The 113,706-nt window shown below is 64.3% G+C and carries 107 protein-coding genes and 3 tRNA genes; 50 read left to right on the top strand and 60 right to left on the bottom strand.

Annotation, left to right across the window (positions count from 1 at the left end):
• Positions 1–34 precede the first annotated feature (34 nt).
• From E1N52_RS27035 to E1N52_RS27015, 5 genes are all read right to left on the bottom strand, one after another.
• Entirely contained in the window at positions 35–721 is a 687-nt protein-coding gene (locus E1N52_RS27035; protein ID WP_133185859.1) for a hypothetical protein, read from the bottom strand.
• A gap of 186 nt (positions 722–907) precedes the next feature.
• Positions 908–1,495, bottom strand: coding sequence for a hypothetical protein (locus E1N52_RS27030; RefSeq protein ID WP_133185858.1), 588 nt, complete (start codon positions 1,493–1,495; stop codon positions 908–910).
• 139 nt (positions 1,496–1,634) lie between these two features.
• The gene (locus tag E1N52_RS27025; protein ID WP_133185857.1) at positions 1,635–2,474 is read right to left on the bottom strand and encodes a hypothetical protein; all 840 of its coding nucleotides are present in this window, start codon (positions 2,472–2,474) and stop codon (positions 1,635–1,637) included.
• Complete coding sequence (locus tag E1N52_RS27020; RefSeq protein WP_133185856.1) at positions 2,461–4,689, bottom strand: anti-phage 6A-MBL system cap2_3 protein; 2,229 nt, start codon at positions 4,687–4,689, stop codon at positions 2,461–2,463. The genes E1N52_RS27025 and E1N52_RS27020 overlap by 14 nt, the downstream gene beginning before the upstream one ends.
• A 12-nt stretch (positions 4,690–4,701) precedes the next feature.
• The gene (locus tag E1N52_RS27015; protein ID WP_133185855.1) at positions 4,702–5,856 is read right to left on the bottom strand and encodes an anti-phage 6A-MBL system MBL-fold protein; all 1,155 of its coding nucleotides are present in this window, start codon (positions 5,854–5,856) and stop codon (positions 4,702–4,704) included.
• A 237-nt stretch (positions 5,857–6,093) separates the two neighbouring features.
• Between E1N52_RS27015 and E1N52_RS27010 the strand changes: the two genes are divergently transcribed.
• From E1N52_RS27010 to E1N52_RS27000, 3 genes are read left to right on the top strand one after another with little or no spacing between them, the layout of a single operon-like run.
• Positions 6,094–6,417 carry a helix-turn-helix domain-containing protein gene (locus tag E1N52_RS27010; RefSeq protein ID WP_133185854.1) on the top strand — a complete coding sequence of 108 codons (324 nt, stop codon included), beginning with the start codon at positions 6,094–6,096 and terminating at the stop codon, positions 6,415–6,417.
• A gap of 3 nt (positions 6,418–6,420) precedes the next feature.
• A complete protein-coding gene (locus E1N52_RS27005; RefSeq protein WP_133185853.1) occupies positions 6,421–7,287 on the top strand; it encodes an ImmA/IrrE family metallo-endopeptidase in 867 nt (288 codons plus the stop codon).
• Between the two features lie 22 nt (positions 7,288–7,309).
• Positions 7,310–7,537 carry a hypothetical protein gene (locus E1N52_RS27000; protein WP_133185852.1) on the top strand — a complete coding sequence of 76 codons (228 nt, stop codon included), beginning with the start codon at positions 7,310–7,312 and terminating at the stop codon, positions 7,535–7,537.
• A gap of 138 nt (positions 7,538–7,675) precedes the next feature.
• On the opposite strand, the gene dcm is transcribed toward E1N52_RS27000, so the two are convergent.
• From dcm to E1N52_RS26975, 5 genes are all read right to left on the bottom strand, one after another.
• Complete coding sequence (gene dcm / locus E1N52_RS26995) at positions 7,676–8,767, bottom strand: DNA (cytosine-5-)-methyltransferase (protein WP_133185851.1); 1,092 nt, start codon at positions 8,765–8,767, stop codon at positions 7,676–7,678.
• A gap of 197 nt (positions 8,768–8,964) precedes the next feature.
• A complete protein-coding gene (locus E1N52_RS26990) occupies positions 8,965–9,828 on the bottom strand; it encodes an HNH endonuclease (RefSeq protein WP_205965672.1) in 864 nt (287 codons plus the stop codon).
• Positions 9,828–11,423, bottom strand: a complete 1,596-nt coding sequence (locus E1N52_RS26985; protein WP_133185850.1) for an ATP-binding protein — start codon at positions 11,421–11,423, stop codon at positions 9,828–9,830. Before E1N52_RS26985 ends, E1N52_RS26990 begins: the two co-directional genes overlap by 1 nt.
• A 17-nt stretch (positions 11,424–11,440) precedes the next feature.
• Positions 11,441–11,848, bottom strand: a complete 408-nt coding sequence (locus E1N52_RS26980) for an EcoRII N-terminal effector-binding domain-containing protein (protein WP_205965671.1) — start codon at positions 11,846–11,848, stop codon at positions 11,441–11,443.
• A 40-nt stretch (positions 11,849–11,888) separates the two neighbouring features.
• A complete protein-coding gene (locus E1N52_RS26975) occupies positions 11,889–13,283 on the bottom strand; it encodes a DEAD/DEAH box helicase (protein ID WP_165979450.1) in 1,395 nt (464 codons plus the stop codon).
• Between the two features lie 1,517 nt (positions 13,284–14,800).
• On the opposite strand from E1N52_RS26975, the gene E1N52_RS26970 reads away from it, so the two are divergent.
• The 4 genes from E1N52_RS26970 to E1N52_RS26955 all read left to right on the top strand — a co-directional run bounded on the left by E1N52_RS26970 (position 14,801) and on the right by E1N52_RS26955 (position 17,688).
• The gene (locus E1N52_RS26970) at positions 14,801–15,013 is read left to right on the top strand and encodes a hypothetical protein (protein ID WP_028205175.1); all 213 of its coding nucleotides are present in this window, start codon (positions 14,801–14,803) and stop codon (positions 15,011–15,013) included.
• A 124-nt stretch (positions 15,014–15,137) separates the two neighbouring features.
• On the top strand, positions 15,138–15,659 hold the full coding sequence (locus tag E1N52_RS26965; RefSeq protein ID WP_133185847.1) for a TonB family protein: 522 nt from the start codon (positions 15,138–15,140) through the stop codon (positions 15,657–15,659).
• A gap of 390 nt (positions 15,660–16,049) precedes the next feature.
• The gene (locus E1N52_RS26960) at positions 16,050–17,366 is read left to right on the top strand and encodes an MFS transporter (RefSeq protein WP_133185846.1); all 1,317 of its coding nucleotides are present in this window, start codon (positions 16,050–16,052) and stop codon (positions 17,364–17,366) included.
• A gap of 142 nt (positions 17,367–17,508) precedes the next feature.
• Positions 17,509–17,688 carry a hypothetical protein gene (locus E1N52_RS26955; RefSeq protein ID WP_133185845.1) on the top strand — a complete coding sequence of 60 codons (180 nt, stop codon included), beginning with the start codon at positions 17,509–17,511 and terminating at the stop codon, positions 17,686–17,688.
• A 48-nt stretch (positions 17,689–17,736) separates the two neighbouring features.
• On the opposite strand, the gene E1N52_RS45320 is transcribed toward E1N52_RS26955, so the two are convergent.
• The 11 genes from E1N52_RS45320 to E1N52_RS26905 all read right to left on the bottom strand — a co-directional run bounded on the left by E1N52_RS45320 (position 17,737) and on the right by E1N52_RS26905 (position 27,187).
• Positions 17,737–17,862, bottom strand: coding sequence for a hypothetical protein (locus E1N52_RS45320; RefSeq protein ID WP_256094537.1), 126 nt, complete (start codon positions 17,860–17,862; stop codon positions 17,737–17,739).
• A 263-nt stretch (positions 17,863–18,125) separates the two neighbouring features.
• Positions 18,126–19,133: a lipopolysaccharide heptosyltransferase I gene (waaC, locus tag E1N52_RS26950; protein WP_133185844.1), complete on the bottom strand. Its 1,008-nt coding sequence runs from the start codon at positions 19,131–19,133 to the stop codon at positions 18,126–18,128.
• 379 nt (positions 19,134–19,512) lie between these two features.
• The gene (locus E1N52_RS26945; protein WP_133185843.1) at positions 19,513–19,830 is read right to left on the bottom strand and encodes a YXWGXW repeat-containing protein; all 318 of its coding nucleotides are present in this window, start codon (positions 19,828–19,830) and stop codon (positions 19,513–19,515) included.
• Between the two features lie 231 nt (positions 19,831–20,061).
• Positions 20,062–20,316 carry a cell division topological specificity factor MinE gene (gene minE, locus E1N52_RS26940; protein ID WP_027795398.1) on the bottom strand — a complete coding sequence of 85 codons (255 nt, stop codon included), beginning with the start codon at positions 20,314–20,316 and terminating at the stop codon, positions 20,062–20,064.
• A 14-nt stretch (positions 20,317–20,330) separates the two neighbouring features.
• Entirely contained in the window at positions 20,331–21,146 is an 816-nt protein-coding gene (gene minD / locus E1N52_RS26935) for a septum site-determining protein MinD (RefSeq protein WP_028205181.1), read from the bottom strand.
• A gap of 92 nt (positions 21,147–21,238) precedes the next feature.
• Entirely contained in the window at positions 21,239–22,120 is an 882-nt protein-coding gene (gene minC, locus E1N52_RS26930) for a septum site-determining protein MinC (RefSeq protein WP_133185842.1), read from the bottom strand.
• A gap of 232 nt (positions 22,121–22,352) precedes the next feature.
• Positions 22,353–22,889 carry a GNAT family N-acetyltransferase gene (locus E1N52_RS26925; RefSeq protein ID WP_133185841.1) on the bottom strand — a complete coding sequence of 179 codons (537 nt, stop codon included), beginning with the start codon at positions 22,887–22,889 and terminating at the stop codon, positions 22,353–22,355.
• Positions 22,890–23,031: 142 nt separating this feature from the next.
• Complete coding sequence (gene map, locus E1N52_RS26920) at positions 23,032–23,817, bottom strand: type I methionyl aminopeptidase (protein ID WP_133185840.1); 786 nt, start codon at positions 23,815–23,817, stop codon at positions 23,032–23,034.
• 425 nt (positions 23,818–24,242) lie between these two features.
• A tRNA-Ser gene (locus E1N52_RS26915) sits at positions 24,243–24,333 on the bottom strand.
• A 132-nt stretch (positions 24,334–24,465) separates the two neighbouring features.
• Positions 24,466–25,758, bottom strand: coding sequence for a serine--tRNA ligase (gene serS / locus E1N52_RS26910; protein ID WP_133185839.1), 1,293 nt, complete (start codon positions 25,756–25,758; stop codon positions 24,466–24,468).
• A 97-nt stretch (positions 25,759–25,855) separates the two neighbouring features.
• Positions 25,856–27,187 (bottom strand): replication-associated recombination protein A, encoded by a 1,332-nt coding sequence (locus E1N52_RS26905; RefSeq protein WP_133185838.1) that lies wholly within the window; start codon positions 27,185–27,187, stop codon positions 25,856–25,858.
• Between the two features lie 225 nt (positions 27,188–27,412).
• Between E1N52_RS26905 and cytX the strand changes: the two genes are divergently transcribed.
• Positions 27,413–28,729 (top strand): putative hydroxymethylpyrimidine transporter CytX, encoded by a 1,317-nt coding sequence (gene cytX, locus E1N52_RS26900; RefSeq protein WP_133185837.1) that lies wholly within the window; start codon positions 27,413–27,415, stop codon positions 28,727–28,729.
• 88 nt (positions 28,730–28,817) lie between these two features.
• On the opposite strand, the gene bioB is transcribed toward cytX, so the two are convergent.
• From bioB to E1N52_RS26850, 10 genes are all read right to left on the bottom strand, one after another.
• The gene (bioB, locus tag E1N52_RS26895; RefSeq protein ID WP_133185836.1) at positions 28,818–29,903 is read right to left on the bottom strand and encodes a biotin synthase BioB; all 1,086 of its coding nucleotides are present in this window, start codon (positions 29,901–29,903) and stop codon (positions 28,818–28,820) included.
• 42 nt (positions 29,904–29,945) lie between these two features.
• Positions 29,946–30,656, bottom strand: coding sequence for a dethiobiotin synthase (gene bioD, locus E1N52_RS26890; protein ID WP_133185835.1), 711 nt, complete (start codon positions 30,654–30,656; stop codon positions 29,946–29,948).
• The gene (bioF, locus tag E1N52_RS26885; RefSeq protein WP_133185834.1) at positions 30,653–31,849 is read right to left on the bottom strand and encodes an 8-amino-7-oxononanoate synthase; all 1,197 of its coding nucleotides are present in this window, start codon (positions 31,847–31,849) and stop codon (positions 30,653–30,655) included. The genes bioD and bioF overlap by 4 nt, the downstream gene beginning before the upstream one ends.
• Before the next feature lies 1 nt (position 31,850).
• Positions 31,851–33,221: an adenosylmethionine--8-amino-7-oxononanoate transaminase gene (gene bioA, locus E1N52_RS26880; RefSeq protein ID WP_133185833.1), complete on the bottom strand. Its 1,371-nt coding sequence runs from the start codon at positions 33,219–33,221 to the stop codon at positions 31,851–31,853.
• 452 nt (positions 33,222–33,673) lie between these two features.
• The gene (locus E1N52_RS26875) at positions 33,674–35,068 is read right to left on the bottom strand and encodes a dienelactone hydrolase family protein (protein ID WP_133185832.1); all 1,395 of its coding nucleotides are present in this window, start codon (positions 35,066–35,068) and stop codon (positions 33,674–33,676) included.
• 564 nt (positions 35,069–35,632) lie between these two features.
• Positions 35,633–36,097: a YchJ family protein gene (locus E1N52_RS26870; protein WP_133185831.1), complete on the bottom strand. Its 465-nt coding sequence runs from the start codon at positions 36,095–36,097 to the stop codon at positions 35,633–35,635.
• A 53-nt stretch (positions 36,098–36,150) separates the two neighbouring features.
• Positions 36,151–36,828 (bottom strand): SDR family oxidoreductase, encoded by a 678-nt coding sequence (locus tag E1N52_RS26865; protein WP_133185830.1) that lies wholly within the window; start codon positions 36,826–36,828, stop codon positions 36,151–36,153.
• Positions 36,829–36,916: 88 nt separating this feature from the next.
• On the bottom strand, positions 36,917–38,113 hold the full coding sequence (locus tag E1N52_RS26860; RefSeq protein ID WP_133185829.1) for an acetyl-CoA C-acetyltransferase: 1,197 nt from the start codon (positions 38,111–38,113) through the stop codon (positions 36,917–36,919).
• A gap of 75 nt (positions 38,114–38,188) precedes the next feature.
• Positions 38,189–39,991: a bifunctional isocitrate dehydrogenase kinase/phosphatase gene (gene aceK, locus E1N52_RS26855; RefSeq protein WP_133185888.1), complete on the bottom strand. Its 1,803-nt coding sequence runs from the start codon at positions 39,989–39,991 to the stop codon at positions 38,189–38,191.
• Positions 39,992–40,016: 25 nt separating this feature from the next.
• The gene (locus E1N52_RS26850) at positions 40,017–40,460 is read right to left on the bottom strand and encodes a MerR family transcriptional regulator (protein WP_133185828.1); all 444 of its coding nucleotides are present in this window, start codon (positions 40,458–40,460) and stop codon (positions 40,017–40,019) included.
• A 196-nt stretch (positions 40,461–40,656) separates the two neighbouring features.
• On the opposite strand from E1N52_RS26850, the gene E1N52_RS26845 reads away from it, so the two are divergent.
• A complete protein-coding gene (locus E1N52_RS26845) occupies positions 40,657–41,727 on the top strand; it encodes an MBL fold metallo-hydrolase (protein ID WP_133185827.1) in 1,071 nt (356 codons plus the stop codon).
• 78 nt (positions 41,728–41,805) lie between these two features.
• Here E1N52_RS26845 and lolA read toward each other — a convergent pair whose 3' ends face one another.
• Both lolA and E1N52_RS26835 read right to left on the bottom strand, forming a co-directional pair.
• Entirely contained in the window at positions 41,806–42,513 is a 708-nt protein-coding gene (gene lolA, locus E1N52_RS26840; protein WP_133185826.1) for an outer membrane lipoprotein chaperone LolA, read from the bottom strand.
• A gap of 96 nt (positions 42,514–42,609) precedes the next feature.
• Positions 42,610–44,931 carry a DNA translocase FtsK gene (locus E1N52_RS26835; RefSeq protein WP_133185825.1) on the bottom strand — a complete coding sequence of 774 codons (2,322 nt, stop codon included), beginning with the start codon at positions 44,929–44,931 and terminating at the stop codon, positions 42,610–42,612.
• 419 nt (positions 44,932–45,350) lie between these two features.
• Here E1N52_RS26835 and trxB point away from each other — a divergent pair, with 419 nt between their 5' ends.
• Positions 45,351–46,346 (top strand): thioredoxin-disulfide reductase, encoded by a 996-nt coding sequence (gene trxB, locus E1N52_RS26830; protein WP_133185824.1) that lies wholly within the window; start codon positions 45,351–45,353, stop codon positions 46,344–46,346.
• 36 nt (positions 46,347–46,382) lie between these two features.
• Complete coding sequence (locus tag E1N52_RS26825; RefSeq protein ID WP_133185823.1) at positions 46,383–47,159, top strand: Smr/MutS family protein; 777 nt, start codon at positions 46,383–46,385, stop codon at positions 47,157–47,159.
• 99 nt (positions 47,160–47,258) lie between these two features.
• On the opposite strand, the gene E1N52_RS26820 is transcribed toward E1N52_RS26825, so the two are convergent.
• The 4 genes from E1N52_RS26820 to E1N52_RS26805 all read right to left on the bottom strand — a co-directional run bounded on the left by E1N52_RS26820 (position 47,259) and on the right by E1N52_RS26805 (position 51,578).
• Positions 47,259–48,377, bottom strand: coding sequence for an ABC transporter ATP-binding protein (locus E1N52_RS26820; protein WP_069262714.1), 1,119 nt, complete (start codon positions 48,375–48,377; stop codon positions 47,259–47,261).
• Between the two features lie 40 nt (positions 48,378–48,417).
• Complete coding sequence (locus E1N52_RS26815; protein WP_176732845.1) at positions 48,418–49,275, bottom strand: carbohydrate ABC transporter permease; 858 nt, start codon at positions 49,273–49,275, stop codon at positions 48,418–48,420.
• Positions 49,265–50,206, bottom strand: a complete 942-nt coding sequence (locus tag E1N52_RS26810) for a carbohydrate ABC transporter permease (protein ID WP_133185822.1) — start codon at positions 50,204–50,206, stop codon at positions 49,265–49,267. The genes E1N52_RS26815 and E1N52_RS26810 overlap by 11 nt, the downstream gene beginning before the upstream one ends.
• A 124-nt stretch (positions 50,207–50,330) precedes the next feature.
• A complete protein-coding gene (locus tag E1N52_RS26805) occupies positions 50,331–51,578 on the bottom strand; it encodes an ABC transporter substrate-binding protein (RefSeq protein ID WP_133185821.1) in 1,248 nt (415 codons plus the stop codon).
• A 575-nt stretch (positions 51,579–52,153) separates the two neighbouring features.
• Between E1N52_RS26805 and zwf the strand changes: the two genes are divergently transcribed.
• The 3 genes from zwf (at position 52,154) to E1N52_RS26790 (ending at position 56,315) form a co-directional block, all read left to right on the top strand.
• Positions 52,154–53,623, top strand: a complete 1,470-nt coding sequence (zwf, locus tag E1N52_RS26800; protein ID WP_133185820.1) for a glucose-6-phosphate dehydrogenase — start codon at positions 52,154–52,156, stop codon at positions 53,621–53,623.
• Positions 53,624–53,716: 93 nt separating this feature from the next.
• Entirely contained in the window at positions 53,717–54,418 is a 702-nt protein-coding gene (gene pgl, locus E1N52_RS26795) for a 6-phosphogluconolactonase (RefSeq protein WP_133185819.1), read from the top strand.
• Positions 54,399–56,315, top strand: a complete 1,917-nt coding sequence (locus E1N52_RS26790; RefSeq protein ID WP_133185818.1) for a bifunctional transcriptional regulator/glucokinase — start codon at positions 54,399–54,401, stop codon at positions 56,313–56,315. Before pgl ends, E1N52_RS26790 begins: the two co-directional genes overlap by 20 nt.
• 92 nt (positions 56,316–56,407) lie before the next feature.
• Here the strand turns inward: E1N52_RS26790 and E1N52_RS26785 are convergent, their stop codons facing one another.
• Positions 56,408–57,640, bottom strand: coding sequence for a Bcr/CflA family multidrug efflux MFS transporter (locus E1N52_RS26785; protein WP_133185817.1), 1,233 nt, complete (start codon positions 57,638–57,640; stop codon positions 56,408–56,410).
• A gap of 230 nt (positions 57,641–57,870) precedes the next feature.
• Here E1N52_RS26785 and E1N52_RS26780 point away from each other — a divergent pair, with 230 nt between their 5' ends.
• From E1N52_RS26780 to E1N52_RS26760, 5 genes are all read left to right on the top strand, one after another.
• Entirely contained in the window at positions 57,871–58,410 is a 540-nt protein-coding gene (locus E1N52_RS26780) for a hypothetical protein (RefSeq protein WP_246089229.1), read from the top strand.
• Between the two features lie 219 nt (positions 58,411–58,629).
• The gene (gene hemL / locus E1N52_RS26775; protein WP_133185816.1) at positions 58,630–59,955 is read left to right on the top strand and encodes a glutamate-1-semialdehyde 2,1-aminomutase; all 1,326 of its coding nucleotides are present in this window, start codon (positions 58,630–58,632) and stop codon (positions 59,953–59,955) included.
• 79 nt (positions 59,956–60,034) lie between these two features.
• A complete protein-coding gene (gene ribD, locus E1N52_RS26770; protein WP_133185815.1) occupies positions 60,035–61,153 on the top strand; it encodes a bifunctional diaminohydroxyphosphoribosylaminopyrimidine deaminase/5-amino-6-(5-phosphoribosylamino)uracil reductase RibD in 1,119 nt (372 codons plus the stop codon).
• Positions 61,154–61,188: 35 nt separating this feature from the next.
• Positions 61,189–61,827 carry a riboflavin synthase gene (locus E1N52_RS26765; protein ID WP_133185814.1) on the top strand — a complete coding sequence of 213 codons (639 nt, stop codon included), beginning with the start codon at positions 61,189–61,191 and terminating at the stop codon, positions 61,825–61,827.
• Between the two features lie 404 nt (positions 61,828–62,231).
• The gene (locus E1N52_RS26760; RefSeq protein WP_133185813.1) at positions 62,232–64,064 is read left to right on the top strand and encodes an ABC transporter ATP-binding protein; all 1,833 of its coding nucleotides are present in this window, start codon (positions 62,232–62,234) and stop codon (positions 64,062–64,064) included.
• 27 nt (positions 64,065–64,091) lie between these two features.
• Here E1N52_RS26760 and E1N52_RS26755 read toward each other — a convergent pair whose 3' ends face one another.
• A complete protein-coding gene (locus E1N52_RS26755; RefSeq protein ID WP_133185812.1) occupies positions 64,092–64,397 on the bottom strand; it encodes a HigA family addiction module antitoxin in 306 nt (101 codons plus the stop codon).
• Positions 64,398–64,521: 124 nt separating this feature from the next.
• Between E1N52_RS26755 and ribBA the strand changes: the two genes are divergently transcribed.
• The 4 genes from ribBA (at position 64,522) to E1N52_RS26735 (ending at position 67,970) form a co-directional block, all read left to right on the top strand.
• Complete coding sequence (ribBA, locus tag E1N52_RS26750; RefSeq protein WP_133185811.1) at positions 64,522–65,688, top strand: bifunctional 3,4-dihydroxy-2-butanone-4-phosphate synthase/GTP cyclohydrolase II; 1,167 nt, start codon at positions 64,522–64,524, stop codon at positions 65,686–65,688.
• Between the two features lie 57 nt (positions 65,689–65,745).
• Positions 65,746–66,261 carry a 6,7-dimethyl-8-ribityllumazine synthase gene (gene ribH, locus E1N52_RS26745; RefSeq protein WP_028211567.1) on the top strand — a complete coding sequence of 172 codons (516 nt, stop codon included), beginning with the start codon at positions 65,746–65,748 and terminating at the stop codon, positions 66,259–66,261.
• On the top strand, positions 66,258–66,692 hold the full coding sequence (gene nusB / locus E1N52_RS26740) for a transcription antitermination factor NusB (protein ID WP_028205233.1): 435 nt from the start codon (positions 66,258–66,260) through the stop codon (positions 66,690–66,692). The genes ribH and nusB overlap by 4 nt, the downstream gene beginning before the upstream one ends.
• 84 nt (positions 66,693–66,776) lie before the next feature.
• On the top strand, positions 66,777–67,970 hold the full coding sequence (locus E1N52_RS26735) for a pyridoxal phosphate-dependent aminotransferase (RefSeq protein WP_133185810.1): 1,194 nt from the start codon (positions 66,777–66,779) through the stop codon (positions 67,968–67,970).
• A 75-nt stretch (positions 67,971–68,045) separates the two neighbouring features.
• Here E1N52_RS26735 and E1N52_RS26730 read toward each other — a convergent pair whose 3' ends face one another.
• Positions 68,046–69,275 carry a transglycosylase SLT domain-containing protein gene (locus E1N52_RS26730; RefSeq protein WP_133185809.1) on the bottom strand — a complete coding sequence of 410 codons (1,230 nt, stop codon included), beginning with the start codon at positions 69,273–69,275 and terminating at the stop codon, positions 68,046–68,048.
• Positions 69,276–69,923: 648 nt separating this feature from the next.
• On the opposite strand from E1N52_RS26730, the gene E1N52_RS26725 reads away from it, so the two are divergent.
• The 3 genes from E1N52_RS26725 to E1N52_RS26715 all read left to right on the top strand — a co-directional run bounded on the left by E1N52_RS26725 (position 69,924) and on the right by E1N52_RS26715 (position 73,885).
• A complete protein-coding gene (locus E1N52_RS26725) occupies positions 69,924–71,501 on the top strand; it encodes a UbiD family decarboxylase (protein ID WP_133185808.1) in 1,578 nt (525 codons plus the stop codon).
• 139 nt (positions 71,502–71,640) lie between these two features.
• Positions 71,641–73,107: an NAD-dependent succinate-semialdehyde dehydrogenase gene (locus E1N52_RS26720; protein ID WP_425468139.1), complete on the top strand. Its 1,467-nt coding sequence runs from the start codon at positions 71,641–71,643 to the stop codon at positions 73,105–73,107.
• Positions 73,108–73,210: 103 nt separating this feature from the next.
• Positions 73,211–73,885 carry a LysE family translocator gene (locus tag E1N52_RS26715; RefSeq protein WP_133185806.1) on the top strand — a complete coding sequence of 225 codons (675 nt, stop codon included), beginning with the start codon at positions 73,211–73,213 and terminating at the stop codon, positions 73,883–73,885.
• Between the two features lie 168 nt (positions 73,886–74,053).
• Here E1N52_RS26715 and E1N52_RS26710 read toward each other — a convergent pair whose 3' ends face one another.
• Positions 74,054–74,362 carry a hypothetical protein gene (locus tag E1N52_RS26710; RefSeq protein ID WP_133185805.1) on the bottom strand — a complete coding sequence of 103 codons (309 nt, stop codon included), beginning with the start codon at positions 74,360–74,362 and terminating at the stop codon, positions 74,054–74,056.
• Positions 74,363–74,791: 429 nt separating this feature from the next.
• Positions 74,792–74,953, bottom strand: a complete 162-nt coding sequence (locus E1N52_RS44195) for a hypothetical protein (RefSeq protein WP_165822777.1) — start codon at positions 74,951–74,953, stop codon at positions 74,792–74,794.
• A gap of 600 nt (positions 74,954–75,553) precedes the next feature.
• Here E1N52_RS44195 and E1N52_RS26705 point away from each other — a divergent pair.
• From E1N52_RS26705 to trmB, 5 genes are all read left to right on the top strand, one after another.
• Positions 75,554–75,874, top strand: a complete 321-nt coding sequence (locus E1N52_RS26705) for an EthD family reductase (RefSeq protein WP_133185804.1) — start codon at positions 75,554–75,556, stop codon at positions 75,872–75,874.
• A gap of 105 nt (positions 75,875–75,979) precedes the next feature.
• Positions 75,980–76,543, top strand: a complete 564-nt coding sequence (locus E1N52_RS26700) for a YggT family protein (RefSeq protein WP_069262734.1) — start codon at positions 75,980–75,982, stop codon at positions 76,541–76,543.
• Positions 76,544–76,652: 109 nt separating this feature from the next.
• Positions 76,653–76,727, top strand: a tRNA-Gly gene (locus E1N52_RS26695).
• A gap of 248 nt (positions 76,728–76,975) precedes the next feature.
• A complete protein-coding gene (locus E1N52_RS26690) occupies positions 76,976–77,185 on the top strand; it encodes a hypothetical protein (RefSeq protein WP_133185803.1) in 210 nt (69 codons plus the stop codon).
• A 327-nt stretch (positions 77,186–77,512) separates the two neighbouring features.
• Complete coding sequence (trmB, locus tag E1N52_RS26685) at positions 77,513–78,295, top strand: tRNA (guanosine(46)-N7)-methyltransferase TrmB (RefSeq protein ID WP_133185802.1); 783 nt, start codon at positions 77,513–77,515, stop codon at positions 78,293–78,295.
• A gap of 58 nt (positions 78,296–78,353) precedes the next feature.
• Here trmB and E1N52_RS26680 read toward each other — a convergent pair whose 3' ends face one another.
• The 3 genes from E1N52_RS26680 to E1N52_RS26670 form a co-directional block, all read right to left on the bottom strand.
• Positions 78,354–79,208 (bottom strand): undecaprenyl-diphosphate phosphatase, encoded by an 855-nt coding sequence (locus E1N52_RS26680; RefSeq protein WP_133185801.1) that lies wholly within the window; start codon positions 79,206–79,208, stop codon positions 78,354–78,356.
• Positions 79,209–79,296: 88 nt separating this feature from the next.
• On the bottom strand, positions 79,297–79,884 hold the full coding sequence (locus E1N52_RS26675; protein ID WP_133185800.1) for a DUF1439 domain-containing protein: 588 nt from the start codon (positions 79,882–79,884) through the stop codon (positions 79,297–79,299).
• Positions 79,885–80,007: 123 nt separating this feature from the next.
• Positions 80,008–80,307, bottom strand: a complete 300-nt coding sequence (locus E1N52_RS26670; RefSeq protein ID WP_133185799.1) for a YkgJ family cysteine cluster protein — start codon at positions 80,305–80,307, stop codon at positions 80,008–80,010.
• A 222-nt stretch (positions 80,308–80,529) separates the two neighbouring features.
• On the opposite strand from E1N52_RS26670, the gene hemN reads away from it, so the two are divergent.
• The 3 genes from hemN (at position 80,530) to E1N52_RS26655 (ending at position 82,525) form a co-directional block, all read left to right on the top strand.
• On the top strand, positions 80,530–81,915 hold the full coding sequence (gene hemN, locus E1N52_RS26665) for an oxygen-independent coproporphyrinogen III oxidase (protein ID WP_133185798.1): 1,386 nt from the start codon (positions 80,530–80,532) through the stop codon (positions 81,913–81,915).
• 107 nt (positions 81,916–82,022) lie between these two features.
• Positions 82,023–82,107, top strand: a tRNA-Leu gene (locus tag E1N52_RS26660).
• 196 nt (positions 82,108–82,303) lie between these two features.
• A complete protein-coding gene (locus E1N52_RS26655) occupies positions 82,304–82,525 on the top strand; it encodes a hypothetical protein (protein ID WP_133185797.1) in 222 nt (73 codons plus the stop codon).
• Positions 82,526–82,546: 21 nt separating this feature from the next.
• On the opposite strand, the gene poxB is transcribed toward E1N52_RS26655, so the two are convergent.
• The gene (poxB, locus tag E1N52_RS26650) at positions 82,547–84,265 is read right to left on the bottom strand and encodes a ubiquinone-dependent pyruvate dehydrogenase (RefSeq protein WP_133185796.1); all 1,719 of its coding nucleotides are present in this window, start codon (positions 84,263–84,265) and stop codon (positions 82,547–82,549) included.
• A gap of 253 nt (positions 84,266–84,518) precedes the next feature.
• Between poxB and E1N52_RS26645 the strand changes: the two genes are divergently transcribed.
• The gene (locus E1N52_RS26645; RefSeq protein WP_133185795.1) at positions 84,519–85,226 is read left to right on the top strand and encodes a pseudouridine synthase; all 708 of its coding nucleotides are present in this window, start codon (positions 84,519–84,521) and stop codon (positions 85,224–85,226) included.
• A 155-nt stretch (positions 85,227–85,381) separates the two neighbouring features.
• Positions 85,382–85,570, top strand: coding sequence for a hypothetical protein (locus E1N52_RS26640; RefSeq protein WP_042260822.1), 189 nt, complete (start codon positions 85,382–85,384; stop codon positions 85,568–85,570).
• 34 nt (positions 85,571–85,604) lie between these two features.
• Here the strand turns inward: E1N52_RS26640 and E1N52_RS26635 are convergent, their stop codons facing one another.
• The gene (locus tag E1N52_RS26635) at positions 85,605–86,687 is read right to left on the bottom strand and encodes an NAD-dependent epimerase/dehydratase family protein (protein ID WP_133185794.1); all 1,083 of its coding nucleotides are present in this window, start codon (positions 86,685–86,687) and stop codon (positions 85,605–85,607) included.
• 121 nt (positions 86,688–86,808) lie between these two features.
• Between E1N52_RS26635 and E1N52_RS26630 the strand changes: the two genes are divergently transcribed.
• From E1N52_RS26630 to E1N52_RS26620, 3 genes are all read left to right on the top strand, one after another.
• Positions 86,809–87,840: a CDP-6-deoxy-delta-3,4-glucoseen reductase gene (locus tag E1N52_RS26630; RefSeq protein WP_133185793.1), complete on the top strand. Its 1,032-nt coding sequence runs from the start codon at positions 86,809–86,811 to the stop codon at positions 87,838–87,840.
• A gap of 331 nt (positions 87,841–88,171) precedes the next feature.
• Entirely contained in the window at positions 88,172–89,356 is a 1,185-nt protein-coding gene (locus tag E1N52_RS26625; protein ID WP_133185792.1) for an acetylornithine transaminase, read from the top strand.
• An 18-nt stretch (positions 89,357–89,374) separates the two neighbouring features.
• Complete coding sequence (locus E1N52_RS26620; RefSeq protein WP_133185791.1) at positions 89,375–89,836, top strand: GNAT family acetyltransferase; 462 nt, start codon at positions 89,375–89,377, stop codon at positions 89,834–89,836.
• Positions 89,837–89,928: 92 nt separating this feature from the next.
• Here E1N52_RS26620 and E1N52_RS26615 read toward each other — a convergent pair whose 3' ends face one another.
• The 7 genes from E1N52_RS26615 to E1N52_RS26585 form a co-directional block, all read right to left on the bottom strand.
• On the bottom strand, positions 89,929–90,645 hold the full coding sequence (locus tag E1N52_RS26615) for an ABC transporter ATP-binding protein (RefSeq protein ID WP_112173207.1): 717 nt from the start codon (positions 90,643–90,645) through the stop codon (positions 89,929–89,931).
• Positions 90,645–91,421: an ABC transporter ATP-binding protein gene (locus tag E1N52_RS26610; RefSeq protein WP_069262747.1), complete on the bottom strand. Its 777-nt coding sequence runs from the start codon at positions 91,419–91,421 to the stop codon at positions 90,645–90,647. Before E1N52_RS26610 ends, E1N52_RS26615 begins: the two co-directional genes overlap by 1 nt.
• An 18-nt stretch (positions 91,422–91,439) precedes the next feature.
• Entirely contained in the window at positions 91,440–92,609 is a 1,170-nt protein-coding gene (locus E1N52_RS26605) for an ABC transporter permease subunit (protein WP_133185790.1), read from the bottom strand.
• A 16-nt stretch (positions 92,610–92,625) separates the two neighbouring features.
• Positions 92,626–93,576 carry a branched-chain amino acid ABC transporter permease gene (locus E1N52_RS26600; RefSeq protein ID WP_133185789.1) on the bottom strand — a complete coding sequence of 317 codons (951 nt, stop codon included), beginning with the start codon at positions 93,574–93,576 and terminating at the stop codon, positions 92,626–92,628.
• Positions 93,577–93,789: 213 nt separating this feature from the next.
• Positions 93,790–94,092 (bottom strand): hypothetical protein, encoded by a 303-nt coding sequence (locus tag E1N52_RS26595; RefSeq protein ID WP_133185788.1) that lies wholly within the window; start codon positions 94,090–94,092, stop codon positions 93,790–93,792.
• A gap of 551 nt (positions 94,093–94,643) precedes the next feature.
• On the bottom strand, positions 94,644–95,615 hold the full coding sequence (ispH, locus tag E1N52_RS26590) for a 4-hydroxy-3-methylbut-2-enyl diphosphate reductase (RefSeq protein ID WP_028205260.1): 972 nt from the start codon (positions 95,613–95,615) through the stop codon (positions 94,644–94,646).
• A gap of 5 nt (positions 95,616–95,620) precedes the next feature.
• Positions 95,621–96,076: an FKBP-type peptidyl-prolyl cis-trans isomerase gene (locus tag E1N52_RS26585; protein WP_028205261.1), complete on the bottom strand. Its 456-nt coding sequence runs from the start codon at positions 96,074–96,076 to the stop codon at positions 95,621–95,623.
• Between the two features lie 189 nt (positions 96,077–96,265).
• On the opposite strand from E1N52_RS26585, the gene radC reads away from it, so the two are divergent.
• The 4 genes from radC to nadB all read left to right on the top strand — a co-directional run bounded on the left by radC (position 96,266) and on the right by nadB (position 99,573).
• Entirely contained in the window at positions 96,266–97,033 is a 768-nt protein-coding gene (gene radC / locus E1N52_RS26580) for a RadC family protein (protein WP_133185787.1), read from the top strand.
• A 256-nt stretch (positions 97,034–97,289) separates the two neighbouring features.
• Positions 97,290–97,523: a 50S ribosomal protein L28 gene (gene rpmB, locus E1N52_RS26575; protein WP_027794135.1), complete on the top strand. Its 234-nt coding sequence runs from the start codon at positions 97,290–97,292 to the stop codon at positions 97,521–97,523.
• Between the two features lie 10 nt (positions 97,524–97,533).
• Positions 97,534–97,701 carry a 50S ribosomal protein L33 gene (gene rpmG, locus E1N52_RS26570; protein WP_027794136.1) on the top strand — a complete coding sequence of 56 codons (168 nt, stop codon included), beginning with the start codon at positions 97,534–97,536 and terminating at the stop codon, positions 97,699–97,701.
• Between the two features lie 270 nt (positions 97,702–97,971).
• Positions 97,972–99,573: an L-aspartate oxidase gene (gene nadB, locus E1N52_RS26565; RefSeq protein ID WP_133185786.1), complete on the top strand. Its 1,602-nt coding sequence runs from the start codon at positions 97,972–97,974 to the stop codon at positions 99,571–99,573.
• 91 nt (positions 99,574–99,664) lie between these two features.
• Here the strand turns inward: nadB and nadC are convergent, their stop codons facing one another.
• The 5 genes from nadC to purN all read right to left on the bottom strand — a co-directional run bounded on the left by nadC (position 99,665) and on the right by purN (position 105,600).
• On the bottom strand, positions 99,665–100,564 hold the full coding sequence (gene nadC, locus E1N52_RS26560; RefSeq protein WP_133185785.1) for a carboxylating nicotinate-nucleotide diphosphorylase: 900 nt from the start codon (positions 100,562–100,564) through the stop codon (positions 99,665–99,667).
• Positions 100,565–101,695, bottom strand: a complete 1,131-nt coding sequence (gene nadA, locus E1N52_RS26555) for a quinolinate synthase NadA (protein ID WP_133185784.1) — start codon at positions 101,693–101,695, stop codon at positions 100,565–100,567.
• Between the two features lie 175 nt (positions 101,696–101,870).
• Positions 101,871–103,067, bottom strand: coding sequence for a DesA family fatty acid desaturase (locus E1N52_RS26550; protein ID WP_133185783.1), 1,197 nt, complete (start codon positions 103,065–103,067; stop codon positions 101,871–101,873).
• Between the two features lie 485 nt (positions 103,068–103,552).
• On the bottom strand, positions 103,553–104,944 hold the full coding sequence (locus E1N52_RS26545) for an RsmB/NOP family class I SAM-dependent RNA methyltransferase (protein WP_133185782.1): 1,392 nt from the start codon (positions 104,942–104,944) through the stop codon (positions 103,553–103,555).
• Positions 104,941–105,600 (bottom strand): phosphoribosylglycinamide formyltransferase, encoded by a 660-nt coding sequence (gene purN / locus E1N52_RS26540; protein WP_133185781.1) that lies wholly within the window; start codon positions 105,598–105,600, stop codon positions 104,941–104,943. The genes E1N52_RS26545 and purN overlap by 4 nt, the downstream gene beginning before the upstream one ends.
• Positions 105,601–105,790: 190 nt before the next feature.
• On the opposite strand from purN, the gene E1N52_RS26535 reads away from it, so the two are divergent.
• From E1N52_RS26535 to dut, 6 genes are all read left to right on the top strand, one after another.
• On the top strand, positions 105,791–106,786 hold the full coding sequence (locus E1N52_RS26535; RefSeq protein ID WP_133185780.1) for a bifunctional riboflavin kinase/FAD synthetase: 996 nt from the start codon (positions 105,791–105,793) through the stop codon (positions 106,784–106,786).
• A 141-nt stretch (positions 106,787–106,927) separates the two neighbouring features.
• Positions 106,928–109,777, top strand: coding sequence for an isoleucine--tRNA ligase (gene ileS / locus E1N52_RS26530; protein WP_133185779.1), 2,850 nt, complete (start codon positions 106,928–106,930; stop codon positions 109,775–109,777).
• Positions 109,777–110,292, top strand: a complete 516-nt coding sequence (gene lspA, locus E1N52_RS26525) for a signal peptidase II (protein ID WP_133185778.1) — start codon at positions 109,777–109,779, stop codon at positions 110,290–110,292. Before ileS ends, lspA begins: the two co-directional genes overlap by 1 nt.
• 85 nt (positions 110,293–110,377) lie before the next feature.
• Positions 110,378–111,607 (top strand): bifunctional phosphopantothenoylcysteine decarboxylase/phosphopantothenate--cysteine ligase CoaBC, encoded by a 1,230-nt coding sequence (gene coaBC, locus E1N52_RS26520; RefSeq protein WP_281282739.1) that lies wholly within the window; start codon positions 110,378–110,380, stop codon positions 111,605–111,607.
• A 67-nt stretch (positions 111,608–111,674) separates the two neighbouring features.
• Positions 111,675–112,679 (top strand): LLM class flavin-dependent oxidoreductase, encoded by a 1,005-nt coding sequence (locus tag E1N52_RS26515; protein WP_133185777.1) that lies wholly within the window; start codon positions 111,675–111,677, stop codon positions 112,677–112,679.
• Positions 112,680–112,711: 32 nt separating this feature from the next.
• The gene (dut, locus tag E1N52_RS26510; protein WP_028205273.1) at positions 112,712–113,158 is read left to right on the top strand and encodes a dUTP diphosphatase; all 447 of its coding nucleotides are present in this window, start codon (positions 112,712–112,714) and stop codon (positions 113,156–113,158) included.
• A gap of 54 nt (positions 113,159–113,212) precedes the next feature.
• Here the strand turns inward: dut and E1N52_RS26505 are convergent, their stop codons facing one another.
• Positions 113,213–113,437: a hypothetical protein gene (locus E1N52_RS26505; RefSeq protein WP_165979449.1), complete on the bottom strand. Its 225-nt coding sequence runs from the start codon at positions 113,435–113,437 to the stop codon at positions 113,213–113,215.
• Positions 113,438–113,546: 109 nt separating this feature from the next.
• On the opposite strand from E1N52_RS26505, the gene E1N52_RS26495 reads away from it, so the two are divergent.
• On the top strand, positions 113,547–113,706 hold a 160-nt coding region (locus E1N52_RS26495; protein ID WP_165979410.1), incomplete at its 3' end, for a helix-turn-helix domain-containing protein.

Below are 113,706 nucleotides of genomic sequence, written 5' to 3'. Positions count from 1 at the left end.
CGGCAGCAATGCAACGTTTGGCAAGAGCAGCCCGTCACGACTTGGTCCCAATGGCCGAAACCTTGGCAAAGATTTCAGCAAACTTATCTGTCACTGGCTTCGCTGCCGTCCAAGAGGTGGTCCAGCGTATCCTCTTCAGGTTCCGGATAAGCGAAGCAATGGCAGCCGGCTCTGCATCGAGCATGTAAAGCTTCCGTAGCGTCTCCTCTCGCGGCCGCATACCGTCCGGTAAGCGCCGTACCCCAAGGAGATAGACCTTGCTGGCATCGTCGAGGTAGGTCTTGCAGTGGGCTTCGATAGCCGTCTTCTCGTCGTTGATTGCTGCCACCTTTGCTTCCAGAGGAATGGAAGCTGGAATCATCCCGTTCAACTTTGCCAAGAAGTCGAGAAGGGCAAAAGCTGGACCACCCGCAGCTTGGCCTAAACCAAGTTCCGCTCGAATGGCTTCCTCGTCGTCCTCGGTCAAACGAATCTTGAAGTCGCCCGCTTTTTTATGATTTCCCAACAGCTTGAATTGCAGCATCTTCTGGGTACGGGCGAGAAGTATGAAAAGCTCAAGGTCTCCCCATACGATTCGCCCCGACGAGTCTGTCGTCATGAACAGCAGAAAGACGAACTTCCCTCTACCTTCCGCCAGCGCAAAGGCAATGGAAGGTTCGTGCCGATTTACCGCTTCCAAGAAGGCCGGATGCAGGCCCTTGAAGTTGAATTCTGTTGTCAAAGCATCCTCCATTTTGGAGTGGGAACATGAGCGAGTACTCGGGTACAGCGAAGCGAGTTCGTCTGTGGGCGGCCAAGGCCGGCGCGGCGAACCGCCGCGCCGGCGGAGCAAGTCCGACGAGAGATGCGGTCTCCTTGAATCGTTAAGGGGCAGGTCTCGAGTTGTTTCACATTGCGCGCCTTCCGTTCACATGCCATTGATGTACGGCCACGCCAGGTATTCAATGGCAGCAAGCGCAAATGCACACGCGGCAATGCTGACCGTCATGAACACCTGGCAGCGCCGGTCCCCCGCGTTTTCCTTAAACAGGCTCGTCAGAGCACGACACTTTTTTGAACCCATGTTGCGGTAAATAGCGGCGAAAACATAGAGAACCAGTGTGGCCACAACAGACATAGCTACCAGCTTGACTTCGTGGGGGCGCTTCATGATGACCAGAAGCATGATTACCGTACCCTCCGCGAACATCCAAGCTGAGAACATCCAGTACAGCAGGACGTCTCCAGCTAACAGTGTCGCATCGATGGCGGGACGCGGCGGACGGTTTTCCTGATACCCCATCATGCGATTGACTGAAATCTCCACGTGCTTCGCGAGGGCCATTACCGCCCGCCCGGTCTTCTTCCATTGCTTTCCGGAAGCGCTCAAAGCTCGGTGCGCCTTGTCAATCTGAACTGCAAGCTGGATAAGCAGAAAGATAGCGAAGAAGGCCTGCAACCAATCGCTGGAAAGGTAGTTTGTGGCGAGATTAAGAAGGGGAACGACCGACGGCATCGATATACCTCATTGCGAATGGTTGACGAAAAAATCGACGGCTTGTTCTGTACATTTTACGGACGGCAGATGTCCATGACTTGCCGTACAGTTGGAGCAAATCGCGGCAATCGACGCGAGCGTTCGCTGCACGTTAGCATCAGGGTGCCGGACCTTTGGTCGCCGCGCCGGACTTCGAAGCGCTCTCTGTCGACTTCGGTTTTCGACTATGTACTGGTACCGCAATGACTTCGCAACATCGAATCAATTCGCGTGCGTATGCAAACGCGGCATCACGTACCATTTTTTCTCGAAAGTAGAAAAGCCAAACGAGGGACAACATGGCGGTTAAAACGAGTTGAACGACCGTGCCGGGTTGTGCTATTGCCACCCGGAAAGGAAGGTCTGAATGGAAGTACGACACGCCGGCAGACCAGCCTGCGGTGAGCACGCAGACTGCAAGCCCCAGCCAACGAATGCCGTAGCCGTTACGTCGAAACCCATATGTCGCATTTTCCGCACCAAGCAACGCGAACCGCTTCTTGTCGCGGGTGTGTTGCAGGAGCCACTGAAGCGCGGAATCGTAACGCGCATCTGCGTCACCCGGGTTAGACGTTTCTTCTCCCGCCGTCGGAAGCGTCACCTTGGCCTTCGCTCGCAGGCACGCGTGATAACGCGCCTTCGTGTGCGGGTCAATCGCTGGGTTCGAATGACGCAGCAACTGAACGCTCGGTGTGCCGCCCCAACGCGCGAACAACGCTTGCTGCTTCATACGACCGAGCCCCCGACTCATGTCCGCGAGCAACCACAGGCCACCAACGGCAACGAGCAGTGTCGCCACGCGCTCCAAGACGGCTGTATTTTCGAAACCGAAAATCGCACTCGTCAGCAAGGGGGTCACTGCAAGCATCGAAGGTGCGAGTCTGGCCTTCCGGTCATACGCATCAAAGAGAATCTGTCCGCCCCACACCATGCTCACTCCCGTTTCAATATCCGTCACGGACAATCGCCGAATATCCATCTGGCCGATGAATAACCAGGACAGCTGCACCAGCGATGGTGCCTTCGAGCGTTTTTGCCGTCGCAATATCCACTGCAGATGGACCAGCGGGCATCAGATGACTGTGCCATGTTCCGAGACACCAGAGAACACCTTGGCCGGTTTCGTTATACACATGGACACGCTCAGCCATACCCTTTGTTCCAAGAACAAACGCCGATGCAGTGCGCTTGCTGTCAGGTGGCGCATCGAGGACGTCCACGATGGTTATTTCACGCAGCGGCATCGATACACGCCCTACGATAACGCCGCCTGTCTCGACCGCCGGGTGAGCCGCGACATCCGCACACATCTTGCGATGCGCTTCATCCAATACACGGACGCTCCAGCCATCGTCGGGCTCCACCAGCGCAACGTGTGTTTTTCCAACCGCCTCATGCTGCCAGTCGACTGACATGCCGTCCGTGCTCAGTCGTGCGACAGCCAGCATCCCGGCTTCGGACAAGCCAGTAGGATATAGCTGCAGGGTAGCCTGCCCAACACCGGCTGCAATGAGGGAAATATTCGCGTCGGTCATAGGCAGCGTCACGGAATTGCAGCCGACCCCGACGCCAACCATGCTCAAATGCTCTGACGCGGGTGCCCTGAGAATCCCCGCCTGCCGCAAACGTTCGAATACGCGCGCCATCAGGTCTGTCGTCGACGGGTTTCGGTATTCACCTTCCAGCGTGAGCAAACCCGCGCTGCCGAGATTCAGTAGGCACGCCTCCATGATGCGCGCGGTGATGGGCGTGGCGGCAAGGAAATGTCGTACGGACGGAGACCCCGTAGTGTTGAGCAATACTGAGTCGCGACTCGACAAAAACGGCGCGAACTGTTTGTCGTCGTAGGGCAGCGTCAGGACGCTTTTTTCATATATGGGCGGCGTTCGACCTCCAGAGAAAGAGGCAATCTCGTTCGCCAACAGCCGACTTTTGCTCTCCACGCGCCCGAACTGCGACGGGTACAACGCGTGACGTGCCGCGTTGTGCGGCGAGAACCGGTCGTTATCAACGAGCAGTGCTGGCGAGTATCCAGCCCTTGCAACGTGAACGGCGATTTTCGAGCCAAGGCTCCCGCACCCGACAAACCCGAGCTGAATGCGCGAGGTATTGTCATCGATACCCGAAGTGCGATGTAGAAGCGCCGATGACATCGAGGCGGCAATCAGCACCGGCGAAACTAACTTTTCATTCGCTGCTGTCAGCCCTTTGGGCGGACTTACGTCGATGCGGTAGACCAGAAACTCGTAATCCGTCGACAGACCAATGAGTCGAACGGGGCGGCGAACAGCAAGGGCGATGTAGATAGGGAGCGCGTTGGTTTTGGCCACCGCACTGGCCACAGTATCAATGTTCGCGCTAAATCTTGACAGCGCCTGTTCGCAACCCACCTGCTCTGCCAGTTGACGCAGGTCAGCGTACGAGCGCACAGTGTCCGGCTGGTAGCTATCGACGATACGCGGCCCGGCCTTGCCTTCCGGCACCGGCCAGCAAACAGCGAGCAGGGTCTCGGCAATCAGGACGTCTCCTTCCTGCCGTACGCCGGCACATAGCTTTGAAAACTCCTTGCCGCTTAGGGCGGAACGTGCCTTGCGACGATTACGCCCATACGAAGCACCCGTCTCTCGCGACCACGCAATAATCGCCGGATAGACCTTCACACTACCCAATACTGCATCACCCGCCAGTCCATCGGGGTCGGCCTCCAGCATGTCGTCGCATTGGTCTCGCCGCATGGGCTCCCACCCCTGCGCATAGTCGATAAGCTTGTTCTCGGCGGCATGCTCAAGCCACAGCGCCATTTGGTCGAAAAGTCGCTCAACGCCGTCGTTATGCATCACCTCCAGTGCGCTGCCATACACGACGCATGGCGGCACGCGCTCTCCCGACTGATGCGGATTAATGTGCGGAAGCGTAGCGTTGAAATCCGGTCGCAACGTTGGGCGTGGTGCCCGATACGGGTAGTCGGGTGGAAAGTAATACTCCACCGTTTCCGTTGCGCGAACACCGGTCGGGCTTATGCCTGCCGCGCGCCAGGTCGACGCAAGGTTCGTATCGAAATCCGCCGATGCAATCGCGTCACCTCCTGGCAGCTCGATGACGGTCACCTGCGTGACCGATGGATGCGCCTTCAGTTTTTTCAGCGCATCTTGTATCGAAGAACTCAGACCCACGCGAGCGCCCTCTTAACCATGCATCAGGGGTTGCTTTCCGAGACCGGCACTTGAAGCAGCAGTTGTTGCGGGGTCGGCACGCTTCTTCACTCGCTTGAGTCCACCTTCCGACACTTCAAACTTCAGCGGCTGCTGATTGTCCTCGGAGAGGTACGTCGACGTGTTCCAGAATTCCCCCCGCGCGTCCCTGGCGATGGCGTCATACTCCTCCTTGGCCCGGATGCAAGGCGGGTCAACATCATCGTCCTTGATTACGTTCGAGCTCGCGACGATAGTCGCGCCCGGGAGTGCCTGACTCAGCGCTGCGCGCGCATCCGGATTCACCTTTGCCTTACGGCGCAAATCGCTCCAGCTGTCCGAGGACAGCGAACGCCAGGAGCAATGATGCGGCGTCGACAGGAGGTTGTACTCGAGCGGCGCGGGGTTGTCCTTGTGCCGCGCCCACTGCCGCTCCCAGATGGCCACTTCAGCGTCCCCGCCTGAAAGAAACTTCACCGCATCCGGGTTGTTACCCGCCCCAATCGCGTAGTTCACGATGACACTTGACTCGTTCTTGCTCAGAACCTCGTCTTCTTCATCATCGTCGGCGAGCAACGGCGCAAGCAGCAGCGCGCGGAAATTGTTCTGGCGCACCCCGCATACCGCGCGGATGGTCTCGCCTTCCTTGACGAGGACGTCGCCGAGGTCGTCGGTCTTGCCATCCTTGTCTTCGCCGAGCACGAGGACCCGGTCGCCATCCGCGCCGATGCCGTTCTCGCGGAACAGCTCGACCCGACGCTTTGCTTCCCGGTTCCACGCCTTGGCGTCAGCGGACAGTTTGTGGGTCTTGCTCGCCCGACGGAAAATGAGCGGCGACGACCACATCTCGCGGATGACGATTTTCTTCGGCGTGGCGTCGTCGCAGTAGTCCGACAGCGCTCCCAGGTGAAATTCGGCCTCCAACCCGCGACAGTGGTCCTCGTCGGGGTGGCTGAGTACCATCACGTCAACGTAGGGGCGTCCCCCTTCGTCCTTTTTCAGTTCGCCGCGCAGGTCCTTCGCGACATCTCGAACGCCATCGCCCGGCTCACGGATGTTCGTGTCGATGAGAATAGTTCGACCGCTCTCGAGTTTGATAAGGGTCATATCCCCGTTGCCGACGGGGAAGAAAGTGATTTCCGGTGCCATACTTGTCCTTACATGGGCCGCATTGACGGCCAGCGTGCGGTTGAATTTCGGCCGGAGACGGCCCCAAGCTCGCACCGGATTTCCTGCAACTCGCCAGAACACATACCGCAAGTTCGTCAGAAAAAGTTCGGAACAGCGAACTCACGAATAATCTAATCTCGCGATTCTCGGTTGTCAACAAAAAAGTTCGGAATCGTGATACTCTATGCTGCGAGTAACATCGTCCAGGAGTTCGACATGGCGACCAGGCTTGGTGCCAAGCTACGTGAGTTGAGAAAGGAGAAAGGGCTTACGCTCGAAAAGCTTGCCGAACTGGCAGGCATGAGTAAGAGCTACGTATGGGAACTCGAAAACCGGGAATCCCAACGGCCATCCGCCGAGAAGCTGACAAAACTGGCCGACGTGCTCGGCGTCTCAGCAAGTTATTTCATTGAGGAAGACGTGCGGGAACCCGAGGAGCGCCATCGCGACGAGGCGTTCTTTCGCAACTATAAAACCCTAGACCCGCAGGCTAAAGAGCAACTCCGCCGGATTCTCGATACCTTCAAGAACAAGCCCTAACCAATGAGCCCATCCCCGGCGAAGGAAGCCAACCGCCTGTCACAGATTCTGGATACTTTTCACCAGATTCACGGTGGCGCACGTTTCCCAGTGAATGTCGATGCGCTCGCATTGGACTGCGCGAGCCTTTTCAAAATGCCGGACCCGGTGGTCCGAGTACAGGCCGCAGACATTCAGGGCTTCGAGGGCGGGTTGTTCAAGACGGGTAGCGCCGAATGGTCCATTCTGTATAACGAGTCGCTAACTTCACCCGGCCGCATCCGCTTTACCAAAGCGCATGAGTTGGGGCACTACGTCCTGCACCGTGCGGGGCAGGACACATTCGAATGTAGTGCGAAGGACATGCTCGAATGGACCCGGGCTGAAAAGGCCATCGAAAGCGATGCCGATAAGTTCGCGTCCTACCTTCTAATGCCGCTGCACGACTTCCGCGCGCAGGTGACAGGGGAGGTTACTCTTCACGCTCTAGGCGCATGCGCGGAGCGGTACGGAGTATCCCTGACGGCGGCCATCCTGCAGTGGCTTTCCTACACCGATGAGAAAGCTGTGCTCGTCATGTCACGCGACGGCTTCATGGACTGGTCATCTGCAAGCGAGCCGGCATTCAAAGCTGGTGCCTACTTCGCGACGCGCAAGTCGACCATCGAAATTCCGGCCTCGTCGCTCGCCTCGAACGGGCAAATCGCACACGAAAAAGAAGGGATATTCTTACCGGCGTCAGTCTGGTTTCCCCACGCCGACCCGACGATGCAGTTGCGCGAGATGAAAATATCGGCCGAACAGTACGATTGCACGCTTACGCTACTAGCCCTTCCGAAAGGAGCCGAAGTCTGGCCTCCTCGCGAGACGTCCGGACCGTCGGAGCCCTGATTACCTTACTGACAATCGAAACTTGACGGAACAGATTATCAACTCGCCAGAGGCAGTCGCGGTCGCACGCATTGCCAGCGCCGCCCGTGAAATGCAAGCCGTATTGGCCGCTATGGAGAAACATTTTGACGCCTTCGAAGTCACACAACCCTCGATTCTTAAACTAGCGCGGCTTGCCGCAGCAATGCAGGAACTTCGAGATGCGCGTGAGGATTTCGGCCGCCTGCTATCTCAGCATAGCCATAGGTGATACGGTAGGTCTGCTTGGCGACAGTTAGCACCTGGCAGCCACGACTCGGCTTTCAAGTCATATTTCCGTCTGCCGCTAGATGCAGCGCCGCGAAACCATCCACGCCCGGGTTCCGCGCCATTGCGTCCGCATAGTAGGTTACATCACGACTGGAATTTTAACGAGCCGCGACGGCAGATTCGGCGCGCCCTTTAGAATCACCTCGCCTTTTTGCGCGGTCTTAGCAACGCCCGATGCCTTTCCGTTCTTGAGGGCCTTCTTCAGATAAGGCTCCATCGCCTTGGCAACGGCCTTAACCGCCGGCACCACGACTGAGTTGCCAAACTGGCGATACAGTTGTGTGTCCGATACAGGCAGCAGAAAACTGTCCTCGAAACCCATAAGTCGCGCGCATTCACGAGGCGTAAGGCGACGTGGATTGAGGCCGCGACCACGGTGTACGAGAATTTCCGACCCATCCTTGTGATAGCGGGCTGACAGAGTTCGAGTAGTTTCGTCGCGCGTCACCACCGAGCAACCAAATCCATTGCCCGCCTTGACGTGCTTATCCCGGTAGCCCTGCAAATAGCTCCAGAGCTTGTCAGAGAGGATGTACTTCGGGTCGACTGTTTTTTCAGGCTCAAGTATGGAGCCCAGCTTAGTCAAGCCTGGCTCAGGCCACGCTGACTCGTCAGGCCATTCGAAGCCCACATCCTCACGGAAGCCGACGATATATATTCTTTCTCGATGCTGAGGGGTCCAGCGCTTCCCATCGATTACTTTCCAGCTAATGCGATAACCAAGTTCGTTCTCGAGCACGTGCCGGATTACACGGAACGTGTGTCCCTTATTGTGGGACACCAGGTTTTTTACGTTTTCCAGCATGAAGGCAGCGGGACGCTTCTCCTTCAATATTTCAGCAATGCGAAAAAACAGCGTACCCTGTGCATCGCACGCGAAGCCATGCGTCCGCCCCAAGGCATTCTTCTTGGACACCCCAGCCAACGAAAAGGGCTGGCAGGGAAATCCGCCGACGAGGACGTCGTGGTCCGGAATGGAATCCAGAGGAACGGACCAAATGTCGCCTGCGATATCCTCTTCGCTCTCGCCATAGTTAGCGGCGTAAGTGATACGGGCGTGCTTGTCCCACTCGCTTGTGAAGACGCACTTCCCGCCGATATATTCAAACCCTTTTCTGATGCCCCCAATGCCTGCGAAGAGGTCAATGAAGGTAAATTTTTGCGCTGCCATGCGTAGCTTTCAGTAGTTGTTCGTCGCTTCGAGGGGTAGAGTTTTGCTCCTTCCGGATTCCTAGCAGCAACCAGACCGACAAACGTCCCAAGGTGCCTCCAAACGCGCCCGGAGCGTTCCGAAGATTGTTGATTCAGAACGATTGAGAGACGACTGCGCCACTTTACCAGGTCCTGCCACCCCGCGCCAGGAAGTTTTCACGCGGCAGGTGGCTTGACTGCTTTTCGGGACAGAACCAACTCTCGCAGGACATCCACCGGTGTCGGAGGGTCGGTCCTATGAACCATCGCGTGACAGTTCGAGCACAACGGCACTAGGTCGTGTAGCGGGTCGACCACGTAATCTGGCCCTAACTTGGAGACGGGCGTACGATGATGGACCTCAATGTATCCATCCCCCTGTTCGCCGTAGAAATCCAGAAAATCGAACCCGCAGGCTTGGCATCTGAGTCCGTAGTGCTCGATGCAGGCAGCCCTGTTGACCGGACTGCGCTCGTAACGATTCACCTCGACCCTCATCTTCGCGCCCTCAGGCAATCCGCTCACCGAATTGTCAGGAAGTGCTTGAAACCCCTCGCCGACGCCGGCCAAGGCAAGAACAAGCGTGAGGCACGAGGACGCGACCTGAAAGGCCGTTGCAAATATCTCGTCTGCATTCCCTCCCGACGAGAACCGGCGCGAAACATCAATCTCAACACGGGCCCAGCGGTCCTTCAAGTCAAGGTAATCCACACCGTCGACGCCGTTGATTGCGACATATACCCGCGTGCCGGAAGCCTCCGCAGTCGCGCGCGCACGCGAGAACGCCGCTTTTTGACCATCGCTTGCTTCCGACATGACTCGCAGAAGCGCGCCTGCGAAATTATCAGCTTTGAAAGAGGCTTCAAACTGCCGGTGCGTCCGGGACAAGAGAATGGCAAATCCATTGCCCGGCTCCATCCCCGCTGGACGCAGCGCATCGAAGCTGCCGCCGTCGACAATCTCAGCGTGCGAGTACAGTGCAACCTGAAACCGACCTTCGAGCTTGCGACGCAATACCTCGATATCGAGCCCCTCCGACATCAGCTATCCCCACTTTCGACCGGGTCTGGCAAATCAGCTACCAATTTCTTGAGGTTACGTGAAACCTCAATACGGAATTCCTCAAAGGCATCCTGGTTGTCAGGATTAATGTTGTTTAGCTCTGCCTGTGCAAGTGCCCAAAGGAGGTAATCCAAGGCTTGGATGACAGTGCTGTTTGCCTTGTTGGGCAGATACGCCTTGGTGTAGAACGGATGCCCTGTATTAAGAGCTACCGCCGCTTTGCTATTCTTGCCAATCGTCGGCTCCCAAAGCACCCCGTGCTCCAAGGTCCCATTCGTCACCACGTGAGTACTTCCGATATCCTCCGAATTTAAGAGGCGAACGGTGGTCGTAGTGACACCCGAGTTGTTGTTGACTGTAACTTTGCCGGTTGCCTCGTCTACCTTTGCAACTTCAGCGGTCTTGAGGGCGCTGGCCTTTTGTTCGATGACATTGCTAGCCGAGGAGTGCAGCAACGCCGCTGCCCCTTTCGCAATCCCTGCGGCACCTTTGCGATAACGCGTTTCGGCCTCGCGTCGCGGTCCCGCAAGAAACTTGTCGCGCAGCCACTCGTACAGCCCCGAATTCAATTCGATACGGGACTTCTTGATGTCCACCTGGAATGCATTGTCCAGTGTATGGTCGAACGAGAGTTCAACACGAAGCAGAGAGTAATGAGGCTCCTGCTTGAACATGTTCATCCAGTCGGGCCCGTGGATGAGCCGATTCTCCCGGTAAATGTAGAGACCCTGACGTTCGTTCGAAACGCGCGCTGCCACCCGATTCACATCCGAACTGAACTCCTCTTTTCGAGGCAGTATGAACGCTCGCACAGTAAACGAAGTCTTGCTTCCATCGGGCAACTGAACGTCCATCTTTTTTTCTGCGATGGGCTCTTTGGTCTCGACGATGCAGAACGGGTCCCACGCGAGAACGGGCTCACCATTAACAAAAATATGAGCGTTTCGCTCCCGGTTGTCGTCGACATCGAGGAAGCGCTGGAAGACAACCGCGATATGGTCCCTAAGGCCCGATGCCAGCTTTTCAACTGTCTTTCGTATAGGTTGTCCTTCGGGAGCAGTAACCCGGTCAATATTTTCCCAAAGCACAACCGTCCCCGCCGCTCCTGGCGCTATCTGGTCGAGCACTTGCTTGTGTGTCGCATCCGCAGCGGCGACTTCGAGGTCCCAGCTGTTCCGGGCCGCCATTTCATCCAAGTCCCAGGTCGCACGCAGCATCGGGGACTCACCCGAGTCCCGCGAGATAACCGATAAGCGCCGACAAAAAGCAGTCGAAGCTGTCTTTAAGCCCATACCAAACTTGCCGAGACTCTTGGCGCTGGCGCGCTTGCTGGACCCGTACTTCATCGCATTGACGAGACCATCCTCGTTCATGCCGTGGCCGTTATCGACGACAGAAATGACGACACTGTCGGTGAAGTCCACTTCGAGATGGACGTAAATCTTATCCGCCCCGGCCGCAATTGAATTGTCGAGAATATCGGCGACAGCGGCGTTGAAATCGTATCCGGTGTCTCGCAGACCTTCACTGATGCGTGCAACGTCGGGCGGAACGCTGATATGTTTCTCAGTCATGGGGCAACTCTATATAGTTAACTCGAGTGAATAACGGTCCATCCACCACCCAGAACCAGGGTGTCGCCGTCAATCTGCAAGCTTGATGACGTGCTCGCGCGAATGATTTCAACTTCAAACGACGCATTTTCGTCGCGAGAAAAAACAAGGATATCGTCGACCTTGGCATCGATGGCACGCATGAACTTTGTCATGCCCGTAAGACGATATTCGTTACGGGTACCTTCACCGAACAGTCTATTGTTGTAGTAGATGAAATTGAATTCCCATCGCTCGCGGCTTTCGCGCTCAAACACAACGAGTTTCATCCTCGGGTTTTTCACCGTCTTATCGAGGTCAGGAAAGAACGAAAGAACCTGTTTTTCCTTGGGAACCAGAATGCCCGCCTGATGACCACCCGTCGTTCCAACGTCGTTGGCGCTCAACTTCTTTCGAACTGCTGTTGTCACTCGTCTTCCCCCCGTTTTAGGCTAGCGGCGAAACGCGCAGTGCCTGTGCGATGGCCATCGGGTCAATATTCCCGTCATGCCCCGTCACGGCTTCACCCGCCAATGCCTCCTTGAAGGCCGCCGCATTCCTAATCACCTCCTCCACTGTGTGGACGTAGAACAGATGATAAATCGTTACCGGTCTGGATTGCTTTCTTCTATACGAACGGGCAGACGCTTGCGCCGTCAGTGCCGGATTCCACTCCGGATTGTAGTGAATGACATGATTGGCGGCAGTAATGTTCAGGCCAGAACCAGCAGCCTTCGGATTCAGAAAGAGTGCGCCGTACCCCTTATGCTCAAAGAACCGGTCCACCACCGACTGCCTTGCGGCACCCTCGACTCGACCGTCGATATATTCAAAAAATCCGTTCGGAAACCGTCGAGGCATGTCGGACATGAAAATATCGACGATGGCGTGGTACGTCGAGAAAATGAGCGCTTTCTCGTTCCCGCTGAAAATCTCGTCGAGCAGTTCCACAGTCCGCTCGTATTTCGGCATCTCCGACGAAGGGTCTGCGTGCCAGCCACCGACCAGCGAGGGATGAGCACAAAGCATGCGAAGGCGCGAGAGAGAAACCAGACCACCAGCAGCACCGAACTCCGCCAACGTCTGTTTGCGCAAAGCCTCATATGCGTTTGCAAGGGGCTCCGACATCTGCAACGCTTGCGGAACTTCAATCCGCTCCGGTAAATCCTGAGCGACGTCTGCTACCTTGCGACGCAGGAGCATCGGGGCGACGATAGGTGCCAGTCTGGCAGCATCCTCAAGCTGGTTGCCAAACCGGGAGACGAATTCACCCCGGTCTCCGAGCAGACCGGGCATGACAAAATCTGCCAAGGACCAGAGGTCATCGATATGGTTTTCCAGCGGAGTACCAGTTATGGCAATCGACACCCGTCGGGGTAGCCGCTTCACCGTGGCGGTCCGCTGTGCGTCAGGATTTTTAATGGCCTGAGCCTCGTCGAGCGCGATGATATTCCACCCGATTTGATTGAGAATTTCTTCGTCGCGAACTGCCGTGTCATAGGATACAAGAACGACGTCCGCACCACGTAGGCGGGCGGTTACGCCAGCCCTTTCTGCGCCAGCGTGGATGAGGATGCCGACAGTAGGAGCGAAGAAGGCCAGTTCCCGGGCCCAGTTTTCGAGCAACGTCGCGGGCGCGACAACAAGGGCTGGGCCGCGTCCGGCGTTCTTTTCAATCTGCAACAATGCAATGACCTGCGCGGTCTTGCCCAAACCCATCTCGTCACCAAGAATGCACCCAACGCCCTGCTCTGCCACAAGGGACAGAAAGGCAACGCCCGCCGTCTGGTACGGATAGAGAGTTCCGGAAAAACCCGGAATCGTCACCACGGGCGCGTCCACGTGGTATGTCGACGCGTCGAACCTTACTTCATCGAATAGCAGGAACGGGCCGTCCTTTCGTGCGCGAAGGGCTACAAGGTCCGCGACAGAGATGCTCCCGTCCGACGCAATTCCAGCTTCCGCCAACCAGTCGAGTGCAGCTTGATTGAGGTCTGTCCTTAAAGGATACCACCGGCCGTCATGAATGAATTGGTCCGCCGCACCATCCGGCCTAGCAAATCCGGTGTCCGTAGCCAGTCCAACGGAGAGCTGGAGGTCACGACCACTGCTTCCGGTAAGACGTACGGCCGGCTGCGCCGGCTGTCGCGAGAATGTCAGCCAAGTGATGTCATCGAGAGGACTTCGAACGGGCTCGCCAGCGCAGACACGTAGACGCCCAAATAATGCCTTGAAGATGTCCATCGCCGGCAGGAGTACGTGTTCCCCCGAAGCCCTCCGAAGAGAAATCTGGCACCCGTCGACCACCCACGTTGCTGTAGTCACAATAGTCGTTCACTCTAGCCACGGAACGCGCCGAGATTCCCGCACGGAAAAAACAGAACAACGGAATTCGTGCCCGCGCTTAACTCTCCAGCTTACAAATTAGCGGCAACCACTGCCTGTGGGAGCCGCCTACCCAAAATGCATCGTTTTACAAGGTGGCGCTGCACCTGCTATTGCAGCGGAGAACGTCGCTGGCCGTTTGGCTATTTTACATCTCAACGAAGGCTCAAAGGTCGGGGCGGCGTCGGTGCTTGCAGAGACCCCGCCGGCGTTTGTCAAGGTAGTTGTCGCGTCACTTCACGCACACCGCTTTAATTCGGTCCGGGGCGTGCGCTCCGGATTGAGCCAGACCTCGTCCGTCAATTTCCTAATTGCGGGTCGAGCGAGACCACCGTTGAGGATTGCGTGCCGTGGCCTGCGCGTAGACGACTTGGTGCAGCGGGAAGCCCCCCTTCGTTAATTCGCCGAAGTTCGTCGGCCACATTTTTCGCACCTCAATCGTCACATCACGGTGACGGTGGCGAACAGTACGCTTTGCCTCACGCCAGTAGCTCGAGCGCGCCCCTTCCCGCGTTGCCAGGTCATGCCGCCAGCGACATCCTTCGCGTTGCAAGCACACCCTTGCGTGTGCCGCCAGGGTGTGCCAGAATCAACCCAGGAACGAAGCTAAGTCTTTGTTTTTAAAGGCCCGGTTCTATACTAAGCGCGAATCTCACCGCCTCCGCCAATTCGTGAAACCTGGCGCGTCTGCGCGCCAGCGTGTCGTCAAAAGCGCCGGCCGCCACGCCGAAACGCCGCTACCCAAGAGATGCCGACCTTGTGCCACGCGAAAATGCGTGGCCTGCATTTCGCCAGAAATAATCAGCATGACGAATTATCTTGCGACGACAGATCGCGCTCATGTCGAGCGTAGTGCCGCCCTCTCGCAATTAAAGGGTCAAACCCAAAAATCACCCCACCAAAACGCCCGAAATTCACTAGGTGAAAACCCTAATCATGAGGTAAAATCCTACCCATTGATGGGAAAGATCGCCATGCCGCACCAATACCAACTGCTCGAAAAATTCGCGTTTTCGCTCGTCGTCCTGTTCGCCGTGATGTGCTCCAGCTACATCGCGTGGGAAAGCTCGCCCAATCTGCGCGACAACTTCCAGGTCGGCAAGGAGCTGTTCCTGAAGAGCGGCGAATACTCGTACGCCTGCGCAACGACCGCGGCCGATCCCTGCGCGCAATTCCCCGTCGAATAAGTAAAGTAGCGTCGAACACCCTCGCCGTTTCGCTGGTCCCGTGAGCTACGCGGGACAGTTCTGATTGCTTCCCGCTGCGTATCGTCTAAGCTCGATTCACGTCCCGCTTCCGAGCTTGTTCGACATGCTCATCCGCGTCCAGTGGTCTTGCGGTTCATCCGCACCTCGCGCCTCCCTCGCACGGCGCCCCGGTCTGGTTTTGCTGCTCGCGATTCTCGGGTGCCTCGGCGCCTGCACGATCACGCCGCCGCCCAAACCGCTCCTCGTCATTCCCCCCGCGGCGATCAACAGCGCCACACTCGACGAATACCGCACCACAGTCGCGAAACACATCGTCGAGCACAACCCGTCCTACGTCCTGCACGGCGCGCCCCAGGCCATGCTGCGTTCGCTCGTGGTCGTGTCGTTCACGGTCAATCGCAGTGGCCAGATCGTGAAGTCGTCGGTTTACCGGACCAACGGCGACGACGAAGCCGAAGCCACCGCCCTCGCAACCTTGCGCCGCGCCGCGCCGCTGCCGCCGCCACCCGGCGGTCTGCTCAACTCCGCAGGCCAGCTCGATATGTTCGAGGACTGGCTCTTCAACGACAACGGCAAGTTCCAGTTGCGCACGCTCGCTTCGCCGCAGGCGCAGAACTACCAGTGACCAACGCGCTTCGCGCCGACGCCTGACGCGCGGGCCTGCTTACGCCCGCCTTGCTGCACGGCGCGCACGGTCGTTATAATTTTTCGCTATCCCCAGCCGGCGCCCGCCGGCCTTGCCTCTCGCCACGCGCCATCCGCGCCGCCGCGCAAGGCTTCGACCGCGCTCCCGCTCCTTTGCGCCTATCGGCGCGCACCCTGGCCGGTCAGGAATCAACGCGCACGGCCCGCGCTGTGCGTTGCATACTGGCGAAGCGTCGCCGCCTGACGGACGCTGCCGGAGCGTCGAGCGCCAGGCACGCGCCCCGCCACGTTTCGAGCCTGAACAAAGACGCCCGCGCAAAGCCACGCAAGACTCAGGCGCAAGCGCGTCACAACGACTGGAGACCCTTGAATGTCCACCTCACCCATTTCGCCCGCGCGCGCCGACCAGGCAAACGCAGCGAAGCAGCAAAGCACCGCGCGCGTGATCTTTGCGAGCTTTATCGGCACCGCGATCGAGTTCTACGACTTCTATGTGTACGCAACGGCCGCCGCGCTCGTGATCGGCCCCGTGTTCTTCCCGCACGGCTCGGCTACGGCGCAGGCGCTTTCGGCGTTCGTCACCTTCGGCATTGCGTTCGTCGCGCGGCCGATCGGCTCGTTCATCTTCGGCCACTTCGGCGACCGTATCGGCCGTAAATCGACGCTGGTGGCGTCGCTGCTCGTCATGGGCCTCTCCACTACGCTGATCGGCTTCCTGCCCGGCTATGACGCGATTGGCAGCCTTGCGCCGATCCTGCTGTGCATCCTGCGCTTCGGCCAGGGCATCGGCCTCGGCGGCGAATGGGGCGGCGCCGCGCTCCTCGCGACGGAATACGCGCCGCAAGGCAAGCGCGGCTGGTTCGGCATGTTCCCGCAGCTCGGGCCGTCGGTGGGCTTCCTCGCCTCGAACGGCCTTTTCTTCGGCCTCGCTTCGACGCTCTCCGACCAGCAGTTCCGCGACTGGGGCTGGCGCGTGCCGTTCATCGTCTCGGCGGTGCTCGTCGCGCTCGGTCTGTACGTGCGCCTGAAGATCGCCGAAACGCCCGCCTTCAAGGCCGCTGTCGAGCGCGAGGAACGCGTCAAGGTGCCGGTCGCGACGCTGCTCTCGCAGTACTGGTGGCCGACGCTGCTCGGCGCGCTCGCCATGGTCGTGTGCTACACGCTCTTCTACAACGCCACGGTGTTCTCGCTCTCGCACGGCGTGACGGCGCTGCACATTCCGCGCCCGACCTTCCTCGGCATGCTGTGCATCGCCGTGGTGTTCATGGGCATCGCCACCCCGATCTCGGCCTGGCTGTCCGACCGCTTCGGCCGTAAGCCCGTGCTGATCGTCGGCTGCATTCTGGCGATTCTCTCGGGCTTCACGATGGAGCCGCTGCTCGGCAGCGGTGCCACGCCGCTCGTGCTGCTCTTCCTCGTGATCCAGCTGTTCCTGATGGGCGCCACATTCGCGCCGATGGGCGCGCTGTTGCCCGAACTCTTCCCGACCAGCGTGCGCTACACGGGCGCGGGCGTCGCGTACAACCTGGGCGGCATTCTCGGCGCATCGGTTGCGCCGTATATCGCGCAGGTGCTGGCCGCGCGCGGCGGTCTCTCGTGGGTCGGCGCGTATGTGTCGATCGCCGCCTGCGTGAGCCTGTTCGGTGTCCTGTGCATGCGCGAGACGCGCCACAGGTCGCTCTCGTAACGCATCGCCGCATCAATAAAAAAGCGGAGGCCGCCAGGCGGTCTCCGCTTTTTTTATGCCCTTTTTGATTGCTTTGGGTACGCGCGATGCGTGTCTATACTCGAATCAACAAGCGGGGAGCGATCTCCCGGGGGAGCCGACGATGAACCTGCATCTGAGCAACGCCGACATTGTTCTGATCATCGCCCTCGCCCTGGGCATCTCGCTCCTGCTGGCGTTTCGACTGCGCACCGCGAGCTGGCGTGCGGTCCTGCTCGAGGCGCTGGCGGCGAACGCCGCGGCAATTGCCGCGGTCGTCGCGATTGAAATGCTGCTTGCCTGAAGGCCGCCGCGCCGCTGGTACCGCTTGCGCGGCACCGCTCGGCGGCGATCAGCGATAGTAATAGCCGTGATGGTAGCCGCCGCCGTAGTAGCCGCCGGCCGGCACCACGACGCAGCCGCCCAGCGAAGCCGCGAGCAATGCGCCGGCGATGAGGGTAAGCGTCAATCGTTTCACAGTGGTCTCTCCCTTCAAGTCAGTGTCTGTGTCCGGCCATGCGATGTCGGGCTGGACGGTTACGATTGAACACGACGGCGAAGGCGTGAGGCGTTGCAATTTGTAAGCAGCGGTGTGGCCCATGTAACAGCATCGGCGCGCAAAGCCTTTTGCATGCGCTGTCAGGCGCGTCGCTGCAATACAAGCACGACACTTTTAACAAGCTCGTAATGGGAAACGGCGGAGGAAGGCACGCCGCATCGCGCGTGCCGGACCGCGAAAACTCAAGCGGCGTGAACGTGCGATGACTGCGTGGATGCGCCGCCGTCGCGCGCGGGGTAGATGCGATCGACGGCATCGATCGCCACCTGCACGGGCGGCACGTGATGACCGTCGCCGATCGAGATCGAGCGATTGGGCGCACGCACGCCGCTGTGTTCGGCATCGGTCGAAACGAAGACCATCACGGTCGGCTTGATGAGCGCGTGCGAGAGATGCACGAAGCCCGTGTCGGTGCCGACCACGAGCGCGCAATCCTCGATGCGTTGTGCGACCTGGGAAACCGTGAGGCGCGGCAACACCGTCGCGCCAGGAATGAGCGCCGCGATTTCGCGCGCCGTAGCGTGCTCGTTATCGGAACCCCACGGCAACTCGATGCGCAGGCCACGCGCGATCAACGCATTGCCGAGTTCGCCCCAATGCGCGACCGGCCACTTCTTCTCGTCTTTCGAAGTCGCGTGAAAGAGCAGCGCCGTGGGTGCATCCGGCGCGGGCAGCGCGGTGCCGTCGCGCGGAACGCGCATCTGGAATTCGGGCGGCGTGTCGACCGTGTAGCCGAGCGCCTCGCCGGCGCTGATGCGCATGCCGTGCCATGCATCGCACTTCGGACGCGGCCCGAAGCGGCCGTTGTACGCGAAGGCTGCGCCACGCTCGCCGAGGTCCTGCGAGAGATAGCCGAAGCGGCGCCGCCCGCGCGCGAGAAACGCGATGATCGCGCTCTTGTACACGCCGTGAATGTCGACGATGGCGTCGTAGCGGTAGGCGCGCAGTTCCGAAATCGACGCCCAGATCGCCTTGAAGTCGCTCCAGCGGCGCGCTTTCTTGAAGCGGCGCAGCGGCGCGCAGAGCACGCGGTCGACGCCGGCATTCCAGCGCACGATGTCGGCGAAGGCCTCGTCCGCGGCCCAATCGACTTTGACGCCCGGGAAGGCGCGCTGCACGTCGGCCACGACCGGAAGCGCCTCGACGATGTCGCCGAGCGAAGTCACTTTGACAATCAAAACTCGTTTCATTGTGCTGCGGACCGCAGGGCCCGATATTCCAGTCTTCAAGGGATTTGGGGAGATTTTAGCTGACGAAGCTTGCGGCAACCTGCGAACGAGCGATCCAATACGCGCTAATTCTGTCCCTTTCTTACTAATTCCTCGTGCGGCATCGACAACGCGCGCCGAAAACGAGCCGGGCCCGGCGCGCCAATGCGCGTCGGGCCCGGTCGGGACGATCCGTCAAGGGATCGAGAAAAACGGTCAACGGCTAGTAGATGACGACCGGTGCGGGTCTCACGTACATGGGCCGCGCCGGTACGACGATGCAGCCCGCCAGCGTAAGCGCGAGCACGGCCGCTGCGAGCAGCTTTTTACTCATGATAGGGCTCCTCTCGGGCTCGGAGAATCAGACGGCCCAGTGGCCTTCGACCCAGTGCCAGTTCGGGCCGTGGGCTATCCAGTGGCCCGGCACCCAGTGATAGCCGACCCGCTCAGCCTGCCAGTGGCCCCTCACCCACACGTACTGGCCGTGATCCCAGCGCCAGTGGCCCTTGTCCCACACATAGCCCACACGCGGTGCCGGCACGACTTCCACGCGTTCGGCAGGCGGCGGCGCGCTCGGCTCGACCACGACGATTTCGGCAAGCGCGGGAGCCGCGACAGCGCAAGTGCCTGCGGCGACGATCGCGGCCTTGGCGATGAAGAGGCGAATGGAGTTGTTCATGTTGATCACCCTGGATTGTTTGACGCCTTGATTGGCGTTACCCGATCAATGCGCGAGCACGGCGTTGCGCTGACATCGGCGGTGTAACGGCGCAGGGTGAAGTGAAACGGAATATTTCGGTAAGGCGGGCGGGCACGCCAAAGCGCAGCGCGCGAGAAGAAAGGCGCGTAGGGGAAAGCGCAGCGATACGACAAACGACGCGCGCAGCACAGCGGCTGCGCGCGTTGAAACTCAGGCCTGCGGAATCTCGATCTTGACCTCGAGCACTTCGAGATCGTCCTGACGTTCGAGGCTCACGCGAATGTCTTCATCGGAGATCTTCACGTACTTCGAGATCACCGCGACCAGTTCGCGTTGCAGGGCCGGCAGATAGTCGGCGGGCGGATGGCCGCCTGCGCGCTCGTGAGCAATGATGAGCTGCAGGCGTTCCTTCGCTACCGAGGCGGACTTCTTCTTCTCGCCGAGAAAAAACGAAAGAAACGACATGACGTTCGCCTCCCTTACTTGCTACCGAAGAGGCGCTGCAAGAGGCCCGGCTTCTGGTAATCGGTGAAGCGAAGCGACTTGTCCTCGCCGAGAAAGCGCGACACGACGTCCTTGTACGACTCGGCGACGTCGGTGCCGTCCAGATGCACTGCCGGCAGACCCTGGTTCGATGCGTGCAGCACCGCTTCCGATTCGGGAATCACGCCGATCAATTCGATGCGCAGGATCTCCTGAATGTCGTTCAGCGAGAGCATTTCGCCTTCGCTCACGCGCTTCGGGTTGTAGCGGGTGATGAGCAGGTGCTCCTTGATCGGGTCCTTGCCGTCGATCGCGCGCTTCGTCTTCGACGACAGCATGCCGAGGATACGATCCGAGTCGCGCACGGAAGACACTTCCGGGTTCGTCACGATGAGCGCTTCGTCGGCGAAGTGCATCGCGAGCAGCGCGCCCGACTCGATACCCGCGGGCGAATCGCACACGATGTACTCGAAGTCCATCTTGCGCAGGTCCTCGATCACCTTCTCCACGCCTTCTTTCGTGAGCGCGTCTTTATCGCGCGTTTGCGAGGCCGGGAGGATGAAGAGGTTTTCGCACTTCTTGTCCTTGATGAGCGCCTGATTGAGGTTCGCCTCACCCTGGATCACGTTGATCAGGTCGTACACGACGCGGCGCTCGCAACCCATGATCAGGTCGAGATTGCGCAGGCCCACGTCGAAGTCGATGACCGCAGTCTTGTGGCCGCGCAACGCGAGGCCCGATGCGAAACTCGCGCTCGTGGTCGTCTTGCCGACACCACCTTTGCCCGAAGTCACCACAATGATTTTTGCCATTCCCTTACCTTGCGTTCGTCAGTTTCTCAGTTTGGTCTCATCGCGTGCCGCTCATGCCCCTGCTCGCCTGCGCACGACGCTCGAGCTGCGACTCAGGTGAGCCTCAACGGTTCGATCAACAGCTTTTCTTCCTCGAGCCGGATTTGAGCCGGCTTGCCCCGCACGTCGTCGGCGAGTGGAACTTCAGTGGTACGGTAGATGCCCGCAATCGAAATCAGTTCCGCCTCGAGGCTCGTGCAGAAAATGCGTGCGTCGTGATTGCCGTGCACGCCCGCGAGCGCGCGGCCGCGCAACGGCGCGTAAATGTGGATGTTGCCCTCGGCGATCACTTCCGCGCCGTTGGACACGAGGCCGAGCACAACTACGTCGCCCTTCGCGTAGATGCGCTGGCCCGAGCGCAACGGCCGGTCGATCACGAGCGTGGGTTCCGTGCGCGCGACAGATGCGCCGGCGTCGAGCGCCGCCGCGGCGTTCACCGTTGCCGCAGCGCTCGTTTCGGCGGCGGCCGGGTCCGTCTCGCTGGTGAAGAGTTCGGGCTGCGCAGCGGTGGCTTGCGGCGCGGCCGCAGCAGCAGTGACAGAAGCAGTGGCCGAAGCATTCGATGCCTCGCCGTCGCTTGCGCCTTCTTCGGCGGCCGGCTTCGCGCCCGCGCCACGGCGGTCGCGTGCCTCGAGGAACGGCAGGCCTGCCGCAGCGGCCCAGCCGTGTTGTTCAGGCTGCGCAACCACGCCTACCGGTCGCATGCGCACGCTTTCGAGCAGACGCGCGATGTCGCCGAGCGCGACCTGCTCGCCGTCGGCGAGACGCCGCACGTCGATCGCGACGGTGTCGTTTGCGAAGAATTCGGGCGTCGCCTCGAAGCGCCGCGTGAGCTCGGCGCGCATGGCATCGAGCTCGGTCGTCTTGACCACGAACAGAAGCGTATCGACGGAACCGCTCTTCAGTTCAAAATATGGCGATTTCTTGGGCGACATGGCGTTCGGCTAAAAATTTTGCGTATTTTACAGGCGCGGACGCACACGGCCATTATTTTTAATGGTGTATTCGGCCAAATTCGCTGCCAGAAACGCACTAACAAAATTCGCGCAAAAAAAAGCGCGCGAAGCGCGAGCACGCCACACGAGCACAAACGTTTCTGGTTCGGTGTGTCGTACGGAGGGAAGCGAAACGCGGGCGCCGCCGCGCGCAGCGGCGCGAACGCCGGCGTTACGGCGACGAAGCGGACTTCGTGTGCTCGCCGAGCGTGCGCATGAGCAGTGTTTCCCACTGTTCGGGCTGCTGCTGGCTGCGCGCGTGATCGCCGGTGGCCACGAAGCCGAGGCGCTCGTAGAAGCGCATGGCCGTGGTGTTCGTGTCGGTGATCCAGGCGTAGACCTGCGTCGCGCCTTCGCTCACGAGCCAGTCGATGGCGCTGTTGAGCAGCAGTTCGCCGCCGCTCAGATGACGCACCGCGGGCGCGACCCACAGCGCCGAGACGAACGCGCGGCGCGCCGGCGCGCTTTCGAAGCTCGCGCCGATCAGACCGGCCGGATGGCCCTCGGTATAGAGAATGAACGACGTGCCCGTGTGCGAAACCGCATGCCGGGCCGCCGCAGCGTCGAAAACGGCGGCATCGGCGGATAGCGCGTCTTCGAGCGTGTCGCCGAATGCATAAGGCGCGTCGCGCAGCGAAGCTGTTCGAAGCTCGCGGAGCACGGCACCCTGATCGGCGGCGATACGGCGAACGGTCAGTGACGGACTCATGCAGTCGTAAACCCCAATAAAGCGCTAACGCGTAGCTTTAACCGAACTGGCTTGAGAGTCAAATCCTTATTTGACAATTGCCGGCACGCGACGCCCCGCGCGCGAGCCTTGACAGACGGCCCCAGAGGCCGCACAGGCACGCTCATGGGGCCTCGTAGGCGCCTGTGCCGTCCGGCCAGGGCGTGAGGAGTTCGTAGCCGTCGTCGGTGACCGCGACCATATGTTCCCACTGTGCCGAGAGCGAGCGGTCCTTGGTGACGACCGTCCAGCCGTCGCGCTGCACCGTCGTGCCGGCACGGCCCGCGTTGACCATCGGCTCGATCGTGAAGACCATGCCCGGCTTCAGGCGAACGCCCTGCCCCGGCTGGCCGTAATGCAGCACCTGCGGCTCCTCGTGGTAGACCTTGCCGATGCCGTGGCCGCAGTACTCGCGCACGATCGAGAAGCCGTCCGCCTGGGCGCGTTTCTGGATGGCGTTGCCGACGTCGCCGAGCGTCGCCCCCGGCTTCACCTGGCGGATGCCCGCGAGCATCGCCTCGTAGGTCGTGTCGATCAGCTGGCGGCCCACCGAGCTCGGCGTGCCGACGCAGTACATGCGGCTCGTGTCCCCGAAATAGCCGTCCTTGATCACGGCCACGTCGATGTTGATGATGTCGCCGTCCTTGAGCACCTCGCCGCGATTCGGAATGCCGTGGCAGACCACGGAATTGACGGACGTGCAGATCGTCTTCGGAAAGCCGAGGTAGCCGACATTGGCCGGCACGGCCTTGAGCGTGTTGACGATGTAGTCGTTGCAGAGCGCGTCGAGGTCGTCGGTGGAGACGCCCGGCTTCACGTGCTCGCCGATCATCGCGAGCACGTCGGCGGCGAGCCGGCCCGAAATGCGCAGGCGGGCGAGATCGTCGGCAGACTTGTAGGTGATAGGCATCTGTGGACCGAAGTGGGCGCGGCGGTGCTGGAGAACACGGCGCCGCGAATTCAAAGGGGCGATTGTACCGGCGCTGCCGCGTCGCTAGCGCAGCAACCCGCAGCAATCCGCGTCATCCCTATGACGCCGGGCGCGGAATTTTCAGATGTCTCCGATTGTTCGAGCGCAACCCGCCATCAAGAATGAGAAATATCTTACATCGCGAGCAGGCAGTCCGATCACGACCCCAGGCGATCTCGCCGCCTCCGAAGACTTGTCGTTCTGCCGGCGCGCGTGCATGGCGGGCAAGTCGGTGTAGACGCATCGTCGATCTCGTGCACCCACCTGCATGCGCGAGTGAAAGTGCGTTCCGGCATGTACGCCTGCGCGCGGGCAGAAAAACAAAAACCCCTGCAGCGGTTAAGCATGCAGGGGTTTTCTGAATTTGGCGGAGAGGGTGGGATTCGAACCCACGGTACGGGGAAACCGTACGCCTGATTTCGAGTCAGGTACATTCGACCACTCTGCCACCTCTCCGGTGTACTGCTCTTTTACTGCTTCCCCGGTGTTGGTCGGCAACCGGAGAAGCGAGGATTATAGAACATTTTTTGAGTTCTGCAAGCCCTCGTGTGCAAAAAGTTTCGAGGGCAAGCAAATCTCCCGCGCAGCTCAGGCCGACGCTGCGAGACGCGCCACGCCGCCCATATAAGACCGCAGTACTTCCGGCACGGTGACCGAGCCGTCCGCTTCCTGATAGTTCTCCAGCACGGCGACGAGCGTGCGACCCACGGCGAGGCCCGAGCCGTTGAGCGTGTGCACGAGTTCCGGCTTGCCCTGCGCGTTGCGATAGCGCGCCTGCATGCGGCGCGCCTGGAACGCTTCCGTGTTCGAGCAGCTCGAAATCTCGCGATACGTGTTCTGCGCAGGCAGCCACACTTCGAGGTCATAGGTCTTGGTGGCCGAGAAGCCCATGTCGCCCGTGCACAGCGTGATGACGCGATACGGCAGGCCGAGCTTCTGCAGGATGGTTTCCGCATGGACGACCATCTGCTCGAGTGCGTCGTACGACGTTTCGGGCGCAACGATCTGCACCATCTCGACCTTGTCGAACTGGTGCTGACGGATCATGCCGCGCGTGTCGCGTCCATACGAACCGGCTTCCGAACGGAAGCACGGCGAATGCGCCGTGAGCTTGATCGGCAGCGCGCTGCCTTCCACGATGCTCTCGCGCACCGTGTTCGTGAGCGAGATCTCCGAGGTCGAAATGAGGTACTGCGTGACCGTGTTCTCGCCGCCGCCCTTTTCCACGCGGAACATGTCGTCGGCGAACTTGGGCAGCTGGCCCGTGCCGTACAGGATTTCCGGGTTGACGATGTAGGGCGTGTACGTTTCCGTGTAGCCGTGGTGGAGCGTGTGCGTGTCGATCATGAACTGCGCGAGCGCGCGGTGCAGGCGCGCGATCTGGCCGCGCAGCATCGTGAAGCGTGCGCCCGAAAGCTTCGCGCCCGTCTCGAAGTCGAGACCCAGCGGCGTGCCGACGTCCACGTGATCCTTCACCTCGAAGTCGAACGCGCGCGGCGTGCCCCAGCGGCGCACTTCCACGTTGTCGGCCTCGTCCTTGCCCGCGGGCACGCTCTCGTGCGGCAGGTTCGGCACGCCGAGCAGCAGGTCCGAGAGCTTCGACTGGATCTCGTCGAGCTTGGCGGCCGACGTCTTCATCTCGTCGCCGATGCCGCCCACTTCGGCCATGACCGCCGAGGTGTCCTCGCCACGGCCTTTCATCGCGCCGATCTGCTTCGACAGGCTGTTGCGGCGTGCCTGGAGCTCTTCGGTGCGGGTCTGGATGGCGCGGCGTTCCGCTTCGAGCGCGGAGAAGGCCGCGACGTCGAGGGTGTAGCCGCGGTCGGCGAGGCGCTTCGCGACGCCGTCGAGGTCTTTGCGCAGCAGCTGGATGTCGAGCATGGGATTGTGAGACGCAGTTTCGTTGTGTGAAGGGACGATTTTAGCGCACCGGCCGGGGCAGCCCGGCGCGGCAGGCATCATCGTTATTCAGGGCGTTTCAGCCCTTGCGCTTCCTCTCGCGGAGTTCATCGCGGTGTTCCTCGCGCCATTGCGCGTCGAGGTCGGCCAGACGCGCGAGCTTTTCGCCGATCTTGCCCTCCAGCCCGCGCGGCGTGGGTTGATACCAGCGCGGCTCGCGCATGCCATCGGGCAGATAGGTCTCGCCGGCCGCGTAGGCGTCGGGTTCGTCGTGCGCGTAGCGGTATTCGTGGCCGTAGCCCAGTTCCTTCATGAGCTTCGTCGGCGCATTGCGCAGATGGATGGGCACCGCGCGCGACTGGTCCTTGCTCACGAAGCGCCGCGCCTCGTTATAGGCGTTGTAGCCCGCGTTCGACTTCGGCGCGACGGCCAGATAGATCACGGCCTGCGCGAGCGCGAGTTCGCCTTCGGGTGAGCCGAGGCGCTCGTAGGTTTCGGCGGCGTCGAGCGTGATGCGCCCGGCGCGCGGATCGGCCAAGCCGATGTCCTCCCACGCCATGCGCACAATGCGCCGCGCGAGATAACGCGGATCCGCGCCGCCGTCGAGCATGCGGCAGAACCAGTAGAGCGCGCCGTCCGGGTTGCTGCCGCGCACCGACTTGTGCAGCGCGCTGATCTGGTCGTAGAACGCGTCGCCGCCCTTGTCGAAGCGGCGCAGGTTCTCCGCCAGCGCGCTGCCGAGCAACTCGCCGTCGATCTCGGTCTTCTTTTGCTGGGCGGCCGCACGCGCGACGATTTCGAGGTTGTTCAGGAGCTTGCGCCCGTCGCCGTCGGCGGAACCGATCAACGCCTTTTTCGCTTCGTCCGTGAAAGTCAGGCCGCCCAGTTCCTCGCTCGCACGGGCGAGCAGTTCGCCCTGCTCTTCCTCGTCGAGGCTCTTGAGCACGTACACGGCGGCGCGAGAAAGCAATGCGCTGTTCACCTCGAACGACGGGTTTTCCGTCGTCGCGCCGATGAACACGAAGAGGCCCGACTCCACATGCGGCAGGAAGGCGTCTTGCTGGCTCTTGTTGAAGCGATGGACCTCGTCGACGAACACGAGCGTCTGGTGGCCACGCGCGCGATGCAGCTGCGCCTGCTCCACGGCCTCGCGGATGTCCTTCACGCCCGAAAGTACCGCCGAGAGCGCAATGAATTCCGCGTGAAAAGCATCGGCCATGAGGCGCGCGAGCGTGGTCTTGCCCACGCCCGGCGGCCCCCAGAGGATCATCGAATGCGCTTCGCCGGACTCGAACGCGACGCGCAGCGGCTTGTTGGGCCCGAGCAGATGCTTCTGGCCGATGACCTCGTCGATGGAGCGCGGGCGCAGCCGTTCGGCGAGCGGGACGTTGGCACGGGTTTCTTCAAACATGACGTTTTCGCGATAATGACGGCTTTCCGGCTGGCCGCTCGTGTGTGGCAAATTCGGTGGCAGATTCGGGGACACAGCGCCCGAGCCACAAAACGGCCCGCCGCACCGGATGCAGTCGTGCATTATGACAGCGTGCGCCGCGCTGCGAGGCGCGGCCTCAGCCGCTCGAGCGAAAGCGCCCGGATAAAACAGACAAAACAGACGATACAGAGGAAAGCGTTCCACATGACTCAAGATTCGCACGCCGGCGATGCCGGCTCCACCTACGCGCCGAACGTGCCGGTGCCCGACGCGCGCCGCCAGTTCCGCACCGGCGACGCCTTCGCGCTATGGTTTTCGCTCGGCATCGGCCTGCTCGTCGCGCAGGCGGGCGCGCTGCTCGTACCGGGCCTCTCGCTGCCCCATGCGCTCCTGGCCATCGTCATCGGCAGCGTGATCGGCGTCGTGCTGCTCGCGCTCGCGGGCGTGATCGGCACGGACACGGGCCTCGCCGCCATGTCGTCGCTGCGCCCGACGCTCGGCGTGCGCGGCGTGTCGGTGCCGGCCGTCATCAACATGGTGCAGCTCGTGGGCTGGGGCTCGTTCGAGATCATCGTGATGCGCGATTCCGCCGATGCGCTCGCCAAACAAGCCTTCGGCCTGTCGATGCCGCTCGTCTGGACCGTGATCTTCGGCGTGCTCGCCACGCTGCTCGCCGTGAGCGGCCCGCTCTCGTTCGTGCGGCGCTTCCTGCGCACGTGGGGCATCTGGCTGCTGCTCGCGGGCGCGGCCTGGCTCACGTGGAGCCTGCTCGTGAAGCAGGACCTGGGCGCGCTGATGCGCCGCCCCGGCACGGGCGAAATGCCGTTTGGCAGCGCCATCGACCTCGTGGTGGCGATGCCGCTCTCGTGGCTGCCGCTCATCGCCGACTACACGCGTTTCGGCCGCAAAGCGGGCGAAACCTTCCGCGGCACGCTGTTCGGCTATGGCATCGCGAACCTGTGGTTCTATGCGCTCGGCGCGATCTATGGCCTCGCCGCGGGCGGCGGCGACGCGCTCCTCACCACGGCGCTCGCGCAGGCCGGCGGCGGCCTCGCGCTGCTGCTCGTGCTGATCGACGAAATCGACAACGCCTTCGCCGATATCCACTCGGCCGCGGTCTCGACCGGCACGTTCTGGACGCGCGCCAGCGTGCCCTGGCTCTCGGCGGCGTTCGGCGCGCTGTGCACGCTGATCGGCCTCGTCGTGCCAATGGCGAAGTACGAGAACTTCCTGCTCTTCATCGGCTCGGTGTTCGCGCCGCTCTTTGGCGTAGTGCTCGCCGATCACTTCATCGTGCGCCGCCGCCGCATCGACACGCAGGCACTCGCCGATCTGAACGGCGCCTACGGCTATTCGGGCGGCTGGCACGTGAGCGCGTTCGCCGCGTGGGTGGTCGGGTTCGGCGCGTATCAGGCGCTCAACCAGTGGCTGCCGAACCTCGGCGCGACGCTGCCTTCGCTCGTGATCGGCGCGCTGTGCTATCTCGTGCTCGCGGGGCGCCGGCGCGCGGCTTACGCGTAACGCGCCGTACTTCGCGTAGTTCCGTTCGGCAATAAAAAACGCCAGGCTTCCCAGCCTGGCGTTTTTGCTTTTGGCGACGTGCAAAACGTCACTCGCAGTGGCCGCAGCCGCCGTGTGAATGACCGTGATGGTCGTGATGATCGTGGTCGTCGGCGGGCAGATGCTGCGCGGCCTGCGCCGTGATGCCCAGACGCTGCAGCAGCTTGCGGTCGGCTTCCGCCTGCGGGTTGCTCGTGGTGAGCAGCTGGTCGCCGTAGAAAATCGAGTTCGCGCCCGCCATGAAGCACAGTGCCTGGAGCGCGTCGTCCATCTGCTCGCGGCCCGCCGAGAGACGCACCATCGCCTTGGGCATCGTGATGCGCGCCACCGCGATCGTGCGCACGAATTCGAACGGATCGATCGGTTCCGTACCTTCGAGCGGCGTGCCCGTGACCTGCACGAGATTGTTGATGGGCACCGACTCCGGATACGGCTCCATGTTCGCGAGCTGGGAGATCAGGCCCGCGCGCTCGCGACGTGACTCGCCCATGCCGACGATGCCGCCGCAGCACACGTTGATGCCCGCGTCTCGTACGCGTTCGAGCGTCTCGAGGCGGTCCTCGTAGGTGCGCGTCGAAATGATCTTGCCGTAGAACTCCGGCGACGTATCGAGGTTATGGTTGTAGTAGTCGAGGCCCGCGTCGGCCAGCGCCTTCGCCTGGTGATCTTCGAGCATGCCGAGCGTCACGCAGGTTTCGAGACCCATCGCCTTCACGCCGCGGATCATGTCCTTGATCGGCTCGAGGTGGCGATCCTTCGGATTGCGCCACGCCGCACCCATGCAAAAGCGCGTCGCGCCGTTTGCCTTGGCTGCGCGCGCCGCGACCAACACGGCGTCGACTTCCATCAGCTTGCCGGCTTCCAGTTCCGTGTCGTGATGTGCCGATTGCGGGCAGTACGCGCAGTCTTCCTCGCAGCCGCCGGTCTTGATCGAGAGAAGCGTAGAGAGCTGCACGGCGTTCGCGTCGAAATGCTCGCGATGCACCTGCTGCGCGCGGAACATCAGGTCGTTGAACGGCAGCTCGTAGAGCGCGGCAACGTCGGCGACTTTCCAGCGTGCGGCGGCTTCGGCTGCGGCCTGGGCGCTCGGCGCGGTGGCCTTCAGCGAGGTGATGTCGATGTGGGTTTGCGTCATGGTGTCGGGGTCCTTCTTTACGTGACTGTGCTTGACTGTGCGTTAAGCGTTGGCGCGCAAGCGCGCGAGCAACGCATCGATGTTCAGATGTCCGGCAGCGTCGTCGGCGCTCGCACCGCGCATATGCGGCACGACGCCGACGAGCGGCGCGCCGTACTGCGCGGCGAGGCGTTCGCGCAGCGCGGCGATGTTTTCTTCGGGGAACGTCATGGCCGGGTCGATACGATTCGCGACCCAGCCCGCGAGCTTCAATCCGCGCGCGGCAATCGCTTCGGCAGTGAGCAGCGCGTGGCTGATGCAGCCAAGGCGCATGCCCACCACGAGCACCACGGGCAGACCGAGCGCGACGGCGAGATCGGCGGTGTCTTCGGTCGGCGTAAGAGGCACGCGAAAACCGCCCACGCCTTCCACGACGATGGCATCCGCGCGCTCGCAGGCCGCCTCGTAGCAATCGACGATGCGCGCCATATCGAGCGTCACGCCTTCAAGCGCGGCGGCGATGTGCGGTGCAGCGGGCTCCTTGAGCAGAAACGGCGTGCGGATCTCGGGCGGCAGCAGCACGCTCGCGGCGGCGTCGAGCTGATCGGCGTCCTCGTTGTGCCACACGCCATCGCGCTCGTAAGCGCCCGCGGCAATCGGCTTGAGCGCCGTGGCGCGCAGCCCCGCGTGGGCGAAGCCGCGCAACAGCGCCGCGCTCACGAACGTCTTGCCGATCTCGGTATCGGTGCCGGTGACGAAAAGCGAAACCGTCATTGCACAAGCTCCTGTGCTTCGAGGCTCGCGCGTTGCAGCGATGCGTTCAGTTGATCGAGGTCGGCATCCGAATGCGCAGCCGAGAGCGAAATGCGCAGGCGCGAGGTGCCTTCGGGCACGGTCGGCGGCCGAATGGCAGGTACCCACAGGCCGTCGCGCTCGAGCGTGGCCTGCAGTGCGAGCGTCGCCTCGTTCGCGCCGATGACGAGCGGCTGCACGGCGGTATGCGAATCGACGGGTTGCCAGCAGGTATCGCTGAGCAGCGCACGCGTGCGCGCGATCAGATGCTTGAGATGCGCGCGGCGCGCGTCGCCCTCCTCGCCTTCGATCAAGCGCAGGCTCGCGGACACCGCATGCGCAACCGCCGGCGACGAAGCCGTGGTGAAGATGTACGGGCGCGCACGCTGCACGAGCCATTCGATCACGGTGCCGTGCGCGCAAATGAACGCGCCCGAAACGCCCGCGGCTTTCCCGAGCGTGCCGACCATCACGAGATGCTCCGAGCGCAGCGCGGCTTGCGCTAGCGCGCCGCGGCCTTGCGGGCCCAGTACGCCGAAACCGTGCGCGTCATCGACCACGAGCCACGCGCCATGCTGTTCCGCGAGTTCGACGAGACGCGCGAGCGGCGCGACGTCGCCGTCCATGCTGAACACCGTGTCGCTCACGATCAGTTTTGCGCTCGCGTCGGAGGCTTCGAGCATCGCGGCGAGCGCCGCCATGTCGGCATGCGGATAGATCTGGATATCGGCGCGTGAGAGCCGCGCACCGTCGATCAGCGAGGCGTGGTTGAGCGCATCGGAAAAGATCGTCGTGCCACGCCCCGCGAGCGCCGTGAGCACGGCCAGGTTCGCCATGTAGCCGGTGCTGAAGTACAGCGCGCGCGGCGCATCGACGAAGGTGCCCGCGAATGCCGCGAGATCGTCTTCGAGCTGGGCGTGCGCACGCGAGTGCCCGCCCAGCAGATGCGAGCCGCCGCTGCCCGCGCCGTAACGCTGCGCGCCTTCAGCGATGGCCGCGACCAGTTGCGGGTGCCCGGCGAGACCGAGATAGTCGTTGCTGGCAAAACCGATCGTCGCGCGGCCGTCCACCTGCATATGGGCGCTGCAAGGCGTGTCGGCGGTGCGGCGGCGGCGGCGCAGGCCGCGCGCGTCGATATCGCGCAAGCCCTGTTCGAGGGTGTCGAGCAATGCCATGTCAGAGGTCCTCCGCGACGGTGGCGTCGAAAGTCTCGCGCGTGCGTGCAGCGAGGAACGCCTGCATTTCGTTATCCAGAATGTATGGCGGCATGACGTAGACCGTCGTGCCGATCGGGCGCAGCAGCAGTTCGCGCTGCAGTGCGTTTTCGAAGAAGCGGCGCGAAAACGTCGCCGCGCGCTGCGGGTCTGCGAGCGCCACGTCGAACGCGAGAATCGTCCCGCATTGGCGCAGGTTGCGCACGAGCGGATGCGCGGCGAGAGGATCGAACAATTCGCGCAGTTGCGCCGATTTGTGCGCGTTCGTGACGAGCACGTCATCGCGCTCGAACAAGTCGAGCGTGGCGAGCGCCGCGCGGCACGCGAGCGGATTGCCCGTGTACGAATGCGAATGAAGGAAGCCGCGCGTCGTGTCGTCGTCGTAGAACGACTCGTAGATCGCGTCGCGCGACAGCACGATCGAAAGCGGCAGATAGCCGCCGCTGATGCCCTTCGAGAGCGTCAGGAGATCGGGCCAGATGTCGGCCTGCTCGCACGCGAAGAACGTGCCGGTGCGCCCGCAGCCGACGGCGATCTCATCGGCGATCAGGTGAACGCGATGGCGGTCGCACAGCGCGCGTAGGCCCTTGAGATACGCGGGGTCGTGCATCGCCATACCGGCGGCGCACTGCACGAGCGGCTCGACGATCAGCGCGGCGATACGACCCTCGCGCTCGATGAAAAGACGCTCGACATCGGCCAGCGCGCGGGCAGCGACATCCGCCGCCGTTTCACCGGGTTGCGCGGCGCGCGCGTCGGGCGAAGCGACCACATGCGCGTGATGCAGCAGCGGATCGTAAGCATCCCTGAAGAGCTTCACATCGGTCACACCGAGCGCGCCGATGGTCTCGCCGTGATAGCTGTTGGCAAGGCAGACGAATTCGCGCTTGTCGCTCTCGCCGCGGTTGCGCCACGAATGGAAGCTCATCTTCAGCGCGATTTCGACGGCCGACGCGCCATCGGAAGCGAAGAACGCGTGGCCGAGCACGCCGCCCGTGCGCGCCGACAGCCGCTCGGCAAGCTCCACGGCGGGCTCGTGCGTGCAACCCGCGAGCATGACGTGCTCGAGCGTGTCGAGCTGCGCCTTGAGCGCGGCATTGATCGATGCATTGGCGTGGCCGAAGAGGTTCACCCACCACGAACTGATCGCGTCCAGATAACGGCGGCCCTCGCGGTCGTGCAGCCACGGGCCTTCGCCGCGTGCGACGGCCACGAGCGGCAGGCGCTCGTGATGTTTCATCTGGGTGCAGGGGTGCCACACGGCGCGCAGGCTGCGAGCGACCCAGTCGGTCGCGGCGCGATCTTCGCGGGCAAGATGAGATTGCGAATTCAAATACGACTCCCGATACGACAGCGGGACCGAGATTAACGTGTTAGCTGCCGCAATGCACTACCCCCAAAATCGGCCTCCAACGCACGGCGGCGCGGCGTTTAGAGCTGTTCGGCACAACTCCGGACCGATGGAAACGAAAGACCAGAAATGCGCGGAGATGACGACGGCAAAGTGAACCCGCCTTATGCAAAAAATCTGTGCGCCGGTGCGAAATTGCAGAACGCGGGACGGCGCGCCGGATATTTTTGGCGACACGTCCGCCAGCGCAGGCGGACGAAAGTCAGACGATAGCGGGCAACACAACGAGTCTTGTGTGCAGATTGCGTGCGAGGAGATGGCAGCGGCGACCAGAAAGCAAAGCGCCACGCACAAAAGCAAAGCGGCCCGCTTTGGGGCCGCAAGCTTCAGATGCGATGCAGAGTTCGAGCCCGGCACTCGCCGGGCAACGCGCCTTACCGGCTCGCCAGCGGGTGGTCGCTGTCGTCGGTGGTGTTGTCCGCCGTGGCGCGCGTCGTGTCGCTGTCGCCGGTCTGAGCGGTCTGCGTGCCGCCGTTGTTCCAGACCACCGTGTTGTTGACGGCATAGAGGCGGCAAGGATCGGCACTGTGCTTTTCACAGTTCGAGATCGCCACGGCCATCGGATTGTCGCCGCCTTCGGCCCACGACCATGCGCCGGAGTCGGAGACGGCGAAGGCGCGGCTCGGATACTGCTTGAGGAAGTTGCGATAACCGTCACGGCCCGCCTGATCGACGAAAGGCACTGCGCCGACCGAGTCGATCTGCGCGTAGCCGGTGCCGCGGGGCGCGACCGGCGCGGCCACGCGATACTGCACCGCCGTCGGCAGGCCGCGGTTGGCGAGGAACGCCTCGACCGTAGGCCACCAGACTTTCACGCCGTCGCGATCGCCCACGAGGCGATGCGCGTCGTTCTTGTATGCGCCGAAGTCCACGAGCTTCGCCGTCGCGGCCGGGCGATCCTCACCCGTCTGCGCGTCGCGGTAAGCGGCGAACATCTTCGCGACGAGATCGGGCGACCAGACCGAGTCGTTGTCGCCGTAGAGCCAGAGCGAGGCCACGCGGGCCTTGCCGCCGTAGTTGCCGAATGCCTGGGTCAGGTTGTTCTGCCAGCCCGTGCAGGCGTCCTGGCGCAGGCCGCCCGAGAAGTTGATGAGCGCGCGCACGCCGCTGGCCGCCTCGGTGCCGTAGGCCATGGTGGCAAGGCCGCCGTGCGAGGTGCCCGCGACGATGATCTGGCTCGCGTCGACATAGGGCTGCTTCGACATGTACGCGATGGTCGAAGCGACATCGGCCGCCTGGCCAAGGCCATTGCTCGCGACATCGCAGCCGTCCTGCTGATACGAGCCGCCCGAATCCGCGAAGCCCTGGCGGTTCGGTGCGACGACGACGTAGCCGCGGCGCACGAATTCACGCGCGAACGAGAGCGGGTCGCTGCGAGACTGGAGGTGCGGGTCGCCGGGAATCTTGCCGTGGTTGAAGATCACCATCGGGAACGGGCCGGGGCCGTTCGGGCGGTAAATCGTGGTTTCGAGGGTGACGTCGCCGGATGCATCCACGGGAACGCGGATCACCTGCTCGTTCATGCTCGCGGGCACGACGGGCAGATACGCGTCGTCGAGCGCGATACGCGGCACGATGGCGCTACCGAGGGGACCGCCTGCGAGGCTGGATTGGGGAGCGTTGGCGGAATGCGTGGCCGTGGCATTGGCGGCGAGTTGCGGGTTCGCGCTCGCACTTGCCGGATCGGAAAGCGACGCTGCGTGAGCAACCGAAAGCACACACGCGGTGCCGGCTACGACCCATCCGGTAAGGAGCTTCCTGAACGCCATGCGCTACACCACCTGCAAAAGACCTGCTGCTGTGAATCCGACAACCGTCCGACCATTACCCACGCTTCAGCCCTTTCAGGGCACAACGAGACACCGTTGCGCCTGGCCGCGAAGCCAGGAGCGGGCGTGTACCCGTAACGTGGAATTGCATCGATCGGAACACCTGCGCGGCGCAGTTCTATCGTCGATCAGACCCGCCGCCAGCACCCATTGCAGTCGATACACGCATCAAGTGAAAAAACTTCTTCACTATGCACTTACGTATCGTGCGGGGCACCGTGATTAGATACTCGCACGACAAATATTTATTGTGCAATTCAGGGCTAACCCGGCATAAGGCATGCCAACTGCCCGCAGCCCTATGAGGCGCGGCGCAGATGCGGCGTTCGGTTTCTGGCGAATGTGCGAGTTTTTTAAAAGGTCCGGGTGACGAGCGTCGCGCGGGGACAACGGCCCCGCAATTGTTCAGTAAGCGCTTGTTTGCAAAGACATTACTTCCGGCGCCATGACGGCGGATCAGGGCGGGAATTTATTACCGTATTTTTTGCGGCAGTCAGTAATTCGTTAGCCAGACGAAACGTCGCCGTCAACATAACGCCAGCGGCCGTCGTCGCCGCGCGTGAAACGGCTCGTTTCGTGCAGCCGGAACGCGCGGCCGCCCGTTTTGTAGCGCGCGACGAATTCGACGATCGCGCGCGCGTCGTCGTGTTGTTCGTGGCGCTTCACGGCAAGGCCTAGCCAGCGCGGCGCGCCTTCGGCTGCGGGATCGACGTCGAGATCGGCGGGACAGGTTTCGGGCGCCCACGTCGAGCGCAAATACGCTTCCTCGCCCAGCACGTAGGCCGTATAGCGCGAGCGCATCAGCTCGAGCGCCGTGGCGGGGATCGCCGCGTCGTCGATGAAGCGGCCGCAGCACTGCGCGTAACGCGGCGCCTTGGCAGGCGCTTTCTGGTTGGGTGCGGCGCCGCCGCAAGGACAATCGGCGGGCCGGGCGGCGGGCAAGACGACGCGCGCGGTTTCAGCGTTCATGGATCAAGGCTCCGTTGCGAGAGGCCGCAAGCGTAGCGCAGACGGGCGGCGCTTTACCAGTCGAGTTCGGTGCCGTCGTACTGGAAGAAGCGGCCGTTGAAGACGTCGCGCGCGGCGGCCGCCTCGGCCACCACCTCGCGCATGCCGGCGACGCTCACCGCCGGGTCGATCGCCGCGTGCGCGCCGCCCATGTCGGTACGCACCCAGCCCGGATGCAGCGCGACGCAGGTGGCGCGGCGCGTTTGCAGCGAGGTGATCTTCAGCACGTCGTTGAGCGCGGCCTTGCTCGCGCGATAGAGCCAGCCCGTCGTGCCCGTGGTCTCCGCAATGCTGCCCATGCGGCTCGACAGCACGCCGAGCACGCCGTGGGCATCGTCGACGAGCGGCAACAGGACGGGGATCAGCTGCATCGGGCCGCGTACGTTGGTGTTCATCACGTATTCGAAGTCTTCGGCCGTGATGGTCTCCACGCCCTCGGTGCGCGGACCGTAGACGCCGGAGACGACGAGCGCCACGTCGAGCCGCTCGCCGTCGAGCTTCCATCCGAGCGCGGCGATCTCCTCCGGCCGCGCGATGTCGAGCTGGAAGGTCTGCGCACCGATTGCGCGCAAGGCTTCGAGCGCTTCGGGCCCGCGCGCCGTAGCCAGCACGCGCCAGCCGGCCTTCGCATACTGCCGCGCGAACTCGAGACCCAGGCCCCGCGACGCGCCCACGATCAACGCTGTTTTCATCTCGTCACCTTGCTTGTCTGTGCATTGAATCCGCTGCAGCGCGCCGCTTCCCCGTTTTTCAAGGCGGCGCGCTTCTTCTGGCGCTAGCCTACAGCAGTTCGACGCCCATCGCCGTCGCTTCTCCGCCGCCGATGCACAGCGTCGCCACGCCGCGTTTGCCGCCGCGTGCGCGCAACGCGCCGATCAGCGTCACGAGAATGCGCGCGCCCGAAGCGCCGATCGGGTGACCGAGCGCACACGCGCCGCCGTTCACGTTGACCTTCTCGTGCGGCAGATCGTGCTCCTTCATCGCGGCCATCGTGACCACGGCAAAGGCCTCGTTGATCTCGTAGAGATCGACGTCGGCCGCCGTCCAGCCGGTCTTCTCGAACAGCTTCCTGATCGCGCCCACCGGCGCCGTCGTGAACTTCGCGGGCTGCTGCGCAAAGGTCGAATGGCCCGTCACGCGTGCGAGCGGCTTGAGGCCGAGCTGCTTCGCCGTCGATTCGCGCATCATCACGAGCGCCGCCGCGCCGTCCGAAATCGACGACGAATTCGCGGCCGTCACCGTGCCGGTCTTGCTGAACGCGGGCTTGAGCGTCGGGATCTTGTCGAGATTGGCCTTGAACGGCTGCTCGTCGCGCTCGATGGTCGTTTCACCCGCGCGCGAAGCCACCTTCACCGGCGCGATTTCCCATGCGAACGAGCCGTCCTCGTTGGCGCGTTTCGCGCGCTTGAGCGACTCGATCGCGAATGCGTCCTGGCGCTCGCGCGAGAAGTCGTACTCGCCCGCGCATTCTTCCGCGAACGTGCCCATCAAGCGGCCCTTGTCATAGGCATCTTCGAGGCCGTCGAGGAACATGTGGTCGAGCACCTGGCCGTGGCCCATGCGCATGCCGGCGCGCGCCTTCGGCAGCAGATAAGGCGCGTTCGACATGCTCTCCATGCCGCCCGCGACGATCACATCGGCCGAGCCCGCCAGCAGCATGTCATGCGCGAACATCGCCGCGCGCATGCCCGAGCCGCACATCTTGTTGACGGTCGTGGCACCCGCTGCGAGCGGCAGCCCCGCGCCAAGTGCCGCCTGGCGCGCGGGCGCCTGGCCCTGCCCCGCGGGCAACACGCAGCCCATCACGACCTCGTCGATCTGCTCGGGCTTCAAGCCCGCGCGCTCGACAGCCGCCGCGATCGCGGCCGCGCCAAGCTGCGGCGCGGTGAGCGTCGCGAAATCACCCTGAAAACCCGCCATCGGCGTGCGTGCCGCCGAAACGATCACGATGGCGTCCTGCTTTTGCGTCTCACTCATGTTTGTGCTCCTTGATGAATCCGTTTGAACCCGTTTGAATCCGCTTGAGTCTGTTCAAACCTGTTTGCCGCGCGTTCAGGCAACGCGCACGGCCGGCGCGTCGTCACGCGCGAAACGCTCTGGGTAACGCACGCTAAAACGAATCGATGCGTCATAGGGAAAGCAGTCCGGCACTTCGCCCGCGATGAGCCTCGCGCGGCTCTCCTGCCAAAGCCCGGGCTCGAAGAAGTCCGCGTGATGCGCGAGAAATGCGCGCTTCACGCGCGGATCGCCGAGCAGGAAGGTGCCGTACGTCTCCGGAAAAATGTCGCGCGGGCCGACTGCGTACCATGGCTCACCCGATAGTTCGTCCTCCTCATGACGCGGCGGCGGCACGGCGCGCACGTTGCAATCGGTGAGATATTCGATCTCGTCGTAGTCATAGAACACCACGCGGCCGTTGCGCGTCACGCCGAAATTCTTGTAGAGCATGTCGCCCGGAAAGATATTCGCGCGCAGCAGGTCTTTGATCGCGTTGCCGTATTCGCGTATGCCGTGCTCGACTTCGGCGTCGCTGCCGTTCTGCAGATACAGATTGAGCGGCACCATGCGCCGCTCGATGTAGACGTGACGGATCACGAGGTTGTCGCCCTCGTACTCGAGCATCGAGGGCGCCAGCGTCTCCAGCTCGCGCACGAGCGCCTCGTCGAGCCGCGCGACGGGCAGCGCCACGCTCGAATATTCGAGCGTGTCGGCAAGGCGCCCGAGCCGGTCGTGACGCTTCACGAGCTGATACTTCGCTTCGACCTGCTCGCGCGTGGTCTCCTTCGGCGCGGGAAAGCTGTCCTTGATGACCTTGAACACGTACGGATACGAAGGCAGCGTGAACACGATCATCACCATGCCGCGGATGCCGGGCGCGACGATGAACCGGTCGCTCGAATGCGAGAGGTGGTGCAGCAAGTCGCGATAGAACAGGTTCTTGCCCTGCTTCTGCAACCCGAGCGACGTGTAGATTTCGCCCTTGGCCTTGCGCGGCATGATCGTGCGCAAAAACTCGACATAGGCGGACGGCACTTCCATGTCCACCAGAAAATACGAGTGCGAGAAGCTGAAGAGGATGAGCAGCTGCTCCGTGCGCAACAGCACCGTGTCCAGTGCAAGCCTGCCCGTTTCCACATGACGGATCGGCACGACGAACGGCGCGAGCAGATCGCCGTTGATGATGCGCCCGACGATATACGCGCCTTTATGCCGGAAAAACAGCGACGACAGCACGTGAATCTGGAAGTTGGGCTTCGGCTCGACCACGCCGAAGGTGTCGAGCATCGTCTGCATGATGCAGTCGACGTCGCGCCCGAGATCCTCGAACGGCGTCTCCAGCTGGAAGTTCGTGACGATGCGCTCGAGCGTCGCCGCGAGGCCGTCCTTGCCCGGATAGTAAGCGCGGTAAGTGGGCTTCGCGGCGGGCTCGTCGTTCTCGATGTATTCGGTCGAGATGGCGGGCCGCACGAAGATGAAATCGTTGTTGAAGTACGAGCGATGCAGGATCTTGCAGCACACGGAGTTGAAGAACGTCTCCGCGCATTCGGGCTGCCGGTGCGTCGTGAGCAGGCCGATGTAGTGCAGCTTGATCTGCTGCCAGACTTCGTCGTCGATGCTCTCGGCGCCGTATTCGTCTTCGAGCGCGACCACGCACTCCTTCACGCGATCGTCATACGAGGCGATGCGCTCGCGCGCGAGCTGCTGCAGGGCGCGCCAGTCGGCAGCCTCGAAGAACGTCCGCGCCCTCGCCGCCGCGTCGCAGAAGTTGTGATAGTGACGGTTGAAGCCGTCGAGCATGGTCTGCGCGACATCGAAGCCGATCTGCGAAGAGAGCAGTTTCGGGAAATGTTTCATGGCGGCCATGCCCGTTGCGCGAGCGTCAGCGTTTCGCGCGAGCGGCGGCGGGAGCGTCGCGTTCGTGCGCCGCGCTCTCGTGCGCCGCATTCCTGTCGAGCAGCGCGCGCGCCTGGGCCTCGTACTGCGCGAGGTCTTCGAGCGTCGCGTCGAGGTCGGCTCGCTGGCGCTCGAGTATCTCGCGGTGATGCACCACCGTGTCGAGGAACGCCTGGAGCTGCGGGAGCGTGTCGGTCGGCGACTCGTAGAGGTCGAGCAGCGTGCGGATCTCCGAGAGCGTGAAGCCGAGGCGCTTGCCGCGCAGCGTCAGCTTCAGCCGCGTGCGATCGCGCCCCGAAAAGACGCGCTTCAGGCCACCCGCGCCTTCGCGGCTCGGCGCGAGCAGCCCCTGGTCCTCGTAGAAGCGGATCGCGCGGGGCGTCACGTCGAATTCCCGGGCGAGTTCGGTAATCGTGTACTGGGTCGTCATGGTGTGCGAAAGGCGGCTGGCCCGGCTGTTGTCTGCACGACAGCGCGAGGGACGATAGAATCGACGTTTACGTTATCGTCAAGTACGCGGTTACGCAACCTGCGACAACGAGATCCGCTTTGCACGGGACCGCTATGCATGGGGCCGGAGCAAGCGCTAAAGCGCTAACTCTGGTCGACAGGAGAAGACACCCACAATGAACGCCCTCGAACATCAGCTCGACTATCCCTACGCCGACACCCTGCCGGAGCCCGGCCTCGCCTTCGACGTCGCGCCCGGCGTGAAATGGCTGCGCATGCCGCTGCCGTTCGCGCTCGACCACATCAACCTATGGCTGCTGCGCGACGAGATCGACGGCCAGCAAGGCTGGACCGTCGTGGACTGCGGCATCACCAACGACACCATCAAGGCCCGCTGGGAAGCCGTGTTCGAGAACCAGCTGGAAGGCCTGCCGGTGCTGCGCGTGCTCGTCACGCATTGCCACCCCGACCATATCGGCCTTGCGCACTGGATTTGCGCGGGCGGGGATAAAGCGCGCTGGGACGTGCGCCTGTGGGCCACGCTCGGCGAGTACATGCAGGCCCGCGTGATGGCGGCCGGCGACGGCTCGAACGCGGGCGGCGAAGGCGCCGCGCGCCATTTCGCGCGTCACGGGCTCACGGACGAAGCGTCGCTCGACAAGCTGCGCAACCGCCGCGGCTATTACGGCAGCCTCGTACCCGCGCTGCCCACGCAGTACCGCCGCCTGCGCGAAGCCGATACGGTAGCGATCGGTGGGCGCGACTGGCGCGTCATCACGGGCTACGGCCACTCGCCCGAGCATTGCGCGCTGTTCTGCGAGGAAACCGGCGTGCTGATCTCCGGCGACATGGTGCTGCCGCGCATCTCGACCAATGTCTCCGTGTTCGACATGGAGCCGGAAGGCAATCCGCTCGGCCTCTACCTGGAATCGCTCGGCCGCTACGAAACGCTGCCCGAGAACACGCTCGTGCTGCCCTCGCACGGCAAGCCGTTTCGCGGCGTGCGCACGCGTATCGCGCAGTTGCGCGCGCACCATGACGCGCGTCTTGCCGAAGTCATCGAAGCATGCGAGCGAGCGCCGCAAAGCGCCGCCGACATCGTGCCGATGATGTTCAAGCGCGAACTCGACATCCATCAGATGACCTTCGCGATGGGTGAGGCGCTCGCGCACCTGAACCTGCTGTGGCTCGCGGGCAAGGTCACGCGCACGACCGGCGCGGACGGCGTGATCCGCTTTACGGCCTGAGAGGCCACTGCGCATAAAGAAAAACGGGCGGTCCGCAATGGGCCGCCCGTTTTTACGTGGTACGCGAAGTGAACGGCTTTAGTTCGAGCCGCCCGTGATCAGATCGGCGCCTGGCGGGCGTACGAACTTGAAGGTCGAAGGCGGCAGCGACGGGTTCTTCTCGATGTTGGAGAACGTGAGCAGCGTCACGTTGCCGAACACGTCGTGCAGTTCCATGGCTTCGAGGTTGCCGTCGCGAAAGCCGATGCCCACGCTCTTGAACTGCGTGTCCTTCGACTTCGGAATCAGCTCCAGCCAGTCGATGCCGTTCTTCACGCCCGCGTCGGAGAGCGTGAAGTTCTTGTCGAGATCGTTGCTGCCGAACAGGATCGCCGCCGGGCTCGCGCCGAGCGCGCCGCCGAGCTTGCGCTCGGTCACCTGGTTCAAGTCCTTGTCGTAGACGTAGAGGTTGTCGCCGTCCGACTGCAGCAGCTGCTGATACGGCTTTTCATAGGACCAGATGAACTTGCCGGGCCGCGCGAACACGAACGTGCCGCTCGAAGTCTTGGCGTTCAACGTGGCCGTGGCGATGGCGTCGCTGGCGTTCTTCGCGCCCGAGGGCGCCTTGAGTTCGCGTTGAACGAAGCTGCCGCGCGCGGCGTGCACCTGCGAGACGAACTGCTTCAGTTGATCGGTGCCGCTCGCATACGCCTGCGAGACCATCAGGACCGACGCGCCAAGCGCAAGGAAAAGCGCGCGGCGCGCGGTGCGCGCAAAGCGGGTCGGAAGTCCAGCCGGATACTGCATCTATCGTTCTCCAAGAGGTGTGTCTTTGGCCGCCGGGTTGCCGCAGCCGCAGCCGTTGCCGGGCCATTGCCAAGGCGCGCGGCGGCCTGGCGTGGCTTACTCGGCGTCGCCGCGATTGGGCACGAGGATCTCGCGGTTGCCGCTCGACGACATCGCCGAAACGAGCCCGGACTGCTCCATCTGTTCGAGCAGCCGCGCCGCGCGGTTGTAGCCGATGCGCAAGTGCCGCTGCACGAGCGAAATCGACGCGCGGCGATTCTTGATGACCACTTCGACGGCCTGGTCATACAGTGGATCGGACTCGTCGCCGGTGCCGCTGGTTCCCGCAGCGGTGCCTTCGTCGCCCTCGCCGCCCACTCCGCCTTCGAGAATGCCCTCGATATAGTTCGGCTCGCCCTGCTCCTTGAGCTTCTCGACGACGCGGTGCACCTCGTCGTCGGCGACGAACGCGCCGTGCACGCGCACGGGCAGACCCGTGCCCGGCGGCAGGTAGAGCATGTCGCCCATGCCGAGCAGCGATTCGGCGCCCATCTGGTCGAGAATCGTGCGCGAGTCGATCTTCGAAGAGACCTGGAAGGCCATGCGCGTCGGCACGTTGGCCTTGATGAGGCCGGTGATGACGTCCACCGAAGGCCGCTGCGTCGCGAGAATCAGGTGGATGCCGGCGGCGCGCGCCTTCTGTGCGATACGCGCGATCAGCTCTTCGACCTTCTTGCCGACCACCATCATGAGGTCGGCGAGTTCGTCGATCACGACCACGATATGCGGCAGCTTCTGGCACGGTTCCGGATCGTCCGGCGTGAGGCTGAACGGGTTCGGGATCTTCTCCTCGCGCTTGTTCGCCTCTTCGATCTTGTTGTTGTAGCCCGCGAGATTGCGCACGCCCAGCTTGCTCATGAGTTTGTAGCGGCGCTCCATCTCGGCCACGGTCCAGTTCAGCGCGTTACCGGCCTGACGCATGTCGGTCACGACCGGGCAGAGCAGATGCGGAATGCCCTCGTAGACGCTCATTTCGAGCATCTTCGGGTCGATCAGGATCATGCGGACCTGCTCGGCGCTCGCCTTGTAGAGCAGCGACAGGATCATCGCGTTGATGCCCACCGACTTGCCCGAGCCGGTCGTGCCGGCCACGAGCAGGTGGGGCATTTTCGCGAGATCGGCGCAAACCGGCTTGCCGCCGATGTCCTTGCCAAGGCCCATGGTGAGCGCCGAAGACGCGTCGGCATAAACTGCCGAGCCGAGGATTTCCGAAAGACGCACGGTCTGGCGGCGCTGGTTCGGCAGCTCCAGCGCCATGAAATTCTTGCCCGGAATCGTTTCCACCACACGGATCGAGACAAGCGAGAGCGAACGCGCGAGATCCTTCGCAAGACCCACGATCTGGCTGCCCTTCACGCCCGTGGCGGGCTCGATCTCGTAGCGCGTGACGACCGGGCCCGGATACGCGGCCACCACGGCCACGTCCACGCCGAAGTCCTTGAGCTTCTTCTCGATCAGACGCGAGGTGAATTCGAGCGTGTCGTCGGAGATGGTTTCCTGGGTGGCCGAAGCCGGGTCGAGCAGCGAGATTGCCGGCAATGTGGAATCGCCGGGCAGGTCCTTGAAGAGCGGCACCTGGCGCTCTTTCTCGACGCGCTCGGAGCGCTGCGGCGTGACCACCGGCGGCACGATCGTGACCGGCTCGTGTTCCTCGATCTTCACGCGGCCGCGCTCGACCTTGCCTTCTCGCTTCACGGCCGCCGCTTCGCCGAGCTTGCGGTCGCGGCCCGCTTCGCGGCGCAGCTTGGCCATCGTCACGACATTGATGATGTATTCGCCGACCCTCTCGGCAACCGAGAGCCACGAGAAGCGGAAATAGAGCGAAAGGCCGATAGCGAGCGCGAGCAGGAGCGCGAGCGTGCCGCCCGTGAAGCCGAGCGCGTGCGAAACGCCGCGCGCAACCGCGCCGCCGACCACGCCGCCGGGCGCCTGAGGCAGTTGCACCTTGAGCGACCACATGCGCAGCGCTTCGATGCCGCAGCTCGACAGCATGACGAGCACGAACGACAAGGCTTCGGCGACCCAGCTGATGTCGCGGGGTTTGTCGTCGTCATCGTCGGGAATCGCTTCGTGGCGCGTGATGCGCTGGTAGTTCGCCGAGATGAGGCGCCCGAGCAGCACGATCCACCAGTAGGCGGACAGGCCGAACAGGAGCAGCAGGATGTCCGAGACGCGCGCGCCGACGCGCCCCGCCCAGTTCGAGATGTGGTCGACCTGAGCCGCGTGTGTCCAGCTCGGGTCGTGGCGGCTGTAACTGATGAGCGCCATCAGCAGGAACACGCCTAGCGCGACCTGCAGGATCCAGCGAATTTCGGTGAAAAGGCGCGACATGCGGTGAGGCAATGCCTGCGCCTGCGCGGAAAAGGGAGCTTTGGCCATTGAATCCTGGGCTGATTCTTGATGCGTTTGCGGTCCGCCAGTCCTTTCGTATGCCCGAAACCCCGGGCAGACGGGCGCGGCCGCCGTCGTCCGATCGGGCCTATTGTAAACGCGTTGTTTCGGCCCCGGCGCCCCCTCGCTGTAAATGACGGTAACTGACAACGCTGTGTGAGCGCCACAGCGCGACATCCGGCCGCGCCGCACCCGTGTTGCCGCCTCGCATGGGCCATACGCGGGCCGCCTTGAAGCCCGGGCTATCGCGCCGATGAAGAAGCTTCATCGAGCGGTGAACTCCCCCCGCCTTTATAATTGCGGGCTGATGCCCAACTACCTGCGTGAGCCCCGCCGCAAAGCCGGGCGGCCCTCAGCCGGGCGCCCGACCTTACGCGCCACGCAGCGTCTTTCTACGGAATTCGATCATGTCTGCAACCAAACACGCCAAAGTCCTGATTCTCGGTTCCGGCCCCGCCGGCTACACGGCTGCCGTCTATGCGGCGCGCGCGAACCTTTCGCCGCTGCTCGTCACCGGCCTGGCCCAGGGCGGCCAGCTCATGACGACGACCGACGTCGAAAACTGGCCCGCGGATCCGAACGGCGTGCAAGGCCCCGAACTGATGCAGCGTTTCCTCGAGCACGCCGAGCGCTTCAACACGGAAATCGTGTTCGATCACATCCATACGGCCAAGCTGAACGAAAAGCCCATCCGCCTGATCGGCGACTCGGGCGAGTACACCTGCGACTCGCTCGTCATCGCGACCGGCGCGTCGGCGCAATACCTCGGCCTGCCGAGCGAAGAGCTGTACATGGGCCGTGGCGTCTCGGCCTGCGCGACCTGCGACGGCTTCTTCTACCGCAACCAGCACGTCGCCGTGGTCGGCGGCGGCAACACGGCCGTTGAAGAAGCGCTCTACCTCTCGGGCATCGCGAAGAAGGTCACGGTCATTCACCGCCGCGACAAGTTCCGCGCCGAGCCGATCCTGATCGACCGCCTGCTGGAGAAGGAAAAGGAAGGCGTGGTCGAGATCAAGTGGGATCACGTGCTCGACGAAGTGAAGGGCAACGAAGGCGGCGTGAACGGCCTGCGCATCAAGAACGTGAAGACGGGCGAAACCACCGAGCTCGACCTGCAGGGTCTGTTCGTTGCGATCGGCCACAAGCCGAACACGGACATCTTCGAAGGCCAGCTCGAGATGAAGAATGGCTACATCATCACGAACGGCGGCCTGAACGGCAACGCGACCGGCACGAGCGTGCCGGGTGTGTTCGCGGCCGGCGACGTGCAGGATCACGTCTATCGCCAGGCGATCACGAGCGCAGGGACGGGCTGTATGGCCGCACTCGACGCGCAGCGCTACCTCGAGACCGTGAACGAATTGGGCCAGGCGCACGTGATGAGCGCCGAAGCCGACCGCTAAACCGGGCAAGCTCAGCTTTACCCAGCGTTTTTCGTCATGCCCAAGAACGTGCCCCACCCGGGCGAGCCCAGGCGCCCCGCCCCGGCTCGCCCTGATCCGGCGCCCGCGCCTGCTCCCGCAGCAGACGAAGCGGCGCCCGGCAAGACGGCCTCCGGCTTCGCCGGCCTCGGCAGCCTGCGCGACGCGCTCAAGGTGCAAACCCGCCAGCGCGAGCGCGAACGCGTGGCCGCGCAGGCGGCGCGTGTCGAAGCCGCCGCCGACAGTGACCTCTTTCGCCGCGAGATCGGCCAGATCGCGCCGCTCAAGCACCCTGCGCGCGCGCTGCCGCGCCGCGAAGCGCCCGTGCCGCTGCCGCTGCAAACGCGGCTCGACGAGCAGGCCGTGCTGCACGAAGCGATCTCCGACGAATTCGACCCGGAAGCGTTTCTCGACACCGACGACTCGCTTTATTACCACCGCCCCGGCGTGAGCGAGGAAGTCGTCAAGAAGCTGCGGCGCGGCACATGGATCGTGCAGGCGCAACTCGACCTGCACGGCATGCGCCGCGAGGAAGCCCGCGAGGCGCTGCAGAACTTCATCCGTGAAGCGGGCAAGCGCGGACTGCGCTGCGTGCGCGTGATCCACGGCAAGGGCTTGGGCTCCGTCGGCAAGGAGCCGGTGCTCAAGGGCAAGGTGCGCGCGTGGCTCGTGCAGAAGGAAGAAGTCATCGCGTTCTGCCAGGCGCGGCCGCACGACGGCGGCGCGGGCGCCGTGCTCGTGCTGTTGCAGCCGCACCCGGTCGGGCACGGACAGCATCATTCACACGCACCCTGACCGAACCCGTCATCGGCGTGTCGATATGAAAAAACCCCGTTGCTGCTTGCGCAGCGAACGGGGTTTTTTTATCGCACCGGACAAACCGGTGAACGAAGATCAGGCGATACGTGCTTCCGTCTTCGGGTCGAACAGCACGGCCTTCGAAACGTCGAACAGCAGATCCATGTTGTTGAGCGGCTGCGGATTCGCTCCCGGGTGCACGCGGCTCACGATGCGCTTGCCGTTGACCTGCGCGAACACGAGCGTGTCCGGACCGGTCGGCTCGATCACATCGACCTGCACCGCGTGGCGCTGCAGTTCGTGGCCGTGGCCGTCGTGCGAGCTGCGCGCGTCGGTGATGCGCTCGGGGCGCAGGCCCAGCACCACATTCTGGCCGATATGGCCGCGCACCTTGTTCGCGTCGAACGGCAGGTTCAGCACGTTGCGCGCCACGCCCGTGTCGAGCTCGATGCCGATGCCCGAACCCTGCTCCACCAGCTTGCCTTCGATGAAGTTCATCGGCGGCGCGCCGATGAAGCCCGCGACGAACAGGTTCGACGGCGAGTCGTAGATGTCCTGCGGCGCGCCGAACTGCTGCACGATGCCGTCCTTCATGACCGCGATGCGGTCGCCGAGCGTCATTGCCTCGATCTGGTCGTGCGTCACGTAGACGATGGTCTTGCCCACGCGCTGATGCAGCAGCTTGATTTCCGAACGCATCTCGATACGCAACTTGGCGTCGAGGTTCGAGAGCGGTTCGTCGAACAGGAACATGATCGGATCGCGCGCCAGTGCGCGGCCCATGGCGACGCGCTGACGTTGGCCGCCCGAAAGCTGGCCCGGCTTGCGGTCGAGCAGATGCTGGATCTGCAGCATGCTCGACACGCGATCGACGATCTGCGTCTGCTCGGCCTTCGGCACCTTGCGGATGTTCAGGCCGAACGAGATGTTCTCGCGCACCGTCATCGACGGATAGAGCGCGTACGACTGGAACACCATCGCGATATCGCGATCCTTCGGCGAGAGGTTGTTCACCACCTTGCCGTCCATCATGATCTCGCCCTTGGTCACGGTTTCGAGACCCGCGATCATGTTGAGCAGCGTCGACTTCCCGCAGCCCGAGCCGCCGACCAGAATCAGGAACTGGCCGTCTTCGATGTCGATGTTGACGCCCTTGAGGACGGGCACCCCGTTCGGGTAGGTCTTGTAGACGTCGCGAATGGAAAGGCTTGCCATGCTATGAATCCTTTAATCGAATGCGCGTTCTGTCGCGCAGTTAGCCCTTCACCGCGCCCGCCGTGAGACCGCGCACGAAGTAGCGGCCGGCGATCACGTAGACGAGCAGCGTGGGCAGCGCGGCGATGATCGCGCCGGCCATGTCGACGTTGTATTCCTTCACGCCCGTGGACGTGTTCACGAGATTGTTCAGCGCCACCGTGATCGGCATCGAATCGACACCCGAGAACACGATACCGAACAGGAAGTCATTCCAGATCTGCGTGAATTGCCAGATCAGGCACACCATGAAGATGGGCAGCGAGATCGGCAGCATGATGCGCGTGAAGATCATGAAGAAACCGGCGCCGTCGATGCGCGCGGCCTTCACGAGTTCTGCGGGCACGCTCACGTAGAAGTTGCGGAAGAACATCGTGGTGAACGCAATGCCGTACACGACGTGCACCAGCACCAGACCGCCGATCGTGTTCGAAAGGCCGAGGAAGCCTTCGAGACGCGCCATCGGCAGCAGGATGGCCTGGAACGGGATGAAGCAGCCCACCAGCAGCATCGTGAAGAGCGCGTCCGCGCCGCGAAAGCGCCAGTGCGTAAGCACGTAACCGTTGAACGCGCCGATGATCGACGAGATCAGCACGGCCGGAATCACCATCTTCACCGAGTTCATGAAGAACGGCTGCATGCCGTCACAGCGCACGCCGGTACAGGCTTCGCTCCACGCCTTGATCCACGGCGCGAAGGTCGGGCTCGTGGGCAGCGAGAGCATGGTGCCCGTGTGAATCTGGTCGAGCGACTTGAACGACGTCGACAGCATCACGTAGAGCGGGAACAGGAAGTACAACGCGAACAGGATCAGCGCCGCATAGATGACCACGCGGCTCACGTTCATCTTAGGCTGCATTGCGCGTGCTCCTCGATTCCAGATACATGAGCGGCACGAGCACGGCCACGACGGTGGCGAGCATCATCATCGACGAAGCTGCGCCGACGCCGAGCTGCCCGCGGTTGAACGAAAACGTGTACATGAAGATGGCCGGCAGCGACGACGACGTGCCCGGACCACCGGCCGTCAAGGCGACGACGAGGTCGAACGTCTTGATCGTGATGTGGCACAGGATCAGCAGCACCGAGAAGAACACCGGACGCATGCTCGGAATCACGATCTTGCGGTAGATCGTGGGCAGCGTTGCGCCGTCCACCTGGGCCGCCTTGAAGATTTCGCTGTCGACACCGCGCAGGCCGGCGAGGAACAGCGCCATGCAAAAGCCCGTGGACTGCCACACAGCGGCGACGACGATACAGAAAATGGCCTTGTCCGGGTCGTTGAGCCAGTCGATATGGAAGCTCGTCCAGCCGATGCTGTGCATCACCTGCTGAATGCCGAGGTCCGGATTGAAGATCCACTGCCATGCCGTGCCCGTCACGATGTACGAGAGCGCCATCGGATAGAGGAACACTGCGCGCAGCGCGCCTTCCTGACGAATCTGCTGGTCGAGCAGGATCGCGAGGAACAGCCCGAGCCCTACGCAGATCGCGATGAACGGGATGCCGAACCATCCGAGGTTCTGCGCCGACGTCCACCAGACGTCGTTCGCGAACAGCTCGCGATAGCGGTCGAGACCCGCGAATTCATAGCGCGGCATCAGTCGCGAATTGGAGAGCGACAGATAACCGGTGATAAGAATGAAACCGTAGACGAATACGAGGCTGATCAGAATGCTGGGCGAAAGCACCAGCTTCGGAATCCAGCGGTCTGCGAGCGCCGCCATCGGCGACGCGCGGCGGGTAGCAGGCGTGGCCGCCTTGCCGTTGCCGCTAAGAGAAGCAGTCACTGCGCAACTCCTGGTACGGTGCGAAAACGGGTTCCGCACGATGATGGGGTTCAGAGGGTGAACCGTCATGCCCGGGGCGCGCCACGTGTGGCGCCCCCCGTCTTACAGCACTAACCTACTTTGCTCACTTCGTCTTCGCAGCCTTCGCGAGCGCTTCCACCGCGCTCTTCGAATCCTGGTTCGAGTTCATGAACTTCGTCACGACGTCGGTGATCGCACCGGCCGTAGCGTCCGGCTGAGCCATGCCGTGAGCGAGCGACGGCACATAGCCGCCGGCCTTGATCGCGACCTGCTCATCCGCGTACGACTTCTTCGCGCATGCGTCGAACTTGCTCATGTCCACGCCGAGACGAACCGGAATCGAACCCTTGTACAGGCTGAACTGCTCCTGGAAGCCCGGGCTCATGATCGTCTTCGCGAGCGCGAGCTGGCCAGGCGTTGCTTCCTTCTGGCCCTTCTGCTGGAAGAACACGAACGAGTCGACGTTAAAAGTGTAGGCCTTTGCCGTGCCCGGCACTGCTGCGCAAACGTAGTCCGTATCCGGCTGCTTGTTCGCGTTCGCGAACTCGCCCTTGGCCCAGTCGCCCATGAACTGCATGCCGGCCTTGCCGTTGATGACCATGGCCGTGGCGAGGTTCCAGTCGCGGCCCGTGCGGCCGTTATCCATGTACGACTCGATCTTGCGGACCGTGTCGAACACGCCGACCATCTGCTGCGACGTGAGCGTCTTCTGGTCGAGGTCGACGAGCGCCTTCTTGTAGAAGTCCGCGCCCTGCGAGAGGACCACGTCTTCCCACAGCGTCAGGTCTTGCCACGGCTGGCCGCCAGCGGCGACCGGCTGGATGCCTGCGGCCTTCATCTTGTCAGCCAGCGCGAAGAATTCCGGCCACGTGGTCGGCGCCTTGCCGCCCACCTTGTCGAGCGCTGCCTTGTTGATCCACACCCAGTTCACGCGGTGCACCGAGAACGGCGCTGCAACGTAGTGGCCGTCGGCGTGCATGATCTTGTCGATTTGCGGAGGCAGGTTGGCCTTCCAGTCGCCGGCGACGGAGTCGACGTTCACCAGCACGCCCTGGTCAGCCCATTCCTGGATCAGCGGCCCCTTGATCTGGGCGGCCGTCGGTGCGTTACCCGAGATCACCTGGGTCTTCAGTGCGGTCATTGCCGCCGCGCCCGCGCCACCGGCGACCGCGAAGTCCTTCCACACATAGCCCTGCTTCGTCATGTCGTCCTTGAGCACGCCGACGGCCTTCGATTCGCCGCCCGAAGTCCACCAGTGCAGCACTTCGAGAGACTCGGCAGCTTGCGCCGTGGCGACGCCGCCCAACAGACCTGCTGCGCACAGGGCGCCCATGATCGCGCGGAATTTCATTGCTTATCTCCTCCAGACACCTGAACAAAAAACGATTGGCCCCTGATCGCCAGGGTGCGGTGGTTGGTCAAACAGGCAAAACAGGCAAAACACTGGACGGACGGGCGCCGGAGTGCCGCGCGCGCGTGCTTTTCATTAGATGCGCGCGGGCCGCGTGCCGGTTACCGGCCGCAGACGCTCAAGAGATGAGTGGTTCGGAATGCAACTTGACTGTCTCCTCTTTTGATTTTCACCGGCCACCTGGCCGGCCGAGGCGCCGCTTGCGTCACACGGCCTTGAAGCCCCCGCACGCTGCGGAACCGGGCGCTCGGCTCACTGGCAAGCCGGGCTGAGTCCCGCGTTGTTCTCCGTTAACATGGGGGGCGATCCGTCCACTCGCGAAACCGCGCAAACCGCCTTGCTGGCTGCGTTTCACGCTTTTTTCATCGAATGAACGTTACCTCTTGATTTGGATTGTAGTTAAACTACAATTCAGTGTCAAAAAAAATTTTATCGGACTACGGCCGCCCGATCGCCCACACAGAAGGGCACCCGTTGTACCCTTCAGCGGCCCCCCAGGACTCTGACTGAGACTCATGCAAACCCAGATCGATTCAGGTTTCACGTTCGTGCTCTTCGGCGCCACCGGCGACCTGTCGATGCGCAAGATCCTCCCAGCCCTGTATGAAGCGCACCGTTCAGGCATGCTCGCAGAGTCCGGCAAGATCGTGGGCGTCGCGCGCCACGAAGAGGATCGCGCAGCGTACATCCAATGGGTCGATGAGCACGTCAAGCCGCATGTGACGAAGAACGGCAGCTTCGACGACAACGCGTGGGCCAGCTTCCTCGAGCGCATCGTCTATGTGAAGCTCGACCTCTCGCGCGCCGAAGACTTCACGCATCTGCGCGACGGCATCGCGTCGCTGCCCGGCATTCGTGTGTTCTATCTGGCGACGGGCCCCTCGCTGTTCGTGCCGATCTGCCGCGCGCTCGCCGCCGTGGGCCTGAACGAGAACGCGCGCATCGTGCTGGAAAAGCCGCTCGGCTACGACCTCAAGTCGTCGAATGCGATCAACGACGCCGTGGGCGAGATCTTCGCCGAAGGCCAGATCTACCGGATCGACCACTATCTCGGCAAGGAGCCGGTGCAGAACCTGCTCGCGCTGCGTTTCGGCAACGCCCTCTTCGAGCCACTGTGGCGCCGCGAGTGGGTCGAGAGCATCCAGATCACGATCGCCGAAGAACTGGGCGTCGAAGCTCGCGGCGACTTTTATGACAACACTGGCGCGCTGCGCGACATGGTGCAAAATCACCTGTTGCAGTTGCTCTCGATCGTCGCCATGGAGCCGCCGCATTCGATGGATTCGGATTCGGTGCGTGACGAAAAGCTTCGTGTGCTGCGTGCGCTCAAGCCGATCAACCCGCTCGACATCAGCAAGGTCGCGGTGCGCGGGCAGTATCACGCGGGCGTGATCCGCGGCCAGGCGGTACCGGGCTATGCGACCGAGCATGGCGTGAAGCCCGAAAGCCACACGGAAACCTTCGTCGCGCTGAAGGTGGAGATCGAGAACTGGCGCTGGGCGGGCGTGCCCTTCTTCCTGCGCACCGGCAAGCGTCTTGCCGACCGCGTGGCCGAGATCGTCGTGAACTTCCGCCCCGTGCCGCATTCGGCGCTTGGCGCGCCGGCGCTGCGTCCCGGCGCGAACCGCCTCGTGATCCGCCTGCAGCCGAACGAGAACATCCGCCTCTACTGCCTTGCGAAGCAGCCCGGCGAAGGCATGAATCTCGCGAGCGTGCATCTGGATCTCGCGTTCGACCAGTTCTTCCGCGAAGGCCAGATGGAGGCCTACCAGCGCCTCCTGCTCGACGTGATCAACGGGCGCCTCGCGCTCTTTGTGCGGCGCGACGAGCAGGAAGCGGCGTGGACGTGGGTCGAGCCGATCCTCAACGAGTGGGCGGCTTCACCGCGCGCACCCAAGCCGTACGCGGCCGGCACGTGGGGACCGGCGGCTTCGAGCGCGATGCTCGCGCAGCACGGCACCTGCTGGCTCGAAGAAGAGAACTGATGAGATTGCATGGCGGCGCGCCCCGCGAGCGCGACGCCGGACCGGACAGATGAACGACCCGATAGACCTACAAAAAAGCAGCATGGAGGAGAAGTGATCGAGCTTCACGTATTCGACGACCCGCGTGTCCAATCCGACGCGCTGGCGCGAGCCGTGGGCGACGCGCTACATGCGTCGCTCGCCGCTCAGCAAGCGGCGCCCGGCACTGCCGCGCGCCGTGCAACGCTCGCCGTCTCCGGCGGCACGAGCCCGCGCCCCTTCCTCGAGGCCCTTTCGACGCACCGTTTCGACTGGGCGCACATCGACGTCACGCTCGTCGACGACCGCTGGGTGCCGGACACCGACTCCGCGAGCAACGCGCGCCTCGCGCGCGAGACGCTGCTTACGCACGAAGCAGCCGGCGCGCACTTCCTGCCGCTCGTCGACGTGGCGCAGGATCTCGACGCGCATGTCGCCGCGCTCAATGCCGACCCGACCCGCAAGCTGCCGAACGTCGCCGTGCTCGGCATGGGCGAAGACGGCCATACGGCCTCGATTTTCGCCGACGCCCCCGAATGGCACGAAGCGATCACCACGGCGCGCCCGTTCGTGGCCGTGCATCCGCAGGCAGCGCCCCACGCGCGCGTCTCGTGGTCGATGCAGGCGCTGCGCCAGGTCGATCGGCTGTTCCTGCTGATCGCGGGACAGCGCAAGCTCGAAGTGCTGCAGCAGGCCGCCGCGGCCGAACAAAACAACGCCATCTCGAAGCTGGCGAACGACAAGGGAGTGAGACTCGATGTCTACTGGTGCGCCTAATAAAAACGCCCCTGGCGCAGGCCAGCACGCCGACGGTCCGAGGCTGCTCGCCGACATCGGCGGAACCAACGCGCGCTTCGCGCTGGAAACGGGTCCGGGCGAAATCGGCCAGGTGCGCGTGTATCCGTGTGCGCAGTATCCCGGCGTCGCGGAAGTGATCCAGCAATACCTGAAGGACAACAAGATTGGCCGCGTGAATCATGCGGCCATCGCGATTGCGAATCCGGTCGACGGCGACCAGGTGCGCATGACCAATCACGACTGGACCTTCTCGATCGAAGCGACGCGCCGCGCGCTCGGCTTCGACACGCTGCTGGTCGTCAACGATTTCACCGCGCTCGCCATGGCGCTGCCCGGCTTGACCGACTCGCAGCGCGTGCAAGTAGGCGGCGGCCAGCGCCGCCAGAACAGCGTGATCGGCCTGCTCGGGCCGGGCACGGGTCTCGGCGTCTCGGGCCTGATTCCCGCCGACGACCGCTGGATCGCACTCGGCAGCGAAGGCGGCCACGCAAGCTTCTCGCCGCAGGACGAGCGCGAAGACATCGTGCTGCAGTTCGCGCGCAAGAAGTGGCCTCATGTGTCGTTCGAGCGCGTATGCGCAGGGCCCGGTGTCGAGCTCATCTATCGCGCGCTCGCCGCACGCGACAAGAAGAAAGTGCCCGCGGACATCAACCCGGCCGAAATCGTGCAGCGCGCGCATGACGGCGAGGCGCTCGCGGTGGAAACCGTCGAATGCTTCTGCGGCATTCTCGGCAGCTTTGCGGGCAACATCGCGATGACGCTCGGTTCGCTCGGCGGCATCTATATCGGCGGCGGCGTGGTGCCGCGCCTGGGCGATCTCTTCACGCGCTCGTCGTTCCGCCAGCGTTTCGAGGCGAAGGGCCGTTTCGACGCCTATCTCTCGAACGTGCCCACCTACGTGATCACGGCGGAGTATCCGGCGTTCCTCGGCGTTTCGGCGATTCTCGCTGAGCAACTGTCGAATCGCGCAGGCGGCGGATCGTCGGCCGTGTTCGAACGCATTCGCCAGATGCGCGACGCGCTCACACCCGCCGAGCGCCGCGTGGCCGACCTCGCGCTCAACCATCCCCGCTCGATCATCAACGACCCGATCGTCGATATCGCGCGCAAGGCCGACGTGAGCCAGCCCACGGTGATCCGCTTCTGCCGGTCGCTTGGCTGCCAGGGCCTCTCGGACTTCAAGCTCAAGCTGGCCACGGGCCTCACGGGCACGATTCCGGTGAGCCACAGCCAGGTGCATCTGGGCGACACCGCCACCGACTTCGGCGCGAAGGTGCTCGACAACACCGTCTCGGCCATCCTGCAGTTGCGCGAGCACCTGAACTTCGAGCAGGTCGAGAATGCGATCACGCTGCTCAACGGCGCGCGCCGCATCGAGTTCTATGGCCTCGGCAACTCGCACATCGTCGCGCAGGACGCGCACTACAAGTTCTTCCGCTTCGGCATCCCGACCATCGCCTATGGCGACCTGTACATGCAGGCCGCTTCCGCCGCACTGCTCGGCAAGGGCGATGTGATCGTGGCCGTCTCGAAGTCCGGCCGCGCGCCGGAACTGCTGCGCGTGCTCGACGTCGCCATGCAGGCGGGCGCGAAGGTGATCGCGATCACATCGAGCAACACGCCGCTCGCCAAGCGCGCGACTGTGGCGCTCGAAACCGATCACATCGAGATGCGCGAATCGCAGCTTTCGATGATCTCGCGCATCCTGCATCTGCTGATGATCGACATCCTCGCGGTGGGCGTCGCGATTCGCCGTGCTTCGCCCGATGCGGACCTGGGCAACGCCGTCGAAAAGGCGCGCGAGCATGCCGACGACGATGCTTCGGCCGTGCTCGACTGGCTGAGCCACGGCGCTTCGCCCTCGGCGCGCGACTGAGGTCAGCTCATTCATCGGCTCATTCGAGCGATGAAAAAAATGGGACGCCTCGGCGTCCCATTTTTATTTTGCACGTCGTATCAACGTACGGCTCACGGCGTTGCGGCTTGCGGCGCGTCCGGCGCCGGCGTGCCGTGCCATTTCACGACGAGCGCGCGCCCCACCCACGTGAGCAGGCCGCACACGCCGATCGTCACGCCCATGCCGACCGGCGAGATACCCGGGAACCAGCCGACCACGGCGCTCGCGAGCGCGCCGAGCGCGAGCTGCGTCGCGCCGAATACCGCTGCCGCCGCGCCCGCGTTCTTCGGATAGCGGTACATGAGATCGGTCGCGCAGTTCGCGCCGAGCAGCCCCACCACGCTCACCACGAAGAACAGGCCGAACACGATCGACCACAGGCCGCCCCAGCCCGTCACGCACATGAGCGCGACGAAGAGCGACGCGACGATGCTCACACCCGAAGCGATCGACACCATCCGCAGGGTACCGAGCCGCCCGATGAAGCGCGTATTGAGGAAGTTGCCGAGCATGATGCCGAACACGTTCGCGCCGAAGAAGAACCCGTAGTGCTGCGGCGAAACGTGGAAATACTCGATATAGACGAACGGCGTGGCCGAGATATACGTGAACATCGCGGCGAACGCCATGCCGCCGCAGAGCATGTGCCCCCAGACGAGCGGATCGCGCAGCAGGCGCCCGTACGCCGCGAACGAGCGCAGCACGGCGGCGCTTTCGCGCTTTTCCGGCGGCCAGGTTTCCGGTACGCGCAGGTAGGCCGCCACGGCGCACGCGAGGCCGAACAGCGTTAGCACGACGAACACCACGCGCCAGCCGCCGATCAGCAGCAACTGTCCGCCGATCAACGGTGCGAGCAGCGGCCCGATCGCCGTGACGATCGCGACCATCGAGAGGACTTTGGCGGCGTCCGATGGCTCGTGGGCGTCGCGCGCGATGGCCCGCGAGAGCACCGAGGCCGCGCCCGCGCCGAGCGCCTGCAGAAAACGCACGATCACGAGTTCGCCCACCGAAAACGAGAGCCAGCAGGCAATGCTGGCCACCGTGAAAAGCGCGATGCCGCCGAGCAGCACGGGGCGGCGGCCATACGCATCGGAAACCGGGCCGTAGAGCAGCATGCCGATCGAGAAGCCGGCCATGAAGCTCGTGAGCGTCGAGGCCGCAGCGGCGGCGCTCACGCCGAACGACTGCGCGATGGCGGGCAGGCTCGGCAGATACATGTCGGTGGCGAGCGGGCCACAGGCGGCGAGTGCGCCCAGCAACAGGATCAGCCGGCCATCGGGCCGGCGGCGCGGGGAATGGGACATGGTGTGTGTGGCGGCGAAACACGCGCGGCTCGCGCGGTCTCGATGTCATGGGCCGATTCATCCGCCGCTGCAGGAGCGGACAAAAGCGGACAAAAGCGGACAAAAACAGCAACGGGGTGCCGCCGAATTGTACCTGACGCCCTTCGCCCGCCATCGGCCGCCCCACATGCGGCCTCGCCGCGGCTTTGCGCTAAGCTGCCCGCTTTCGCTCAATTTGCCGCGTTGCCGACATGACCGCCTTCCTGCTCATCTGGAGCCCCAAGAAGTGGCCCTGGCCCGAACTGCCCGACTTCGCGCGCCGCGTGCGCGCCGGGGAAGCCGTCGCCGACACCTGGGGATGCGGCTTCGCACGCGGGATCCTGCCGGGCGACCGGGTGTTCCTGCACCGCGTGGCCGCCGAGCCGCGCGGGCTGTTTGGTTCCGGCTACGTCACGCGCGCGCCCTACGAGGTGCCGGACGCCGCGTACAAGCGAGGCTACCGGCTGTGTATCGACTTCGTCTACGACTGGCTCGTCGACGCGGGCGAGGATGTCGTCATCGCGCGCGACGACTTGCGCGTGCACCCGTTTTCGATTCAGACCTGGGACGCACAGAGTTCGGGCACCGTCATCAAGCCGGCTGCCGAAGGCGCGCTGGAAAAACGCTGGGCCGAGCTGACCGGGCGGCGGCCCATGCCGGCGGCGGCCGTCGCGGCGATGCAGGCATGGCACGACAATCTGCGCGACACGGCGCCGCAGCTCGCGCAGCCAGCCCGCAAACGCAGGCGATAGCAGGCCAATAGCAGGCCGCAAGAGGCAGCAAGCGCGCTGAATCCGCCCGCACCGGGGACCGCCCAGGCGGTCCCGGGGCTCCGGCCCGATCCGCGCGACTCCGGTACAATTTCGAGAGAACAGCCCCTTCGCCCGCGCCCTTGCGGCGCCGCATGGGTCCGTCCGCCGGCCCGTTTCGTCAGCGCCGCGCGCCACACCACTTTCGCAGGCCCAGCACTCATGTCCAGCACCCAGTCCAGCACGCAGAACCGCAACGAAGCCCTCTTCGAACGCGCCCAGCGCACCATCCCGGGCGGCGTGAATTCGCCCGTGCGCGCGTTCCGCTCGGTCGGCGGCACGCCGCGCTTCATCGAGCGCGCGCAGGGGCCGTACTTCTGGGACGCCGAAGGCAAGCGCTATATCGACTACATCGGCTCCTGGGGCCCGATGATCGTCGGCCATGTGCATCCGGAAGTGCTCGAAGCCGTGCAGCGCGTGCTCGCGAATGGTTTCTCGTTTGGCGCGCCCACCGAGGCCGAGATCGAGATCGCCGAGGAAATCTGCAAGATCGTCCCGTCGATGGAACAGGTGCGCATGGTGTCGAGCGGCACCGAGGCGACCATGAGCGCGCTGCGTCTCGCGCGCGGCTTCACGAAGCGCGACCGCATCGTGAAGTTCGAAGGCTGCTATCACGGCCACGCCGACAGCCTGCTCGTGAAGGCCGGCTCGGGCCTGCTCACGTTCGGCAACCCGACTTCGGCGGGCGTGCCGGTGGACATCGCCAAGCACACCACCGTGCTCGAGTACAACAACGTCGCGGCGCTCGAAGAAGCGTTCAAGGCGTTCGGCGACGAGATCGCCGCCGTGATCGTCGAACCGGTCGCGGGCAACATGAACCTCGTGAAAGCCACGCCCGAATTCATCGGCGCACTGCGCAGCCTCACGGCGAAGCACGGCAGCGTACTGATCTTCGACGAAGTGATGTGCGGTTTCCGCGTGGGCCTGCGCGGTGCGCAGGCGCTCTACGGCGTCGAGGCGGACATGGTGTGCCTCGGCAAGGTGATCGGCGGCGGCATGCCGGCGGCGGCCTTCGGCGGCCGCCGCGAGATCATGGACCACCTCGCGCCCAACGGCACGGTGTACCAGGCAGGCACGCTCTCGGGCAACCCGATCGCGGTTGCGGCGGGCTTGAAAACGCTGCAGCTCATTCAGGCGCCCGGCTTCTACGAGCAGCTCACCGCGAAGACCGAACGTCTCGCGAAGGGGCTGTCGGCAGCGGCACGCGAAACGAAGGTGCCGTTCGTGGCGGATTCGGTGGGCGGCATGTTCGGCCTCTATTTCGCAGACAAGGTGCCGGGCAGCTTCGCCGAGGTCACGAAGAGCGATATCGCGCGCTTCAACCGCTTCTTCCACCGCATGCTGGACGCGGGCGTCTACTTCGCGCCTTCGGCCTACGAGGCGGGTTTCGTGTCGAGCGCCCACGACGACGCGATCCTCGACGAAACGATCGCCGCGGCGCGCAGCGCGTTCGCAGCGGAAGCCGCGGCTGAAAATGTGACGCAATAAGGCATCACGCCAACGACCGCCGGCGAGGCGCGCGCCTCGCCCGCTCCCACCTGACCGCCGCCCGAGAGAAAGCCCGACGATGTTTTCGCAATCCGATTTCGTCCACATGGAGCGTGCGCTCGCGCTCGCGCACCGCGGCCTGTACACGACCGACCCGAACCCGCGCGTCGGTTGCGTGCTGGTGAAGGACGGCGTGGTGATCGGCGAGGGCTTCACGCAACCGGCCGGCCAGGACCACGCCGAAATCCAGGCGATGAAGGATGCCCGCGCGCGCGGGCACGACCTGCGCGGCGCGACCGCGTATGTGACGCTCGAGCCGTGCAGCCACTTCGGCCGCACGCCGCCCTGCGCGAACGCGCTGATCGAAGCGAAGGTCGCGCGCGTGATTGCGGCGATGGAAGACCCGAATCCGCTCGTGTCGGGGCGCGGGCTTTCGATCTTGCGCGACGCGGGGATCGACGTGCGTTGCGGGCTACTGGCCAACGAGGCGCGCGAGCTGAACATCGGCTTCGTTTCACGCATGACGCGCAAGCGTCCGTGGGTGCGCATGAAGGTGGCCGCATCGCTCGACGGCCGCACCGGCCTGCCCTCGGGCGAAAGCCAATGGATCACGGGCGAAGCCGCGCGCGCCGACGGCCACGCCTGGCGCGCGCGCGCCTCGGCCATCCTCACCGGTATCGGCACGGTAAAGGAAGACGACCCGCGCATGACCGTGCGCGCCGTCGACACCCCGCGCCAGCCCAAACGCGTGCTGATCGATAGCCGCCTCGACGCCTCGCCGCTCGCGCAGATTTTCGTGGGCGCGCCCACGCTCGTGTTCTGCGCGGCGCTCGACGCGACCAACGAAGAACGCGCCGAAGCGCTGCGTGTGCGCGGCGCCGAAATCGTCGCGCTCGGCAACGAGCAGGGCAAGGTCGATCTGCCGGCCATGCTCACGGAGCTCGCCGCGCGCGGCGTGAACGAACTGCACGTGGAAGCCGGCTACAAGCTCAACGGATCGTTGCTGCGCGAAGGCTGCGTGGACGAACTGCTCGTGTACGTGGCGCCGTCGCTGCTCGGCACGAACGCGCTCGGCATGATCGACATCGCTGCGCCCGCAACGCTCGACGAGCGCACGCGCCTCGCATTTCATTCCGTCGATCGTCTCGGCAGCGATCTGCGCATCCTTGCGCGCGTCGTCACGACGCAAGACGCCTGACCCTCACTGATGCACTGAACACAAGGAACAGCACGATGTTTACCGGAATCGTCGCGGCGGTAGGCCGCATCGAATCGATCAAGCCGCTCGGCACGGGTGCCGACGCAGGCGTGCGCCTCGCCGTCAACGCAGGCAGTCTCGGCCTCGACGACGTGCAGCTCGGCGACAGCATCGCGATCCAGGGCGCGTGCATGACCGTCATCGAGAAATCGGCAACGGGCTTCGACGTCGATGTGTCGCGAGAAAGCCTGAACCGCACCGTGGGCCTCGCGGCGACGGGCGAAGTGAACCTCGAAAAGGCGCTGCGCGCCAACGACCGTCTGGGCGGCCACATCGTCTCGGGCCACGTGGACGGCCTTGGCGCCGTCACGCGCTTCGCGCCCGTGGGCGAGTCGCACGAGCTGCGCATTCTCGCGCCGGCGGAAATCGGCCGTTATCTCGCCTACAAGGGCTCGATCACCGTGAACGGCGTGAGCCTGACGGTCAACTCGGTCGACGATCGCGCGGATGGCTGCGAATTTTCGATCAACCTGATTCCCCACACCGTGGAAGTCACCACGCTCAAGCATCTGCAGGCCGGCACGAAGGTGAATCTCGAGATCGATCTGATTGCGCGCTATGTGGAGCGGATGCTCTCGGCCGAGAAGGCAGCCAATTCGGGCGCGCAAGACTAACAGCCACGTAGGACACGCACTGCATGCCCCGGACGCGCGCAAGCACGCGCGCCGGGGCGCTGATAGAATCTAGCCTTTCCCTACGCGCTCGCCGCACGGCGTACCGCGTTCCCATCACCCGAATCGAACAAGGAGGCACAGTTGGCAACGATTGACACGAGCGCCGCCATGCCGATGGTCCGGGTGATGCTGCACGTTGCGTCTCGTCACGCAACCTTCCCGCTTCCAGCGCAGCCATAGCGCGTCCCGCGCGGCATGTTTTCAAACGCCGCGCCGCATTCAGCGAATTCGAGGTCAGGCCGTCCGGCAACCGATGCCAGGGCGTGCGAAGCCCGTTTTCCGACTTAACGCTTCACGCTTCCTTCAGGAGAGTCTTCGGGCGTCACGTCCGGAGCATGCTGTCCATGACAGAGCTAAACAACAAACCCGAATCGGGCGGACAAACCTTCCGCAAGGTCCTCGGCTTCACCTTCCGGCACTGGGCGCGCCAGCCGGTGCGCGTCACGGCGGTCGCGCTCGCCTCGCTCCTCGGTGCGCTAGCCGACGTGCTCACGCCGCACTACGCAGGCCAGCTCGTCGACGCCCTCACGCACGGCGGCGCAGCCAGCAGCGCCGCCTGGCATGCGGCGGTCGTCGCGTTCTGGGCGCTCACGGCGCTTGGGCTCGGCGGCACGATCATGCGCCAGGCCGCGTACCGCAACATCATCACGCTGACGCTGCGCATGATGAGCGAGATCGCCACGCAGGCCTTTCACCGCGTGCAGCGCTTCTCGACAGACTGGCATGCGAACAGCTTCGCCGGCTCCACGGTGCGCAAGATCACGCGCGGCATGTGGGCGCTCGACCTGCTCAACGACACGCTGCTCGTCGCCCTCTTCCCGTCGCTCGTCATGCTGGTCGGCTCGACCATCCTGCTCTCCGTGCAGTGGCATGTGATGGGCCTCGTCGTCGGCCTCGGCTCGGCGGTGTATCTGGCGATCACGGTCTCGCTGTCGCTCTTTTACGTCGCGCCCTCGGCCCGGCTCGCGAACCAGTGGGATACGAAGATGGGCGGCGCGCTCGCCGACGCCATTTCGTGCAACGCCGTCGTCAAGGCGTTCGGCGCGGAAACGCGCGAAGAAGCGCGGCTCGCGCGCGTCGTCACGAAGTGGAGCAGCCGCACGCGGCGCACGTGGCAGCGCGGCACGCTCAACGGTGGCGTGCAGGGCGCGCTGCTCGTGGGTATGCAGGCGGCCATCCTCGGCGCGGCGCTGCTGCTTTGGGCACGCGGTCTCGCGAGCGTCGGCGACATCACGTTCGCGCTCACGCTGTTCTTCCTGCTAAAGGGCTACCTGCGCGATGTCGGCATGCACGTGCGCAACCTGCAGCGCTCGGTCAACGACATGGAAGAGCTCGTCGCGCTCGACGCGGCGCCGCTCGGCATCGAAGACCAGCGCGATGCGCCGCCCATCGTGATCGATCAGGGCGATATCCGCTTCGAGAACATGACGTTCCGCTACGGCGATCACGCGGACGCCAGGGCGCTCTACGAGAACCTCACGCTGCGTATCGCGCCAGGCGAGCGCGTGGGCCTCGTCGGCCATTCGGGCTCCGGCAAGACCACGCTGATCAAGCTGATCCAGCGCCTTTACGACGTTTCCGGCGGGCGCATCACGATCGACGGCCAGGACATTGCGCGCGTGCAGCAGGCGTCGCTGCGCTCGCAGATCGCCATCGTGCAGCAGGAGCCGGTGCTGTTCCACCGCTCGCTTGCCGAGAACATCGCCTACGCCCGGCCGGGCGCCACGCACGCCGAAATCGAGCGCGCGGCGAAGCTTGCGAGCGCGCACGACTTCATTACGGCGCTGCCGCACGGCTACGACACGCTCGTGGGCGAGCGCGGCGTGAAGCTCTCGGGCGGCGAGCGCCAGCGCGTGGCGATCGCGCGCGCGTTCCTCGCGAATGCGCCGATCCTGATCTTCGACGAAGCGACCTCGAGCCTCGACAGCGAGAGCGAAGTACTGATCCAGCAGGCCATGGAGCGGCTCATGGAGGGCCGCACGACCGTGGTCGTCGCGCACCGGCTCTCGACCGTGCGCGCGCTCGACCGGCTGCTGGTGCTCGAACGCGGACGCGTGGCGGAGGAAGGCACGCACGACGCGCTGGTGCGCCGCGAAAACGGCCTGTACCGGCGCCTGTTCGAGCGCCAGGCGCTGGAACTGACGAAGGGTCTCGCCGACGACGTGATCCTGCGCTGACGCCGCGCCCTCCCGCCGCAAGCCGGCTCAGGCGGGCGTGGCGCGCGCGTGCGGCGTGATGCGCGCGAGCACGTCGGCCAGCGCCTCGCTCGCGATTTCGGTGTCGTAGCGGGCCTGCAACTGCATCCAGCTGCGCGCATCGGTGCCGAAATAGACTGCGAGACGCACTGCCGTGTCCGCCGTGATGGCGCGCTTGCCGAGCACGATCTCGTTGATGCGGCGCGGCGGCACGCCAATCGCCTTGGCCAGCGCGTACTGGCTGATGCCCATGGGCTTGAGCCACTCTTCGTGCAGAATCTCGCCCGGTGTGGCAAGCGGTGCTTCACGTGCCATGGTTTTGTTCTTTAATGTTGAATCGAAACGAATAGTAACGTCTCACGTTATTAACGCAAAGCGTTCTGGGCGACGCGCCCGCCCGCGTGGCGTAAAATGTGGCCTTTCCAGCCAGAATCCCAACATGACGCTCGCCTCCACCCCTGAGATCATCGCCGAGCTCAAAGCCGGCAAGATGGTCATCCTCGTCGACGAAGAAGACCGGGAAAACGAGGGCGACCTCGTCATCGCTGCGGAGTTCGTCACGCCTGAAGCCATCAACTTCATGGCGAAGTACGGCCGCGGGCTGATCTGCCTCACGCTCACCCAGGAGCGCTGCAAGCTGCTCAACCTGCCGCTCATGACCTACCGCAACGGCACGCAGTACGGCACGGCGTTCACGGTCAGCATCGAGGCCGCCGAAGGCGTCACGACCGGCATTTCCGCCGCCGACCGCGCCCGCACGATCCAGGCGGCCGTCGCGCACGACGCGCGCGCCGAGCACATCGTGCAACCCGGCCACGTGTTCCCGATCATGGCGCAGCCGGGCGGCGTGCTCGTGCGCGCGGGCCACACTGAAGCGGGCTGCGACTTCACGGCGCTTGCCGGCCTCACGCCGGCCTCGGTGATCTGCGAGGTCATCAAGGACGACGGCACGATGGCGCGCCTGCCCGACCTCATGGAGTTCGCACAGGAGCACGGCCTGAAGGTGGGCACCATCGCCGACCTGATCCACTACCGCAGCCGCACCGAATCGATCGTCGAGCGCGTGGCCGAGCGCACCATGCAAACGGCCCACGGCCCGTTCCGTGCGGTCATGTATGTCGACCAGCCCACGCGCACGCCGCACATCGCACTCGTGCGCGGCACGCCGAAGCCCGACGTCGATACGCCCGTGCGCGTGCACGAGCCGCTCTCGGTGATGGATCTGCTCGAAACGGGCTCGTCCACGCACTCGTGGACGCTCGACGCCGCCATGCGCGAGATCGCCTCGCGCGATGTGGGCGTAATCGTCATGCTCAACTGCGGCGAACCCAAGGAACACCTGATCGACGTCTTCAAGGCGTTCGACCAGAAAGAGCGCGCGGAGGCGCTCGCACGCCGGCCCGTGGACTTCAAGACCTACGGCATCGGCGCGCAGATCCTGCGCGAACTCGGCGTGGGCCGCATGCAGGTGCTCTCGAAGCCGCGCCGCCTCGGCAGCATGTCGGGCTACGGTCTCGAGGTCACCGGCTTCGTGCCGATGCCCGGCGGGGACGCGCAAGCCCCCTGCCCGCCTGAAGCCGCTGACCCTGCCTCGTCGCGCGCCTGAAGTCGCATCGCGCTCTTTTCACGCGTCACCACGCTCAACCGAACTTACGGACACCACATGGAAATCGGACAATACCAACCGAACCTCGACGGCGACGGACTGCGCATCGGCATCGTCCAGTCGCGCTTTAACGAACCCGTCTGCAACGGCCTCGCCGACGCCTGCATCGAAGAACTCGAACGCCTCGGCGTGACGGGCGAAGACGTGCTGCTCGTCACCGTGCCGGGCGCACTCGAAATCCCGCTGGCGCTGCAAAAGCTCGCCGAAAGCGGTCAGTTCGACGCCCTGATCGCGCTCGGCGCGGTCGTGCGCGGCGAGACGTACCACTTCGAACTCGTCTCGAACGAAAGCGGCGCGGGCATCTCGCGCGTTTCGCTCGACTTCAACGTGCCCATCGCAAACGCCGTGCTCACCACCGAGAACGACGAGCAGGCCGTGGCCCGCATGACCGAGAAGGGCCGTGACGCCGCGCGTGTCGCCGTGGAAATGGCAAACCTGACGGTGGCGTTGGAGCAGCTCGACGGCGGCGACGACGACGAAGAAGACGAGGAAGACGAAGAGGAACAGCAATGAAGAGCGCGCGCCGCCGCTCCCGCGAACTGGCCACGCAGGGGTTGTATCAGTGGCTGCTGTCGGGTGTGCCCGCCGGCGAGATCGACGCGCAGCTGCGCGGTTCGCAGGGCTACGACAAGGCCGATCACGAGCATCTGGACGCGATCCTGCACGGCGTCATCCGCGAATCGGACGAACTGTCCGCTTCGATCACGCCGTGCCTCGACCGTCCGATCGAGCAGCTTTCGCCTGTCGAACGTGCGGTGCTGCTCGTTGCGACCTACGAGTTCAAGCATCACGTCGACATTCCGTACCGCGTCGTGATCAACGAGGCGGTCGAGCTCACGAAGACCTTTGGCGGCTCGGACGGCTACAAGTACGTGAACGGCGTGCTCGACAAGCTCGCGGCGCAACTGCGCGCCACCGAAGCGCAGAACGCGCGCAAGTCGTAAGAACGCGAGCCGCCGGGGCAAGCGGGTGCGCCTGAGCGCCCTGCCCCGCGCGCCGCGTGATCTGTCAGCACTGGAAATACCCGCATGAACACCGTTGCCGAACCGCTGCTGCGGCTAGCCGCGCGCGTCGACGAGATCCAGCCTTTCTACGTCATGGAACTGGCGAAGGAAGCCGCGAAGCTCGAGCGCGCTGGGCGCGACATCATCCACATGGGCATTGGCGAGCCGGACTTCACGGCGCCCGAGCCCGTCGTCGAGGCGGCCGCCGCCGCGCTGCGCCGCGGCGTCACCCAATACACGAGCGCGCTCGGTATCCACGCGCTGCGCGAGGCGATCGCCGCGCACTACCAGCACGCGTACGGCCTCACGGTCGACCCCGCGCGCATCGTCGTGACGGCCGGCGCCTCGGCAGCGCTCCTGCTCGCCTGCACGGCGCTCGTCGATCGCGACGACGAAGTGCTGATGCCGGACCCCTGCTACCCGTGCAACCGCCACTTCGTGGCCGCCGCGGAAGGCAAGCCGGTGCTCGTGCCGAGCGGCCCGGAAGCGCGCTTCCAGCTCACCGCCGCCGATGTCGAGCGCCTGTGGTCGCCGCGCACGCGCGGCGTGCTGCTCGCCTCGCCGTCGAACCCCACCGGCACCTCGATCGAACCCGACGAACTCAAGCGCATCGTGCAAAGCGTGCGCTCGCGCGGCGGCTTCACGATCGTCGACGAAATCTATCAAGGCCTGTCGTACGACACGCCGCCCGTCTCCGCGCTGTCGTTCGGCGACGACGTGGTGACCGTCAACAGCTTCTCGAAGTACTTCAACATGACCGGCTGGCGTCTGGGCTGGCTCGTGGTGCCGCCCTCGCTGGTCGGCGCATTCGAAAAGCTCGCGCAGAACCTGTTCATCTGTGCGTCGGCGCTTGCTCAGCACGCCGCGCTCGCCTGCTTCGAGCCGGACACGCTGAAGCTCTACGAAGCACGCCGGCTCGAATTCAAGCGCCGCCGCGATTTCATCGCGCCGGCGCTCGAGTCGCTCGGCTTCACGGTGCCCGTGATGCCCGACGGCGCGTTCTACGTCTACGCCGACTGTTCGAACGTCACGCACCCTGCCGCCGGCGACAGCGACGCGCTCACCCGCGCGATGCTGCACGACGCAGGTACGGTGATGGTGCCCGGTATGGACTTCGGCGTGGCCGCGCCGCGCCAGTATGTGCGGCTCTCGTATGCCACGGCGTACGAGCGGCTGGAGGAAGCGGTCGAACGGCTGCATACGTTCTTCGGACGTTGATCCGCAGTCGTCGAGAAATAGAAAAAGGCACCCGAGGGTGCCTTTTTTGTTTGGTCCGGTCTTTCAGCTAGAGACTCAAGCGCCCAGCTCAGACGAACCGTGCTTCTGCGCCGTCGTGCTGGTGCTGGCGTCGTCCTGATCGGAACCGCTGTTCGCGGACGACTTGTCGACCATCGCATGGGCGTTGTCGAGCGTCACGTGCACACGCTTCTCGCCGTTGATGCTCGCCACCTTCTGCGGCGCAGACGTGCTGGCCGTGGTGGTGACGGGCGCCTGCGGCGCGTTGATCGGCACGTTGCGGCCGCGTGCGACGTCGCGCAGACGACCGCGCTCGGCCATCACCTTGGCGCCGTAGCCGCCGTCGTCGGGCGTGCTCGAACCGACATAGAGACGCAGGCCGCCCGGCAGCGAACCGCCGCGCGCGATGCAATCCTTGAGCACCAGTGCGCCGACCTTGATGTTCGCGAGCGGATCGAGCGCCGCGCGCTGGCCGCCGAAGTACTGGAACTTGTCCGAGTGCACCTTCGACATGACCTGCATGAGGCCTTGCGCGCCCACGCCGCTTTCGGCGTACGGGTTGAAGCCCGATTCGATCGCCATCACAGCGAGCAGCAGCAGCGGATCGAGACCCACTTCACGGCCGGTGTCGAACGCCGCTTTCACGAGTTCGCCAACCGGCTCCTGCGCCACGCGGTAGCGGCGCGCCAGATAGGTGGCGACGAGCGCCTGTTCGCGCGCCGAGACGAGCACGCGGTCGTCGCGTGCGTCGGGCGTGATGCGCTGGGGCGGAATCATGCGCGCCAGCGAGCCGACGCTGGTGGGCAGCGCGCGCGGATCGAGGCCGTTGAGCGTCACGGCGTCGAGCGTGGCGATGCCGCCGTTCGACACCGAGGTCGCGACCTTCGCGACCGTGCCGTTGGAACCCTCAGGCGAAATGCCCGTAGCGCCGGCGGCAACAGTCGCACCGGTAGCAGCGGCATCGGGCGCGAGCGCCGTGGGCAGCATCGCGCCGTCGGCGTTGTCGTCGTTGTTCGTCACGCCGGGGGGCGCGAACGAGGGCAGCGGATTGCCTTGCAGCAGACGTGCCGGGCCGGCCTGGACCGCCGCCGAGACGAACGGCATCACGCGCGCGGCGAGCGTGCCGCGCAGCGTGGGCATGAGCCAGACGGCAACGGCGAACAGAACGGCGCAGCCGCCAACAATGCTGAACAGGTGATGGCTAAGACGCGTGCCACGACGCAGCAGCGCACGCAGGCCAAGCGCTACACGCTCGTCGGCGCGCCACCACGATAACCAGGTATTCATCTACAGATCTCCCCATGTTGCATGATCCGGCTCAGGGGTCGGCACGAGGCAGACGGCCAATCGCAGGATCAAGACATCGCGCGCCCTGGCTGGTGCGGCAGCGACGTCGGGAAAACGGCAAGTTCGCCGTGGGTGGAACTCCTTTTGGGCAACCAGGCACGCAGTGTGCGCGCGCCGGGAGTTCTCACACGAAAAGCCAGCGCGAAGGGGCGCTGACGAGGACAACCAATCTAGACCGTATGCAAGCCGTGCAGGGGTTCGGCAAAACGGCGACGCGTTGCGTCTGAAGGGCCGGGAAGGTGGTTAAAAATTTCAAACCCTGCAACCAATGTGGACGGATTCTAGCAGCGTTTTATAGATCGTCAATACTATAGAATCCAAAAAACATAACCAATAGTAATGATGAACACTGTTCAATCCGGCGAAATCCGCGTCGTACGCGCGTCTGCGGGCGCTTATGCAGATTGGCACCCAGCGTGCGCTAGCCAACGCAGGTAAAATCGACAATCGTTACACCGCGTCTCCCCGGGCAGATGTCTGATACGTCTTGATACGTCTGATACATCTGATACGGCGGCCGCGGAATCCGCGCCGCCGCCCCATGCGGCCCCCAAGCCGGCCACCCGTGTTGGCCACGATTGGTTCCCAATGAAATACAAAGACCTGCGCGACTTCGTTGGTCGCCTGGAGACGCTCGGCGAATTGCGCCGCGTCCCGCAAGCTGTCTCTCCGGTGCTGGAAATGACCGAGCTGTGCGACCGCGTCCTGCGCGCCGGCGGTCCGGCCCTACTCTTTGAGAACCGTTCGACGCACGCGTTCCCGGTGCTCGGCAATCTGTTCGGCACGCCCCGGCGCGTCGCGCTCGGCATGGGCATCGACGCACCGGAAAGCGGCGGCGACGGCGCAGCGCTCGAGTCGCTGCGCGACGTGGGGCGCCTGCTCTCGGCGCTCAAGGAGCCCGAGCCGCCGCGCGGCCTGAAGGACGCAGGCAAGCTCTTCACGCTCGCCAAGGCCGTCTGGGACATGGCGCCGAAGACCGTGAGCGCGCCGCCCTGCCAGGAGATCGTCTGGGAAGGCAACGACGTCGACCTTGCCAGACTGCCGATCCAGACCTGCTGGCCCGGCGACGCCGGCCCGCTCGTCACCTGGGGCCTCACCGTCACGCGCGGTCCCAACAAGACGCGCCAGAATCTCGGCATCTACCGCCAGCAACTCATTGGCCGCAACAAGCTCATCATGCGCTGGCTCGCGCATCGCGGCGGCGCGCTCGACTTCCGCGAGTTCGCGCTCAGGAACCCCGGCAAGCCGTACCCGGTGGCAGTCGTGCTCGGCGCCGACCCGGCGACGACCCTCGGCGCCGTCACGCCGGTGCCCGACACGCTCTCCGAATACCAGTTCGCCGGCCTGTTGCGCGGCGCCCGCACCGAACTCGCGAAGTGCCTGACGCCCGGCGTCGACACGCTCCAGGTGCCCGCGCGCGCCGAGATCGTGCTCGAAGGCTTCATCTACCCGCAGGCGGGCGAGCCCGGCCCGGCGCCCGCTGGCGCGCCGCCGCGCCCCGCCAAAGGCGCGAGCGCCGCGTACGAACACGCGCTCGAAGGCCCCTATGGCGACCACACGGGCTACTACAACGAACAGGAGTGGTTCCCCGTCTTCACGGTCGAGCGCATCACCATGCGCCGCGATGCGATCTACCATTCGACTTACACGGGCAAGCCGCCCGACGAGCCCGCGGTGCTCGGCGTGGCGCTCAACGAAGTGTTCGTGCCACTCCTGCAGAAGCAGTTTCCCGAGATCACCGACTTCTATCTGCCGCCCGAGGGGTGCAGCTACCGCATGGCGATCGTGCAGATGAAGAAGAGCTACCCCGGGCACGCAAAACGCGTGATGTTCGGGGTGTGGAGCTTCCTGCGCCAGTTCATGTATACAAAGTTCATTGTCGTGGTCGACGATGATGTGGACATCCGCGACTGGAAGGAGGTGATCTGGGCGATCACCACGCGTATCGATCCGGCGCGCGACACCGTGCTCGTCGAGAACACGCCGATCGACTATCTCGACTTCGCTTCGCCGGTGGCCGGCCTCGGCTCGAAAATGGGGCTCGACGCCACCAACAAGTGGCCCGGCGAGACCGACCGCGAATGGGGCCGCGCAATCGAAATGGACGCGGCCGTGAAGACGCGCGTCGACCGTCTCTACGACGAGCTCGGCTTTAGCCGCAGCTAGCGCGACCCGGCGCAGTGCCCTCGGGCGCCACGCCGGCCGATTCATACGCGACGCCTTTTCGCGACGCCGCGCTTACCGCGTCACGCCTCGTGCATGGCATGAGCCGCGGCGCCAGTGAACCTGAGGAGACTCGAGGATGATGCCCGCATCGGAGCGCCTGACACAACTGAACGACCCCGCCCTCTTCAAGACCCGCGCGTACATCGACGGAGAATGGAGCGGCGGTGCGGCCACGTTCGCCGTGCTCGACCCCGCCGACAACGCAGAGATCGCGAGCGTGCCCGACTTTGGCGCCGACGAGGCGCATCGCGCCATCGGCGCCGCGAACGCCGCGCTGCCCGCGTGGAGCGCGAAGACCGGCAAGGAACGCGCAGCCGTGCTGCGCCGCTGGTTCGACCTCGTGATCGAGCACGCCGACGACCTCGCCGCGATCATGACGGCCGAGCAAGGCAAGCCGCTCGCCGAGGCGCGCGGCGAAGTGATCTACGGCGCGTCCTTCCTGGAATGGTTTGCCGAAGAGGCCAAGCGTGTGAACGGCGACGTGCTCGCAAGCCCCGCCAGCGACCGCAAGCTCGTCGTGCTCAAGCAGCCGATCGGCGTGTGCGCCTCGATCACCCCCTGGAATTTCCCGATCGCGATGATCACGCGCAAGGTCGCGCCGGCCATCGCCGCGGGTTGCACGATCGTCGTGAAGCCCGCCGAGCAGACGCCGCTTTGCGCGCTCGCGCTCGCCGAACTGGCGCAGCGCGCGGGCGTACCCAAGGGCGTGTTCAACGTGGTCACTGCCGACTCGGCAAACTCCTTCGCAATTGGCAAGGCGCTGTGCGAGAGCGACGTCGTGCGCCATCTCTCGTTCACGGGATCGACGCCGGTGGGCCGCATCCTCATGCAGCAGTGCGCGCCGACGGTCAAGAAAATCGCCCTCGAACTGGGCGGCCACGCCCCCTTCATCGTGTTCGACGACGCCGATCTCGACGCCGCCGTGGAAGGCGCGATGATCTCGAAGTACCGCAACGCGGGCCAGACCTGCGTCTGCACGAACCGCTTCTATGTGCACGACAAGGTGTACGACGCTTTCGTCGAGAAGCTTGCCGCCGCCTCACGCAAGATCAAGGTGGGCAACGGCTTCGAAGATGGCGTGAACCAGGGGCCGTTGATCGACGACGCGGCCGTCGCCAAGGTCGAGCAGCACATCCGCGACGCGACCGCCCAGGGTGCGAAGGTCGTCGCGGGCGGCAAGGTAAGCTCGGGGCGCTACGTCGAGCCCACCGTGCTCGCCAACGTCACGCGCGACATGCTGATCGCGCGCGAGGAAACCTTCGGCCCGGTCGCGGCGGTGTTCCGCTTCAGCGACGAAGCCGAGGTGATCGGCCTCGCCAACGACACCGAATTCGGCCTCGCCTCGTACTTCTACAGCCGCGATATCGGCCGCGTCTGGCGCGTGGCGGAAGCGCTCGAGTACGGCATGGTCGGGATCAACACCGGACTCATCTCGAACGAAGTCGCGCCGTTTGGCGGCGTGAAGCAGTCGGGTCTCGGGCGCGAGGGATCGAAGTACGGCATCGACGAATATGTCGAACTGAAGTACCTGTGCATCGGCGTTTGAAGCACGCTTGAAGCAGATTTGAGCCGCGGCGCCCGCTTGCTCACAGGCGGGCGTATGCGGTGCGCAGTCCATACCAACAAGAAATCAACAAGAAATCGTTTTCATGTCTCACGTTTCTCTGCTTTCCGACGGCTTTTTTCTGTCGCTTTCGCTTTGCCTCGACATCGGTCTCGTCAACGTCGCCATCATCTCGCTCACGCTCACCCACGGCTTCCGCCCGGGCTTCTGGCTAGGACTCGGCTCGTGTTTCGGCGACCTCATCTACGCCGCGCTCGCGCTTGCGGGCATGGCCGCGCTGCTGCAGTTCTCTGCCGTGCGCTGGATCGTGTGGATCGGCGGCTCCGCCCTGCTGCTCATGCTCACATGGAAGATGGCGCGCGAAGCGCTCAATCCGGCATCGGCGCCGCCCGTGGAAGGTGAAGCCGATAGCGCCACACCGCTGCCCAACCCATGGCGCAGCTTCATGCGCGGCGTGCTGCTCGCCCTCTCGTCGCCGAGTGCGATTCTCTGGTTCGCCGCAGTCGGCGGCGCGCTCATCGCCAAGTCGGGGGCGACGAGCACCGGCGCGGCTTCGCTCTTCCTGCTGGGCTTTTTTGCAGGCGGTCTCGCGTGGACCTTTTTCCTTTGCGGACTGGCCAGCCATGGCCGCAAACGCGCCGGCACTGGTCTGCTGCGCGCCTGCCACGTGCTTTCGGCGCTGCTGTTCGCGTACTTCTCGTATAGCGTGATCGTGCACGGCTATCGCGATCTGATCCTGCAGGGCGCGGGCGCGTCGTAATCCGTGGCGGGCGCGGAGTGCGCCTACGTCGCGGTCGGCTTGAACCGACCTGGCGCGCCGTGCACGCGGTCAAAGCGAACGCCAAAAACAAACAGCGCAACGCGGCATGAGCCGGCGTTGCGCCGTTCGTGAACCCAGCAGCCGGGCGGCATGCGCCGCCCGTCATGCTCAACGACGGTAGTAGCCGCGGCCGTAGTAACCGTGGCCGTAGTAGCCGTGATGCCAGTACGGATGGCCGTAGTAGCCATAGCCGCCGTAGCCGCCTACGACGACAGCAGGCGGCGGCGCGTACACCACCGGCGGCGGCGCATAGACCACGGGCGGGGGCGGCGGTGCGTAGACCGGCGCAGCGTAGACGGGATAAGCCGGGGCCACCGGAATGCCAATGCCGATACCCACCGAGACGTGCGCCTGGGCCGCGCTGACAAACCCCACACCCAGCGCGGCGGCAACGATGAACGATACGGTCTTTTTCACTTCTCTTCTCCTGGCGGCCGCCAGCGGCGACGCGCATATAACGGGCACTGCCCACGCATTCAATGTATCGAAAACGGCGGCCGCCATTGGTAGCCATTTGTTTCGAATTGCAATCCTGTTTTGGGGGCGCTTAATAGCGCGTCAAGCCCGGTGGGCGCGGCCGCGGCGAAAAAGCGCCGCACACGCGCCCGATCACGCCGCCATTCGTTACAAAAATCAGGGCGCTGTCATTGTTACTTGCGCGAGAGCGTCGCGAGGCAAGCCTCCCGGTAATGTTTGATTACAAATTGGTTGACCGGGACTACGTTCTGCCGCTGCCGCAGCCCTACGCGGCGAGGCTGTAAACGACGATGCCCGGTCCAGGGACCGGGCATCTCATCCGACCAGCCGGCGGTGCACAACCGCCGGCCACTGATAACAAACTCTCCGCTATCCGACCTTCACGTAGGTGAACTCGCGCGTGACGTTCGGCGGCACATAGGCGCCGCTGATGCGTACGCGCGGCGTCAGGCGCTTCTTCTGATCCCACCAGCGGCGACGCTGAAAGGGCGTGAGAAACCGCAGATGCTTTCGGTAAGCGAAGATGCTCATGGTGAACTCCCCGAATCGGACTACCGATAGGAACAAACCCAATTGCACGACTGCAACAACGAAACCGAAACGATGAAAAGTATTGTGCTCAGATTCCGCGACAAAAATTGCAGTGTTGCGAGATAGCCTCACGCGCGCCGTATATGCGCAGCGCACTGTTCGTTGCGGCCTGCCCATGCTGGGTTTGAGTTACTGCGCAGAATGCGCCGCAAGCCACCAGCAGAAATCGTGCCGCGTCAGGCTACCGGTGCGACGTCGCGCCCAACACTGTCATTTGTAGTCGCACCGTCGGCGCGTGATCGGTACGACAGCGAACATTTCGTGCGCCGCGCGGCTGTGGCGCAACGCTTGCGCCGTGAGGCGCCTGCCTGCTGCGGTCTGTCTGAATCACTGTAGCCGTTCGCGGAAAAGCCTGCCGTGAGCGCAGCCATTTCGCGCGGCGCGCACGCCAGAAACGGCAGCCACTGCCGCGCGCCGGGCGCTCGCGGCAGCATCGATCGCGGATACTGGCGAGACGTAAGCCGTGTTAATGTGGCGACGGCGCGCGCATGGCAACGGCACGCAACGCGCACGCATGGGACTCACCGACGAGCACGCACAATGATCAAGGTCAGCATCCTTTATCCGTATCGAGAGAACGGGCGTTTCGACACCGGGTACTACAGCACGCACCACATGCCGCTCGCGGCGAAGCTCTTTGGCGAATCGCTCAAGGGCTGGTCGGTCGACATCGGCATCAATGCGGGGCCGCCGGGCACGCCGCCGCCGTACGTTGCGGCCGGACACTTCCTGTTCGAGACGGTCGACGCGTTCTACGCGGTGTTTCAGCCGCATGCCGACACACTCCTCGACGACATTCCCAACTACACCGACGGCGGAAATGGCACCATCCTGATCAGCGAGGTCAAGGTGTCCGTCTGATGTGCTCCGCGTGGTTGAACGGGGCGAACGGAACCCCGACATGACCTTTTATCGGCCGCCACACGCCAAGCGCGCCGCCACCCACACAAGAAGGAAACAACACCGATGTTCGGCGATATCGCCCGCTTTCTGCTCAATACGGTCTTCACGCTGTTCGGCGCCGCCCTGCTGTTGCGCGCCTGGCTCCAGTACGTGCGTGTGCCGCCGTACAACCCCGTGACCCACGCGATCCAGCAGGTCACCAACTGGCTGGTGCTGCCACTGCGGCACGTGATTCCCGGCGTACGCGGCATCGACTGGGCGAGCGTGGTCGGCGCGCTGATCGCGGCCATCGCCTACGTGCTGCTGATGGTATGGATCGCAGGCGTGGACCCATTGGGTCTTTTGCCGACGCTGCTGATCGTCGCGTTGCTCACGCTCGTGAAATGGGCGCTCAACCTGCTGATCTGGCTGACGATCCTGATGGCGCTGCTCTCGTGGCTCAATCCGCGATCGGCGGCAATGCCCGTGCTGTTCCAGCTGACGGCACCGTTCCTCAACCCGCTGCGCCGTATCCTGCCGAACCTCGGCGGCCTCGACCTCTCGCCGATTCTGCTCTTCGTGATCGTGCAGGTGCTGCTGATGATCGTCACCCGCGCGGCGGTTTCCCTCACGCTGTTTGGGATTTGAGGACGTATCGGCGCACAATCTGTTTGATCCGGCGGCGCGCACTGCGCGCCGCGTCGCTTGGCCGCGTCATTGCGCAGGAAGGCCAAAACCGCGTAAAATAGCGCGCTCTGCGGGCGTCGTATAATGGCCATTACCTCAGCTTCCCAAGCTGATGACGTGGGTTCGATTCCCATCGCCCGCTCCACGTCGGTTTGCCGACCTCTCTTCGAGGCTTGGGCTTTCGAACAGCGCCCCTGCCGGGACGCCAAGCCCGCCCGACCGGCACACGCCGGGCGCGACCTGAATTCCTCCGTTGCACAATGCACTCTGGCGCTCATCGGGTCCTCCCGCACGCGCCGCGAGCAGGTCCGCCGACACGCATTTCGCTCGACTGCCGCATAACGACTCGCTGCGCGCCCTCTGGCGCACCAGTCTCCGATGGATCAATTTTTCATGTCCCGGCCGAGCGCGATCAGCCTGATCGTGCGCTCGCGCAAAATCCTTCTCGCCGACGCCGACGAGCGCCCACCCGGCGAAGCCGAGCGCCTGCGCGCCGCCGCCGACGACCTCACGCGCCTGCTATTCGACGTGCGCGCCGGGCGTGTGAATGCGTTCGAATTGAGCGAACCCACGCGCATGCGGGTCGTCGTTTCAGCCGATTGAGACGTTGATCGATGCCCGGACCGGCGCACAGCGAGGCGCTGCGGGCACGCCGCGCCGCCAGAGCCGTGCGGGCGCGCTGATATAATGCGCGTCGGCTTCGGAGCCGCTGGGCTTCGAGCGCGCCGCGCCCGCCTGCCGGGCCAAAGGCCGTCATCGATGCCGGTGAACGCGAAAGCGTCCGGGAAGGCGTCCGGCCGCGTCGGCCCGCGTAGCCCCCGGCGCCGCGTGGCCCCGAACAGCCCGGCATGCCCCTCACCGAGCCGAAGGCGCAGCCCGCCCCCATTATCGACAGCCGCGACATCCGCCGCTCTCACACCACCCGCGAAGATGAATCACGATCCCAACGACGACGCCCGTCCCGACTCCACGCAGTCCGACGCACAAGACGCCGCCTCCGACACGAACGCGCAATCCGATGCGCCCGCCGGCGACGCGCTACACCACCGGCGCATCCGCAGCTTCGTGACCCGCGCCGGCCGCGTCTCGACCGGCCAGCGCCGCGCGCTCGACGAGCTCGGCCCGCGCTTCGTCGTGCCCTACGCACCCGAAGCCGCCGACTGGGACGCCGTGTTTGAACGGCACTCACCGCGCATCCTGGAGATCGGTTTCGGGATGGGCGCGAGCACGGCGGAAATCGCCGCATTGCGCCACGAGGACGACTTCCTCGGCGTCGAGGTCCACGAGCCTGGCGTTGGCGCGCTGCTGAAACTGATCGGCGAGCAGAATCTCGAGAACATCCGCATCATCCAGCACGACGCCGTGGAAGTGCTCGAGCACATGATCGCGCCGGCGAGCCTCGACGGCGTGCACATCTTCTTCCCCGATCCGTGGCACAAGGCGCGCCATCACAAGCGCCGTCTGATTCAGCCGAAGTTCGTCGCCCATCTCGTCTCGCGCATGAAGCCGGGCGCGTACCTGCACTGCGCGACCGACTGGCAGAACTACGCCGAGCAGATGCTCGAAGTGCTCAGCGCGGAGCCCGCGCTCGAGAACACGGCCGCCGACTACGCGCCGCGCCCCGACTACCGCCCGGTGACGAAATTCGAGCGCCGCGGCCTGCGGCTCGGTCACGGCGTGTGGGATCTCGTGTTCCGCCGCCGCGCGGACTGAAACCGCGAACCGTAAAGAAAAACGGGCGCCGTGATGTCACACGGCGCCCGTTGCGTTTTTAGTCGTCCCAGCCTAGCCCGCCGCCATAGCCGAACAGCAGGATCACGAGACCGAAAGCGATCCGGTACCACGCGAAGGCGGTGAAATCGTGCGTAGCCACGAAGCGCAGCAGCCAGCGCACGCACGCAAACGCGCTCACGAACGCGGCGACGAAGCCGATGCCGAAGAGCCCGAGCCAGTCCGCCGACAGCTCGTGCCAGCTCTTGTACAGCTCATAAACGGTCGCGCCAAAGATCACGGGAATCGCAAGGAAGAACGAGAACTCGGTCGCGACGCGCCGCTCGAGGCCGAACAGCATCGCGCCGATGATGGTCGAGCCGGAACGCGACATGCCCGGAATCAGCGCGAAGCACTGCGCGCAGCCTACCTTGAATGCGTCGAGCGGCGTGATCTCGTCAATCGAGTTCACGCGCGCGCTGCGCTGCTCGGCGACCGGCAGTCCCTTCGGGCCACGCAGGCGATTTTCGACCCACAGGATGACGAGGCCGCCGCCAACGAGCGCGAACGCGACCGGCACCGGCGCGAAGAGCACCGACTTGATCGCCTTCTCGAACATCAGACCGAGCACGACTGCCGGAATGGTGGCGACGATCACGTTGAGCGTGAAGCGCCTCGCATCGGGCCGCGAGGGCAACCCTACGACGACCTCGCCGATTTTGCGCCGGAACTCCCAGCACACGGCGAGAATCGCGCCAAACTGAATCACCACATAGAAGGTGTTTGCATACTCGCCGTCGAAATTGAGCAAGCTGCCGGTGACGATCAGATGCCCCGTACTCGAAACGGGCAGAAATTCCGTCAGGCCTTCGACGATGCCGAGAATCAAGGCCTTGCAGGTCAAAATCCAGTCCATCCCTTTTATCCCTCTTCTTTGAGCGTCGGCACGGCGCACGCCGCGCCACGCGACCGACGACGGCCGCGTGCGCTGGCGTTTCGTCCGCTTACTTCTCGACGATCTGCACGCGTATGCCGTTTGTAAGGATGGTGATTGTACCGGGTTCGTAGTTGACGCCGGCAAATTGGAGCTGGTCGGGCTTGAAGGTATAGACGGGGTAGTTGTTGAGCAGCTGGGTCGCGACGAGCGCGGCGACCGCGCTCACCTGCGGCGCGTAGGCGGCGGCGTTGCCCGCCATGTCGACGCCGTCGACCGAAGGCGAGCGCAGCACCACGGCGCGGTTCGCGCTGTCGTAGGCGAGTTCGCTCGACACCGTGAACGCGCCGCTCACGGGCTGCTGCATCAACGGGCTTTCGAGATGCGCGTCGAGGCGCACGGCCACCCGGTTGCGATCGGGCTGCAGTGTCACGACGGGGTTCGTGAGCGAGACGTCGAAAATCTGCTGCATCGAGCGGTGATAGGGAAACTTGCGCTGCACCGCGTCCTGCACCTGCTGCTGCGAAAACGTGTAGTGATCGGGAATGAACGGGAAAATCCCCGTCGCACACGCGCCGAGCGACATCGCCGTCCCTGCCGCAGCGCAGGCTGTGAACAGGAAGGCGCGCCGGGAAACGCGCGTTGCGGTGTGGACCATGCGAAATCTCCTTGTTTGGCCGGGTTCGACGCGCCGTCATTCTGGCGCATAACGGCTGGCCGACGCAGTTTGCGCCTCGTTCAGCGCGCTACTGGCGCTTGCGGCTGGCGCTTGTGGCTGGGCTTACGGCTGGCTTCGCGGCTGGGTTTGCGCCTCGAGACGCGTGAGCCAGACGATGGCCTCCTCGCGCGACGCCCCGCACATCTCGGGCTGCGGCTGCAGCCCCGAGCAGCACGCCGGTCGCAACGGCGAGCCGAAGATCATGCAGCGCAGGTCCTCGCCGAGTTGAACGCATCGCACGCCGGCCGGCTTGCCTTGAGGCATGCCCGGAATCGGGCTCGTAATGGACGGCGCGATGCAGCACGCGCCGCAACCGGGACGGCAGGCATGCGCTGAGGCATCGGCGGGAAAAACGGTACTCACTTCGGCTTCCTGGAACTCTGACAGATTGCGTCCGCGCGGCGGCGGACCAGACGGCATTGTGCCATCGCTCGCATGCGACCTTTTTACACAATCGCTTCTTCCTACTCGCTCGTACACTTTGTCCATCTGGCGCTGTAGGACAAGGGACAGGCCACCTGTGCGCGGCCTTCCGCGGCGCCGGACGCTGCCCACCCGTGCGCCGCCCTTCCCAGTGAGCTTTGCATGAGCGACGCCGACCTGCTCTTTCGCCCCGACCTGCTTGCCAAATACGGCGCCAACGGCCCGCGTTACACCTCCTACCCCACCGCGCTGCAGTTCCGCGACGACTTCGATCCCGCCGACTACCGGCGCGCGGCGGCCGATCCGGGCGCAAGCGAAACCGACCTCTCGCTGTACTTCCACATCCCGTTCTGCGACACCGTCTGTTTCTATTGTGGCTGCAACAAGGTCATCACGAAGAATCGCGGCCGCGCGAAACCGTATCTCGCGCAGATGATCCGCGAAGTGGAGCTGCAGGCCGCGCTGTTCGACACGAAGCGCCCCGTTTCGCAGCTGCATTGGGGCGGCGGCACGCCCACCTTTCTCTCGCTGGACGAAATGAGCGCGCTGATGGCCGCCACGCGCGAATACTTCGCGCTGCAGCCCGACGACACCGGCGAATACTCGATCGAGATCGACCCGCGCGAAGCCACGGCGCAGACCATTGCGCATCTGCGTTCGCTTGGCTTCAACCGTCTGAGCCTGGGCGTTCAGGACTTCGATCCGGTCGTGCAGAAGGCCGTCAACCGCATCCAGCCGCTCGAGCTGACCGTAGACGTCATGAACGCCGCGCGCGCGAACGGCTTCGAATCGATCAGCGTCGATCTGATCTACGGCTTGCCGCACCAGAACGTCAAAACATTCAGCCGCACGCTCGAAACGATGTTGCTGCTCGCGCCCGATCGCATCTCGGTGTTCGGCTACGCGCACATGCCGCATCTCTTCAAGATGCAGCGCCAGATGGACGAAGCCACGTTGCCCACGCCCGCGGAACGCATGGCGCTGCTAAGGCTCGTGATCGAGCAGCTCACCGAGGCGGGCTACGTCTACATCGGCATGGACCATTTCGCGCTGCCCACCGACGAACTCGCGCGCGCCCAGGCCCAACGCACGCTGCATCGCAATTTCCAGGGCTACAGCACGCGCGCCGACTGCGACCTGATCGGCTTTGGCGCCTCGGCGATCGGCAAGGTCGGCGACGTCTACGCGCAGAACGCAAAAGACCTGATTGGCTACGGCGCGGCCATTGGCGCGGGCAAGCTTGCGACCGCCAAAGGCGTGCGCCTCACCGCCGATGACCGTCTGCGCCGCGACATCATCACGGAACTCATGTGCAATCTCGAACTGCGTTACGACGAATTCGAGGCCGCCTACGGGGTGCGTTTTCCGGCGGCCTTTACGCCCGAACTCGAACGGCTGCGCGAATTCGAACGCGACGGGCTCGTTGCGCGCAGCGCCGACCGCCTGGAGGTGCTGCCCGCTGGGCGCATGCTGGTGCGCAATATTGCGATGGTGTTTGACCGCTATCTTGGCGCGCAGCAGCCCGAGCGGTTCTCGCGGACGATTTGACCGCTTGCCGCCGCATAGTTGCCTGGGCGGGCGATTTGCGTCATAATCACCGGCTACTTCGAGCACTCGTATGTTTGCTCGGGTGCGAGAAACTCGCATAAATACACGCCTCGGTGGTGAAATTGGTAGACGCGCCGGACTCAAAATCCGGTTCCGAAAGGAGTGCCGGTTCGATTCCGGCCCGAGGCACCAGAATGCTTTCCGGCAATTGCCGCCGGAATCCTGAAACCCGCGAAAGCCTCAGGCTTCGCGGGTTTTTTGTTGCCGGCCTGAATCCGCCACGCCGTTCTTTGGACGAAGATCAAGCGTCCTGCGGATGCCGCACGGCCTGCCGCGCCCCGCTGCTATCGTTGTCGAAGTTATTGAGATAGCAAACCGGGAGCGCACGATGGACCGCATTTTCATGACACGAGAGGAAGCCATACGCATCCTCATCGAGGCCCACGAGTCGGTCTCCGGACGCACCGCCGCCACGTTGATCCGCTCGAGCGCGGACAGATCCGCCAGGCTCGAAGCGCTGGACCGGCTGCTGCTCGACGTGCGCGCGGGCCGGGTCGATGAATTTCGCACCTGGCCCGAGGACAGCACCTGCGTCTCGATCACTGACTGACGCAGGTCTGCCGTACGAGCCTCAGCGCAAATTCGTCTGCGCCAGCTCCACCACTTCGTCTCCGCGCCCGCTCAGCACCGCACGCAGCATGTAGAGGCTGAACCCTTTCGCCTGCGCCCACTGCAGCTTCGGCGGCATGGCCAGTTCGTGCTTCGTCGTCACCACGTCGACGAGCGCCGGCCCTGCGTGCGAGAACGCCGCGCGCAACGCCTCATCGAGTGCTTCGGACGTCTCCACGCGCACGCTAAAAAGGCCCGCGCCTTGCGCGATATCCGCGAAGTTGGTGGCCACCAGATCGGTGCCCGTCTCCACGTAGCCGCCCGCCTTCATCTCCATGGCGACGAAACCGAGCGAACTATTATTCAGGACAACGATCTTGATCGGCAGATCGAGCTGACGCGCCGTGAGAATGTCGCCGAGCAGCATCGAAAGGCCACCGTCGCCGGAGAGCGAAACCACCTGGCGCCCGGCGTGCGCTGCCTGCGCGCCGAGCGCCTGCGGCATGGCGTTCGCCATCGAGCCGTGGTTGAACGAGCCGTGCAGGCGGCGCCGGCCGTTCATCGTCAGATAGCGCGCGGCCCAGAGCGTGGGCGTGCCGACATCGACCGCGAAGATCGCATCGTCCTCGGCGAGCGCGTCGAGACGCGCCACCACATACTGCGGATGCAGCGGCTTGCCGGCGGCCGCCGGGCGCGCAAGCTCGTCGAGTCCCTTGCGCGCGTTCGCGTAGTGCTCGCGCGCATGCTCGATGAAGCGCCGGTCGGTCTTGCGCGTGAGCTTCGGCGTGAGCGCGCGCAACGTCTCGCGTACGTCGCCGATGAGCCCGAGCGTGAGCGGTGCGCGTTTGCCGAGCGCGGCCGCGTCGCGGTCGATCTGCACGATATTCGCGTGCTGCGGATAGAAGTTGCGATAAGGGAAGTCGGTGCCGAGCATGACGAGCGTGTCGCACGACATCATCGCGTGGTAGCCCGAGCTGAAGCCGATCAGCCCGGTCATGCCCACGTCGAATGGGTTATCCCATTCGACGTACTGCTTGCCGCGCAGCGCATGCACCGTCGGCGCGCCGAGCGCGTCCGCAAAGGCCACCACTTCGTCATGCGAGCCCTTGCAGCCGCTTCCGCACAGCAGCGTCACCGCCTCGGAGCGATTGAGCAACTCGGCGAGCCGGTCGATATCCGCCGACGAAGGCAAGGTCGCCGGACGCGCCGCCTGGGCCCATGCCGGCTCCTCGTCGGACGCGTCCAAGAGCGCCACGTCGCCGGGCAGCACGATCACGGCGACGCCCTTCTGGTCGATCGCGGTGCGCAGCGCGGTGTCGAGCACGCGTGGGAACTGCGAGGCGTTCGTCACCAGTTCCACGTAATGGCTGCACTCGCGGAAGAGTTCGGTAGGGTGCGTCTCCTGGAAATAGCCGAGGCCGATTTCCGTCGAGGGGATGTGCGCTGCGATCGCGAGCACCGGCGAGTGGTTGCGATGGCAGTCGTAGAGACCGTTGATGAGATGCAGATTGCCAGGCCCGCAACTGCCCGCGCACACCGCAAGCCGGCCGGTTGCCGCCGCTTCGGCACCCGCCGCGAAGGCGGCGACTTCCTCGTGCCGCGTGTGCATCCAGCGGATCGTGCCGAGCTTTCGCAGACTCGCCGACAGCCCGTTCAGGCTGTCGCCGGTCACGCCCCAGATGCGCTCGATGCCGACTGCCTCGAGCGTTTTCGCCAGATGATCCGCTATTGTCTTCGCCATGGTGTTCTCCACGTGAGCCGAATGGCGCAGCGCGCGCTCCGAGGCCGGGCGCTGCGCAAGTAGAAAATTGGGGGCGTGTATTCAGGCGTCCGGGTCATGCAATGCGCCGGACCTGCCAATACCCTGCGCTACGTTACGCCATCCGCCCGAAATACGCGGTCAAGCCGTGCGAAGCGGACAGGTGACGGGCACGACAGCGCGGACCACGTCGCCACGGATAAAATAGCCGGCTCTACGCTGTCAGCCGTTCGTCATGAATCTCGAAAGCATCCTCTTCACTCAGGGTTTCGGCTCACGCCGTCAATGCCGTGCCCTCATCGCCGACGCGCGGGTCGCCGTCGCGGGCGAGCCGTGCAGCGACCCGCTCGCAACGTTCGACACGGCTGGTCTCGTTTTCAGCGTGGACGGCACGCCGTGGCCGTTTCACGAGCGCGCCTACATTGCGCTCAACAAGCCCGCGGGCTATGAGTGCTCGCGCGATCCGCAGCATCACTTGAGCGTGTTTCATCTCCTGCCGCCGCAGTTCGGGGAGCGCAACGTGCAATGCGTCGGCCGCCTCGATCAGGATACGACCGGCCTCCTGCTGCTTTCCGACGATGGCCAGTTCGTCCACGCCTTCACGTCGCCCAAACGCAAGGTGCCGAAGGTCTACGTGGCGACCACGCGCCATCCGCTCGACGAAACCCAGCTCAATGCCCTGCGTGCAGGCGTGCTGCTGCACGGCGAGCGCGAGCCGATTGTCGCCGTCGCCGCAAACGCACGTGCGGACCACGAGCTGGAGCTGACCGTGCTCGAAGGCAAGTATCACCAGGTCAAGCGGATGGTGGCCGCGGCCGGCAACCGCGTCGAGGCGCTTCACCGCGAGCGCATCGGCGGCTTCTGCCTGCCCGCCGGCCTGGCGCCGGGCGCCTGGCAATGGCTCGACGCCACAGCGCTCGACGCGTTGCGCAACAAGGGGTAAACCACCACCGGGCGATACGAGCGCCCGCCGCTCAGTGGGTTGACGCACCGATGCTTGCAAACAGGCATCGTTTTCGCCGCGCCGCAGCATGTCCTTGCCGAGCTTCCGCCCTATACTCGTCTCAAGAACGATTACAAGTTGCAAGGAGGGGCATCATGATCATCAACGGCTCATTCGAAATCTCATTCGTGTTGATGGCCTTCATGGCGCTAGGGGCGGTTCTGATTGGTGGCCTGCTCGCGTCGATGCATATGCGACATCAGTATCATCCGAACCTCATCGGGGCGCTCATCGGAGCGCTATTGTGCTTCCTCCTGCTCGAAGCGCTGCCGGCCATCACGTGAACGGCACGCTTTGCGCCGCGCCGCCCGCCCGGAGTCACGGGTGCGGCGGCAGCGTGCGCAAGAACGCATCTACGTCGGGATAACGCAAACGCACGCGCAGCTCGCGCTTGAGGCGCGTATTGGCGAGCCGTCGCGACTCCCGCATGAACGACAGCAAGACCGGCTCGAGTTCGCGCTCGGCCTCGGCACGGCTCACGCGCGGCGCGCGCGCGAGGCCGAAGGCATCGGCTACGCGGTCGAAATACTCGCCCATCTTCAGTTCGCTGTCGTCCGTCGCGTGGATCGCACGCCCCGGAAGGCCGTGCGTCGCGAGGCGCAGGAGAATCGCCGCGAGGTCGTCTGCGTGGATATGGCTCGTGTAGACGTCGTCGCTGTCAACGAGCGCCGGCGTGCGCTTCTCGAGCCGCGCGAGCGGGAGGCGGTTCGCGGCGTAAATGCCGGGAATGCGCGCGATCGTGGCGCTGAGCGCACCGCGCGCCGTGGCGCCGCGCAGTTGCCGCTCGGCCGACACCCGGCGCACGGCGCGGGCGTTGGCGGGCTGCACCGTGCGCGTTTCGTCGATGCGCGCGCCGCCGCAATCCCCGTACACCCCCGTCGTGCTCGCGTAGACGAGCCTCGGGCGTTCGAGGCGCTTGCGCCGGGTACGAGAAAACCGCCGGATGCGCTCGGGTACAATGACGGATGCTCCAAAGGCTGCGGCATCGCCGAAAGCGCTGCGGCGCATGCGGTCCACGAGGCAATGCAATGGGGGCCGCAAGGCGCGCGGCGCCACGCCCGCCAGCGCAGGCCGCGACACCGCGCGACGCCGCGCCGCGAGCGCTGCGATCAGGCGGCGCGTGCGCAGATCGTCGTCGCCGGATTTTTGCGGTGGCGCGAGGTGCAGGACGGTGCGAGCCAGGCCCGCGATCCGCGCGAGACTCTTGCGGGAATCGAGGTCGCCGCGCACCGGCGTGGCTCCCGCGGCCCGCACGACGTCTGCGCGCTCGGCTCGGCGCGTGAGCGCGAATACGCGCGCGCGGTCTGGCCGCTCGCGCAACTGGGCGACGCCGCGCAGGCCGACGTCGCCGCAACCGACAATCAGGATGCGCGCACGGCGCAAGGTTCGTGTGGCAATCATGGTGGAACCATTTTAGCGGCCCGGGCCTCGCGGCGAAGGCCGACAAGGAAACGCGGCAGCTTACCCAAAGCGACCCGCGATCGGATTCAACCCTCGGATACAGACTTACGCTTCCCTGAATATGGCTTTCAACGTAACGCTCAAGCAAAGCGGCCGGCAATTCCAGGTCGAGCCCGACGAACCCATTCTCAACGCGGCCCTGCGTCAGGGCATCGGCCTGCCGTATGGCTGCAAGAACGGCGCGTGCGGCTCGTGCAAGGGCACGGTCTGCCACGGCGAAGTCGAGCAGCGCGCCCATGCGGCTTCGGCGCTTTCCAATGACGAAAAAACGCGCGGCATGGCCCTCTTCTGCTGTGCGACGGCGCAAACGGACCTCGAAATCGATATCCGCGAAGTCGCGGGCGTGGGCGACGTGCAGGTGCGCAAGCTGCCTACCCGCATCGCCGCCATCGAGCGCCGCGCCGACGACGTCGTCGTCCTCAAGCTGCAACTGCCCGCCAACGAGCGCCTGCAGTATCTCGCCGGCCAGTACCTCGAGTTCATCCTCAAGGACGGCACGCGCCGCAGCTACTCCATGGCGAGCGCGCCGCACGAGGAAGGCCCGATCGAGCTGCATATCCGCCACATGCCGGGCGGCAAGTTCACCGACCACGTCTTCTCGCAGATGAAGGAGCGCGACATCCTGCGCTTCGAAGCGCCGCTCGGCACCTTCTTCCTGCGCGAGGAGTCCGACAAGCCCATCGTGCTGCTCGCCTCCGGCACCGGCTTCGCGCCGCTCAAGGCGATCGTCGAGCACGCGGTTCACAAGAACCTGAACCGCCCGATGACGCTCTACTGGGGCGCGCGTCAGAAGAAGGACCTGTACCTGATGGAACTCGCCGAGCAATGGGCGAAGGACATCCCGAACTTCCGCTTCGTGCCGGTGCTCTCCGAGCCCGCCGCCGACGACGAGTGGACCGGCCGCACGGGCTTCGTGCACCGCGCCGTGATCGAGGATCTGCCCGATCTTTCGGGTTACCAGGTCTATGCGTGCGGCGCGCCGGTGATGGTGGAGTCGGCGCAGCGCGACTTCACGCAGCACCACGGCCTGCCCGAAGACGAGTTCTACGCAGACTCGTTCACGAGCGCCGCGGACCTCGCGAACGCCGTCTGACGCTCGTCTGGATGGGTCGTTGCGTGTGCAATGCATCGACCCGCCGGGCAGTCGTCACGAAAAATTCTTCGGCCGCCTGGAAAAATTCGGCACATTGATGGTTTACATCGCCATTCGGCTTGTCGTATTCTTGCGCCCATGAACTGCATCCTGTCCGCCCTTCGACGTCGCCGCTCGCCCCATCTTTAGGGCCTGGCTACTCGCGGACGCGCGTTGTACTTCTCAACGCACAGCAAGTTCGAATCACGAAAGCCACGGCCAGTCCGTGGCTTTTTGTTTTTCCGCCGTATCTTTTCAACCCTTGTGCAGCCCCAACGCGGAGCCCGTTGCCATGAATTATTCCGAGTACCCGATCGAGTCGCTGATGTACATCACCAACCGGCCCGAAATCGTTTTCACGCATGGCAAGGGGTCGTGGCTCTACGACAACGAGGGCAAGCGATACCTGGACTTCATCCAGGGCTGGGCGGTCAACAGCCTCGGGCACTGCAACGACGGCATGATCGAGGCGCTGGAAAAGCAGTCGCGCCTGCTCATCAACCCGTCGCCGGCCTTCTACAACGAGCCGATGGCGAAGCTCGCCGGCCTGCTCACCGAGCACAGCTGCTTCGACAAGGTGTTCTTCGCCAACAGCGGCGCCGAAGCCAACGAAGGCGCGATCAAGCTCGCGCGCAAGTGGGGCAAGAAGCATCGTGACGGCGCCTACGAGATCATCACGTTCGACCACAGCTTCCACGGCCGCACGATCGCGACGATGTCGGCGAGCGGCAAGCCGGGCTGGGACACGATCTACGCACCGCAAGTGCCGGGCTTCCCGAAGGCCGATCTGAACGACATCGCCTCGGTTGAAAAGCTCATCAACGCGAAGACCGTCGCCGTGATGCTCGAGCCGATCCAGGGCGAAGGCGGCGTGATTCCCGCCACGCGCGAATTCATGCAGCAGCTGCGCGCGCTCACGAAGAAGCACGGCATCCTGCTGATCGTCGACGAAGTGCAGAGCGGCTGCGGCCGTGCGGGCACCCTCTTCGCCTACGAACTCTCGGGCATCGAGCCGGACATCATGACGCTCGGCAAGGGCATCGGCGGCGGCGTGCCGCTCGCGGCGCTGCTCGCGAAGAAGGAAATCGCCGTGTTCGAAGCGGGCGACCAGGGCGGCACGTACAACGGCAACCCGCTGATGACCGCCGTGGGCTATTCGGTGATCTCGCAACTGGTTGCGCCCGGCTTCCTCGAAGGCGTGCGCGAGCGCGGCGAGTATCTGCGCGAAAAGCTGCTCGAGCTTTCGGCCGAACGCGGCTTCCAGGGCGAGCGTGGCGAAGGCTTGCTGCGCGCGCTGCTGCTCGGCAAGGACATCGGGCCGGAGATCGTCGAGAAGGCGCGCCTCATGCAGCCGGACGGCCTGCTGCTCAACGCCGCGCGCCCGAACCTGCTGCGCTTCATGCCGGCGCTGAACGTGACGACGCAGGAAATCGACCAGATGATGGCGATGCTGCGCACGATCCTCGACTCGCTGTAATCGGACGGAGCACGAGCGATGTCCGTCACGATCCGCGTGTTCAGCGAAGCCGATACCGAAGCGGTGATCGCGCTCTGGCGGCAGGCGTTTCCCGAGTACAACGATGCGAGCCGGCCGCATCGCAATCCGCGTCTGTCGATCGCGAACAAGCTCGGCACGCAGCCGGAGCTGTTCTTCGTTGCGACGCGGGACGCCGACGGCGCGCTCGTCGGCACGGCAATGGCGGGTTACGACGGGCATCGCGGCTGGCTCTATTCGGTCGCCGTCGCGCCCGAAGCGCGGCGCCATGGCCTCGGCACGCGGCTCGTGCGCCATGCGGAAAACGCGCTCGCCGCGATGGGGTGCCTGAAGCTCAACCTTCAGGTGCTCACCGACAAGGCCGAGGTGCTCGCGTTCTACGAGCAGCTCGGCTATCGCACCGATGCCGTGGTGAGTCTCGGCAAGCGCCTCGCCGTGCAGGAGTCCGAAGCGCTCGCCTGAGCCTAATTGGCCGAAGCCATGAAAAAAGCCGCATGGGTTTCGCACCCATGCGGCTTTTGTTTTTTATGCGGCCGCGAGGACCGCAATGCAGCTTACTCGCCCAGGTACGCTGCGCGCACCTTCGGATCGTCGAGCATCTGCTTGGCTTCGCCTTCCATCGTCACGAGGCCCGAATCCATCACGTAGCCGCGATTGGCCGCCTGCAGCGCGAGACGTGCGTTCTGCTCCACGAGCAGCACCGTGATGCCTTCCGACGAGATCGTGCGCACCACTTCGAAGATCTTCTCGACCATGATCGGCGAGAGACCCATCGACGGCTCATCGAGCAGCAGAAGCTTCGGCTTGCTGATGATCGCGCGCGCCATGGCAAGCATCTGCTGTTCGCCGCCCGAGAGCGTGCCTGCGAGCTGCGTGGCGCGTTCCTTCAAGCGCGGGAAGAAGCCGAACATGCGCTCGACGTCCTTCTGGATGCCGTCGTTGTCGCTGCGCAGGTACGCGCCCATCTGCATGTTTTCGAGGATCGACATGCGCGCGAAGATGCCGCGGCCTTCCGGCACCATCGCGAGGCCGCGCTTGAGCAGTTCATACGCGGGCACGCCCTTGATCGACTGGCCCATGTACTCGATGTCACCCGCCGAGTACGGCTTCAGACCCGTGATGGCCTTCATCGTCGTGGTCTTGCCCGCGCCGTTCGCGCCGATCAGCGTGACGAGTTCGCCCTGGCGAACTTCCATGTCCACGCCCTTGACTGCCTGGATCCCGCCGTAATTGACCTGCAGACCCTTGATTTTCAGAACCGATGTCGACATCAGTGAACCCCCGCACCCAGATATGCCTCGATCACCTTCGGGTCCTTCTGCACGTCTTGCGGCAGCCCTTCGGAGATCACCTTGCCATAGTCGAGCACTGTCATCCGGTTGCACAGGCCCATCACCAGTTTCACGTCGTGCTCGATCAGCAGGATGGTCTTGCCATCCGCGCGGATCTTGTCGAGCAGGCGCGTGAGTTCGACCTTCTCGGTCGCGTTCATGCCGGCTGCCGGCTCGTCGAGCGCGAGCAGCTTCGGATCGGTCGCGAGCGCGCGCGCAATTTCCAGACGGCGCTGGTGGCCATACGAGAGGTTGCGCGAGGTGTAGTCCGCGTATTGCGCGATGCCCACGTATTCGAGCAGTTCGATCGCGCGCTCCTTGATCTCGCGCTCTTCCTGACGCTCCGAGGGGGTCTGGAACACAGCGCCAAGCAGGCCGTGCTTCGTGCGCACGTGGCGGCCGACCATCACGTTCTCGAGCGCGGTCATGCCGCCGAACAGGCGAATGTTCTGGAAGGTACGTGCAATGCCCGCCTGCGCTACCTGATAGACAGCGGTCGGCGTATAGGCCGTGCCGTCGAGCTTGAATTCGCCCGAGTCAGGCGTGTACAGACCGGTAATCACGTTGAAGAACGTGGTCTTGCCGGCGCCGTTCGGGCCGATCAGGCCGTAGATCGTGCCTTCCTCGATCTGCAGGCCGACGTCGGACAGCGCCTGCAAGCCGCCGAAGCGCTTGTTCACGCCCTTCACGGACAGGCGGATAGCTTTGTTGCTCATGTGGTGTTCTCCCTGTCCTTATGCGCGAACCGGCTTCTTGCTGGCACGCTTGGCGATCTTCGCGATCTTGTCTTCGTGCTTCGCCGCCGGCCACAGGCCTTCCGAGCGATACAGCATGATGACGACCATGGCGAGGCCGTAGAGCAGCTGGCGAATGACTTCCGTATCGACGACTTCGTGGCCGAACAGCATGTGCTGGAGCGGGCCCATCGTCGAGCGCAGGAACTCGGGGAAAATGGCGAGCAGCACGGCGCCGAGAATCACGCCGGGGATGTGGCCCATGCCGCCCAGCACCACGCAGGCAAGCACGACGACCGATTCCCAGAAGGTGAACGATTCCGGCGAAACGAAGCCCTGGAACGCACCGAACATCGCGCCCGACAGGCCGCCGAACGACGCGCCCATCGCGAACGCGAGCAGCTTGACGTTACGGGTGTTGATACCCATGGCCTTGGCGGCGATTTCGTCCTCGCGGATCGCGGCCCATGCGCGGCCGATACGCGAGTGCTGCAGACGCGTACACACCCAGATCACGAGCAGCGCGCAGATCACGAACACGTAGTAGTACATGTAGACCGACGTGAACGTGAAGCCCAGGATCTCGTGCGGCTGCGCGAGATTGAAGCCGAACACCTGCAGCGGCGCGACGCCGGTAATGCCCTGCGGCCCGTTGGTGATGTTCACCGGACGGTCGAGGTTGTTCATGAAGATACGAACAATTTCCCCGAAGCCCAGGGTCACGATGGCGAGGTAGTCGCCACGCAGACGCAGCGTCGGCGCGCCGAGCAGCACGCCGAAGATCGCGGCGAGCGCCATGGCGCACGGCACCACGATCCAGTACGGCGTATGCAGCCCGTTCGGGAACATGTTGGCGATCCACGTGAACTGCGTGGTCAGGTGCGGCGAAGTCAGCAGCGCGGCGACGTAGGCGCCCACCGCGTAAAACGCGATGTAGCCCAGGTCGAGCAGGCCGGCGAAGCCCACCACCACGTTCAGACCCAGCGCGAGCATCACGTACAGCATCGCGAAGTCGAGCACGCGCACCCAGTAGTTGCCACCCGCGGCGCCCACCACGAAGGGAAGCGCTGCCACGACGATGGCCGTCACGATGCCGACCGTGAGGGTCTTCGTCATGTTCTTTTCGGGGATGAGCGTCGTCGACGGCTCGATCGGTTGAATTGAAGTCATGTTGTGTTACTCCCTCTTATGCGCGGTCCGCGACACGTTCGCCCAGCAGCCCCGACGGACGGAACACGAGCACGACGATCAGCACGATGAATGCGAAGACGTCCTGATAGTTACTGCCGAACACCCCGCCGGTCAGGTTACCGATGTAGCCTGCGCCGAGCTGCTCGATCAGACCGAGCACCACGCCGCCGACCATGGCGCCGCCGAGATTGCCGATACCGCCCAGCACCGCGGCCGTGAAGGCCTTCATGCCGGGGATGAAGCCCATGTAGAAGTGCGCGTTGCCGTATTCCGAGGCGATCATCACGCCGGCCAGCGCTGCGAGCGCCGAGCCGATCATGAACGTGGCCGAGATCACGAAGTTCGGGTTCACGCCCATCAGCGAAGCATTGTTCGGGTTCTCGGCGATGGCGCGCATGGCGCGGCCGAGCTTGGTCTTGTGCACGAGGAGCAGCAGACCCGCCATCACGACGAACGCGACGACGATGATGACGATTTCCGTCATCGAGATCACGGCGCCCACGCCGGTTTCAGTCGGCTTGATGACGTTGATCGGGTCGGTCGAGATGAGCTGGGGGAACGCGAGCGGATTGCGGCCCCAGATGATCATGGCCAGCGTCTGCAGCAGGATCGATACCCCGATCGCGGTGATCAGCGGTGCGAGGCGCGGCGCGCGACGCAGCGGCCGGTACGCGACCTTTTCGATCGTGTACCCGACGACCGCACACACGACCGCGGCAACCGCGAGCGCAATGCACAGCGTGGGGATGTTCCCGAGGCCCGGGAAGTGATTGTGGAGCACATTGATCGCGGAGAGCGCGACCATGGCGCCCACCATGAGCACGTCGCCGTGCGCGAAGTTGATGATGCCCAGAATCCCGTACACCATGGTGTAGCCCAGTGCGATGATGGCGTAGATGCTGCCAAGCACCAGCCCATTCAGGATCTGCTGGATGAAAATATCCATTTAATGCTCCTTAGCCCGTGCAACCGGATTCGCGCTCGTCATCGGCCGGTGGGCGATGTTTTACGGAACCGCAACGACACTTTCGGGTATTGAAGTAAAAACCGGTAACGGTTGGCCGCCCTGGTTCGCGTTGCCGCTGTGTTGCAGCGGCAGGCTCGCCAAAAGCGGATGCAAAAACGGCACCGTCGGATGGTTCGGTGCCGTCGGGTTCAATCAACTACGCGTCATATTCACGTTGGCGTATTCGCGGCGAGCCTTGCGGCCGGCAAACGCGAATGCGTCAAACGCCATGACTCCCTCTCCCCGGCCGCCCGCGCACTGCGGGATCTCAGCTACGAGATCCGTCGCACCCAGGCGGCGAACCGGCATGACAACGCCGGTGCATGCAAAAGCAATCTGCATGCCAGAAATGATCGATGTTGTGCTCGTGCCCGTCTCGACATTGCGGCTGTGCCACGCATTGCGCGGCGCAACCGCATTTACCGATGACGCGGCAAAAGCCGACTTGAATTGCATTAATCAGGTCTCCTGCGCCTTCCGAAATGCTTGCCTGATGGCCTTCTCATGGGACGTCCAGCCTTCAGAACGCGCGCATTGTAACGCCAATTATGCGACGGGCAATATTGTTGAACCGGCAGGGTTTTCCTGCATTGCAACCATATTTTTAGATAACCACCTGCACCGGGTTGCACCAATGGTTGCGCCTCATTTTCGTGCATCAGTTGCACCAAAAATCGACGGGCTTCACATCATGTGTTGCAGATAATCGCCGCAATGCCTTGTCGGGCGGGCATTGGGTCAAATGAAAGATATTTAAGAGAGAGCATAAAAATCCCTCTTCGGCGCGGTCGATTCATGTCGAATACGTGTCAATGGACCCATAAATTAGGGGTCACACCACACGATTCAGTGCCGCACTCTAGAGAAAACACTAATAAGAACACCCGGCCAATGTGAGGTTAACCTCCCTTTTTTCACCATGTGACCCTTATTATTGGCGCCATGCATCTGTCGCGGGCATAAAAAAACGCGCCGGATGGGCGCGTTCTTGTGGAGTGCGGGCGGCGTCAGACCGGCTGACCAAGTCCACGCGGCAACGGGAATGCAATGTTCTCCTCGATGCCTTCGAGTGCGCGCACGTTGCGCGCACCAAGTTCGTGCAGGCGGCGAATGATCTCCTGAGCCAGCGCCTCGGGAGCGGACGCGCCGGCCGTCAGGCCGATCCGGCGCTTGCCGGCGAGCCACTGGGGGTCGATCTGCTCGGGCGCATCCACCATATAGGCGGGGATGCCGCGCTTCTCGGCCACTTCGCGCAAGCGGTTCGAATTGGAGCTGTTCGGGCTGCCCACCACGATCACGACGTCGCATTGCGGCGCCATGAACTTGACGGCGTCCTGGCGATTCTGCGTGGCGTAGCAGATGTCCTGCTTCTTCGGCTCGCGAATCGCCGGGAAGCGCGCCTTGAGCGCCGCGATGATTTCCGCGGCGTCGTCCACCGAGAGCGTGGTTTGCGTGACGAACGCCACGCGCTGCGGGTCGCGCAGCTTGAGCGCCTCGACATCGGCGATGTCTTCGACGAGGTACATGCCCTCGGCCACCTGCCCCATGGTGCCTTCCACTTCCGGATGGCCCTTGTGCCCGATCATGACGATGTCGAGACCTTCGTCGCGCATCTTCGCGACTTCCACGTGCACCTTCGTGACGAGCGGGCAGGTCGCGTCGTAGACGCGCAGGCCGCGCGCCTCGGCGTCGGCGCGCACCGACTTGGAGACGCCGTGCGCGCTGAAGATCACCGTGTTGCCGGACGGGACTTCATCGAGCTGCTCGATGAAGATCGCCCCCTTCTTGCGCAGGTCTTCGACGACATAAGCGTTGTGGACGATCTCGTGACGCACGTAGATCGGTGCGCCGTGAAGCTGGATGGCGCGCTCGACGATCTCGATGGCCCGATCGACGCCGGCGCAGAAGCCGCGCGGCTGGGCGAGCAGGATTTCCGCGTCGGCCAGTTCTGCGATGAGGGACGTGTCCGTGTTGGTCATGGGCTTTAAAGGATTCCGATGATTTGCACTTCGAACGCAACCGCCTGGCCAGCGAGCGGGTGGTTGAAATCGAACAGGGCGGAGGTCTCGTTCACTTCCTTGAGCACACCCGCGTAGCGCCCGCCGTTGGGGGCGTTGAATTCGATCAGGTCGCCCGGGCTGAACTCCTCGCCGATCATGCCGTTCTCGCGCAGGGTCTTGAGCGAGACGCGCTGGATCAGGTCGGGGTTGCGCTGGCCGAAAGCGACGCCGGGTTCTAGCTGAAAGGTCGAGTGGTGACCCACCTTCAGGCCCTGCAAAATCTCTTCCAGCGGCGGCGCAAGCTGGCCGGCGCCCATCAGCAGGGTGGCGGGACGGTCGACAAAGGTATTGACGATTTCGGTGCCATCGGCGAGTGAAAGCCGGTAATTCAGCGTCACGTGGGAACCGGATTTCACTTCGGAGATGTCGATGATGCTCATGCGTAACTCATTTCGTCGTAACGCGCGCTTCGCGCGTGCGCGCCGCAAGGCGCCGGTCCGGCCTGCCTCGGGCAACCGGAAAGCATCTATTGTAAGCCACTTGGCCGAGGCGGTCGCGGCACGATTGTGCACTGCCAACGCGCGCACTCGCGGGCGCCGCGCACGCCTTATTTGTCTGTGGAGATTGCCATGAGGGAACCTGCCTGCGTGCTGGACACGGCGCCCGATACCCCTGGCGGCGCCCTCCCCGTGCCGGCTGCGCCTGCGCTGTCGGCCCGCGAGAACGCAGCGCCTGCGGCACCACGCCGCGACATGCCCCGCGAGCGACTGCGCACGGCCGGCGCGGCCGCGCTGTCGGATGTGGAGTTGCTCGCGATCCTGCTCGGCTTTGGCTTGCCGGGCCACGATGTCTTCGAGGTCGCTCGCACACTCCTGGCCCAATTCGGCTCGCTGCGCGCCATGCTCGACGCGCCGCCAGAAGAATTCGAGGCCCTGCGCGGCATCGGGCCCGCAAAAGCCGCGATGCTGCAAGCGGTGACGGAACTCGCGCGGCGGGCGCTTGCGCAGGCGCTCGACGACAAGCCGCTCGTCGACTCCCCCGGCGCGGTCGAGGACTATTTGCGCCTCCTGATCGGCGGGCGGCCGCACGAGGTGTTCGTTTGCCTCTTTCTGGACGCGCGGCATCGGCTGATCCGCTCGGAGGAAAGCTCGCGCGGCTCGCTCACGCGCATGGCGGTGTATCCTCGTGAGATCGTGCGGCGCGCGCTGACGCTCAATGCCGCGAGTCTGATCGTCGCCCATAATCACCCTTCGGGCGCGGTGCAGCCGAGCGCGAGCGACCGGCGCCTCACGCGGGTGTTGCGCGAAACGCTGGCGCTCGTGGAGGTTCAGCTCATCGATCACCTGGTCATTGGCACCCGGGAGACGTTTTCCTTCGCGCGCCATGGCTGGAGCTGAGGCGCCACAGGCGACAGATGCGGCGGCGCGCAACAACATGTGCAAATCGAGTTTGATTTTCCAGGCTTTTTTCTGCTAGAATTGCGGTTTGCCTATTTCCAACCCTGTTCCGAAGCCCATCGAGGCGTTCCAGGGGAAATATGGCCTGGGTTCGAGGTTGTCTCTCATCCATACGTGAGCGCGCTCTTATTCCGGCCATTTCTCGCCTGGGAAACTTAAGCGGCTCTCGAACTCAGAATTTCCGTAGGAGTGTCTCATGGCACGTGTATGCCAAGTCACTGGGAAAGCGCCGATGAGCGGCAACAACGTTTCCCACGCTAACAACAAAACCAAGCGCCGTTTCCTCCCGAATCTGCAAAACCGCCGTTTCTGGGTTGAAAGCGAAAACCGTTGGGTGCGTCTGCGCATCTCGAACGCAGGCCTGCGCCTGATCGACAAGAACGGCATCGATTCCGTGCTCGCAGACCTGCGTGCACGCGGCGAACTGTAAGGAGTAAATCATGGCCAAGGGCGTCCGCGACAAGATCAAGCTGGAATCGACCGCAGGTACGGGTCACTTCTACACGACCACGAAGAACAAGCGCAACATGCCGGAAAAGATGTCGATCAAGAAGTTCGACCCGGTTGTTCGCAAGCACGTCGAGTACAAGGAAACCAAGATCAAGTAATTGATCGGGTTCCAAGCCTGACGAAGACAGAAAAACCCCGCTTTTTAGCGGGGTTTTTCTTTTTGCGCGCCCGCCCTGCCTCGGTTCGCGCCATGCAAAGGTGTTTTAACGGCGGCGCCCAAACTGGCGCTATCCGTTCGCTCCGCTCTCGGAGTATGCTTCCCGCTTTATACCGGCTGCCACACGCGTGTCATATGCCATGACAGCGCGGGACCGTGGCAAACGCGGCGGCCAGATGGCGTAGAACAAGAGAGACGGAGAAGCAGGATCATGAATTTCGATGTAGCGATCGTCGGCAGCGGCCTCGCAGGACTGAGCGTCGCGCTGAATCTCGCCAGCACGCGTCGCGTCGTGGTGATCGCCAAGCGCGCGATGAACGAAGGCGCGAGCGACCGCGCGCAGGGCGGCATTGCCGCCGTGCTCGATTCGGCCGACAGCGTGGAGAACCACGTTGACGATACGCTCGTCGCCGGCGGCGGCCTGTGCGACGAGGCGGCCACGCGCTACATCGTCGAGCATGGCCGCGAGGCCATCGAATGGCTGATCGCCCAGGACGTGCCGTTCACGAAGGACGCCGCCGCCGAACTCGGCTTTCACCTCACGCGCGAAGGCGGTCACAGCCATCGCCGCATCATCCACGCCGCCGACGCCACCGGCCACGCGGTCGTGCAAACGCTGCTCGAGCGTGCGCGCTCCCACCCGAACATCACGATCCTCGAAGACCATCAGGCGATCGACGTCATCACGTCCGACCGGCTGGGCCTGCCGGGCCGTCGTTGCCACGGCCTCTATGCGCTCGATCTGAAGAACGACCGCACGGTGACGATCCAGGCGCCGCACACGGTGCTCGCCACGGGCGGCGCGGGCAAGGTCTACCTGTACACGACGAATCCCGACACGGCCACCGGCGACGGCATCGCCATGGCGTGGCGCGCGGGCTGCCGTGTGGCGAACATGGAGTTCATCCAGTTCCACCCCACCTGCCTCTTCCACCCGCACGCCAAGTCGTTTCTGATTTCGGAAGCCGTGCGCGGCGAAGGCGGCGTACTGCGCCTGCCCGACGGCACCCGCTTCATGCCCGCGCACGACGCACGCGCCGAGCTGGCGCCGCGCGACATCGTCGCCCGCGCGATCGACTTCGAGATCAAGCGGCACGGCATCGACTGCGTGCATCTCGACATCAGCCATCAGCCGCCGGCATTTCTCGAAGAGCACTTCCCGACCATCCTCGCGCGCTGCCGCGAATTCGGCATCGACATCACGAAGGAGCCGATTCCCGTGGTGCCCGCCGCGCACTACACCTGCGGCGGCGTCGTCACCGACCTGGCCGGGCGTACCGATCTCGCGGGCCTCTACGCTGTGGGCGAGACGTCGTACACGGGCCTGCACGGCGCGAACCGCCTCGCGAGCAATTCGTTGCTCGAGTGCCTCGTGATCGGCCGCTCGGCGGCCGAGGCGATCGAGGCGGAAGGCTTCGGCGCGGGCGCGCATGCGCCGCTGCCCGACTGGGACGAAAGCCGCGTCTCCGATTCCGACGAGGAAGTCGTGGTTGCCCACAACTGGGACGAGCTGCGCCGGCTGATGTGGAATTACGTCGGCATCGTGCGCACCGACAAGCGGCTCGAGCGCGCGCAACATCGCATCGCCCTGCTGCGCGATGAAATCCTCGAGTACTACGCGAATTTCCGCGTCACGCGCGATCTGCTCGAATTGCGCAACCTCGTCGAAGTCGCTTCGCTGATCGTGGAAAGTGCGCGCTCGCGCCGCGAGAGCCGTGGCCTGCACTACAGCCGCGACTGGCCGAACTCGCTGCCCAAGGCGCTGCCGACCGTGCTCGCTCCGGAGCACGTACGCAATCGCACGGTTTCCTGAGCCTAACGAATTAAACGCACCGCAAAAACAAAGGCCGCCTCATCGCGAGGCGGCCTTTTTCGTTCTGGTTCAGCCTGGCGAACTCGCGGCTTCAGACAATACGCATCGAAAAATCGGTCGCGCGCACGTCCTTCGTCAGCGCGCCAATCGACACCTGGTCCACGCCCGTTTCCGCGATCGTGCGCACCGTGTCGACGTTCACGCCGCCCGAGACTTCGAGCACCGCACGCCCCGCCGTGAGCTTCACCGCGTCGCGCATCATGTCGAACGAGAAGTTGTCGAGCAGCACCGACTTCGCGCCGTGCGCGAGCGCCGCGTCGAGCTGTTCGAGCGTCTCGACTTCGATCTGGATCGGCACGCCTGCATCGAGCGCGAGCGCAGCGTGCATCGCCGCCCCCACGCCGCCTGCCGCAGCAATGTGGTTCTCCTTGATCAGGATGCCGTCGTAAAGCGCGAGACGCTGATTGGCGCCGCCGCCCACGCGCACCGCGTACTTCTGCGCGAGGCGCAGGCCGGGCATCGTCTTGCGCGTGTCCAGAATGCGCGTGCGGGTGTGCGCGACCATGTCGACGTAGCGGCGCGTCACGCTCGCCACGCCCGAAAGCAGCTGCAGGAAGTTCATCGCGTTGCGCTCGGCCGTGAGCAGCGAGCGCGCCGGACCGCACAGCGAGCAGACGGTCGTGTCGGCGGCCATGCGGTCGCCTTCGCGATAATGCCAGCGCACCTCGATGCGCGGATCGACCTGCTTCACCACGCCGTCGAACCAGAGCACGCCGCACAGCACCGCTTCTTCGCGCACGATGATGCGCGCGTCGCGAATTTCATCTGCGGGCACGAGGCGGCCGGTCTGGTCGCCGGGGCCCACGTCTTCTGCGAGCGCGTCGGCCACGTTGCGTGCGATCGCGGCGTCGAACGCCGCGCCGTACTGCGAGCGCACTTCATCGAGCACGGGCGAAACGGCATCGACTGCGAGCAATTCGAGTGCGCCCATTTACGCCGCCCCCACTTGCGAGAACAGCGCGGTGTCGCGCGCGAGGTCGCCACTCGCCTGCACGCGGCGCTTGTGCTCGGCCGCGAACGCCAGCATGCGATCGATCGGCAGGCGCGCACGCTCACCGATCGCGCTGTCGACGTGGATCTCGTTGTGACCGCGCTCCAGCACGTCGGCGAGATTCGCCAGACCGTTCATGGCCATCCACGGGCAATGCGCGCAGCTCTTGCAGGTGGCGCTGTTGCCGGCCGTGGGCGCTTCGATGAAGGTCTTGCCAGGCGCCGCGAGACGCATCTTGTGCAGAATGCCGAGATCGGTCGCGACGATGAAGCGTTGCGCGTCGAGCTTCACGGCCGCGTCGATCAACTGCGTGGTCGAGCCGACCACGTCCGCGAGCGCGACCACGCTCTCAGGCGATTCAGGGTGGACGAGAATCTTGGCGTCCGGATATTCGGCGCGCAGCAGATCGAGTTCGATGCCCTTGAATTCGTCGTGCACGAGGCAGGAGCCTTGCCACAGCAACATGTCCGCGCCGGTCTTCTTCTGGATGTAGCCGCCCAGGTGCCGGTCCGGCGCCCACAGGATTTTTTCGCCCTTCGCGTGCAGGTCGGCGACGATCTCGAGACCGATGGATGACGTGACCATCCAGTCCGCGCGCGCTTTCACGGCCGCGCTCGTATTCGCATAGACGACCACGGTGCGGTCCGGATGCTCGTCGCAGAACGCCGAGAATTCGTCGATGGGGCAGCCGAGATCGAGCGAGCACGTCGCGTCGAGGTCGGGCATGAGAATGCGCTTGTTCGGACTCAGAATCTTCGCCGTCTCGCCCATGAAGCGCACGCCCGCGACGACGAGCGTCTGCGCTTCGTGGTCGCGGCCAAAGCGCGCCATCTCGAGCGAATCGGCCACGCAGCCGCCGGTTTCGTCGGCCAGCTCCTGCAACTCAGGATCCACATAATAGTGCGCGACAAGCACCGCCTTCTCGCGCTTGAGCAACGCGCGAATCCGCTCCTTCATTGCAACGCGTTCTGCAGCGGACGGCGCATCGGGCACGCGTGCCCAAGCTTGTCCAACGCTGCAGACGGCACCCTGCGGCCGGTCATATTCGACCTTCCTGATCGCCTGACTCATCATCTCCTGCCCCTACCGATCGCCGCGCCATTGAAGCCATTGTGGGGACTCCGGCTTTTTTGCGGCCCAAAAAGAAAAACCCCGCCAGCGCGGGGTTTTGTGACGTCTCGTCATTCTAAAGGATTTTCTTACGCCTCACTGAGGGGCCAAAATCCGCTCGGGACGATCAGGCCGATCAAGCGTAACGGCGCAGGCGCGAAGCGAATTCCTGCAGCGCCTTGATTCCGCTTTGTTCAGCGCGATGGCACCAATCCTGGAGCTGCGTGAGCAGTTGTTCGCGCGAGGCGCTCGAACGCTCCCAGATTGTCGCGAGTTCGTTGCGCAGTTCGATGAACGTGCGCAGCTTCTGGCTGTTCGCGAAGATTTGCGGCAGCTGGCGCTTTTGCGGTTCGTTCAGGCTGGCTTCTTCCTTGTCGAACCACTTGCGCGCGCCGCGCATGACCTTGTACTTCTCGCGCTCGCCCACTTCCTTCAGGTGCGCCAGTTCCTGGCGATAGGCCTGCTTCACGGCCTTCGCGTAGCTCGCCATGACTTCATAGCGGTTCGAGAGCACGGCCTGCAGCGTTTCGTGATCGGCCACGAGCTTGCCCTTGGCGAGACGCGGGGTAGGCGCGACCTTCTTCACCTTGGCGAGACCAACGGCCTGCATCATGCGGATGTACATCCAGCCGATGTCGAACTCGTACCACTTGTTCGACAGCTTCGCGGAAGTGGCGAACGTGTGGTGGTTGTTGTGCAGTTCTTCGCCGCCGATGATGATGCCGAACGGCAGAAGGTTCGTGCTTGCGTCAGACGAATTGAAGTTGCGGTAGCCCCAGAAGTGACCGAGGCCGTTCACGACGCCCGCAGCCCAGAACGGGATCCACGCCATCTGCACGGCCCACACGGTGAGGCCGACCGCGCCGAACAGCGCGACGTCGATCACCATCATGATGCTCACGCCGAGAATGGGGTAGCGCGTGTAGACGTTGCGCTCCATCCAGTCGTTGGGCGTGCCGTGGCTGAAGCGGCGCAGCGTTTCTTCGTTTTTCGCTTCGGCGCGATAGAGTTCGGCGCCTTCGAGCAGCACCTTCCAGATGCCGCGCGTTTGCGGGCTGTGCGGATCTTCTTCCGTTTCGCACTTGGCGTGGTGCTTGCGGTGGATCGCGGCCCACTGGCCCGTCAGCATGCCCGTGGTCATCCACAGCCAGAAGCGGAAAAAGTGGCTCGCAATGGGATGCAGATCCAGGGCGCGGTGCGCCTGGCAGCGGTGCAGGTACACCGTCACGCCGATAATCGTGATGTGGGTGACCACCGCCGCGAACAGCACGATCTGCCACCACGAGAAATGGAGCACCCCGTGGGCGAGGAAATCAAGCAGGGAGTTCAACAAGGCATTTACCTGTGAAGCGAAGCGCGTCGGCCTTTCAGCCAGGCGCCAGTGTCAAGAAAGTGAAAGCGACTAGATGCGGTTGGACGGCATTCTACTAGAACCGTTCCAAGTGTTTGTAACAAAGGGAGATTTTTTTCTTTATTGGTTACGGCGTCAACATCTGAAGGACGTTTCGAGGCGCTTTGCCGCACCTCAACTGGCACTTTCCGTGATATCTGACCCCATCTAGTCTTTCACGGCAATCCCATGTTCCGCGCACTCTATTCAGAATCCTAGTTCGAGTTGCACGGCGTCGCCTGATTATTCGATGCGATATTGCGTTCGCGGGAAAACGGGTCGCGATGTGATACGTCATCCAGCCCTGAATACTTTCCGCGCTGATGATGTCGCCAATACGCAACGAGCGGTCGGCCAACGCGACTATCGCGGACCGCCCGGCTTCTCCCCGCCGGACGATCCCGCAAGCCTCGCACCCGCCGCGCGCTTTACTCCAGCGCAGCGTCCGGCTCGGCGGCTTCGCTCTCCTGCGCCTTCGCGATCGCGTCAGAGGCCTCTTGCTCCGCTGCAGCCTCTTCGGGCGTCGTCTGCGCGCCGGCGGCCTTCGTCTTCGGCTTGGCTTCGCCGCGACGCTCCAGCACGGCCGCGAAGAAGCCGTCGGTTGCGTGGCGGTGCGGCCATAGCGAGAGGTAGTCGCCCGTGTCGAGGCCCACGCGCTGCTCGGCCAGAACGTCGCGCGCGCTCACCAGCACGAACTCGGGGTGCGCCTCGAGGAACTGCTTCACGACCGCTTCGTTCTCGGCTTCGAGGATGCTGCAGGTCGCGTAGACGAGGCGGCCGCCGCGCTTGAGCAGGCGCGCCGCGCTCGTGAGAATCGAAAGCTGCTTGGGCGCGAGCTCGGCGATCGATTCCGGCGACTGGCGCCACTTGAGGTCGGGGTTGCGGCGCAGGGTGCCAAGGCCCGAGCACGGCGCATCCACGAGCACACGGTCGATCTTGCCGATCAGCCGCTTGATCTTGGCGTCGTGCTCGCTGTCGATCAGCACCGGATTGACGTTCGACAGGCCGCTGCGCGCGAGGCGCGGCTTGAGCTTGGCGAGACGCCGGTCGGACACGTCGAAGGCGTAGAGACGGCCCGTCGAGCGCATCATCGCGCCGAGCGCCAGCGTCTTGCCGCCCGCGCCCGCACAGAAGTCCACGACCATCTCGCCGCGGCGCGGCGCGAGGAGCGTGCACAGCAGCTGGCTGCCCTCGTCCTGCACCTCGAACCAGCCGTTCTTGAACGAGTCGAGTTTCGAGAGGGCAGGCTTGCCCGTCACGCGTACGCCGAACGGCGCGAAAGGCGTTTCGCCGCCTTCGATGCCCGACTCGGAGAGCGAGCGGATCAGCTCCTCGCGACTCGCCTTGATGGGATTGGCGCGCAGATCGAGCGGCGCCGGGTAGTTGAGCGCGGCGGCCAGTTGCGCGAGTTCGGCGGGCTCAAAGCGCGTTTCCAGCGCCTTCATGATCCACTCCGGCAGATTCAGCTGCACGCGCTGCGGCAGGCTCGCCGGGTCGATCTTCGCGACGTGCTCGAGCCAGGTCGCCTCGGCGTCGGAAACGAACGGACGGATCGCCGAGCGGCCCGCCGTCGCCATGAGGCCGAGCAGCGTGAGGCGGCGCGTCGGGCTGCCCGTGCCGCTTTCGGCCAGGTGCGCGAACTCCATGCGCCGGCGCAGCACCGCGAACACGGCTTCGGCGATCACACCGCGCTCGGCGTGGCCGAGCTTCGGATGCTCGCGGAAGAAGCGGCTCGTCACGGCGTCGGCCGGGCCCGTGAATTTCAGGACGTCGGCGAGCAACGTTTCGGTCTGTCCAATCAGAAAACCATGCAGTCTCATGCGCCCTCCCCGGCGGCTTGCGAGTCGTCAAAGAAGAGCCACTGTGGCTCGCCCGGCGTGAGCGTCACGCGTTCGCCGTCGAGCGCGAGGCGCCCTTCGACGAACCAGCGCACCGCGCGCGGATACATCAAATGTTCGGTCTTGAGCACGCGCGCGGCCAGCGCCGCGGCGTCGTCTCCCGCGCGCACCGGAACCACCGACTGCCCGACGATCGGACCATGATCGAGCGTGGGCGTGACGAAATGCACCGTTGCGCCGTGCACGCGGCAACCGGCGTCGAGCGCCTGCTGGTGCGTCTTGAGGCCCGGAAACATCGGCAGCAGCGAGGGATGGATATTGAGCATCCGACCCGCATAATGGCCGACAAAGGATTCGGTCAGCACGCGCATAAAGCCCGCCAGCACGACGAGGTCCGGCGCGTAGCCGTCGATGACTTGAGCGAGCGCCGTGTCGAAGCTGGCGCGATCGGGAAACTGGCGGTGATCGACGACCGCCGTGGCAATGCCGTTCGAAGCCGCGAACGCGAGGCCCGCGGCGTCAGGACGGTTGGCAATCACGGCGGCGATGCGCGCGCCCCAAGCTTCCTGCGCGCAAGCGCGCACGATGGCTTCCATGTTGCTGCCCCGCCCCGAAATCAGGATGACGAGATTTTTCATCCGCGGATTTTATCATCGGGGGGCCTGCTCAACGCTCGTGCGGCGGCGATCGTCGCTTCGTGCGTTTATAATCTTCTGTTTCGTCGCGGTCCTTGGGGCCGCGAGTGGCCAGGTCACCCGGTCAGCAGTCGATCATTAGCACGCGTGCTGCGCCAGCGCGCTTTTCGAGGTTCCACCAGGTTCCGCTATCGTGAGAGTCTTCCGCGGTCTTCCCAATGCCGAGAGCCGCGCGCCCTGCGCGCTGACCATCGGCAATTTCGACGGTGTCCACCGCGGGCATCAGGCATTGCTCGCGCGCGTGCGCGCGGCAGCCGACGCGCGCGGCCTGCCCGTCTGCGTGATGACCTTCGAGCCGCATCCGCGCGAGTTCTTCAACCCGGCCAGCGCCCCGCCGCGCATCGCCATGCTGCGCGACAAGCTCGAGGCGCTGCGCGAGAACGGCGTGGACCGCGTGGTGGTCGAGCATTTCAACCACACGTTTGCGAGCCAGTCGCCCGAGGCGTTCGTCGAGCGCATCATCGTGGGCGGGCTGCACGCGCGCTGGATGATGATCGGCGACGACTTCCGCTACGGCGCGAAGCGCGCGGGCGACTTCGCTTCGCTGCAGGCCGCGGGCGCGCAGCACGGCTTCGAAGTCGAGCAGATGGCGACCGTGGCCGATCCTTCGGGCGTGCGCATTTCCAGCTCCGCCGTGCGTGCGCAACTGCACGCGGGCGACCTCGATGCCGCGCGCGCTTCGCTGGGTCGCGGCTACCACATCAGCGCGCACGTCACGCACGGCCTGAAGCTCGGGCGCGACCTTGGCTTCCCGACGATGAACCTGCTGATCGGCCACAAGCGGCCGGCGCTCAAGGGTATCTTCGTCGTGATGGTGCATGGCATTGCCGACCATCCGCTGCCGGGCGTCGCGAGCCTCGGCCTGCGCCCGACCGTGGACGACTCGGGCCGCGTGTTGCTCGAAGTGCATCTGCTCGACTGGCACGGTGACGCCTATGGCAAGCTCGTGCGCGTCGAGTTTCTCAAGAAGCTGCGTGACGAGGAGAAGTTTCCCGACCTCGAAACGCTCACCGCCGCGATCGCTCGCGACGTGGCGAACACCCGCGCGTGGTTCGCCGCCGCGGGCGCAAACGTGGCCGGCGGCGCATCCACCGGCTTTGCCACCTCGGCCACCGACCGAATTAGGTGACCCGCGGCCCGCATACGCGGGCTGCCCCGCCCCCAGGCGCCGCGTGCTCAAAGCACGGCATGCAGCGCCCGAGGCGACGGTTGCGCGGCATCGGCCGCAACGCTGACGCCATGCATCCCCCGAATTCCACGTGATCTCACCATGAGCGACAAGAAAGCATCCTCCGGCAAGCCGCAGAAGACCGAATCCAAATATCCCGTCAATCTGCTCGACACCCCGTTCCCGATGCGCGGCGACCTGCCCAAGCGCGAGCCGCAATGGGTCAAGGAATGGGAAGAGAACCAGGTCTACGAGAAGATCCGCGCGGCTTCGAAGGGCCGCAAGAAGTTCATCCTGCACGACGGCCCGCCGTATGCGAACGGCGACATTCACCTCGGCCACGCGGTGAACAAGATCCTCAAGGACATGATCGTCAAGGCGCGCAATCTCGCGGGCTTCGACGCGGTCTACGTGCCGGGCTGGGACTGCCACGGCATGCCGATCGAAATCCAGATCGAAAAGCAGTTCGGCAAGTCGCTGCCCGCGCAGGAAGTGATGCAGAAGGCGCGCGAGTACGCGGCCGGCCAGATCGAGACGCAAAAGAAGGGCTTCAAGCGCCTGGGCGTGCTCGGCGACTGGAACAACCCGTACAAGACGATGAACTTCGTGAACGAGGCCGGCGAGCTCCGCGCACTCGCGAAGATCATCGAGAAGGGTTATGTGTTCCGGGGTCTCAAGCCCGTGAACTGGTGCTTCGACTGCGGCTCGGCGCTCGCTGAGGCCGAAGTCGAGTACAAGGACAAGACCGACCCGACCATCGACGTGCTGTTCACGTTCGCGCAACCCGCCGAAACGGCGGCCGCGTTCGGCCTGCCCGCGCTGCCGCGCGAGGAAGGCGGCATCGTGATCTGGACCACGACGCCCTGGACGATTCCGTCGAACCAGGCGCTCAACGTGCATCCGGAGATCGACTACGCACTCGTGGACACGCAACGCGGCCTGCTGATCCTCGCCGTCGAGCGCGTGGAAGCGTGCATGAAGGAGTTCGGCCTCGAAGGCAAGATCGTCGCCACGACGAAGGGCGAAAAGCTCTCGCTGCTGCGCTTCAATCACCCGCTCGCCTCGGCGCACCCGGGCTACAAGCGCACCTCGCCGATCTATCTCGGCGACTACGTCACGACCGACACCGGCACGGGCATCGTGCACTCGGCGCCGGCCTACGGCGTGGAAGACTTCGTGTCGTGCAAGGCGCACGGCATGGCCGACTCGGACATCATCAGCCCGGTGATGGGCGATGGCCGCTACATCGAATCGCTGCCGCTGTTCGGCGGCCTCTCGATCTGGGCCGCGAACCCGAAGATCGTCGACGCACTCGACGCCGCCGGCACGCTCTTGCGCAGCGAGAAGTACCTGCACAGCTACATGCACTGCTGGCGCCACAAGACGCCGATCATCTACCGCGCCACCTCGCAGTGGTTCGCGGGCATGGACGTGACGCCCAAGGACGGCGGCAAGACGCTGCGCGAAACGGCGCTCGAAGGCATCGAGGCGACGGCGTTCTACCCCTCGTGGGGCAAGCAGCGCCTCTATTCGATGATCGCCAACCGCCCGGATTGGACGCTCTCGCGCCAGCGCCAATGGGGCGTGCCGATGGCGTTCTTCGTGCACAAGGAAACCGGCGAGCTGCATCCGCGCACGCTGGAGCTGCTCGAACAGGTCGCGCAGCGCGTGGAAAAGGAAGGCATCGAAGCGTGGCAAACGCTCGACCCGCGCGAGCTGCTCGGCGACGACGCCAACATGTACGAGAAGAACCGCGACACGCTCGACGTGTGGTTCGACTCGGGCACGACGCACTGGCACGTGCTGCGCGGCTCGCACAAGGATGAACTCCAGTTCCCGGCCGATCTGTACCTGGAAGGCTCGGACCAGCACCGCGGCTGGTTCCACTCGTCGCTGCTCACGGCTTCGATGCTCGACGGCCGCCCGCCCTATAACGCGCTGCTCACGCACGGCTTCACCGTCGACGGCGAAGGCCGCAAGATGTCGAAGTCGCTCGGCAACGGCGTCGATCCGCACGAAGTGGCGAACCGTCTGGGCGCGGAAATCATCCGTTTGTGGATCGCCTCGACCGACTACTCGGGCGAGCTGGCCATCTCGGAAGAGATCCTCAAGCGCGTGACGGAAGGCTATCGCCGTATCCGCAACACGCTGCGCTTCCTGCTCTCGAACCTCTCGGACTTCGACTTCGAGAAGCACGCGCTGCCCGCAAGCGAATGGCTCGAGATCGACCGCTACGCCGTCGCGCTCACGCATACGCTGCAAAACGACGTGCTCGCCCACTACGACCGCTACGAGTTCCACCCGGTTGTGGCCAAGCTCCAGACGTTCTGCTCGGAAGACCTGGGCGGCTTCTATCTCGACGTGCTGAAGGACCGCCTCTACACGAGCGCAGCGGACTCGAAGGCCCGCCGAGGCGCGCAAACGGCCCTGCATCACATCACGCATAGCCTGTTGCGCATCCTCGCGCCGTTCCTGTCGTTCACGGCCGAAGAAGCGTGGAAGGTGTTCCAGCCGCAAAGCGAAACCATCTTCACCGAAACCTTCCACGCCTTCCCGGACGTCGAAGGCGCGCCGGAGCTGATCGCCAAGTGGACGCTGCTGCGCGAAGTGCGCGGCAACGTGACGAAGGCGCTCGAAGAGGCGCGTGTGGCGAACCAGATCGGCTCGTCGCTGCAGGCCGAAGTGCGCATTCTCGCGAGCGGCGCGCGCTACGACGCCCTCGCCTCGCTCGGCGACGACCTGAAATTCGTGCTGATCACCTCGGCGGCGGAAATCGTGAAGGTGGATAGCGAAGCGGAGGAAGGCGTCGAAGTGGTCACCTCGAAGTACCTCAAGTGCGAACGCTGCTGGCACTACCGCGAGGACGTCGGCGCGAACGCGGAGCATCCGGGCCTGTGCGGCCGCTGCGTTGCGAATCTGTTCGGTGACGGTGAAAAACGGAGCGCGGCATAATGGCAAAAACCCTGCCGAAGCAGTCCAGGTCGAATGGCGCGGGCGGCACGCTCGCGCCGTGGCTGGGGGTCGCGGTCATCGTGATCCTCGCCGATCAGCTCACGAAAATCGCCATCAACAAGGTGTTCAGCTACGGCGAAGGCCGCGTGATCACGCCGTTCTTCAACCTCGTGCTGGTCTACAACAAGGGCGCGGCATTCAGCTTCCTGTCGGCTGCAGGCGGCTGGCAGCGCTGGGCATTCACGGCGCTCGGCGTCGTGGCGGCGCTCGTGATCTGCTATCTGCTCAAGCGCCATGCCACGCAGAAACTCTTCTGCACGGCGCTCGCGCTCATCATGGGCGGCGCACTCGGCAACGTGATCGACCGCCTGCTGTACGGCCACGTGATCGACTTTCTCGATTTCCACGTGGGCGGCTGGCACTGGCCGGCGTTCAACCTCGCCGATAGCGCGATCTGCATCGGCGCGGTGCTGCTGGTGTTCGACGAACTGCGGCGCGTGCGCGGCGCGCGCTGAGCGTGCAGGCTGCACCGCAACTTCGTTACGTGGAACCGGAGTCAGGCGCTAAAGCGTCAACTCCGGTCGACAAAGGAGCTGTGACTTGAACACGTCCGCTGCAAATCCAGGCGAACTGGCCGGCCGCCACCTCGTGCTCGGCATGACGGGCGGCATTGCCTGCTACAAGATCGCCGAGCTCACGCGCCTGCTGACCAAGGCCGGCGCGACCGTGCAGGTCGTGATGACCGAGGCGGCCACGCAGTTCATCACGCCGGTCACGATGCAGGCGCTCTCGGGCCGCCCCGTCTACACGAGCCAGTGGGACGGCCGCGTGCCCAACAACATGGCGCACATCGACCTCTCGCGGGAAGCGGACGCCATCGTGATCGCGCCCGCCTCGACCGACTTCCTCGCCAAGCTCGCCCACGGTTTCGCCGACGACCTGCTCTCCACGCTGTGCGTGGCGCGCGACTGTCCGCTGCTGGTCGTGCCCGCGATGAACCGGCAGATGTGGCAAAACCCGGCCACGCAGCGCAACGTCGCGCAACTGCGCGCGGACGGCATCGAGACGCTCGGCCCCGATTCCGGCCCGCAGGCGTGCGGCGAGATCGGCGACGGGCGCATGCTCGAACCCGAGGCCGTGTACGAGGCGATCGTCTCGTTCTTCGCGCCGAAAGTGCTCGCGGGCCGCAAGCTCCTGATCACCGCCGGCCCGACCTTCGAGCCGCTCGATCCCGTGCGCGGCATCACCAACCGCTCGAGCGGCAAGATGGGTTTCGCACTCGCGCGCGCCGCGCAGCAGGCAGGCGCCGAGGTGCATCTGGTCGCGGGCCCGGTCGCGCTCGAAACGCCGTGGGGCGTGTATCGCGAAGACGTCCAGACCGCCCAGCAGATGTACGACGCGGTCATGCGCGCCGCGACCGATGCCGATGTCTTCATCGGCGTGGCGGCCGTGGCCGACTGGCGCGTCGACCATGTCGCCGAGCACAAGATCAAGAAGACCGCCGAGCACCGCATGCCGACGTTCGCGTTCGTCGAGAACCCGGACATCCTTGCCTCGGTCGCCGCCTTGCCGAATCCGCCGTACTGCGTGGGCTTCGCCGCCGAAAGCGGCGACCTCGAGGTGCACGGCGAAGAAAAGCGCGCGCGCAAGAAGGTGCCGCTGTTGATCGGCAATCTCGGCCCGCTCACCTTCGGTCAGGACGACAATGAAGTCGTGCTGTTCGAGGCGAGCGGCCGCAAGCCGCTGCCGCGCGCGGCCAAGCAGGCGCTCGCGCAGACGCTCGTCGCCGAAATCGCGCGGCGTCTGCCGGACCCGAGCATCATCTCGTGACGCTCGCGCCGGCGCACCCGTGTGCCGGCGTGCGGCGCCGCGAACACAGGCAAGGAGCAGTACTGCCATGACACTGCTTTCCGTACTCGACCAGTCGCCCGTCATCGCCGGGCACAGCGCGGCCGACGCCATCGCCGCCACCATCGAGCTGGCACAGCTCGCCGACGACCTTGGCTACACGCGCTACTGGTGCGCCGAGCATCACGGCCTGCTGGGCGTGTGCAACCCCTGCCCCGAAGTCATGCTCGCGCGTTTGGGCAGCGTCACGAAACGCATCCGCATCGGTTCGGGCGGCATCATGCTGCCCTATTACAGCGCCTTCAAGGTCGCCGAGCAGTTCATGATGCTCGAAGCGCTCTTTCCGGGGCGCGTCGATCTCGGTGTCGGGCGTGCGCCGGGCGGCGACATGCGCACGGCCCAGGCCGTGGCCGCGGGCACGTACAACCGCGGCGACCAGTTCCCGCAGCAGGTGCAGGATCTCGTCGGCCTCATGGACGGCAAACTCCCCGCCGACCACCTCGCGCACGGCGTCGTGCTGCAGCCGCAGATCCAGACGCGCCCGCAACTCTGGGTGCTCGGTTCGAGCGACTTCGGCGGCAACCTCGCCGCGCAGCTCGGGCTGCGCTTCTCGTTCGCGCACTTCATCAACGCGCACTTCGGGCATCTGGTCGCCGAGGCCTATCTCGACCGCTTCAAGCCTGGCCACGAAGCGAAGCCGTATCTGGCGTGCGCCGTGTTCGCGATCTGCGCCGACACCGAAGCCGAGGCCGCCGACCTCGAAAAGGCCGTCGACCTGCGCCGCGTGCAGATGGCCTACGGCCTGAACGCGCCGATCCCGAGCCTCGAGCAAGGGCGCGCGCAGGAATACGGCGAGCGCGAACAGATCGTGATCGACCGCGAGAAGCCGCGCAGCGTCATCGGTACGCCCGAGAGCGTTACCGAGCGCCTTCTCGCCATCAAGGACAACTTTCGCGCCGACGAACTGATCGTGCTGACCGTTGCGGGCAGCTACAAGGCTCGTCTGCGCTCTTATGAACTGCTCGCCGAGGCGTTCCAGCTGCCTCGCGCCTGAGCGATCCACCACCGCCCCCTCACCCTGACTTCATGAAAATCGACATCAAGATCCTGAACGAGCGCATGCGCGACCAGCTGCCCCATTACGCCACGCCGGGCAGCGCCGGCCTCGACCTGCGCGCGTGCCTCGACGCGCCGATCACGCTCGAACCGGGCGAAACGAAGCTCGTGCCGACGGGCCTCGCCATCCACGTGGCCGATCCGGGCTACGCGGCGCTGATCCTGCCGCGCTCGGGCCTTGGCCACAAGCACGGCATCGTGCTCGGCAATCTGGTCGGCCTGATCGACTCGGACTACCAGGGCGAACTGATGATTTCGACCTGGAACCGCGGCCACACCACCTTCACGCTCAACCCGCTGGAGCGCCTCGCGCAGCTCGTGATCGTGCCGGTCGTGCAGGCGCAGTTCAACATCGTCGACGACTTCGAGGCGAGCGAGCGCGGCGCGGGCGGCTTCGGCAGCACGGGCAAGCACTGACTCAGGCGGTTGCGCCGGCAACAAAAAAGCACGCGCTGGCGTGCTTTTTTGCGTTTAGACGGAAGCTTCGGTTCGCTGCGCCGCGCCGGGACGCCGGCGATACCAGAGCGCATACACCACGACGAGCACCGCGAGAAACGCGAGGCCGTAGGCCAGCGTCATGCGGAATTCACGCGTAAAGGCCGTGCCGGCCAGAATGCCGAGCATCAGCAGCGCGCCCAGCACGCTCGTGAACGGAAAGCCCCACATGCGCCCCGATGGGCGGGCAAATTCCCCCACCTGTGGGCACCTCAAAATCCCCCACCTAGAGACACGCGGAGCATGATGCTGGCGCGGTCTGGCAGGACGTTACCTTGCACCCCTCGAATGAAGAAGAGGGGTTGTTGGAGTGAATGTCTTGAAGCCGCATCTGCAAACAACCATCGCCACGCTCGTCGCAGCGGGCAAACGTCAGCGGGAGATCGCCCGGATTACGGGCGTTGACCGGAAGACGATCCGTAAGTACCAGGAGCAATTCGCGGCGGCGCAGGCAAATTCCCCCACGGTGC

Source organism: Paraburkholderia guartelaensis (genome assembly GCF_004353905.1).
GTDB classification, from domain to species: Bacteria; Pseudomonadota; Gammaproteobacteria; order Burkholderiales; family Burkholderiaceae; genus Paraburkholderia; species Paraburkholderia guartelaensis.
Note: the sequence above shows the minus strand (reverse complement) of the source record. Positions and strands in the feature narration are given on the sequence as shown.

Coding starts and splice junctions, on each gene's coding strand:
- E1N52_RS27030 (WP_133185858.1), bottom strand. CDS start 1,495: ATGCCGTCGGTCGTTCCCCTTCTTAATCTCGCCACAAACTACCTTTCC.
- E1N52_RS27015 (WP_133185855.1), bottom strand. CDS start 5,856: ATGGCACCGGAAATCACTTTCTTCCCCGTCGGCAACGGGGATATGACC.
- E1N52_RS27010 (WP_133185854.1), top strand. CDS start 6,094: ATGGCGACCAGGCTTGGTGCCAAGCTACGTGAGTTGAGAAAGGAGAAA.
- E1N52_RS27005 (WP_133185853.1), top strand. CDS start 6,421: ATGAGCCCATCCCCGGCGAAGGAAGCCAACCGCCTGTCACAGATTCTG.
- dcm (WP_133185851.1), bottom strand. CDS start 8,767: ATGGCAGCGCAAAAATTTACCTTCATTGACCTCTTCGCAGGCATTGGG.
- E1N52_RS26990 (WP_205965672.1), bottom strand. CDS start 9,828: ATGTCGGAGGGGCTCGATATCGAGGTATTGCGTCGCAAGCTCGAAGGT.
- E1N52_RS26985 (WP_133185850.1), bottom strand. CDS start 11,423: ATGACTGAGAAACATATCAGCGTTCCGCCCGACGTTGCACGCATCAGT.
- E1N52_RS26970 (WP_028205175.1), top strand. CDS start 14,801: ATGCCGCACCAATACCAACTGCTCGAAAAATTCGCGTTTTCGCTCGTC.
- E1N52_RS26965 (WP_133185847.1), top strand. CDS start 15,138: ATGCTCATCCGCGTCCAGTGGTCTTGCGGTTCATCCGCACCTCGCGCC.
- E1N52_RS26960 (WP_133185846.1), top strand. CDS start 16,050: ATGTCCACCTCACCCATTTCGCCCGCGCGCGCCGACCAGGCAAACGCA.
- E1N52_RS26955 (WP_133185845.1), top strand. CDS start 17,509: ATGAACCTGCATCTGAGCAACGCCGACATTGTTCTGATCATCGCCCTC.
- waaC (WP_133185844.1), bottom strand. CDS start 19,133: ATGAAACGAGTTTTGATTGTCAAAGTGACTTCGCTCGGCGACATCGTC.
- E1N52_RS26945 (WP_133185843.1), bottom strand. CDS start 19,830: ATGAACAACTCCATTCGCCTCTTCATCGCCAAGGCCGCGATCGTCGCC.
- minE (WP_027795398.1), bottom strand. CDS start 20,316: ATGTCGTTTCTTTCGTTTTTTCTCGGCGAGAAGAAGAAGTCCGCCTCG.
- minD (WP_028205181.1), bottom strand. CDS start 21,146: ATGGCAAAAATCATTGTGGTGACTTCGGGCAAAGGTGGTGTCGGCAAG.
- minC (WP_133185842.1), bottom strand. CDS start 22,120: ATGTCGCCCAAGAAATCGCCATATTTTGAACTGAAGAGCGGTTCCGTC.
- E1N52_RS26925 (WP_133185841.1), bottom strand. CDS start 22,889: ATGAGTCCGTCACTGACCGTTCGCCGTATCGCCGCCGATCAGGGTGCC.
- map (WP_133185840.1), bottom strand. CDS start 23,817: ATGCCTATCACCTACAAGTCTGCCGACGATCTCGCCCGCCTGCGCATT.
- serS (WP_133185839.1), bottom strand. CDS start 25,758: ATGCTCGACATCCAGCTGCTGCGCAAAGACCTCGACGGCGTCGCGAAG.
- E1N52_RS26905 (WP_133185838.1), bottom strand. CDS start 27,187: ATGTTTGAAGAAACCCGTGCCAACGTCCCGCTCGCCGAACGGCTGCGC.
- cytX (WP_133185837.1), top strand. CDS start 27,413: ATGACTCAAGATTCGCACGCCGGCGATGCCGGCTCCACCTACGCGCCG.
- bioB (WP_133185836.1), bottom strand. CDS start 29,903: ATGACGCAAACCCACATCGACATCACCTCGCTGAAGGCCACCGCGCCG.
- bioD (WP_133185835.1), bottom strand. CDS start 30,656: ATGACGGTTTCGCTTTTCGTCACCGGCACCGATACCGAGATCGGCAAG.
- bioF (WP_133185834.1), bottom strand. CDS start 31,849: ATGGCATTGCTCGACACCCTCGAACAGGGCTTGCGCGATATCGACGCG.
- E1N52_RS26875 (WP_133185832.1), bottom strand. CDS start 35,068: ATGGCGTTCAGGAAGCTCCTTACCGGATGGGTCGTAGCCGGCACCGCG.
- E1N52_RS26870 (WP_133185831.1), bottom strand. CDS start 36,097: ATGAACGCTGAAACCGCGCGCGTCGTCTTGCCCGCCGCCCGGCCCGCC.
- E1N52_RS26865 (WP_133185830.1), bottom strand. CDS start 36,828: ATGAAAACAGCGTTGATCGTGGGCGCGTCGCGGGGCCTGGGTCTCGAG.
- E1N52_RS26860 (WP_133185829.1), bottom strand. CDS start 38,113: ATGAGTGAGACGCAAAAGCAGGACGCCATCGTGATCGTTTCGGCGGCA.
- aceK (WP_133185888.1), bottom strand. CDS start 39,991: ATGAAACATTTCCCGAAACTGCTCTCTTCGCAGATCGGCTTCGATGTC.
- E1N52_RS26850 (WP_133185828.1), bottom strand. CDS start 40,460: ATGACGACCCAGTACACGATTACCGAACTCGCCCGGGAATTCGACGTG.
- E1N52_RS26845 (WP_133185827.1), top strand. CDS start 40,657: ATGAACGCCCTCGAACATCAGCTCGACTATCCCTACGCCGACACCCTG.
- lolA (WP_133185826.1), bottom strand. CDS start 42,513: ATGCAGTATCCGGCTGGACTTCCGACCCGCTTTGCGCGCACCGCGCGC.
- E1N52_RS26835 (WP_133185825.1), bottom strand. CDS start 44,931: ATGGCCAAAGCTCCCTTTTCCGCGCAGGCGCAGGCATTGCCTCACCGC.
- trxB (WP_133185824.1), top strand. CDS start 45,351: ATGTCTGCAACCAAACACGCCAAAGTCCTGATTCTCGGTTCCGGCCCC.
- E1N52_RS26825 (WP_133185823.1), top strand. CDS start 46,383: ATGCCCAAGAACGTGCCCCACCCGGGCGAGCCCAGGCGCCCCGCCCCG.
- E1N52_RS26820 (WP_069262714.1), bottom strand. CDS start 48,377: ATGGCAAGCCTTTCCATTCGCGACGTCTACAAGACCTACCCGAACGGG.
- E1N52_RS26815 (WP_176732845.1), bottom strand. CDS start 49,275: ATGCAGCCTAAGATGAACGTGAGCCGCGTGGTCATCTATGCGGCGCTG.
- E1N52_RS26805 (WP_133185821.1), bottom strand. CDS start 51,578: ATGAAATTCCGCGCGATCATGGGCGCCCTGTGCGCAGCAGGTCTGTTG.
- zwf (WP_133185820.1), top strand. CDS start 52,154: ATGCAAACCCAGATCGATTCAGGTTTCACGTTCGTGCTCTTCGGCGCC.
- E1N52_RS26790 (WP_133185818.1), top strand. CDS start 54,399: ATGTCTACTGGTGCGCCTAATAAAAACGCCCCTGGCGCAGGCCAGCAC.
- E1N52_RS26785 (WP_133185817.1), bottom strand. CDS start 57,640: ATGTCCCATTCCCCGCGCCGCCGGCCCGATGGCCGGCTGATCCTGTTG.
- E1N52_RS26780 (WP_246089229.1), top strand. CDS start 57,871: ATGACCGCCTTCCTGCTCATCTGGAGCCCCAAGAAGTGGCCCTGGCCC.
- hemL (WP_133185816.1), top strand. CDS start 58,630: ATGTCCAGCACCCAGTCCAGCACGCAGAACCGCAACGAAGCCCTCTTC.
- ribD (WP_133185815.1), top strand. CDS start 60,035: ATGTTTTCGCAATCCGATTTCGTCCACATGGAGCGTGCGCTCGCGCTC.
- E1N52_RS26765 (WP_133185814.1), top strand. CDS start 61,189: ATGTTTACCGGAATCGTCGCGGCGGTAGGCCGCATCGAATCGATCAAG.
- E1N52_RS26760 (WP_133185813.1), top strand. CDS start 62,232: ATGACAGAGCTAAACAACAAACCCGAATCGGGCGGACAAACCTTCCGC.
- E1N52_RS26755 (WP_133185812.1), bottom strand. CDS start 64,397: ATGGCACGTGAAGCACCGCTTGCCACACCGGGCGAGATTCTGCACGAA.
- ribBA (WP_133185811.1), top strand. CDS start 64,522: ATGACGCTCGCCTCCACCCCTGAGATCATCGCCGAGCTCAAAGCCGGC.
- ribH (WP_028211567.1), top strand. CDS start 65,746: ATGGAAATCGGACAATACCAACCGAACCTCGACGGCGACGGACTGCGC.
- nusB (WP_028205233.1), top strand. CDS start 66,258: ATGAAGAGCGCGCGCCGCCGCTCCCGCGAACTGGCCACGCAGGGGTTG.
- E1N52_RS26735 (WP_133185810.1), top strand. CDS start 66,777: ATGAACACCGTTGCCGAACCGCTGCTGCGGCTAGCCGCGCGCGTCGAC.
- E1N52_RS26730 (WP_133185809.1), bottom strand. CDS start 69,275: ATGAATACCTGGTTATCGTGGTGGCGCGCCGACGAGCGTGTAGCGCTT.
- E1N52_RS26725 (WP_133185808.1), top strand. CDS start 69,924: ATGAAATACAAAGACCTGCGCGACTTCGTTGGTCGCCTGGAGACGCTC.
- E1N52_RS26720 (WP_425468139.1), top strand. CDS start 71,641: ATGCCCGCATCGGAGCGCCTGACACAACTGAACGACCCCGCCCTCTTC.
- E1N52_RS26715 (WP_133185806.1), top strand. CDS start 73,211: ATGTCTCACGTTTCTCTGCTTTCCGACGGCTTTTTTCTGTCGCTTTCG.
- E1N52_RS44195 (WP_165822777.1), bottom strand. CDS start 74,953: ATGAGCATCTTCGCTTACCGAAAGCATCTGCGGTTTCTCACGCCCTTT.
- E1N52_RS26705 (WP_133185804.1), top strand. CDS start 75,554: ATGATCAAGGTCAGCATCCTTTATCCGTATCGAGAGAACGGGCGTTTC.
- E1N52_RS26700 (WP_069262734.1), top strand. CDS start 75,980: ATGTTCGGCGATATCGCCCGCTTTCTGCTCAATACGGTCTTCACGCTG.
- E1N52_RS26690 (WP_133185803.1), top strand. CDS start 76,976: ATGTCCCGGCCGAGCGCGATCAGCCTGATCGTGCGCTCGCGCAAAATC.
- trmB (WP_133185802.1), top strand. CDS start 77,513: ATGAATCACGATCCCAACGACGACGCCCGTCCCGACTCCACGCAGTCC.
- E1N52_RS26680 (WP_133185801.1), bottom strand. CDS start 79,208: ATGGACTGGATTTTGACCTGCAAGGCCTTGATTCTCGGCATCGTCGAA.
- E1N52_RS26675 (WP_133185800.1), bottom strand. CDS start 79,884: ATGGTCCACACCGCAACGCGCGTTTCCCGGCGCGCCTTCCTGTTCACA.
- hemN (WP_133185798.1), top strand. CDS start 80,530: ATGAGCGACGCCGACCTGCTCTTTCGCCCCGACCTGCTTGCCAAATAC.
- E1N52_RS26655 (WP_133185797.1), top strand. CDS start 82,304: ATGGACCGCATTTTCATGACACGAGAGGAAGCCATACGCATCCTCATC.
- poxB (WP_133185796.1), bottom strand. CDS start 84,265: ATGGCGAAGACAATAGCGGATCATCTGGCGAAAACGCTCGAGGCAGTC.
- E1N52_RS26645 (WP_133185795.1), top strand. CDS start 84,519: ATGAATCTCGAAAGCATCCTCTTCACTCAGGGTTTCGGCTCACGCCGT.
- E1N52_RS26640 (WP_042260822.1), top strand. CDS start 85,382: ATGATCATCAACGGCTCATTCGAAATCTCATTCGTGTTGATGGCCTTC.
- E1N52_RS26635 (WP_133185794.1), bottom strand. CDS start 86,687: ATGATTGCCACACGAACCTTGCGCCGTGCGCGCATCCTGATTGTCGGT.
- E1N52_RS26630 (WP_133185793.1), top strand. CDS start 86,809: ATGGCTTTCAACGTAACGCTCAAGCAAAGCGGCCGGCAATTCCAGGTC.
- E1N52_RS26625 (WP_133185792.1), top strand. CDS start 88,172: ATGAATTATTCCGAGTACCCGATCGAGTCGCTGATGTACATCACCAAC.
- E1N52_RS26620 (WP_133185791.1), top strand. CDS start 89,375: ATGTCCGTCACGATCCGCGTGTTCAGCGAAGCCGATACCGAAGCGGTG.
- E1N52_RS26615 (WP_112173207.1), bottom strand. CDS start 90,645: ATGTCGACATCGGTTCTGAAAATCAAGGGTCTGCAGGTCAATTACGGC.
- E1N52_RS26610 (WP_069262747.1), bottom strand. CDS start 91,421: ATGAGCAACAAAGCTATCCGCCTGTCCGTGAAGGGCGTGAACAAGCGC.
- E1N52_RS26605 (WP_133185790.1), bottom strand. CDS start 92,609: ATGACTTCAATTCAACCGATCGAGCCGTCGACGACGCTCATCCCCGAA.
- E1N52_RS26600 (WP_133185789.1), bottom strand. CDS start 93,576: ATGGATATTTTCATCCAGCAGATCCTGAATGGGCTGGTGCTTGGCAGC.
- E1N52_RS26595 (WP_133185788.1), bottom strand. CDS start 94,092: ATGCAATTCAAGTCGGCTTTTGCCGCGTCATCGGTAAATGCGGTTGCG.
- ispH (WP_028205260.1), bottom strand. CDS start 95,615: ATGACCAACACGGACACGTCCCTCATCGCAGAACTGGCCGACGCGGAA.
- E1N52_RS26585 (WP_028205261.1), bottom strand. CDS start 96,076: ATGAGCATCATCGACATCTCCGAAGTGAAATCCGGTTCCCACGTGACG.
- radC (WP_133185787.1), top strand. CDS start 96,266: ATGAGGGAACCTGCCTGCGTGCTGGACACGGCGCCCGATACCCCTGGC.
- rpmB (WP_027794135.1), top strand. CDS start 97,290: ATGGCACGTGTATGCCAAGTCACTGGGAAAGCGCCGATGAGCGGCAAC.
- rpmG (WP_027794136.1), top strand. CDS start 97,534: ATGGCCAAGGGCGTCCGCGACAAGATCAAGCTGGAATCGACCGCAGGT.
- nadB (WP_133185786.1), top strand. CDS start 97,972: ATGAATTTCGATGTAGCGATCGTCGGCAGCGGCCTCGCAGGACTGAGC.
- nadC (WP_133185785.1), bottom strand. CDS start 100,564: ATGGGCGCACTCGAATTGCTCGCAGTCGATGCCGTTTCGCCCGTGCTC.
- nadA (WP_133185784.1), bottom strand. CDS start 101,695: ATGAGTCAGGCGATCAGGAAGGTCGAATATGACCGGCCGCAGGGTGCC.
- E1N52_RS26545 (WP_133185782.1), bottom strand. CDS start 104,944: ATGAGACTGCATGGTTTTCTGATTGGACAGACCGAAACGTTGCTCGCC.
- purN (WP_133185781.1), bottom strand. CDS start 105,600: ATGAAAAATCTCGTCATCCTGATTTCGGGGCGGGGCAGCAACATGGAA.
- ileS (WP_133185779.1), top strand. CDS start 106,928: ATGAGCGACAAGAAAGCATCCTCCGGCAAGCCGCAGAAGACCGAATCC.
- lspA (WP_133185778.1), top strand. CDS start 109,777: ATGGCAAAAACCCTGCCGAAGCAGTCCAGGTCGAATGGCGCGGGCGGC.
- E1N52_RS26515 (WP_133185777.1), top strand. CDS start 111,675: ATGACACTGCTTTCCGTACTCGACCAGTCGCCCGTCATCGCCGGGCAC.
- dut (WP_028205273.1), top strand. CDS start 112,712: ATGAAAATCGACATCAAGATCCTGAACGAGCGCATGCGCGACCAGCTG.